Source organism: Methylomonas montana (genome assembly GCF_030490285.1).
In the GTDB taxonomy this organism is placed as follows: Bacteria; Pseudomonadota; Gammaproteobacteria; order Methylococcales; family Methylomonadaceae; genus Methylomonas; species Methylomonas montana.
In genome coordinates this window covers 2,468,983-2,584,325 of record NZ_CP129884.1, presented here as the reverse complement: position 1 = coordinate 2,584,325, position 115,343 = coordinate 2,468,983, and the positions used below count along the sequence as shown (strand labels likewise).

The window sequence follows — 115,343 nt, the reverse complement described above, 5'->3', positions numbered from 1 at the left end:
GCTTTTTGATCATGGGCTTCGGCGGCGATGCCAACACCGTGTTCAGCGGCTTCAAAATGCCTTCCACATTTCAGCGCCAACGTTCGCTGGAACAGATCGTGCCGGAGTTGCAGAGCAAAGTGGATAAAGTGGCCGGGTTTCAGAGCGCGGTGATCCCGCCGCCAAGCCTGCCAGGGTCGGGTGGCGGACTGCCGATGCAGTTCGTGATTACCAGCGATGCAGATTACGTGAAGCTGGACCAAGCAGCCGACCAACTGCTGGACAAGGCCATGCAAAGTGGTCAGTTTGCTTTTCTGATGAAAGACGTTTCCTTCAATCGGCCGAAATCGACGCTGGTGATCGATCGTGATCGTGCCGCCGATCTGGGCATTACCATGCAGGATATAGGCAGTAACCTGGCGACCTTGCTGGGTGGGCAATATGTCAATCGCTTCAGCTTGCAAGGCCGTAGTTATAAAGTGATTCCGCAGGTGGACGATGCTTCCCGTTTGGATGTCGGCAAGCTGGATTATTACTATTTGCGTACCGCCTCCGGTGCGCAAGTACCGTTGTCCTCGCTGGTAAAAATCGAAAACTCGGTGGAACCCGGCAAGCGCAGCCAGTTTCAACAATTAAACAGCCTGACTGTCAGCGGCATGGTGATCCCCGGCGTGGGTCTGGGCGATGCGATGGCCGGCCTGGAAAAAATCGCCGGCGACGTGTTTCCGCGTGGTTTCGGTTGGGATTACACCGGCGAATCTCGGCAATATCTACAGCAGGGCAATGTGTTGATCGTCACTTTTTTCATGGCGCTGCTGATTATCTACTTGGTGTTGGCCGCGCAATTCGAAAGCTGGCGCGACCCTTTGATCATTTTGATTTCGGTGCCATTATCCATCGCCAGCGCAATGGCGTTTTTAATGCTGGGTTTTGCGACGGTCAATATTTACACGCAGGTGGGCTTGATTACCTTGATCGGCTTGGTCGCCAAGAACGGCATCTTGATCGTAGAGTTTGCCAATCAATTGCAAATTCGCGAGGGAATGGGCAGGCACTTAGCCATCGAACAAGCCGCCAGCATTCGGCTACGGCCTATCCTGATGACCACCGTGGCGATGATCGTGGCGATGCTGCCTTTGTTACTGGCGACTGGGCCGGGCGCCGCCAGCCGGTTTGCGATTGGTTTGGTAATCGCGACCGGCTTAGGCTTAGGCACCTTGTTTACCTTGTTCGTGGTGCCGGCTTTTTACTTACTATTGGCTCGCGATCATACGGCACAGCAATAGGCGATGGGTTTAACGAGCGGCCGGTCATGCTTATCATGGCCGGCCTCGAGATGAGTGGGTAGCTGTTGTACCGGCCGGATTTTGGATTGATTGACTTTAGCTTGATGGGCATCCGCTGGGATGCCCTGATTCAAACTTACTCCGCCGAATAAACCGGAAAACGTGCGCACAGCAAATGCACTTTTTCCCGGACCGCGTCGATCACGCTTTCGTCTTCGATGTTATCCATCACGTCGCACATCAAATGCGCCACCTGGCGCACTTCGTCTTCCTTGAAGCCGCGCGAAGTGGGCGCCGGAGTGCCGACGCGGATGCCGCTGGTGACGAAGGGCGATTGCGGATCGTTAGGCACCGCGTTTTTATTGACGGTAATGTGGGCGCGGCCCAACGCGGCATCGGCAGCTTTGCCGGTGATGCCTTTCGGGATTAGCGACACCAGCATCAAATGGTTGTCGGTACCGCCCGATACCACGTCGAAACCGCGTTTGATAAACACGTCCGCCATGGCCTGGGCGTTTTTCACCACCTGTTGTTGGTAGGTTTTAAATTCCGGGGTCAGCGCTTCTTTAAAGGCTACCGCTTTGGCGGCGATCACATGCATCAACGGTCCGCCTTGAATGCCGGGGAAGATATTGGAGTTGATCTTCTTTTCCAGGTCTGGATTGCTTTTGCACAAAATCAAGCCGCCGCGCGGGCCGCGCAGGGATTTATGCGTGGTGCTGGTCACCACGTCGGCGATCGGTACCGGATTGGGGTATAAACCGGCGGCGACCAGGCCGGCGACGTGGGCCATGTCGACGACTAAATAGGCGCCAACTTTATCGGCAATGTCGCGGAAACGTTGCCAGTCCCAGATGCGGGAATAAGCCGAGAAGCCGGCAATGATCAATTTAGGCTTGTGCTCCAATGCCAGCGCTTCGACTTGTTCGTAATCGATTTCGCCGGTGTCTTTATTCAAGCCGTACTGGATAGCGTTGTAGATTTTGCCGGAGAAATTGGGCTTGGCACCGTGAGTTAAGTGGCCGCCGTCGGCCAGGCTTAAACCGAGCACGGTATCGCCAGGCTCTATCAAGGACATGAATACGGCCATATTGGCCTGAGAACCGGAATGCGGTTGCACATTGGCGTAATCGGCGCCGAACAGTTCCTTGGCGCGGTCGATAGCTAATTGCTCGACGATGTCGACGTACTCGCAGCCGCCGTAATAGCGTTTTCCCGGATAGCCTTCCGCATATTTATTGGTCAGCAGCGAGCCTTGCGCTTCCAGCACGCGCGGGCTGGCATAGTTTTCCGAGGCAATTAACTCGATATGGTCTTCCTGGCGTTGACGTTCTTGTTCCATGGCCTGGAAAAGTTCGTTATCAAAACCTTCAATGGTCATCGATTTGCTAAACATATTGTTCTCCTAATGTGAGTTCGGGTTATTCGTTGGGATGCAGCAGCAGGACTTGCAAATCGGCCACATTGGTGCCGGTCGCGCCGCATCGTAGTAAATCGTTGGCGGCTTGCAATGCCGCATGAGAGTTATTATCGTCCAGCATCGCCGCCGGGTCGATAGCCGCGTCGCGCATGCGCCGCAGCGAGTATTGATCGACGATGCCGCCCGCCGCGTCGGTGGGGCCATCGAGGCCGTCGCTGCCGCCGCTGAGGAAAGTCCATTCGCCGATCAAGCCCTGTTTTTCGGCGGCCAGCGCAAAAGCCAACGCCATTTCCTGGTTGCGGCCGCCTTTGCCGTTGCCTTTTAAGGTGACGGTCGTTTCGCCGCCGGCGATTAGCGCGGTCGGTTGCTTGATGTCGGTGGCTACGTCCCGTGCATGTAAAACCAGTTGTTCGGCCATCGAACGGGCTTCACCGCACAATTGTTTGCTATAGAGTCGGGTTTGGTAACCCAGTTTGCGAGCGGCGTCCAATGCCGCATCGACGCTGATCGCATTGCTGCCGACCAGGGTATGCCCCGTTTTTTTGAAAATCGCGTCACCGCTCTTCGGTGTTTCAATCCGTAAACCTTTTACGCCTTGTTGCAAATGGGTTTGCACAGCGAGCGGTACTTGTTGCCAGATGCCGAACGATACCAGTATCTCGACCGCATCGGCGTAAGTGGTATCGTCGGCAACGGTTGGGCCGCTGGCGATGGCGCTTAAATCGTCACCCAATACGTCCGACAGGATCAGCGCATGCAAGTCGGCCGGTGCAGCCAGCCGGGCCATGCCGCCGCCTTTTAATTGTGACAGATGCTTACGGACACAGTTGATTTGATTGATGCTTGCGCCGCAAGCCAGTAAAAGCTGGGTGGTAGCGATTTTATCGGCCAGCGGAATGCCTTCGGCCGGGTAGGGCAGCAGTGCCGAGCCACCGCCCGATACCAGCACTAAAACCATTTCGTTCGGTCCGGCGCTCTGCAAGCGATTGGCGATAATTTTCGCGGCTTGCAGTCCGTTTTCGTCCGGTAAGGGGTGGCCAGCCCCCAGCACATCGACTTGGTCTAACGAGGCAAGATTTTCGTAATTAGTGACGGCGATGCCTTTGCCGGCTAAGCAGGAGGCGGGAATAATTTGTTGGGCGGCTTTTGCCATCGCGCAGGCAGCTTTACCGAAAGCGATTAAATGAATGCCTCGCCATTCGCCGCGCCGCTCAGCTTGATTTGCGCCAATATGCAGTTGGCGCCCCTCGAACTTAACAACGCGTTTTACCGCTAAAAAGGGATCGGCCGCCGCCACGCCGGCCTGAAAAACAGCTACCGCATGTCCGCGAAGGCTAGGTGTGGCTGAGGGCATACCGATCCGGCCCGGACCTTAAGCCATGGCTTTGGCTAGGGCGAAAATGATTTCGGCGTCGAAAACCTGTTTGTTATCTTCGAAGAGTTTGGCGATACAGGCGCGGTGCAGCGCTAATTTAAGCGTGCCGAAGCCAATGGCGCCCCAGATGATTTTGCCGTGACGTATCTCGCCTTTATCCATGACATCGGTGCCGCCGATACCGGCCGGCGGCGTCGCGTTAGCGTCGGCCAGCAGTTGCAGCTCAGGGTTGTTTTGCCAATGTTCAGGTTTCAATAATTCCACTCCGGCGGCGCCGGTGGCCAAGACGATATTCGCATCTGCAATTGCCGCCGCGCGGCTGTCGTAGTCGGCGGCTTCCAGCGGAGTTAAATCCACGCCGAAGCGCTCTTTCATCGCAAAACAGGCTTTTTCGGCGTTAAAAATATGCCGGGAGGTGATGCTGACTTGAGCGCCTTCCAGCGCCATCATGGCCGCCGCGCGTTGTCCGACTGGGCCGGTACCGGCAAGCACCACGGCTTTCTTGCCAGCCAAGGACGCGCTGCTGGCGAGTTTGGCGACGGCCGCCGCCGCGGTGGTGTTACTGCCATTGCTATCCAGCATCACCGAGACTTGGAAACCCGGAAAGAAATGTTTTTGCACCGCGAGCAGGAGCTGTTGACCGGCTTCCATATTGCTGCCGCCGATGAAAATGGCGGTATTTTTCTTGTCCTTGGGCGCGCGGGTAAAAATAGTGCCCTCAACCAATCCGCCGATGTTGTCGGGCGTCAGGCTGCCATGACCGATGACATGGTCGGCGCCGCCGTCGTATGCCACGACAGTGTCGAAAACGGAAGGATGGCTGTCGGTGTCGAATTGGAATAGCAGTTTTTTCATTAACCTACCTGATATCAAGAGAGGGTGGCCTAGCGGATATGATTAACCGGCCGCATTATACAGAATAAAATTTGAGGCGCTTCAATATCCACGCGGCGGCCGTGAGGGTTGGAATTAGTGATTGTTTGCTAAAAAACTTTATGTCATATTGAAAAAAATGCGCCGCGTTGCCGGTCGTGGAAGAGTCTAATAATCAAAGAGGAATGCAGATGAAAACGCCCGTAGATATTGCCGTAACAGGTGCCGCTGGTCAGATTAGTTATTCCTTGTTATTTCATTTGGCGTCTGGCGAACTATTGGGTCCCGATCAGCCTATCGTGCTGCGCTTGTTGGAAATTCCACCGGCGATGAAACAACTGCAAGGCGTGGTAATGGAGTTGAACGATTGCGCCTTCCCGTTGATTAATAAGATCGTTATTACCGACAATCCGAAGGTGGCATTCGAAAATGTCGATTATGCATTTTTAGTGGGCGCCAAGCCGCGTGGACCGGGGATGCTGCGTAGCGACTTGTTGCACGATAATGCGCAGATTTTTATCACGCAAGGCAAAGCGCTGAACGAGGTGGCAAATCGGAATGTGAAGGTGTTGGTGACCGGCAATCCGGCCAATACCAACGCGCTGATTGCCATCAAAAACGCCCCCGATCTGGCGCCGGAGTGTTTCGCGGCGATGACCATGCTCGATCATAAACGGGCGATCAGTCAGGTCGCGGAGAAATGCGGCGTGCTGAGTCGGGACGTGAAAAACGTGGCGATTTGGGGCAATCACTCCTGTACCCAATATCCCGACCTGCATCATGCCAAGGTTAAGGGCATGGATGTGTTGTCGCTGGTCGAGCGATCCTGGTTTGTCGACGATTTCATCCCCACCGTACAATATCGCGGCACGGAAATCATCAAGGTACGCGGCCAGTCCAGCGCGGCATCGGCGGCGCACGCGGCTATCGAGCACATGCGAGTTTGGGTGCACGGCACCGATCCAGGCGATTGGGTGAGTATGGCGGTGGCTTCCGATGGTAGTTATGGTATTGAAGAGGGGCTGGTTTATTCCTTCCCGGTCACGGTCGTCGATGGCCAAATTAACATCGTCAAAGGCTTGGATCTCAATGATTTCAGCTGGGAAAGACTTCGCCAAAACGAGATTGAGTTAAAAGAAGAAAAACAGGCTATTAGTCATTTGCTATAAGTCTGTTGGGCGCTGCCTAGGCAGCGCTTTTAACGGTGCTACGTGGCTGGGTGGCAATTTAACGAGCCGCCCGAATTGCCGTTGGTATCAATCCAGAGGTGCGGTAAGCCCAGTTGCTCAAGCCAAGCAGGGCCTTGTTCTTCCTTGAGCATGGCAATGGTGGACGCGCTGCCGGCGACCACGCAAAAATCGCTGACCACGCTGACGGATGCCAGATAACGAACCGGCCAGCCGGTTTTGGGATTGAGGATATGTCCGTAGCGCTGCCCGTTTACCATGATGCAACGTTCATAATCGCCACTGCTGGCGACTGCGCCGCTGCGCAGTGCCAGAGTGCTTGCCAGGCTTTGTTTCTGGCGAGGATGGTGGATGCCAACCTGCCAGGCACCGCCGTCCGGTCTGGGGCCTATCAACTTGATGTCGCCGCCGAGATTGATAACACCGTGTCGCGCGCCGGCGTTCCAACACAAAGCAGCGGCACGATCGGCCGCATACTCTTTGACGATACCGCCAAAATCCAATTCCATACCGGCTACTGGAAATTCCAGCAATGGCGCTTGCCAGCGCAGTTTGTGCCAACCCACGCTACCTAAAAGCTTTTGTATTAGCGCTTGATCGGGTAATTGCCCTGTATCGAAACGCCACGCCTTTCGCAAAATGCCGGAACTGATATCAAATAAGCCGTCGCTTTGCTGATAACAGGTTGCCGCATAATCCAGTAATCCAGCGGTTTCTGCGTCGACTGCAATACTGCCTCCCTTTACGGCGACATTATTGATCTTAGAAAGTAGGCTGTCGGGTTTATAACGCGAATATAAGTTTTCTAGGCGTTGCACGTCGGCAACGACAATTTCGACGAGGTGGTTTGCTAACCGTTTGTCGTCCGTGAAGAGTTGTATTTCACAGCTTGTGCCCATTGCTTTGAATGGGAATTGGCAATAATTGGGTGGGATTCGACTCAAAATCAGTGCAGGAAAGAAGAACGGAGATGCTAATTAAGTCTTTTATGAACCAATGGCTTATAAAATTATTGGCGTAATTTTTCGATAAGTGAACGATATATATTGTAGGGCAATAGCGTAGGTAGTAGATACTTTAAATCTTTGATACTGAAACTGCCGAGTTTTAAAGATTTTCTAAATAAATGATGAGCGCCCTGTAAATCGTTTTTCCAGTAGCAATCGTAAGCATGATGTAATAATTGACCGTCAGTGATATGGTCAATTTTTGATTTTCCTAATAGTTTGACTGTTTCAGGAAAATCTTTAATAAAGGCTTTTTGCACGCCCCAGTGATTTAAAACGGCACGGGCCCTGTTTTTGGAAATTTGTTCCCCTTGTTGATGGTGATAAAAAGCCAATACCTCGGGTACTCTGACAATTTTCGAGAATGCGGCAATTCTAAGCCACATATCAAAATCTTCCGCCGTTAGCCAGTTTTGATTAAAGCCATTGACCTTGTCAATTGCGGTTTTTCTTGTTAAGGCTGCATGGATAGGCCACGGGCAACTTCGCAATAAAGTCGCTAGTTTGTCATGTTCTTCATAGTTTGGAGGGATGTAAGGCTGACATTGATTCGCCGCCAAGCCAATATTTTGCCAGCCGCAATATGCCAATGCGCAATCGGGATTATCTTGTAGTGACTGATAGAGTTTGGCCAAAAACTCCGGGTGCCAACTATCGTCTGAATCCAGAAAAGCGATCAAGTCAGCTTGCGCTACCTGTATGCCTTGATTTCGTGCCGGTCCGGGGCCCTGATTAAACTGGGAGAATATCCGAATTTCGGGATAGCGTTTTGATAAATGTTCCAGTTTCAATAGCGAGTCATCGGTTGAACCGTCGTCAACGATGATTAACTCGAACGCGTTGAAAGTCTGCTGAAACAAATCTTCGATGGTTTTTTCGATCACTAGCGCCGCGTTATAGCACGGCATGATCACCGAAATGGCTGGCTGCTGCGGTGGTAAATTCTGATTGGATTGCACCATAAATACTATGAAACCAGCTTTGTGTTACCGATCTATCAATAACAATATCTGATTGGCTTATTTAATTTAAATAGGCTACTTATTATCTTCCAAGGAAGATGCCCCAAGTTCTTCTTTAATCACTTGAAGATAACCATGTCCATATTTCTGATCCGGCTCTAAGTAATTACCCTCGGCCCATTCATTCCATGCCTTGATAAAGATGATGCGCTTTTCCGGCTCATAATGCTTGATAAGCGAAAATGCTCGGCGTAATAATGATCTGAACAATTCCGGGGTTGATTCATGAAAGACCAGTCCATTTTCTCCCGAGCGAGGCGTATTATCCCAATTAGGTAATACTGTGGGGTAATCGGGAAAAGGAGGAGGGGACTTGCGGATCAACATGTTTATTACCGCCGCATAATGATGCACAGTGACACGCGACTTTGTTTTTGAAAAAAACCGTTTAATTTTTTCGCCAAAGAAATTGCTTGGAATGTGACCGTCTTTAGGCGGTAGGGGTTGCCAAGTCGACGCATCCAGGCCGACGCTACGAGGGTTCCAGTCGGCCCTGAATCGGTAGTTTACGCCTACTAGATAGAGTCCTTTCAGACCGGCCTCAACGGCTAGTTGGCGCCAATAACTCAGCACATCGGGTAAATCAGGTATTTCTCCTGGATTAAATATCAAAAACAAGGGCATATCATCGACAGTAATATAACGTCGATCTTTAAACGCATTCAGTAGCCATTCAAAATGTTCTTTATGGTCATCCATGCCGGGATAGGTTTGCTCCATTAGCATACGGTCTGCCACGCCTTGCCAGATATTATTCCAGCTATGGTTGGCCCAGCATAAACAAAATGGAAAATCCGGCTCGCCACTAGATAGTATTTCGTTAACAGGCCTTTCCAACAGGCGACGCCCGTTTCCAAACCAGTAATGGTAGTAGCAAAAGCCTTCAATCCCATATTCCTTGGCAAGTTCTGATTGGGCGTGACGGGCTTCCGGTAAACGCAAGTCATAAAAACCCAAGTCTGCTGGAATGTGCGGTTGATAGTGCCCCGCAAACAATGGTTTGGCTTTTGCCACATTTGTCCATTCGGTAAAACCTTTTCCCCACCATTCGTCGTTTTCTGGCGTTGGATGAAATTGGGGGAGGTGGAAGGCGATAATTCTGGCCGCTTTGCTCATGTGGGGTCTGCTATTTTTTACTTAGAAAAAGTCAATGGATTAAAAATAAAAAGTGAAGTTTAAATATTTTTTATAAAAATTAGCATTATGTATAATTTATTCTATTTTAGTTTTTGCAGTCTTTTGCTAAGCATTTTTGAGTCGGGTATATTCTTTACGCCTTCTTCCAATAGTTCTTTCGCTAGTTGTTTTTGGTCTGTGCTAAGGTAAGCATCGGATAATATTATATAAGGCATTTTATATTTTTTATTAATGCTGATGGCTTTTTTTAAATAAGTAATTGCGTCTTTTTTATTGCCCTGTTCAAGTAAAACTTCTGCTTTTGTTGTGTAGATAAAAGGAAAAAGCACGAAATTTGGTTTTGCGTGCTCTTCCATGTACTTGAGATCGCTTGTGGCGTCTGACAATAGGTAACGCTTTCTTTCTTTGAGCTCAGGATTTGAAGGAAATATTGTTTTTGCTAGTCGTAGCGAATGTAAGGCTGCACAAAAGTGATGGGTATGACCAAAATCATTACCTAGCTTTCTTGCCCATAAATCGACTTCATGCGGGGAGTCCGGTTTTAGTTTTGCTTTGCAGAATGGCGGCAGCGCCATAAAGTCTAGGTCTGATTCAGGGTATAATGCAAATGCATCATGAAAAAATAAGGTAAACAGAATAAAAATGATCTTTAACATTAGTTTATCCTTAAAATGTGAAAAAATAACGATTTTTTGTTTTAAACTTTTGGGTGATTTTTATCATCGATAAAACCGCCACATTTTACTTTTTAGCCAGTTGTTGGCTTTTAAGGGAAGCAAATGCCATGATGTTTCAAATTTTGGATACTGATTCGCTAATTCAGTCCATATTTTTAATTCATTTGCATTTATTGATTGTTTTTGTCTTGCCGATGCTGTATTTTTGAACCAAAAAGCTTTTTTTGCAAATTCCTTTTTTAGGTTAATTTTTTTGCCGGACAAAGACTTTGATTGGCGCAATATAGCAAATTGCGGGTTAAAGGCGAACTCGTGAAGTAATAGCAAATCTTCTAACTCGTGTGTGCGAAAATTGTGCTGTTTTGCGTTTAAAGAAGTCGTGGAGTTTGAATGGACTCTGAAATGAGCTAAGTAATGAGGTATTATAGTAAGTCCTTCATTAACACCTATCCTTATCCAGTATTCTATATCGCATAGTTGTGAGAAACTGGGATTAAAATATCCATATTGATCAAACACAGTTTTGTGAATAAGTGTGCTTGTCGGTTCTCCGATAAAATTATCAGGACAAGATAAGACTGTTTGTGCAAAATAAACGTTATTAACGTTTATTTTTTTTTCAAAAACATCAGAAAGGCGGGGGTATTTTCTGAATGTCTCTATTGTTCCTTCATTCACATCGGCTTCGAATAAAAAATCTCTATAGCAAGCGATAAATCTTGATTTGTCGTTCGCTGACGCCATCATCAATTCTAAGCAGTTATCAGTAATTAAGTCATCTTGGAAAACAAATTTTATCCATTCTCCTTTGGCTAATTCAATACATTTATTCCAATTGCCTACCAAACCTAAATTTTTTTCATTTTTGAAAACATGTATTCTCGTGTCATTTAAGGCATATGATTTTGCAATTTCATGACTTTTATCAGTCGATTGGTCGTCGACTATAACGACTTCGAAATTTTTATAAGTTTGATTTAGAATGCTATTTAATGCATCCTCCAGATATTGTTCTCCATTGTATATTGGAATGCAAATGCTGACTTTTGGCATAAAAATATGGGGTAATTTTATTAAATATGGTAATTTTTTAAAGGTGCTCTGTTTTCAAAAATATTCTGGTATTTTAGATTAACTTTTTCAGAAAGCAGCGTCAAAAAAATCTTTTTAAATTAATATAGTAGATAAGGTTGTTGAACTATAAGAGTGAAATTTATATCTTGATATTTTTATTAATTATGCTGGAGATGATCATGGTTTTAGTTATTTATTATGGTTATAGTCATGCTTAACCATTTCCCGAATCACATCCTCGATTTCCATGCGGTGTCGCCAACCTAATGTTGAACGAATATGGGCTGTATTGCCACGACTGACTCGAATTTCTGAAGGGCGAAAAAGCCGAGGATCGCTTTCAACATGCTCCTTCCAGTCAAGATTTAGTTCGATAAAAGCGCGCTCCACAAAATAAGCTAGCGCTACCGTTCTGCCGGTAGCGACTACGTAGTCGCCACCATGCGGTTGTTGGGTCATTAACCACATTGCTTCTACATAATCGGGTGCCCATCCCCAATCTCTTTGGATATCAATATCGCCTAGTATTAATTTCTCTTTTGAGCCCTTCGATATTCGACAAGCGGCTGCAATAATTTTGCGAGTAACAAATCGCTCGGGTCGCATAGGCGATTCGTGGTTAAATAGTATGCCGCTACTAGCGTGAAGTTTGTAGGCATCTCGGTAGTTGGCAACTTGCCAGAATGCGGTCGATTTGGCAACCGCATAGGGACTCCGAGGCCGAAAAGCGGTATTTTCATCGGCTAGCTCGCCGCCAGTGTCGCCAAAGCATTCACTGGAACTCGCGTTGTAAAAACGAATCGCCGGATTGACAAAGCGAATGGCCTCCAACAGATTTAATGTACCAACCGCGATGCTTTCCATCGTCTCCACCGGTTGTTCAAAAGACAGTCCTACTGAACTTTGTCCTGCCAAATTATAAACTTCATCCGGTTTAACATTTGCCAATACGGAAAGTACGCTACGGAAATCGTTGATTGCCATGGAACATAATTTGACTTGATCGGCGATTCCTAAAAATTGCAGGCCGCGACCTGACATCAAATATATATCCCTTGAGGTGCCATAGACTTCATAACCTTTGTCGAGCAGCAGTTTTGCTAAATAACCGCCATCTTGACCGCCGATGCCACAGATCAATGCGCGCATTTTATTATTCTCTTTTTGTTAAACTTCAAGTATAGACGCTGGTACGGCAAGGTGTTTATCCGGGTTGTTATATTCTCGATATGCTGACCCAATAGAATCAATGAGCCAGCAAATATGTTCTTGGATTATTCAAAAGTGTGAATACTAATACCCGAATACTTATTAATTCTTGCGGAAACGCCATAGTAAGTGGCGATCGAATTTATTTTGGACTTTATGTACAAATCGTTGAAATGGTGTCATCTTTCTTAAGCGTTGTTCGTAGTCAAAGCGTCTTATGGATTCTCGAGCTTGATTAATAAATAGTTGTCTATCTCGTTGCGGTAGAAACTCCCGGTTTTCCCAGATAGCTTTCAATTCATCTACGAAAGCTGTTTTGCATGCTAGTTCGTGGTGTTGATTAGCATCTGCCGCCGCTCTTATGCCAAGTTGTAAACGAAATTCAGTGTCTTCGGCCAGTTTTTTTAGCCATGCTGCTGCTTGTGAAATACTTGGTTCTGCCCATTTAGTCTCGAAACCTAGTTCGTTAGAACCGTAATGCAGGGTGTTGGCTTCAATAGGTACGAGGTCGAACTGCACTAAGCATGAATTCGTGTAATTCATATAACTCATATTACCAGACCAAGCGGTTGCAACGACCGGTTTACCAAGCCGCATGGCTTCAAATGGAACGAGCCCTAAACCTTCTGAGCGGTGCAAGCTAATGAACGCATCGCAACTGGCATAAAGGCAGAGAAGGTCGTAATAAGTGAGATTTTCCTGGATGAGATGGATTCGTGAATCCGACCCTATATATTCGAGGAAATGGTTCACAGACTCTTTTATTCTTTCATCTCCACTAGAATAATTGACTTTAATTGCCAAATGACAATCTGGAGAATTAGGAAAAGCCAGTTTAAATGCATCAATTGCCGCATATGGGTTTTTTCTATCGATACTACTATGGGGGTCAAACCCCATATAAACTATGAACTTTGACTCTGGGAGTCTATATCGTTTACGATTAGGTAGGATATTTGCAGGTATCGATACTGGGTGGGGGGCTCGAAGTATTGGTATTCCAGTAATATTATTACTTAGTAACGCATATACAAAATCTGATCCGGCAATAAGCACATCAAATACTTTTGCCGCTTCTATCCAGTGTTGTGGAAGGCTTGTTAGTTCCCACCACACAAAGAAAACATTCAACCGGTTATTTACTGGGAGTCCATTTGGAGGTGATAAGGCGAAGCGAGGAATATCATGAGCTCCGAATATAGATAAATTGACAGCAAACGGTACGTTGTTGGCTGATGAGATAAAATATTGTTCTAAACTTTTATCGAATCCGCTACGCCCTCCTCCGGCCTCAATATCTAAGATACTTACTTTTTCACCTCTGTTGAGAAAGCAATCAACAAATTGCCTGAGTGAGTTTCCTAAGCCTACATTCGCGCTGGCAAATCCTATAATATTCAAACCAAATGGCGTTATTTTCTCAGTCATGGTAGGTTCGTTATTAAATAAAATTGAGTTTAGTAATTTTTATAGAAATCGATAAATAATTTTACCCATAATGCTGGAGCGAAATTTATCGAATTCGTCCGTCTTACGGATGGCTGATTTAAGTCTGTTTTCCAAATTCTTCATTTTTTCTTCTGCGAGATCGGCTCTGTCCTCAGCAATTGTGGCGCGGTAAGGTACAAATGAATCGAATACATTGGGTGGAGTAGAGAAATGTCTAAGCAGCTCAGGTTCTTCTTGCCGTACATAAAATCTATTTAGCCCATCGAAATAGGCGTATATATAACCTCGCTCAAGAATAAACTCATCCCATTAATGATGGGATGCCGCTTGTGAAAGAGGCAAAGTTGCTTCAATGACCAGCACTCTAGGTCGAAAACGTTTCCAGTTGCTGCCTTGGAGTACCTGAAATTCAGTTCCTTCTGTATCCACTTTTAGAAAGTCAATTTGTTTATCCTTGACGTAGGTGTCGCATATGTTTTCGAGTGTACTTATCGGCACTTCTTGTTCCTGAACATCAAACCCTTTCAGTCTATGCTCGTCGGCATGATTGGCGTTGAAGGTAGATAATCCCGTGTCGGTAATCGCAAATAGTGTACAGATTCCAGGTTTTTCTAATAATGCGATATTTAAATTGATATCACGTATACGCGATTGCTTAAGTTTTTTAAAATAGACAGGGAACGGCTCTATATTAATTCCATGCCAGCCTTTTTCATAAAAATGCTTGGTTACAGAATCTACGGTGTCGTCCCATGCATCAACGTCAATACAGAAACCAGTGGTTTGATCTTTAAATATTCGTTCCAATATGACATCTTCAAAGTTTTGTGCGTATGAGGTCATATTTGTCTCGTTTTAATTATGTGTTTATGTATTATGGATGATCCAATTTCCGCCAAAAGATACAAATCCTTGGTGTACTGTTCGGCTTCGGCTAATTTTTTCTGAACAGACTTGAAAATGATATAAGTTTTCTCCGTAGAATAGATTCCGGTCGTTGCCCTTTAGCGCAGCGCCTACTCTGATAGCATAAACTCCAGGAAGTAGGATTATTTCTGGGATTATATACTCAAGTGTAAATTCCCCAGGGTCAATTGTAACGGATTCGGAGATACTTAGAATGCTGTCATCATTAGCCACAAAAATTAGATCCGGGGTATGAGCACCAATTCCAAAGGTTGGGTCTTTTAATTTTACGTTTGTTTTGAAGTGTATTCGAATTGTTACGGCTGATCGATAATTAATTCGATCGATTTTTTGGCCATCAGCATTTAATATGCTTATATCTAAAAGTTCAATTTCACCTGTCGAAGAAATGGTTGAATTCGCTTTAGATAATTTTTGTTGGTGTATGGTTTGTAGTTTAATTTTTTCGTCGCTCTGCTCAAAAAATGCATTGCATGCTAAAGAGGGTTCGCCATCTACAATTTTTTTGCCATGATCAAAAAGTAATACTCGATTACATAATCTTTCAACTTGCCTAATATTATGACTGACTAGCAGAACAGTTTTTCCTTGACGGTTGATTAAATCTTCCATTCTATCGAAACACTTCCGTTGAAATGCTAGATCGCCAACTGCCAATACTTCATCAACAATCAATATATCGGCTTCCATGCTGGTTGCGATAGAAAACCCCAGTTTAACTGTCATCCCCGAACTGTATCGTTTTACTGGCGTATCGATAAATTGTTCAAGTTCGGAAAAATCAATAATTTCTTCGAGTTTTTGCCGAATTATTTTTTTGGGGATGCCTAGAATAGCCCCATTCAAAAATATATTCTCTCTTCCCGTTAGTTCCGGATTGACACCGGCTCCAACTTCAATCAGAGGCGCGACACTTCCGCGGACGATGACTTCGCCTTTGGTGGGTTTGCTGATATTGGCCAGGTGTTTTAGTAGAGTACTTTTGCCCGCCCCATTGTGGCCGATGATGCCGACCACTTCGCCTTCTTCTATATGAAAATTGACGTCGTCCAATGCCTTGAAGCATTCGCGTTCTTGCACAGGTTGAAAGGTCAGTCTTTTCAAGGCATTCAGAGCGGTTTCCTTGATACTGGTTAAGTGGCCTAGCTGATATTCTTTGGTAAGGTGGTTGACTTCTATGATGGCCATAAAATGGGTTTAGCGTGTATTTGTTTGGTTGATATTTTGGGCTGGTTGTTAGATCACATCGGCAAACCAGTTTTCAGCACGCTTAAAAAACCAGTAACTGATCGGTAGTATGGTCAGCGTTAGGATTAAGCCGGGATACAAGGCGTTAAAGTCGGGTTCGGTCGCTTTAATCAATACTCGTTGAAAACCGTCGATAATTCCTACCAATGGGTTGAGCGTATAGAGTGTGTAGAGTTTGTCTGACCATTCGCCGGCGGCTTGTTCCACCAATAGTTTTTTTTGTACCAAGCTCAAAGGATAGATTACCGGCGAGCCGTACATGAGTAAGGACAAGCCAATGGGGATGGCCTGTGCTATATCGCGGTAATACACATTCATGGCTGCACCAAAAAAGCTGATAGTGAGCGCGACAACCATGGTATAGAGAAGAAATGCCGGTACCCAACAGGTGTAAATACTGGGTACGATTTGATAGTAAACCATCATTCCTGCCAGGATTGCAAAGCTGATAATCAATTCAACCAGTTTGGTGACCATGGCAGTCAATGGGAATATTTCCCGAGGGAAATAAATTTTTTTAATCAATGAGGCATTGGATGTAACGCTGTTGACGCCTTCGGAAACGGATTCCTGAAAAAAAACCCACGGTATCAGGGCGGCAAAGGTAATTAGTGGATAAGGCAGGCCTTCGGTTTCGATGCCGACAAAACTTTTAACTAAAGTAAATACCAACATTAACATCAGTGGCTTTAATACTGCCCATAAAATCCCTAGATAGGCTTGCTTGTAGCGGAGGACAATATTTTTGTAAGTTAATGCCGCAATGAGTTCTCGGTAAATATACAAGTTTTTGATTATTTTTAGCATTGTAATGGTTGCTTTGCTTTTTTTTGACTCTTGAATGCGTTAATTTCTGATTAATCCAAGTTTATTGGATCAGTAGATTTTGATAAACCTTTTCAATTTGTTGCGTATGATGTTCGATGGAAAAGATTGATAAGGCTTTGGATTTTGCTTGATGTCCCAATTGCTGTGCCACCTTGGGGTTTTTATACAAAGTTAAAATTGATTCAGCCAAACTCGCCGCGTCTTTGGATTTAAAATGTAGGCCTGTTTTATTATGTTCAACCATTTCTGCTCCACCACCATGATTGGGTACGATTAAAGCGCATCCAATGGCCATGGATTCTATCACTACAGTACCTAGCGGTTCCGGACTGGTGGAGGCTGAAACCACAATATCCAATCCGTTATAGGCATTCGGCATTTCGCAGATGTGTCCGGTAAAAAAAACGGTATCGGTCAATTGTTCGTCTATGGCACGTTTCTTTAGTTCAGCTTCGTAATCAATGCAGTCGTCAGGCGTTCCGCCGATAATCAGCATTTTTAAATTAGGAATCGCAGTTTTTAATATTTTAGCGGTATCGATAAATACATGCTGTCCTTTCCAGGGAATCAACAGTCCTACCAGGCCTACGGCGAAGGCATCTTTAGAAATATTAAATTGTTGTCTGAAAAGTGTGCCATCGGCTGATAAATCCAGTTGGTCCAATGCAATACCATCATATACGACGCTGATTTTTTTTGCGGGTATTGATAGGCTGTCTCGCATGCCGTTGGCAACCCAATGCGACACGGAAATGAATTGATCGGGCAGGGAGTAGGTCCAGTGTACGGAATGAGAGCCGCCGGGGTCGCCACGGACATGGCTGATGCTGGGAATGCCCAATACTTTAGCCACCAATAGCGCTGCTCGGTTGCAAAGCGGTTCGTTGTTGGCGTGGATCAAATCGGCTTTGAATCGCCAAGCGCTCCAGAGCAGTTGCAGGAAAAATGGTAGAAAATTGCATAAATCGTCGGCTCTGGCAATGATTTGATCGACTAAAAATCTGAGTGCCGGTCGTTTGCTCAGCCATTCGATCGAGGCTGCTTTTGCCTTCAACCCCACCGTATCTAAATGCCGATCCGGAATGTGTTTCCAGAGCGCTTCATGGGCAATTTCTTCGTATTGCGGGCCAGTCCGGCCCGTGACGACCATCGGTAAATAGCGAGTGCGGTCCAGATTTCTAACCAGATGGCGCAAACAGATGATCGCGCCGCCATAACCTATTCCATTTTCTACATAAAGTATTTTTTTTATACCGCTATTGTCGGTCATGTAAGCCGGATTATTTGGGTTCATTGGAATGATCTTAGCAATGCTCTCATATTATCAGGACTTTGCGAATTTTTGTTTAATAGTCCGTATTGCAGAAATCAACGGAGTGGGTAAGTAGCAGCTTAACAAAAAGGCCAAACTATTCAGTTTGAATTGCTGTTTTAAACTATTCGTAAAAGCGTGGGCGGCATCGATACGCTGATCGTTGTTAAAGTACCAATAGCCCAAGGTCCAATAAGCTTCGGCAACCAGATGATCTGGTTTTATGCCTTGTTTGGCCAATTGCGGCCGGGCATATCGGCGAATCGAGTCCATGACCTTGGTCAGGTCGATCAACATTCGTTCGCTGGCTTGAGTGGCGTTGTTGCCATGCTGACGGCGTAACATCAATATCTGTGGCAGGCAGCTAATCGGGTGGTTGGCGGCGATTTTTGCCCATAGCTCCAAGTCTTCGCCAAAACGGATGGCGGGATTGAATAAACCGGCCTGAATGACGGTTTCACGTTTGACCAATACCGTGCCGGTTGGAATAAAGTTTTTTTTGACCAGTCTTGCCAGCGCATCGGGTACAGGTTGGCCGGCTAATTTTTGAAAAGCATCCAGTAAGCGATGTTTAGCCAATACCGATTCGGTCAAGAATTTGTCGTCGTTGTCAATTTCCGCCATGTCGCCGGCGACTAAATGCAAGTCCGGATGTTTAGACAGCGTTTGCTTTTGCCAGGCAATTTTTTCCGGCGTCCATTGATCGTCGGCATCTAGGAACGCAATCCAGTCGCCTGTCGCCAGTTCGATACCGGTATTCCGGGCTGTGGACGGGCCTTGGTTACTTTGTTTGTGGTAAATGATGTTGCCGGATAAGGAAGCCACTACCTGCTCGGTGCTGTCAGTCGAGCCGTCGTCGATGACGATGATTTCGTCCACTGCACTGGTTTGCGCTTGAATGCTGTTAATCGCGGCGCGAATGAATGGTGCGCTGTTATAGGCGGGGATGACGGCGCTAATTTTCATAAGCTAATGTGTAATGGCAAAGGGCTTAATGGCGTTTATGACTGGTTTTGCAAATTAGCCACGCCGGCAGTATCAGACCGCTACAATAACCCAGTAGCGCTAATTTACGATGGCGATAGTATAGCCGATATAAAAACGCGCCAATTTTCCGGTGACTATCGGCATGCTTAAGCGGTGGCCATTGTTTACCGTTGAAATGATTGACGATGCCATGATGAGCTTGTAAGGCCTCGCCAAGCTCGGGTGAGGCCAGAAAGCGGACGTTCGGCAAGTTTGTGGTAATTTCCTGCAGTAATCGGTCAAGTCCGTCGATAGACTGGCGACACTGTTCCGCCGCGCGGGTGTAATTGTAACGATGCGTTGAGATACTGATCGGTAGCGCTTGCCGATATGCCGTTTTGGCTTCTGCAAAAGCGCTATTGGCGGTGTTTTTTCCGTCCACCGGTTCGTACATGACGTTTCTAACCAGATATATCTGGCCGAATCGATTGGTTTCTCCGCTACGGATGATGGGCGGGTCTTGGAGGTAATGCCCGGATTGATCGCGGCCGGTGCAACGATAGCCGGCGGTTTGAATGGCGATAATATCGTTCCGTTGCCAGCTCTGCTCGATATCGTCATTCCACAAATAGCAAGGTGCGACGGCGCTGCGGCTAGGATAACCAAACATCGCGGTGAAGCTGTGCATGGCAGTGCTAACGATCATGTTAGCCTCGTCGGGTAAGATGGGTACGGTTGGTAAATGACGGCCGTCCACGTAATGGCCTTGCAAAGGCGAATCGAGCTTTTCCCAGTCCCACCAATCGACTGTGGTTCTTGCGGTCGCTAGGCGCGGGTCTTGCTGTTGGCATAACTCGGCAAAGGCTTTGCCGTTCAGATGCTCGAGACCATGTAATTGTGGAACCAGGGTATCTTGTTGCATGCCTTGGTATAGGGCTTGGTAAACGACTGGGAAATCCTTATCCAACATGCGTCGAAAGTATTGGCCATCGGCTGCGGCGTCTATCCTGGCAATATCGGGAACGGCTAAAACCAAGTCGGCTGTCAGCACAGCTGTGCGATTCACCGAATCGCGATGCCCGGCTAACATGTTGAGTAATTGCCGCAAACGTTCGGCATGAAAGTCGCCGCCGGGCCCCCAGTCGTCGCTTTCGATTAAGACCGGCGTATCGGCAAAGTACGGCTCGCGCCAGGTAGCGATAAACAAGGGTTTCTTCCATAACCATAAGGCACACAGGCATATTAGCCAAAAGCCTAAAAAAAACAGAATTGTCATAAATTATGTTTGATAATTAAAAAGCTCGATCATCGTACTTGTCGTAACGCTACACTCTTATCCTAGCAGAGAGTACTAGTTCCAGGCCCCTGAACTAGTCAGCAATCTTCCGATATGTCGCGAATGTAGCCGAATAGCTGTGATGGTAGCGAGAAATGGCAGTTTTTGAAATGAATCGTAGCCTATATTTCGATTTGAAGCGGGCTCTAGCGGGTCAAACGTGACTCTTAAGATGGTAAGTATTCGAGGAAATAGAATGTTAAAAGCAGTAGAACTACCACTGCACTGGCGAAGACCGTTAGGGGGCGTAGTGTTGCTCACGCTGGTATCGTTGACTGTTTTCCATACAACTTGGGCGTCGATAGAGGCGATTTGGTCGCGTTCGGATACGTTTGCTCACGGTTATTTGGTGGGGCCGATCAGTATTTGGCTGATTTGGCTGCGCCGAAACCATTATCGAGATTTGCAGGCGGTGTTTAGCGGTTTAGGCCTGTTTTTTTTAACCGGTAGCGGATTTACTTGGCTGGTGGCCGATTTGGTCCATGTCCTGGTCATTCAACAATGGGCGGTGGTCGGGGTATTGGTAAGCGGTTTTTGGGCGATGCTCGGTACGCGAGTCATCACGCAAATGCTATTTCCGATACTGTTTTTGTTTCTAATGGTGCCGTTCGGCGAAGAGTTTATTCCGTTGCTGATGGAATATACTGCGACGTTTGTGGTGACCGTGATCCGGTTGACCGGCATGAGCGTTTATCGGGAGGGTTTGTTTTTTACCTTAACCTCGGGCAAATGGTCGGTGGTCGAAGGCTGTAGTGGTTTGCGTTATTTGATTTCTTCCTTAACGCTGGGCACTGTCTATGCGTATCTGAACTACAGCAGCTATAAAAAACGTACCATATTTATCGCGGCATCTTTCTTAACGCCGATCCTGGCTAATGGTTTGCGTGCCTACATGATCGTGATGATCGGTCATTTAAGCAGCATGAAGCTGGCGACCGGTGTGGATCACATCGTCTATGGTTGGGTGTTTTTTGGGCTAGTCATGTTCGGTTTATTTTATGTCGGGTCGTACTGGCGTGATGAGGACGCCGGGGGGCTACCCAGTACCCCGGTCAGTTTGAACACCGAATCCGCGCCGAGCGGGTTTGAACCGACTTATCGGCATTATTGGGCGTTACTCGCGGTGACCGCGTTGTGTGTTTCGATATGGCCGACAGCGTCGCGAGGCTTATCAGACTTGCAAGCGGTGAACGTAGTCGTGCCGGAAAGCTTAATTCATCCGATGCCTGATCGCTGGCAGGCTAGCACTAGTCCGGAGTGGGGATGGGAGCCGAGTTTCAACGGCGTGGCGGTGGACGCGAAAACGTATATCAGTGACGGTCATACGATAGTGGGAATGTATATTGCCAACTTCGGCGACGAAACGAAGGGTGGCGAATTGGTCAATTCGCAAAACTATCTAATTCCACAAAAGCACAAAATATGGCGAATGCTGCAAGACAATATAAATTCTTTGCAGTGGGCATCGGGCGAACAGGGCGAAGTCGAAGAATCGGTGCTGAATAGCACGGAACGAGAGTTATTGGTGCTGCGTTGGTATCGGGTTGGGCAAAAAAATACCGCGAATGCCTATGTCGCCAAATGGTGGCAATTACTGAAACGCTTGTCCGGCGACACATCGCCGGAATTATTGGTGGTATTGTTTGCCGAAACACCGCATCAAGATTACGACTCGACTAGGGAAAAGCTTAAGCAAATTGCTGCGGCCTGTTGCAGTTGAAGCGGTATTAAAAACTACTGTTTCACTACACCCTGATGTTAGACTAATTCAAACCCTTTTCATTTAGACCGTAAGGAAAACGACATTATGATTCCGGTAGTTTTATCAGGTGGTTCAGGAACCCGGCTGTGGCCTTTGTCGCGCGGCCAGTACCCCAAGCAATTTTTGCCTTTGGTATCCGGTAATACCATGTTGCAAGAGACGGTACTCAGGCTGGATGGCTTGGCCGGTTTGCAAGCGCCAATTGCGGTTTGCAATGAAGATCACCGTTTTATGCTGGCCGAACAAATGCGGGAAATCGGCGTTAGACCGGCTGCTATTATTCTGGAGCCGGTCGGCAAGAACACCGCACCGGCGGTCGCTATGGCTGCACTCAGCGCGGCTTCCGAGGAGGATGTGTTGTTGATATTGCCGGCCGATCATGTCGTTGGCAATCGTGAGGCGTTTCATCGGGCGGTGGTCCAGGCCGAACAACTGGCCAAGCAGGATTTAATGGTCACTTTTGGTATTGTCGCGACCGAGCCGGAAACCGGTTATGGATACATTAAACGCGGCGACACCCGTTATGGTGAAGCCTTCAAAGTGGCTGCCTTCGTTGAAAAGCCTGATTTGCAGACCGCGCAGGGCTATTTGGAGAGCGGCGAATATTTCTGGAACAGCGGTATGTTTGCCTTCAAAGCCGGTTGTTTCTTGCGTGAATTGGAAAAGTTCAACCCGGAAATGCTGGCAGTTTGTAAGGCGGCATTGCGAGCGGCGAAGCCCGATTTGGATTTCGTGCGTTTGGATAAAACCATTTTTTCGACTTGCCCGTCCGATTCCATCGACTATGCCGTGATGGAAAAAACCGACAAGGCGGTGGTGATTCCATTGGATGCCGAATGGAACGACGTCGGTTCTTGGTCGGCATTGTGGGATGTGACCGCAAAAGACGATGCCGGTAATGCGATCAAGGGCGATGTATTGACGGTCGATACCCGCGATTCTTACATTCATTCCGGCAATAAACTGGTGGCGGTAATCGGCGTCGATAATTTGGTGGTGGTCGAAACCGACGATGCGGTGATGATCGCCGCCAAAGACAGGGTGCAAGACGTCAAGGAAGTGGTCGATCAACTGAAAAAGCTGAAGCGTAGCGAAGCCAATGTGCATCGCAAAGTCTATCGGCCTTGGGGACACTACGATCTGGTCGATAGTGGCGATCGTCATCAAACCAAGCGTATCGTCGTAAAACCGGGCGCAAAGTTGTCGGTACAAAAACATCATCACCGTGCCGAACATTGGGTGGTAGTGAAGGGGACGGCATGGGTGGAAAAAAACGGCGATAAAATCCTGGTGTCCGAAAATGAATCGATTTATATCCCCTTGGGCGTGATTCATAGTCTCGAAAACCCCGGTGTGATTCCCTTGGAAATGGTGGAAGTGCAATCGGGGAGTTATCTTGGCGAAGATGATATTGTGCGCTACGAAGATCAATACGGCCGTATTTAAACCCAAATTTCTCACCTGTAGCCGCCGCCGTGCGGCCAACTTTGAAGATCCTCCGCTGCGAAACCTTGGAAACGAAGCGCTAGCGAGTGAAGGTTGAGTAGTCCCTGGAAGCCGCAGCGCCGGGCGGTTTTTCGACTAGAAAAACTGCAAGGCATCGCGAAACGGCGTGGAGTCATGCGAGAGCCAAGGCTATGATCCCCTGGTTGGGTCAAAGCCGAGGTGACGCGGACGGCCAGGGCCGCCGAAGGCAATCACCGTGACAGTGTAGGCGCGATTATTCACTCAGGGATGATGAATAATCTTTACCGCCGGAAGCCGTCACTCGCCTGAATCATCTGTTTACCGGTGCTGCTAAGCAGATGATTTTTTCATGATTCTTGTCGTTGATGTGTCATCAAAATTAACTACTTAGCGTTAAATTAACCCAGGGTCGTTGGTTGGTGAAGATTGACGGCGGGTTTTTTATCTGCGTTTTGGTTTAAAGTTAGCCGTTTTAATACCGCTGAATCATAAATTTTGGCGTCTGCTTTAGTCCGGAGTTGCTTCTTGTCGCTACAAACAGTCAACGATCTATTAAAAAAACATAAGCTCGTCGAAGGCATGCTGCACAATCAGCCCATGCCGCGCCGTAAGCTGATTACTGCGTTGGTGCAGAAGCAGCATATGGTGGAATTGCGTAGCTTGTTGGCGCGGCTGAGTGCTATCGAAATCGGCCAAATTTTACATGCGCTGGAGCTGGAAGATGCGCGTTTGGTGTGGGAGCAGATCGAGGAGCCGCGACAGGACGATGTGCTTTGGGAGCTTTCCGATACGCTACGCGAACAACTGGTCGGCGACCGCGAACCGCACTGTGGTGTGGGGCAAATGAGCGCTTTTGAGTTGGTCGAGGGACGTTTGTCGAAAGTGGCGATTACTTGCCGCCACGATTTGTATGCGATCAAACCGATCTGGATTGATTTATTGGCACCCAGCAAAGCTCAACGAATGTTAATCGGCCAACATTATGGCTTGGAATTGCCAGATCCCCTTGATCTGACCGATTTGGAAGCCAGTGCCCGGTTTTATGTCGAGGAGCAGCACGAAATTCATATTCATTCGGATTTTTTACTGGATCGCGAAGGCAAATCCCGCAGCGTGCCGGTCGCGTTCGTATTGCGTGGCGATATGTTGTTCTCGGTGCGTAGCGAAGAATTGCCAGTGTTTAGGTTGCAACGTTTGCGAGCCCGCACCCAGCCCGGCTTCGTATCGGATTGCAAGGATATGTTGCTCGATCTATACGGCGCGGAAGCGGAATATTCTGCCGATGCGCTGGAAAATATTTACGAGCAGTTGGAAACCGTCAGCAAAAAAGTATTAAGCCAGGACATTAGCGATGAAGAAGCCGCGGATATCCTGACCGATATTGCCGAAGAGGAGGATTTGAACGGCCGGATTCGCCGGAATATGCTGGATACTCAGCGCGCCGTGTCTTTTCTGATTCGCCGCAAATTGCTCAATACCACGCAACTGGAAGACGCACAGCAAATTCTTCGGGACATCGAATCGCTTAACAGCCATACGGCGTTTCTATTCGATAAAATTAACTTTTTGATGGACGCTACGGTCGGTTTTATCAATATTAACCAGAATAAAGTCATCAAGATTTTTTCGGTAGCGTCGGTAGCGATGCTGCCGCCCACCTTGATAGCCAGTATTTATGGAATGAATTTTGATTACATGCCTGAATTGCAATGGATGTTGGGTTATCCGTTTGCGCTGGGGCTGATGACTGTTTCGGTATTGCTGCCTTTTATATTTTTCAAGCGCAAAGGCTGGTTGCGATGAGTGGCCGACGTTATTGAGAAAGGTTAAACACAAGCTGCGACAATATGCCACATTTTAATTTGCAATTTCTGCAACTATTATTAGCCTAACTTTTTCGTTTGGAAAGACAGCTAAAAGTTGCGTTATATTTCTTCCTATTGCTTTTAAGGTGGTTATTGAAAAATAACCGCCTTTTTTTTGGCCAAAATATAGCGTGCTAACGTTTGGGATTGAATTTAACCAGCTTGATAGTGTTTTCATCGCGCTTGATGATTTCCATTACATGGCCATGTAGTTTGACGCTAGTACCCGGTTCGGGAATGGTTTCCATGTATTCGATAATCAAACCGTTCAAGGTTTTCGGACCTTCGGTGGGTAGCTCCCATTGCGTGACGCGATTAAGTTCGCGGATGGTGACGCTAGCATCGACCAAATAACTGCCATCTTTTTGCATCTTGATATCCGGTTCTTCTAAAATTAATTCACCGACAATTTCTTGCAATAAGTCATCAAGGGTCACCAAGCCCAGCACATCGCCATATTCATCGACTACCAGACCAGTACGCAATTTTTCCGCCTTAAAGATTTGCATTTGTTTGTGTATAGAGGTGCTGGCGGGAATGAAAAAAGGCTTGGATAAGCTGTTGGTGATGCTGTGTTTGTCGAAATCCGGGTCACTGATTTGCGACAAAATAGTCCTTAAATGTAAAAAGCCGATAACCCGATCGATATTTTTTTTATAAACCGGCAAACGGGTATGTGGACTATTTTGCAGTTGTTTGACAATGTCTTCGATCGAATCTTCCAGATCGATGCCAATAATATCGTTGCGGTGCGTCATGATGTCGGCCACGCTGGCGGATTCCAAGTCCAGAATACTCAATAGCATGTTTTGGTAACGTGCCGGCATCAGGTGATTGGCTTCGGAAACGATGCTTTTTAATTCATCCTTGTTGAGCGAGTCGATGGTTCGATGACTGGTGCCATTAATACCGAAAATTCGTAATAACAGACTAGATATAATATTAATAGCCCATACTACTGGATAAAAGATTTTCAATAACGGGATGTAAACCCAGGAAGACAGAAAAGCCAAAAATTCGGGTCTGAGTGCGCCCAAGGTTTTCGGGGTTACTTCGGAAAATATCAGCATGCCGATCGTCAGCAAGGCAATGGCGGGAGCAATGGCGTTGTCTCCGCCGATTCGGATCGCAATCAGCGTTGTTAAAGAAGAGGCAAGAATATTGACAAAATTGTTGCCAAGCAGGATCAGGCCGATTAGCCGATCCGGTTTTTTTAACAGTTTTAGGGTTTTAATCGCACCTTTGTGATTTTTTTTGACCAGATGCTGCAACCGATAACGGTTCAATGTCATCAAGGCGGTTTCAGAACCGGAAAAAAATGCGGAGATGATCAGCAAGGCTGCCAATATACCGAACAGTATATTTAGGGAAATATCATTCAAAGCAAAAGTGCTCTTGATTGTTGAACATCCGGCTAGTGTCTATGCTGCGGAAATTTTGTCAAGCTACAAAATGCGGTTTACAAAGATGCCATGGATGTAAACGACATGAACTAGACTATGCAATAGTTTGAAATGAATGCATTTTGACAACACCGGGAATCGATGCTTAACTTAAAAAAAATCAGCAAGACCCTTCCGACTTAAATCGTAGTTTGCAGAGAATATATACATGGCTTTGCCAGAAATTTTGCTCATCGACGACACTACCCGCCGTACTCAACAGGTGGAAATCGTGCTCCAGTTTTTAGAATATAGTGTCATAACCGTTACCAGTCAGGATTGGGAGCCGGTATTGCGCGAGCATGATGGGTTCGATGCGGTATTTGTCGGTGGCGGCGGCGAAAAGCAAGCGAGCCTGATCAAAACAGTCACAGAAACAGCCGGCGATATTCCGGTGGTTTTGTTGGTGGAAAGCGGCGGAGCGCAAGTCGTTAGCGCCATTCAACAAATGGTCAGTAAGATTCTGGAATGGCCAACGGTATACTCGCAATTGATCGAAGTCCTTGAAGGCTTGCCGCAGCCTATTCAGCCTACGAAAAAAGTGCAGCCTGACAAAGGCTTGGCCGGTAAAAGTAAAGCTATTCAAAAAACCCGCGACCTGATCGATCAGGTGGCCAAATCCGATGCGACGGTGTTGATCCTGGGCGAATCTGGGACCGGTAAGGAAGTCGTGGCCCAAGCCTTGCACCGAGCGTCGTCGCGTAGAGCCAAACCCTTTGTCCCTGTCAATTGCGGCGCGATTCCGGGCGAACTATTAGAAAGCGAATTATTCGGTCATGAGAAAGGTGCATTTACTGGGGCATTGACTTCGCGGCAAGGCCGTTTCGAAATGGCCGAAGGTGGCACCTTGTTTCTGGATGAAATCGGCGACATGCCGATGCCGATGCAAGTCAAATTGTTGAGGGTATTGCAGGAGCGCACCTTCGAGCGTGTCGGCAGCAATAAAACCATCCAGTGCGATGTCAGGATCATTGCGGCGACGCATCGCCATCTGGAACAAGAAATCGCCGAAAAACGCTTTCGGGAAGATTTGTATTACCGTCTCAATGTGTTTCCGATCGAAGTACCGGCCCTGCGCGATAGAGCCGAGGATATCCCTTATCTGATCAACGATTTAATCAGCAGAATGGAAGCCGCCAATCGCGGTTCGGTCAGTTTGACATCTCGGGCTATTGCCGTGTTGATGCAACATCATTGGCCGGGCAACGTCCGGGAATTGTCCAATTTAATTGAGCGTTTAGCGATCATAAGCCCTGAGGCTAGTGTCGATGCCGCCGACCTGCCGGAAAAATTTCAGGCATATGAAGTGCCTGAAGGAGTTCAGATTGTGTTGCCGGAGCAGGATAACGATATTGTCCGCCCCGCCGAGCGTGAAGCGTTGGCAAAACCGATCCCAGGGACCACAAATACCGCCGTGCAATTGCCGGAGCAAGGTATCGATTTGAAAGAATATCTGACCGATCTGGAAAACGAGTTGATTCGCCAGGCATTGGAAGAATGTAACGGTGTCGTCGCCCACGCGGCCAAACTATTGAACATGCGAAGAACCACGCTGGTGGAAAAACTGCGCAAAGTCGACGTGGCTTAGTCCCGCTGTTACCGATGTCAGCAAAAATGACCAAACAATATACAGACTCGGCAGATGCAGGATTACAAAAGGCCAATTTAATACCGGAGATTGTTGACAATATTGCCGGTATCCGCGAATTGCGCCGCGATATCCACGCCCACCCGGAATTATGTTTCCAGGAAGTGCGTACCGCCGACTTGGTCGCGGCAAAATTGAGCGAATGGGGAATCCCCGTCCATCGCGGCTTGGGCAAAACGGGTGTGGTCGGGATTATAAAAGCCGGCAGTTCCGATCAGGCCATAGGCTTACGCGCTGATATGGATGCGTTGCCGATGCATGAACAAAACAGCTTTGTATATGCCTCCCGTTATCCTGGCAAAATGCACGGTTGCGGTCACGATGGTCATACCGCTATGTTATTGGCGGCTGCGCAATATCTGGCAACGCGGTGTCATTTTGACGGCACGGTATATCTGATTTTCCAACCGGCAGAGGAGGGCGGTGGCGGTGGCGATGCGATGATTAAGGACGGCCTGTTCGAACGGTTTCCAATGCAGGCGGTTTACGGCATGCACAACTGGCCTGAATTAGCTGTCGGACAATTTGCAGTCAGTCCAGGGCCGGTTATGGCTTCTCTAAATACCTTTCGTATTGAAATTCGCGGCAAAGGCTGTCATGCCGCTATGCCTCATTTGGGCTTGGACCCAGTGCCGGTCGCGGCACAAATGATCATGGCGTTTCAGACTATCTTGACCCGCAATGCCAACCCGCTGGATGCCGGGTTGATTTCAGTGACCATGTTGCATGTCGGCGAGGCGACCAATATCATCGCCGATAAATGCGAATTAGCCGGTACGGTGCGCACCTTTTCTGAGGAATTATTGAATTTGATCGAAACCCGGATGAGTGACATTGCTCGGCATATGTGTTCGGCACACGGCATGGAGTGCGAGTTCGAATTCACCCGTAGCTATCCAGCCACGATTAATCACCGTCAGCCAGTTGAGTTATCGCGGCGCGTGATGGCCACCATCGTCGGCGATCAACAGGTTCTGGACCAACAGCCAACCATGGGCGCGGAAGATTTTGCTTTTATGTTGCAAGCAGTGCCTGGTAGTTATTGTTTCATCGGCAACGGTTCTGGCGACCATCGTAATGCAGGTCACGGTGCGGGGCCTTGTACACTGCACAATACTAGCTATGACTTTAACGACGATATTTTGCCGCTGGGAGCCACGTATTGGGTGAGATTGGTGGAAGAAAGTTTAGCTACCCAATAGGATTAGTCTGATTTTGCTACGAAATATCGTGCCGAAGTACGAAATAGACGACAAATTCGACAGTTGGCGTGACAAAATTGACAGGGCCAGATGGATATTTGACAAAAATCGACGCCCTGTTTTTATTAATCAATTGATTTTTAAGAAAAAAACTTGGCTGGTGTGACTTATGCTGGATTATTATTGAATTTAACCAGTAAAAAGGTGAGCGTCATGGAAACAAGTTTTAATGAAGTCAAACAACTCGGCTATGCGCGGACCCTGTTTATCGAAACGCTGAGCCAACAGTTTATTGCGATGACCGGATGCGGAGTGTATGTTTATCTCAACCCGGTCGATCTCAACGGTTTGTTCAACCAATTTTTAAGCGACAGCATGTCCGTCGATACCTTTGCCAGACAATGTGTCAAAAATGTGTTGGAATAATTCTATTCCTGGCGGATGTTTCGCTAGGCCAACACACTCACAGTGTACTCTTGACGGATTACCGTACATCGTTAACCCTTTAACTTAAGGGAAACTCTAAGAATTCCCTTAACCGGTTTTGGTCCGCGGGGTGGGGGCCCTGAACAGTGTCGGGGATAGCTTTGTAGGGTGCGGCTGAACGGATTCAGGGCTTCTCGATAAAACCAGCCGCTATGAAAGGGCTGGTTTTTTATTGCCTAAAGCTGAACTGGCGGCCACTGAAAACCGGTTTCGGTACAATGCTATTGGACGGCTTCGACTTCAATCTGAGTGGGCTCTCGGTAGATACCGGATAATTTGCGTTTGAATTCTACTGTAATATCTTGAGCATCTTGGCGGCTTTTCATCACGCGGGGAGTAAGCAAGACAACTAATTCAGTTTTGTCCTTGTTTCTTGTCGTGCCGCCGAAAAGTGGTCCGATTAAAGGGATCTCATGCAATAAAGGTACGCCGTCGCGCAGATAATCGTTATTTTCCTTGATTAATCCACCGAGCACGATGGTTTCGCCACTTTGCACGGCAACACTGCTTTCAATCTCTCTTTTTTGAATGGTCGGCGAATCGATGGTATCGCTAGTGGTTGTCTTGATTGCCTGATTGACGCTTTGCAATATATCCATTAATACCAGTCCGCCGGCATTGACTCTGGGTCTGACTGATAAATTTACACCGGTATCGATCATTTGAATCGAGCTAGTCTGCACGATGCCATTATTGGCGGTACTACTACTCAAGTTGCTGGAAACCGATGAGCGAATCGGCACGGAATCACCGACTTTGATGGTCGCTTCCTGATTGTTTAAGACCATTAACGAGGGCGATGAGATGACATTGACATTGTTATTTTTAGCGCTGGCGTTCAACACCGCTTGAATGTCCTTTGAACCGCTGGAAAACGCATAGGAAAAACCGCCGGTTGAAAAAGTTTTTGCAGCTTCGTTTGTCAAACTAATTAAATCTATACCCTGGTTTGAACCGCCATTTATGTGATTAACTCCGCCATTATTATGGCTGAAATACCACTGCAGACCGTATTTCAAATCGTCGTTCAGGGTGACCTCCACAATTGTCGCATCGATCATGACTTGCAATGGCAGTACATCAAGTTGCTTTAATACACGTTCAATCACCGCATATTCCTGAGCGGTGGCCACGATGATCAAAGCATTATTGCCTTCGTCGGCGATGATTTTGACATTGGGCATATCGTTGCTGTTACTACCGCCCGTGCCGCCGCTCAGACTACCACCGGTGGATCCGCTGCCACGGTTGCTGTTTCTATCCTGGGTTCTATCGCTAAGTGTTCTATCGCTAGCCGAATCCTGTTTGGTAGTGCTGCCAGTGCTGTCGGATTTTTTATTAGTGGCCGACATGGATTTGCGGCCTGAGGCGATAGAAGCTTTGCTGCTTTTTCCAGAACCGCCGCTACCGAAGATATTGCTCAAGGTATCGGCCAGGTCCGACGCGTTGACATGCTGAGCCCGATACACGTTAACGCCGCCGGCCGCGGCGGTATTGATACGGTCCAGTCGCAATACCCAGTTTTCGATGTCTTTCAAATAGTTAGCCTGGTGGGTGATGGCTAACACCGCATTGAGTCTTTCTATTTCGATAAAGCGGAAAAAACTGGCTTCGTCTTCCTTGGATTTTTTGGTGTTAAAAATTTGTTCCAATTCTTCTATGATTTTGCCGGCGCTGACATTGGCTGGGGTAAACAGCGCAAACGAACGGCCTTTCAGAATATCGACGTCGAAGGTGTTGACGACATCCAGTGCCCGAGAAATTTCGGCACCGGAACCGGCGATCAGCAGCAGGTTTCTGGTCGGATCGACATGCAGCAAGGCTTTTTCCGGCAACAGCGGTTTCAATATTTCCGACAGTTCCGACGCGGCGACGTTTTTGACCGGAATCACTCTGACTTGATAGCCGTTGGGCATTCTGGAACCGGACAGCGAGCTGATTGAGCTACTGTATAAAGCCTCGTTGGACGGTTTGATCAAATACATGCCGGCTTGCTCGGTTAGCGCGGCATTGTTCAGATTCAACAGCATCTCCAGCGTCGGGATCAGTTCCTCCTTGCTCAAGGGTTTGGAGGTTTGCAAGGTCACTTTGCCGACCACTTGCGGGCTGATGGAGTAGTTCCTGCCGAGGATGTCGCTGAGTATGACTTTAGCGACCTCGCCTAGATCGGCGTCGTCGAAATTCAGGCTGTATTCGCCCTTGCCGCTGCTTTTACCGCCACCGCCACCGGCATGGCTGGCTTGCGGCGTGATGCTGGCTTCACCGCTGGGGAACAGCTCTACTTTGGTCGCTCTATTCTCGGCGCCTTTATTGGCATTGTTGGCCAGTTCCGGAATCAATAACGCTTCTTCTTGGGCGGGCTTGTTTTCGGCAATGGCGAGTTTTTGATGCAATTGCGGACCGATAAATTCGCAGCCGGTCATGGACAGTGCCAACGCCAACATAGGAGGAATGTTGATTTTTTTATTTGTCATTGATGTTCTCGGGATTTTCATCTGGTGCTTGTTCAATAGGTTTGGCGACCGGAGTGGGCAGCGGCGGTCTGGGTGGCACCGTAGGTTTGCCAGGCAACGGCGGCTTGGTTTGCGCGCGCGGTTTTCTTAAGACGACGGATTTTTCCTGGCCGGCTTGCTGAAGTAGTACGTGATCGGCGTGTATTTGTTTGAGCAGCCAACCCGAGATGTTTTGTTCTGCGCCGATTTTCAAAAACTTCTTGGCCTCGTTGCGTTTTCTAAACAAGGCTGTCGGCTGTTTATCTTTGTTATAAACGCCGATTAAATCCCAGTCGTCGATTTGTCCGATATCCTGGTTTTGGGCGATTTCGGTAGGATTGGTTTCGGCCATCGGTCTTCTGCCTTCTATGAACACCGGCCGATCGACGATCTCGCTGTAACTTTCCGCGGAACCTTTACTGTTATCGGCGATGTTGGGCAGTTCCTCAGCCTGAAAACTGGATTGCTCGCGTGGTTCCAGCAGGGTTTGCAACTGGCGGGCGGCAAATTGGCTATAAGCCCATTCCGTTAGCAAGGTCAAACTCAGCAAGGCGCTGCCTAATAATTGTAATTTGATCAATTTTTGGTTCATGACGATTTAGCCCGCATAAAACTGATCACTTCAAAGCTGACATTGAGTTGGGCGCTGGGATCCATTTTGTTGGTGCTGCGGTTGCGCGCACCACGCACCGGCGAAATATCCAATTGATCGACCAGCAGCAGGGGCACATTGGTATCCAGGCTGTGCAACACCGTTCGCAACGATTCGATGCTGCCGCTCATCCGCACTTTTACCGCAATGCGCACGAAATCGTTTTCGGTCCTGCCCGGCATGCCTTGCGTGCTGGTGAGTTGGCCACCGGCCTCGGTGACAGCGGTTTTGATAATGTTTTGCAACTCGGCGGAAGCCAGCGCTTCGGTGTCGCTATTACTCAGATAGCCTTGCTGCTGATATTGCTGATGCAACAATTCCAGATTTTGGGCGACGCTGTCGCGACGCGCGGCTATGGTTTGTTGACGTTGCAAACGAAATAGCAGATCGTCTTTTTGCTCGCGATAATCCAGCCAGTTAGTCACCAAAGGCAGCAACACCGACAAGATGATGGCCGATACCACAAGCAGCAATAGCGCCAGTGCCGCCCAGCGTTGATAGCGAGCATCATTCATGAGTGGCGTCTCCGCTATTGGCTGGCGAGGCTGGCGCCGCTTCGTCGGTGGGTAGCGTTTCTGTCGCGGAATCCGGCGCTGGCGCCGGCACACTGACATCCATGCTGATTTGAAAACGCTCCCGGCCGGTCGCTTTGTCTTGAGTTAACGGTGAGACGAAACTGACATTGCTGAAAAAACCGGAGCCTTCCAGTAAACCGATTAACGATGATGCCGCCGGCGATTGACCCTGGATTTGCAGGCGCTTTTCCGTATATTGAAAGTGAGTCAGCCAGGTATCGTCCTTCAGCATGCTGCTCAGTTCGTTCAATACGGCGACCAGCGAAGGGGATTGGGTTTTGATGTCGATCAAACGTTGGGTTTGTTGGCGTAGCGCATCGATTTCATGTTGCTGCTCGTCGATGACGCGGGTTTCTTTTTCCAGGGTTTTGATTTGGTTCTTTAAAGTTTCGACCGCTTGGCCTTCCTGCCAAACCGGCCAAACCAACACTGCCAGCAACAATATCAACAGCAGGCCATTGAGCAGCCAGTGGGTCGCTTGGGCCAGTTTATTGCCGTTCGGGCGATAACGTGCCGGAAGCAGATTGTAACTGGGCGTGGCGGATGGGTAGTCGGAGCTAGCTTGCCGATAATCCACGCGAACCGGTTGGACGCCAAGACCGTGCAGTTTGGTCAATTGCTCGTCGAGCTGCGCCTTGGGGGTAAATACCAACAGCACCTCGATTTGGCCATGCTCGGTTTTGCCTAGCGGCACGGCGGCAAAATACACCTGTTCGGTTTTGAACGGCGTATAGCGATCCAATTCAAAGCCGACGACTTGCTGCAGGTTTTCCTGGGCGGCGGCCGGCAAATAGACGATCTTTTTTAAGGCTTGAGTATCGCTGAGTCGCAACAAGCACTCGGCTTTTTCAAAGTCGGGGTTTTGCGCTTTCAGGAGTTGATAACTATCCGGCATCTTACTGTCCAAACGCCAGGATTTTGAGGCTTGCAGTTCGGTTGGACCATGAAAATGAACGTCAAAATCGGAGCCGGCGGCGGTGAATATCAAAATGCCGCTACGGTCGCTGAGCAGGGTTTTCAGGCGATTCGGTACCAAAAATGCTAGTTCTCGGCCCCACCATTGGAAGAAGCGTTTCAGATCGAAATCAATGGTCGTTTGTAAATTCATCTTGAACGGTAATTAACTGGGATGCCTTTGCGGGGTCGAATAACGACAACACCTGCTGACTTTGCTTCCAATCCAGGATTTGATAGGGCGGTTGATTGGGATCTTGATTCTGGATTTTTAACACGACCTCAAGCGCGGCGGTTGCCTGATCTTCCAGCAGGGTTTCTACGATAATAGTATACGTTTGATTTTGATCCGCCAATGCCGCATCGGTTTGATCGCCTTCAACATCGCCGCTGGCGTCTGTCCCAGCCAAGCGTTTTTCCAAGTATACATCATGAATATTCTGTCCCTTGAGCTGATCGCCCACCATCTGTAACAACTCCGGCGCGGCCAGCCGCAAATTCAGTTCGGATTGTCCGGAATACACGGTAATCCAGGGCTGTATGCGCTCGAAGATCTCGGCGTTAAATCCCTGCACCAATTGCAGTTCTTCCAGCGATTGGAAAGGCTGGTTACTAGGTTGATACGCTAATCCGGCCTGCCGATACTGCTTGTTTTCGGCACCTTGTGGGCGTGGTTCATCGTCGGCGTCGCGCCAGTCGAGCAGGGCATCCAGCAATTGTTGCTGCTGTTTACTGTCGTCGGTCGCCCCATTGATGACCGCCCGCAGCATGGGTTCTTCGGCGGCATTAATATCCACCTTGCCGGATTCGGCGAGGATTCTGACCCGAATCTCGCTATCGCTACGCGGTATTCGGTACACACTGCCATCGGGTTGCCAGCGTTGCTCGGTGTCGGGATGTTGCAACATAAATTGGGCGATACCCAGCCCGGTCTCGGCTAATGCCAGTGCCTGGGCATTGTTTTTTAATGCACTGGCGACGCTGCTTTCGCGGCGCATGCTCAGCGCAAAGCTGCCGGCCATCAGGCTTAGCAGGGTTAAAATCCAAATCACGATCACCAACGCCATACCGCGTTGCTGAAAATGAGTCGGAGTATTGAAACGCATGCTAGCGCTTTTCGGCGCCGGGCGCATATCGCTCACTGATAACATCTCCGCTATTCAATTGGCTTGTTATTTTTAGCGGAAATATCATATCCGGCCAGAAACTACCGTCTTCCAGCGTGATGCCGATTTTGACCAACTTGGGCAACTGGCCGGCATCTTGCCAGGTGTCTTGCCAGCCGCTATCGCCTTCGTTGCCGCCGCCGGCAGAGCCAAAGTAACTGATTTTGAAATGTTGCAGGTGTTCCAACAGTACGACTGGTTCGGCATCGGACGCGGCCGATTCGATTTGTTGATAAGGCGTCAGGGCCACCTTAAGTACCGATGGCTGTTTGGGATCGAGTCCGACATGAAATACCTGTAAGCCCTTGCGCGCCGAAGCCGCCGGTAGCGCGGAGACGAAGACGATATTTTCCGGTGAACCTTGGAACGCCAATTTTGGCGGTTCTTGAGCATCCTGCAGCTGATTGTCCAGCTGTTGGCCGTCCGAATGCGCCGGTAGCGGTTTGGCGTTGGCCAAATGCCGTTTAAAAAATTGATAAACCACGGCTTTTTTGTTGACCTGGCTAATTTTGGCTTCGCCGCTGTTCCAGCTTTCGGCGGCAATCCGCAAGCTGGCAAACAGCAGTACCACCATAATGCCCAGCAAACTGATGGCGATCAGCATTTCGATCAGCGTAAATCCTTTTCCAGACGAGCGGTTCAGCACTATCCTTGGCCTTGTTGCAGTTTTAAGGTATTCAATTCCACTGTGCGTGCCTGGTCGTCTTCGCCCCAACTGACGCGCACTCGCACCGACATCAGTTCCGGTTTAGGCTCTTGCTGGTCAGAGTCGTCGTCTTTCAGGCTATGCCGGGTTGGAGCGGGCGTGGAGGGGCTGACCACGACTTGCCAATCGTATTTGTCACCTTCCGTACCCGAGCTTTCGCCAGCTTCCAGCGCGGTTTCCACGCCGGTGCGGGCCATCAGCGATTCGGCAATTTGCACCGCGATAGTGTATTCCTCGGATATGACGGCATTGTTAACGCCGGTGCCGAAGATACGCAGCAGCACGGTCAACGCAATGGCCATGATCGAAAAGGCCACCAATATTTCCAGCAGTGAGAAGCCCTTATGCCGCTGCATCGGAAATACTGACTTCGCCAGTGATCCAGTTGATGTCGATACGGCGCAACTGATTGCCCCATTCCAGTGTGATACGGCCGCCGGTAGACGAACCGTCGCCGAAGAAGCGGATACTGCCTTGCTCGCCTTCGGAAAATTCTTCCTCAGCGATCACCAGCGAGACATCAATGTCTTCCGAGAATGGATAAGTCTTGTCGCGGTTGCTGATCGAATAGCTATTGTCTTGTAGATCGATTGCCACGCTGACCGGTTTTTGAGTCATCAGGGCTTGGCCGTGGGCGTACCTCAAGGCCGAGGCAATATCCCTGGCCACGGCTTGCAGTTTGGTGCTGCGGTTGCCGGAACCGATATTGCTGCCCAGTACCGCAAAGCCCAGCACGCTGATCAACAACACGATAATCAGCTCGATCAGCGTGAAGCCTTGGACACGTTTGTGGGCGGGCAGGGCGGTCATTTATTCCCAGCTATTGATGTCCTGATCTTCACCTTCGCCGCCTTCTTTTTCATCGGCGCCGAAACTGTATAAATCGAACTTGCCGTGCTGGCCAGGGAAGACATAGTGATAATCTTGATTCCAAGGATCTTGCGGAATTTTATCCTTGCGTAGGTAAGGACCGTTCCAGCGCTTGGCGTCGGCAGGCCTTTCCACCAGCGCCGCCAAACCTTGTTGGCTGGTGGGATAACGGCCTTCGTCGAGTTTGTACATATCCAATGCCGCCGCCAAATCTTCGATTTGCACCTTGGTGGCCTTGGTTTTGGAAGCGCCCATATGTTTCATGACCTGCGGACCGACAATACCGGCCAGCATGGCGATAATGCCTAACACCACCAACAGTTCCAGCAAGGTAAAACCGCCGTGGCGGCGTAACATTTGTCTCATTTGAAAAACTCCTTCTATTAAAAATGGATGGTAGGGGCGAATTCATTCGCCCATGGGCCTAAACAGCCAGATCGTTAACGCTCAAGATAGCCAGTAAGATTGAAACGATAATCCCGCCTATCATTAAACCCAGCGAAATGATCAAGGCTGGTTCCAGCAAAGCTAGCATGCGCTGGATCGTGGTTTTTAGCTGCTTGTCGTAAATGGTGGCCACCCGCATCAGCATCTCTTCCAGCTTGCCGGTTTCCTCGCCCATTTTAATCATCTGCACCGCTAGTTTGGGAAACAAGTTTTGCTGCGCCAATGCGTCCGACATGGTACGGCCTTGTTTTAATTGCGCTTCAGCATTTTCCAACAAATCGGCCAAAACCATATTGCCAACCGTTTCCCGGACGATGCCCAGCGATTTTAATATCGATACGCCGTTGCCCAATAAAGTACCGAAAGTGCGGCTGAAATTCGCCACTTCCATGGTCAGAATAATGTCGCCGAACAGCGGCAGTTTCAAAAATCGGCCGTCCCAGGCTTTCTTGCCGGCGGGATCGGATAACTGTGATTTCATGATTTGTACGCTGCCCAGCACAACAAGCAGCAACACCCACCAATAACTTTGTAGAAACTCGGCCAGACCGACCACGATCTGGGTCGGCACCGGCAAGGCCTGGCCGGCGCTGTCGAACATTTCCTTGAACTGCGGCACCACGAAGGTCAGCATCACGAACAAGGATGCCAGCGACATCACCAACAAAATGGCCGGATAAATCAGTGCGGTGCTGACCGTGTCCTTTAGTTCCTGCGAGCGTTCCATATATTCGGATAAACGCATCAATACGCCGCCCAGATTTCCGCCCATTTCCCCGGCGCGGATCATGTTCAAATAAAATTTGGAAAACACCCCGCTCTGGCTTTCCAACGCATCGGCCAACGCCTTGCCGGCTTTGACCTTTTCCAGCACCTCGCCGACCAGTTTATTCAGTTTCGGGTTTTCTTCGGTCAACTGCATCAGAATGGTCAAGGAGCGGTCCAGCGGTAAGCCCGATTCCAGCAAGGTTGCCAATTCGCCGGTCAGCATGCCGATTTCTTTTTGCGACAGTTTGACGGTGGCCGACTTTAACTTGAAACCCAGGAAGGTTTTGTCCTTGGCCAGCTCGATACGGATCGGAATTAAACCCTGGTTTTGCAACTCCAGCAGCAAAGCCTGCTCGTCGGCCGCGTTACGCACGCCTTCCTCGGCGATGCCCTGGTTATTGACGACTTTGTAGGAATATAAAGGCATTAGTTAATTAACGTGGCTTTTAAAGAGGTCTTACCAAATGGTTTTGACGTCATAATCAGAAAAGGCCTGATCGACAGTAATAACATTCATGTTTTCAATGATGGCTTGGGTAATAATGATTCGGTCAAACGGGTCTTTATGATATTGAGGTAAATGCTTGAGATGACAGATATGCGCCAATTCGATGAGTAACAACTGTATGCCATTTTCTTGTTGATTTTTATAAATTAATTGTTCGACGGCGACTTTTAAATCCAACTTACCCAGTTGATGCTTGATTTGTATTTCCCAAGCAGAAGCAATGCTCAAATAAAAATCATGCGAACCTTCGCTGCATAATCCCTTAATTTTTTCAGAAAGTTGCTCCACGTCATCGTTAAGCTATAGAAAAGCATGGGTATCCAGCAATAATTTCATAGCTTGCCTTCCAACCAAAAACTGTCCGGAAGTGGTGCGTCGAAATCGTCGCTTATTTGAATTTGACCTTTAAATAAACCTAATTTCAATGGTTTGGGTGCCGGTTTGGCTTCATCCTCGTAGATCACAATGACTTTCGCCTTATGTGCGCTAACCGATTTGGGCAATTGCAAATGAATCTGCTGATTTTGATCAATTTCCGCGGATAACTCGATAGCTTGCATGATCGACTCCTATAAATGCGTTTGGCATTATGGCTGCCTATTACCTTGTTACCCTACTTAAGGGTAAACAGCCGAATTGATATTTAATGATAATTTCCCAGATGGAAACACTAGCCTTAGTTTAAGTAGGTGAAATTTCTGGTGTTAGCCACTTTTTTTAGCAAAGTGCGCCCGTGCCAACGTTTTATTCATTCGATTGCCATCGGGCACATCCGGCCAACGCCCGCTAGAAGAAACAAAAGTGCCAAAAGCAGGCGTAGGGTTGTGGTGAGTTTGCGAACCGCACCAATCGCAAACTCCCACATTCGCTCAACAAAGCCACTAAGAAGAGGGATGCCGGATGAGAAGGAAAACCCCGCTCCAAGGATGAACACAGTGTCTGTCATTTTTTATAAAGTTAAGCTAATCAGGCAGCGCTGCATGAAAAATTAGAAAATAAAACAGATAAACCAAGGGTGGGCACGTTTTAGGGCCCTAAGCTGGGTTGATCAACGTGAAACCCAGCGCGAATATCCAGGATTGCGCGTAAGTTTCTGATAAGGCAACCAAGTCCAGGGGGCTCACGAAATTAAAACAGTTTCCCCGAACGGTAAGGGTAGAAATTCGTTGGCCGCGATCGTTCCGATTATGCCGCCTTCTCGAAATGTTCCGCACAGGAAAATTTATACAAGGTTTTCGGCTCAATATCGACCATGCCGTTTTTGAATTCCAGGCAACCCCAGTCAGCGTCAAGCCGTGCGGAGGCTAATTCGTCGATGGATACATGCTTGCTTATTAATTCCTTTAAATCCGTTTGTTTGACTTCGCCGTTTTCAAAAACCAGTTTAAAACGGTAGCCATCTAGTTGTTCGAACTGTTGCAATTTCATATGGTTCACTCCAGTGGGGCTATGGGACAAAAATTTTGGGTATCCCACATTTCTATCAACTCGTCCTGATGTAACTCCGCCCATTCGCGTACCAGTTCCCGGCATTTTTTGGGGATACGGCCATCGATAATGTTCAAATTGTCGAGTTCCATGACAGCTTCGTACTCGGCATATTTGATATGGATGTGGCGGGGTGGATGCTCCCGGTCTATTAGGTACATCCTGATCATAATTCCATAAAAACGGCAGATTACCGGCATCGTCACTTCCCCTTAGGCCTCCGTCGTCACCCGCAACACTTCCTCCAGCGTCGTTATGCCTTGCAAGGCTTTGCCGACGCCATCTTCGTACATGGTCTGCATGCCTTCCTGAATTGCGGTTTGCTGGATCACGAAGGCTTCCTCGTGTTTCATGATTTGTTTGCGTATCGTGTCGGTCATCGTCAAAAACTCGATGATCGCCAAGCGACCCTTATAGCCGATGCCATTGCAGGCCGGGCAGCCGGCCGGTTTTTGCAGCAGGATTTCGCCGGTCGGTTGCCACTGTCTGAGTTTCATTTCCTCGATCAGCGTTTCGGAAGCAGGATGGGCTTGTTTGCAATGGGGGCACAGGCGCCGTACCAAACGCTGTGCCAGGATGCCGTTGATCGTCGAGCTGAGCAGGTATTCTTCCAGGCCCATATCCTGCAAGCGGGTGACGCCGGCTGCGGCATCGTTGGTGTGCAATGTCGATAACACCAAGTGACCCGTCAACGCAGACTGCACGGCGATTTTGGCGGTTTCCAGGTCGCGCATCTCGCCGATCATGATCACGTCCGGGTCCTGGCGGACGATGGAACGCAGCGCCGAGGCGAACGTTAAACCAATCTGCGGCTTGGCTTGAATCTGGTTGATACCTTCCAGTTGATACTCCACCGGGTCTTCCACGGTGATGATCTTGCGTTCTGAAGTGTTCAGGGTTTTCAGTGCGGCGTACAGGCTGGTGGATTTACCGCTGCCGGTCGGGCCGGTGATCAGCAGGATGCCGTGCGGCTGGGACAGCACTTCCATGAAGCGCTCGGCTTGTCTGCCAACGAAGCCCAGGGTTTCGAAATCCAGCACCGCGTTTTCCTTGTCCAACAACCGTATTACCACGCTTTCGCCGTGCAGGGTCGGTATCGTCGAGACCCGCAAATCCAACTCCTTGCCGATCATTTGCAGTTTGATGCGGCCGTCCTGCGGCAAGCGGCGCTCGGCGATGTTGAGCTTGGCCATGATTTTGATCCGCGACAGCACCGCAGCGGTGGAGGCGACCGGCGGCGAATCGATGTCCTGCAATACGCCGTCGATGCGTAAGCGCACTTTCAGACTTTGCTCGAAGGGCTCGATATGCACGTCTGAGGCCCGACTTTCCACGGCTTTTTGCAGGATGAAATTCACCATCTTGATGATCGGTGCTTCGCTGGCCAGGTCTTTTAGATGTTCCAGGTCTTCGCTGCCTGATTCCTCGACGTTGAGGTTGTCCATCAGCTTGTCCATTTGCGATTTACCTTCACCGTATTGCAATTCCAGTGCGGCGTCGATTTCCGAGAGTTGGCCGATTTGTAGCGTGATCGGTTTGCCGGTGGCCAGTTGCAGAGCCTGGCTGACATAGTCGTCTTCCGGGTCCATCACCGCGACTTGGATTTGATCGTTGTCGGCTGCCAGGCCGACGACATGGTATTGCTTGAGAAAGCGCTGGGATACGCTGTCCGGCAGCGGCGATTGCGGAGGATATTGTGCCGGCGTTACGCGGGCGATGCCGCAGGCTTCGGCGAAGCTGCCGGCGATGTCGCTGTCCGAGCATAAACCCAGCTTGATCAGCAATTGCGGCAAGGAGTCGTCCAGAGCCGATTTTTGCATGCGGCGGACTTTGCCCAAGTCGCTATCGGAGAGTTTGCCTTTGCTTTTTAACCAGCTCAGAAAGGCGGCATATTTTTCGGGTTTGTCAGCGATTTCCTTGTCCATGTTTTCAGCCTAAACTTGCGGAACTTGCGCCGCATTGTAGCGATTTTCCGCACAGTCTGGCGTCGATTTATTGCCGGACGATGACGCAAGCGTGTTATATATCGATCTCCGGTTCCGTTTCGATCGGTGTTAGAGCTTGTTTAGGGGGACGCTTATGCGAGGAGTTAACGCGGTTTGGGGTTTATCGAGTCTGTTGCTCATGCTTGGCGGTTGTGGCGCCGATTGGCCGCAACGCCTGGGTTATCATGCGGTGCAGAACGCCGGGCAATTGCAATGCCAAAAAGCCATGGCTAACGATTGCGAACGGCGGCAGAGTTACGACGAATATCAGCGCGAACGGCGAGAAATGAAATAGATCGAACCGTCAAATATCGTTCAACAAGGACAATTCGGCCGGATGCGGCAGCATGTAATAGGCGTTGTCGATAAACGCATCCGGTTCTCTGCGGAAATGGTGCCTCAGCAAGGTCAGCGGCACGATTAGCGGCAGCAAACCGATTCGATAGTTTTCGATGGTTTCCACCAACTCCTGCTTGTCGTCGCCATCCAGCTTGTGTTTCAGATAGCCCTGGATGTGTTGCAACACGTTGACATGATTGCCGCGAGTGGCGACGATTTTCAAACAAGCCATCAATGCGGCGATGTAGGCCGCGGCAACGGCATCGATATCGGCGTTGGTGACGCCGGCAATAATCCGCCCCAGTTCGCGGGCTTGATTTTGCTCGTGGCTCATTGCGATCAATTTATGCCGGCTATGGAAGCTGGTTAAAGCATGCGCCGTCAAACCTTGTTCACAAAGATCCCGCCAACGTCGCATCACAAACACGTGCTGGATAAAATTTTCCCGCAAACCCGGATCGCCCAATCGGCCTTCCTCCTCCATCGGTAGGTTGGGAAAGTTACGTTGCAGATAATCGGCAAAAATACCGGTGCCATGGCGCGCGGGTATCTCGTTTTTGTAGACTTTGACGCGGGTCATGCCGCAACTGGGCGAGTCTTTTTTAAGAATGTAACCGCACAAACCGCCCAGCCAGTCGTGTTGCTGCTCAGAAGCCTGTTCCAAGCGTTCTGTCACGTCGAAGCTATGATCCTTGACGCCGACGCAACGAATGCCTTCCGGCGTTTCCCGCAGTTGCACGCAGGGACGGGGGATGCCTAGGCCGGCCTCGACTTCCGGACAGAAGGGTCTAAATTCAAAATATTGGCCCAGCGTGCGTTCGATGTAGCTGTGATATTTATGCGCACCGTCGTAACGTACTTCATGGCCCAACAGGCAGGCGCTGATGCCGACCGGAATTTTGTGCATGCTTGATCCTGTATTAGCGTTGCGGGTGTTTGTCGAAAATCAATTGATCGGTGGCAAAACCGAGCGTTTTGGCTTGCTGGATCAGGTTTTGCAGCACGGCCGGGTCCAGGTCGGGGTTGCGGGCCAGTATCCATAAAAAGTCGCGATTCGGGCCGGCGATCATCACATAACGGTAGTCAGTTTTGTCTAGCGCGATGATGTTGTAAGCGCCGTAAAACGGGCCAAAGAAGGAGACTTTCAAGCGGCCGATGTTCGGCTGGTCGATAAAATACGCCTTGCCTTCGGCGGTTTTACGCTCGTTTTGCTCCGCGTCGTAGCCGCTATTCAATACCTTGACGCCACCTTCCTCGCGCAGGCTGTATTCGGCACTGATGTCGCTCAGGCCACGTTCGAAACTATGATCGAGGCGGGCGATTTCGTACCAGGTGCCGAGATAGCGAGGTAGTTCGAATCCGTCTATCACGGTGATGCCAGCCGGGATACCGGTGCAGGCGCAGGTCAGGCTCAATAATAGTATCGAGAAATAGCGCATCGCTTAGCCTGCCGGAACGCCAGTGGCCAAGGCTTTAAATTGGGCCTTGATCAGCCGACTTTGCTTGGCATGATCGACTCTGGGCGCCGGGTATTCGCCGGCTTGCGGGTGTTTTTCCCATTTATGAATCACCTCTGCCGGATAACGTTGCAATTCCGGAATCCAGGTCTTGATATACAGGCATTGCGGATCGAATTTCTGCTGTTGCAGCCAAGGATTGAAAATCCGGAAATAGGGTTGGGCGTCGCAGCCGGTTGATGCGGCCCATTGCCAGTTGCCGTTATTCACGCAGGGGTCGTAATCCAGCAAATGCTGGGCAAAATAACGTTCGCCCCAACGCCAGGAGACGTGCAGGTTCTTGACCAGAAACGAGGCGACGACCATGCGTAGCCGGTTATGCATCCAGCCGGTTTGGTTGAGTTCGCGCATCGCCGCGTCAACGATCGGAAAGCCGGTCTGGCCGTTGGCCCAGGCCCAGAAATCGTCTTGAGCATTACGCCAACGCAAGCCATCATAACGCCGGTCGAAAGCTTGGTGGAACACATGCGGAAAATGAAAGCCGATGTGGGTGAAAAAGTCCCGCCAATATAATTGGCGTAACAGTGGGTGGTCGGGGCCAAGTTCTGCTTGAACGCGATGAAACACTTCCCGTACCGAACAGCAGCCGAATTTCAGATAAGGCGATAGTTGGCTGGTGGCGGCCAAGGCCGGGTAATCGCGAAGTTGGCTGTAGTCTCGACAGCTTGCCAACTGATCCAACCTGGCCAAAGCCGCTTGCCGGCCTCCCGGCAGCGGGTTGCGATGCGCTTGAGTCAATTCGCCCAGCAACGCCGGTTTATGCGCCGGATGTTTTTTCGCCAGCAGTTTGCCGGGTGCTAAGCCATCGGCTAGTGCGACCGGATATTGCTGAGCTTGCGCGTAAAAAGCCGTGAAAACTTGATAGGGTTTGCCGTTGCGTTTTAAGACTTGTTCGGGCTCAGTCAGTAACAAATCGGCGTGACTATGAAAATCCACGTTCAGCGCCAGGCATTGAGCTTGTAGTTTCTCGTCACGCTGGCGGCTGAATGGGGTGTAATCCCGATTGACGAACACTGCGTCTATCGCCAGCTCCTGTTTGAGGTGTTGGAGAAGTTGGGCGGGTTGCTCGTTAAACAGATAGAGCAGGGCGCCTTGCCGTTGAAATTGCTGTTGCAAATCGCTGAGCGATTCCAGCATGAACTGCAAACCGGGCAGGCTTTGATACGGGTGGACGTCGATTTGGCGCGGATCGAAGATAAAACAAGCGATCACTTGTTTTGATTCTCGCAATGCGGCGTTTAACGCGGTGTTATCTTCCAGCCGTAAATCCCGCCGGAAGATGAACAGCGATGTTTTGTAGCGTTTTTTTAACATTGGCGTATTAACAGTCGCCCCAGTGGATGATCATCTCTTGGCAGTTGAACATGATATTGGGGTAATACTGATAAATCACCCAACGCAACAACAAATCGAAATAGGCCGCCACCGTGAGGGTACGCGCAATGGCAGCCCACAGCCGAGACGAACTTTTATCCGAACAACGCCATACCGCGCCTGTCCAATAAATCAACGGTATCGCCATAATAATGTGGATGGTGACCCAGCTCGCCACGGTGAAATTGCCTTGGTCGATTCGATAATCGATCAGAAACAGCACCGCGTTGTACAACAGAAAAAACGGGTAAAAAGCGTCTTTCAGTCTTAGATAACCCAGCCAGCTCCATTGCAGGTAAAAATATAGCGTGGCCGGCGTGCGCTCTTCCCATTCCGGCGACGGTTCCGGCGTCAGGTAATACACCAATATGCCCAGGGCGGTTGCCACCAGCAGGGCTTCGTACCAGCTAATGAAGGACGTAAAGGCGAATAACAAGGAAAGACTGTCAATTAACATAAGCGCGCCAGGTGTTAGGGTGTGATTAGGATATTGCGTAAGGCCGCGTCCAGTTGCGGATATGCAAAACCAAAGCCTTGTGCCGTCAAGCGCTTCGGTAGGACTCGCTGACTACCTAATACTAGCTCAGCCATCTCGCCTAGCAAGCCTTTTAGTAAAACTGCCGGCATCGGCAACAACATCGGCCGATTCAAAACCTGGGCCAGCGCTTCGCTGAATTCTCGATTGCTGACAGGCGTGGGGGCGGTTGCGTTATACGGGCCGCTCATTTCGGGATTGCTTATCATCGCCTCGACTATCGCCAGCCAATCGTGCAAATGTATCCAGGACATCCATTGTTGGCCGTCGCCCAGGCGTCCTCCCAGTCCCAGCCGAAACGGCAGCAACATGCGTTTTAGTATGCCACCGTCCTTACCCAGCACCAGGCCAGTGCGTATCAGGCAGACGCGGCCGCCTGCTTTTTCCGCTTGCAGCGCCGTCGATTCCCAATCTGCGCACAGTTGCTGGGAAAAATCGGTTTTGCTGGGGCTGTTTTCGTTGAGTGGCGTGTCGCCTTGATCGCCGTAAATCCCGATTGCCGAACCGTTAACCAGCACCGGCTTCGGTTGCGAGGACGCAGCCATCCAGGCGACCAGCTGTTCGGTGAGTTTAATGCGGCTGTCGCGCAGTAATTGTTTGCGGGTCGGCGTCCAACGTTGGTCGAAAATCCCGGCACCGGCCAGGTTGACCACGGCTTTGCACGATCCAGCGTCCGGTAAATCCGCGATACGGGTGACTGCCTGAACCTGGTTTCCGAATTGATTTGCGACTTTTTCGGCGCTGCGGCTCAATACCGTCACCGAATAATTTTTTTGCAAGAGCAGACGGGTCAGTGCGCCGCCCAAAAATCCGGTGCCACCGGTGATGAGAATCGGATTTGTGCTCATGATGTTTCACTCCGAAGATTAGGCTTATTGCTTGATTAAGCGGTTTGCTTAGTTTTTCACGGCACAGTTGCTGCCCCATAACAAAAAAATACCCTCCAGTAGTACTGCGTTTGGAGGGTATATAGAGGAGGACTGTTAAGACGCCAGTACTTGTCCTTTATCCAGGTGCTCGTCGGCTTGGTTGTTTGCCGAATCTTCGATCTCTTCAAGCGATTGTGGCTCTTCTACTTCCGGTTCCGGCGGCGCAATCATGTGGCCCTGCAGCAACTCGTCGATCTGATATTTATCGATGGTTTCCCAATCCATTAAGGCTTGGGCCATGTTATGTAACACTTCAATGTTTTCTTTCAATATGGTTTCTGCGCGGTTGTAATTGGCGTCTATCACCAGTCGAATTTCTTCATCGATAGTCTGTGCCATTTTCTCGGACATCGGTTTGGATTGCGGACCCATGTAACCGCCTTCGTTGTCGCCGTAATCCATCGGCCCTAGTCGATCCGACAAACCCCATTTGGTCACCATGTTTCTGGCCAATTGGGTGGCGCGCATGATGTCGTTGGAAGCGCCGGTAGTGACCTTGTTTTTGCCGTAGATCAAGGCTTCCGCTACCCGGCCGCCGAATAGACTGGCGATTTGGCTTTCCAGTTTGTCCTTGGAGGCGCTGTATTGGTCGCGCTCCGGCAGGAACATGGTAATGCCCAGTGCGCCGCCGCGCGGCATGATGCTGACTTTATAAACCGGATCGTGATCTGGCACTTTTCGGCCGACGATGGCGTGCCCGGCTTCGTGATAAGCAGTCATCAACAAGTCTTCCTTCGACATCACCATGGTGCGTTTTTCCGCGCCCATGATCATTTTGTCGCGCGCCTTGTCCAGATCGTTCATCGTCACCACCCGCTTGTTATTGCGGGCGGCAAACAAAGCGCCTTCGTTGATCAGATTGGCCAATTCGGCGCCGGAAAAACCCGGTGTGCCACGGGCCAAGTCGTTGATGTTGACGTCTTCGGCGAGCGGTACTCGAGCGCCATGTACCTTGAGAATTTGTTCGCGGCCTTTAATGTCGGGTAAGCTGACTTGCACCTGACGGTCGAATCGGCCTGGTCTCAGTAACGCTTTATCCAACACATCGGCTCGGTTGGTGGCGGCGATGACGATGATGCCTTCGTTGCCGCTAAAACCGTCCATTTCTACCAGCAATTGGTTGAGGGTTTGTTCGCGCTCGTCATTGCCGCCGCCGATGCCGCTGCCACCACGTTGGCGGCCGACCGCGTCGATCTCGTCGATGAATATGATGCAGGGCGCGCGCTTTTTGGCTTGTTCGAACATGTCCCGCACCCGGGAAGCGCCGACACCGACGAACATCTCGACGAAATCGGAACCGGAGATCGAGAAGAACGGTACCCCAGCTTCGCCGGCAATGGCGCGGGCCAGCAAGGTTTTACCGGTACCGGGAGGGCCGACCATCAATACGCCACGGGGGATTTTGCCGCCCAGGGCTTCATACTTGCTGGGGTCTTTCAGGAAGTCGACCATTTCCACCACGTCTTCCTTGGCTTCCTCGACACCGGCCACATCAGTGAATCGGACTTTGACCTGGTCTTCGGCCATCAGTTTGGCGCGGCTTTTACCGAAACCCATTTGACCGTCGCGTCCGCCCATCATCGCTTGCTTGCGCATGAAGTAAACCAGAACCGCAATCAACAGCAGCGTGGGCGCCCAGGAGATGAAAATATTCATCAAGGTGGACGGCTGTTGTGGTTTTTCGACTTTAATTTTGACGCCATACTCCAGCAACTCGTCGATCATTCGCGAGTCGTTAGGGTTATACGTCGCGAAGCGCGTACCGTTTTGGCGGCGGCCGTCGACATAATTGCCGTCTATCACCACTTCCGTGACCACTTTATTACGCACGTCTTCGATAAAGTCCGAGTATGAGACTTCGTAATGCGGATCGTATTCCGGCATGTTGCGGTTGAATACCGCCGACACCACTAAAGCGATCGCGACGACGATGGTGAAAAAAATGAATAGTTTTTTCATGTTAGCTATCTCCCCACTTATTTTTCGCTGGAGAAGTATTTGAAAAAGTCGGAATTCGGCTTCAACACCAAAGTATCCTGGGTTTTTTCAAATGAGGTCTGATAGGCCTGCAAACTGCGGTAGAACGCATAAAACTCCGGATTTTTGCCGAAACTTTTCGCATAAATTTCCGCCGATTGGGCATCGCCGCGGCCGCGAATGTTTTCTGCGTCGCGCTGGGCGTTAGCGACGATCACATGCTTTTGCTTGTCGGCTTCGGCGCTGATTTGCTCGGCGCTTTCGGCGCCTTGCGAACGGAATTCGCGGGCCACCCGTTCGCGTTCGGCGCGCATTCTTTGGTAAACGGAACTGCTGACTTCCGTCGGCAGATCGATGCGTTTGATGCGGATATCGATCAGCTCGATGCCGAATTTTTCTGCTGTGGGCGATAGCTTATCGAGCAGCGTTTTCCGCAGTTCGCTGCGGTCTTCGGAGATCAATTGTTTGATGGTGCGCACGCCGAATTCGCTGCGCATCGCGTCTTTCATGATCTGGTCGAGTCGAAGATTGGCTTGAAACTCATCGCCGCCGACCGTGGTGTAAAAAAGACCCACATCACCTATTCGCCACTTGACGAACGAATCGACAATAACGTTCTTCTTTTCGGAGGTAAGAAAACGCTCGGATTTAGCATCCAAGGTCAGCACGCGCGCATCAAACGTACTGACATTATTGATGATGGGGGTCTTGAAATGGAGTCCCGGTTTGTAATCGGAGGTAACCATCTCACCGAGACGAAATAGGATGGCTTTTTCATGCTCCTTCACATAAAAAACCGACATATAGGCCAGTACTAACAGGGTCAAACCGGCCGGTAAGAGAATTTGAGTTCTGCTACTCATGGTTTGCTCCTGCTAGGGCGTAATTCGTTGTTGGGCGTTTTGCGTACCGCGTTTTTATCGGCGGCGTGTTGTTCGGCATTAAGCTCCGGCTCGGCGCTGGTATTGCCGGTTGGCGCATGTTGGCCGATGGCTTGCGGTAAGGGCATGTAAAGCGTCGGATTGGTTTGATCCGCTTCCAGCATGACCTTATTGGTGGTGCTGTAGAGTTTTTCCTTGGCTTCCAGATACAGGCGCTTGCGGGTGATTGCTGGATTTTTTTCGTACTCCACCAGCAATTGATCGAAGCGTTCGGTTTCGCCTTTGGCTTTGGCGACTTTTTCGGCCTCATAGGCTTCGGCTTCTTGAATGATCCGTGCCGCCGCGCCGCGGGCTTTAGGGATGATCTCGTTGCTATAGGCTTCGGCTTCGTTGATTAAGCGCTGCTTGTCTTCGCGAGCCCGAATCGCATCCTCGAAGGCGCCTTGCACCTCTTCGGGCGGCTGAGCATCCTGTAAGTTGACGCTAGCAATGCTGATGCCGGCCTTGTAATCGTCCATTGCCGCCTGAGTTTGTTCTTTAATTTCGGCAACGATTTGGCTGCGGCCCTCGGTCAACACAAAATCCATATTGTTGCGGCCTATCACCGCGCGCTCGACGCTTTCGGTGAGTTGTTTCAGCGTGCTTTCGCTGTTTTTGACGTTAAACAAATAATCGCGGGCATTATTGATTTGATACTGCACGGCCAGACGCACGGTGATGATGTTTTCATCGCTGGTCAGCATTAGCGAGTCTTGCGGGATCACCGAGGATTTATTGAGTCGATTAGTGTCGTTATAACCGACTTCGATAAAACGTTGCTGCTCGACGTTGACGATCGCCACGTTCTCGATCGGCAGAGGAATATGCCAGTGCGGACCCGGCAGGGTGGTTTCCGAATAGGCGCCAAAGCGGGTGACCACACCGCGGTTACCTTGATCGACGATATAAACGCCGCTGGCCAACCACACTGCCGTTAGCGTACCGCCCACGGCAGACGCTATTTTAGAGACCGAAAACAGGCTTTTATGGTCGTTAAAAAAATCGCCCGCCTTAGACGAGACTTGCTTCCATTGCTTGTCTACCTCAAGCTTCCAGTCCGGTTGCGGCGTTTGCTTACTGGTATTTTGTTTTTCTGATGACATAATCACTCCTCTTGTAGTGTTAGCCTGACCTTAGTCATTGATTGTTATTGTTAGCCATCCTTGGGTTCGAGAAATAGCATAAGGTCAAATCCAAACTGTTGTTTCAGTTTTTTTAAGGCTTCGTTTTGAATTTGCCTGACTCTCTCCCGAGTAACATGCAGTTGGTCCGCTACGGCTTGCAGCGTCATTTCCGTGTGATCGCGCAGACCGAAACGCATGGTCAGGATCGCGGCCTGTTTTTCCGGTAACGAGGCCACTGCTTTGTCGACATATTGAGCTAAGTCCTTGTCGATTAGTTCATCAAGCGGTAGGCTGAATTGGCGCTGCTGCATTTTTGCCATTAAACCCAGATTATCGTCTTCATCGCCGATAACGGCGTCCAGGGAATGCGTGGCTTGGTAGTAACTGCTGATGGTTTTGATTTCCTGCTCCGATAAATCGCAGCACGCTTTAAGTTCGGCGATGCCGGGCCAACGCTCATATCGGAGATAACAAGTACGCATGGCATCGAACACGGTCGCGGCTTTTTCGGCCAACGCAACCGGTAATCGCACGATTTTTTCTTGTTTGACGATCAGCCGGGAGATGGCTTGTTTGATCCAATAGATGGCATATGTGGAGAAGCAAATGCCGCGCTCCGGATCGAATCTGTCCACGGCTTTGATTAATCCCACCAATCCTTCCTGCATCAAGTCGTCGAAACTCAGATTGCTGGTTTTATATTTATAAGCGACGAAAGCCACCAAGCCGGTATTGGCATTTATCATTTGCTGACGTAGCGTTTTCAACTCGCGGCTGGCTTGTTTGAGCTGAATTTGGTAATCCTGGCTTCCTAAACCGTCCGCAAGCAACTGTTGTTCAGCCTGGCTTGCGACATCCACCAAAAACACCGGTAACAAATGCGCGCCGTACAACAATTGATTAAGCGATGTCGAAGCCGGATTTTGTTCGCTTATGTCCGGCTTGGAAAGTTGTACGATATGCCGATCTTGCACAGGTTTTAAATCTGCGCCATATTCCGTCGGCCGTTCGGCGGGATTGGTCTCGGCGATACGACTGCTGGCGAACCAATCCAGCAGTTTTTTGGAGTCTTCAGAGTTTTTAGCGACCATCAACTCAGAATAATCTGAGCCGTTGTTGAGGGCGCCAAAAAACTTTTTTGAAATCAGTTCGTTAGCGTGATTATTTTCAAGTAATAACAGTACCAGTCGCTGTCTGGCTTGTCCCATTTGCACGGCAAGCGTGCCGGAATCTGTATCGATTGCCGAATCTGTCTCGTTAACGCGGGGTAATGCGGCTATGTTGGACATAAATAATCAAACCATTAGGACAATAAGATGTTGGCAATAAAGTTACTGGATTGTAGAATGTTTGTCAAAATATTTTCTATACAAAACATGAACAATGTACTCAATTAAAGCGATTACCTCGTTAACCGGTTTGACAGCCGAGACGCTTAGAGCCTGGGAGCGCCGTTATGCCTGCATCGTGCCGGCACGCACCGGCACCGGCAGGCGCTTTTATTCGCAACAGGATTTGGACAAGTTGATCTTGTTGGCGAATCTGACCAGCAACGGCCATCCAATCGGTAAATTGGCGAACCTCAGTTGTCAGCAGCTGACGGATTTTCAGAAACAAGTATCGGTTCAGCAAAAACGCGAACCGATGCCCTTGCTCGATCAGATCATCGAAGCCTTATTGGAATATCGGATTGAGCGTTGCGAACAGTTGTTGAAACGAGCCTTGTTGGCGAGCGAACCGTTGGACTATGCACGGGACATTTTGTTGCCTGCCTTGCAAAAAGTGGGCGATTTGTGGCATCAGGAAAAAATAAACATCGCTCAGGAACACATGTTCTCCTGCTGTGTTAAGCGTATCGTGTTAAGTATGGTCAACAATCTGCATCGCCACTCCAGAAATAATCCGGCGATGATGTTTGCCACGCCCAGCGGGGAGCCGCACGAATTCGGCATTTTAGTCAGTTGTCTGGTCGCCGCCGCTCAACAATACAATTGTTATTATTTGGGAGCCGATCTGCCGGCCAAGGACATTATCGAAGCCTGCCAACATCTGAAGCCGCAAACAGTCGTGATAGGCTTGGTGAAAACCCCGCCCGAGCCGGAAACCTTGATGGAGCTTCGACAGCTTGTCGATGCCGGTAAAGCCAATCAAACTGGCGTGTGGCTTGGCGGTGCGGGTGCTTTGTATTTGCACGACCATGCCGATCAGGCGCTGAACGGTTGCGAATTAATTACCGACATCGATCAGTTCAACGCCAAAATCAGGCAGCGAAAAATCTAGGCCAGCGTGGCTGAAATCCTCATTTCTGTGAATGCGACGGTTCGGCGATAGGCGAAGTCGGCGTTCTCCCCACAGTTTGAACATATTTGGCTTAATAAACCAAAAGTTGACGGCTCGGCGGCGGACAAGTTAACGTTAGGCTGCTGAATAATTTCCGATTATTCAGAATCTCTACAGTCTGGACCTCTCACGATCATTGGATGATACTCCGCGCCAATTTGTCCTGACGCAGCCGCGTATCAGGCGAATGGTTCATACACTATGAAATGAGGAGCTCGTATCCATGGCAACGCCCACTATTTTCATCAGCTATCGCCGCGAGGACAGTGCCGGCCACGCCGGACGAATTTACGATCGTTTTGTGGAATCCTTTGGCAAAAACCGTGTTTTCAGGGATGTCGACGGTATTGCCACCGGTGAGGATTTTGTCGAGGCGATTCGCGAGAAGATCAAGCAATCGGATGTGTTGTTGGCTTTGATTGGGCCGCGCTGGCTAACAGCCGTGGATGAGGAAGGCCATTGGCGGCTGGCTAACGAAAACGATTGGGTTAGGGTCGAGATCGTCGCCGCGCTGGAGCGGAATATGCGCGTGATCCCGGTGTTGTTGCAGGATACGCCGATACCTAAGGCCGATAATCTGCCGGGCGCAATCGCCAAATTGGCTCAACGTAACGCGTTCGAAATTCGCGATAACCACTTCGATCTGGATGTTTCCCTGCTGATCGACAAGCTTAGGCCCTCTTGGCGAAACAAATTGGCCCGTATTTTTTCGCGATGGCCAGCCTATGCCGTGTTGTCGTTGCTGCTGCTGAGCGCGCTGGGTTTTTGGCTATATCCGCAATTGGTGTTTACCCCGGAAAAGTCCCGCGCTCAGATTGTGCAGATGGGCATGCAATTCGATGCCAATACTTTTGTTGAGCGTGCCAAGGCTAACGATGTTCAGGCCGTGGAGATGTTTCTGCGGGCTGGCATGTCAGCCGATGCGGAGAATGACGAAAACCAATCCGCCTTGAAAGTCGCCGCGGCTCATGGTCATTTCGATCTAGTGAAACTGCTAATCGACAAGGGGGCCGACGTGGTCAAGGCAATATCTTGGGCGGCTGCATATGGTCAAAAGCAGATATTGGATTATATGTTGGAGAGAAATTCGGACCAAGCAGCGATTAATAATGCCTTATTTGGCGCTGTCGGAACGGAATATACCGATACTGTGCAATTGCTGCTCGACAAAGGGGCGGACGCTAATGCCGTCGACCAAGACTCTGGTATTTCGGTGTTGATCGATGCCGTAGACGGCAATGAGCAACACACAGAGCAGGTTAAGCTGTTGCTCTCGAAAGGTGCCGACGTCAACCTGAAAGGCGACGAAACGCAGCCGTCCGCGCTGTTTGTCGCAGCCGGCAAATTCAATGCCGAGTTGGTGGATTTATTGCTTGCGCAAGGCGCGGATGTCAACGTCAAGGATAAAAGCGATGCCACGCCGCTACACCAAGCCGTATCCGCGAGTAATTCGGGTGGCGAGGAAAACGAACAGCAGCGTTTAAAAATCGTCCGGAGCCTACTGGACAAGGGTGCCGATCTGACCGGCCGAGCCAAGTGGATGGAGGCGTGGCAGCCCACGCCCTTGGCGGCGGCTTTGCATGCGGACACCCCCCAGGTCGCTTTGCTGCTGATCGAGGCCGGTGCCGATGTCAATGATCGAACCGGCGATACTGGCGGTAGTTTTTCGCTGACCGCACTGATGCACGCGGCTGACAAAGGGATGACCGATGTGATCAAAGCCTTGCTCGCGAAGGAAGCTGAGGTGAATGTCCGCAACGAGGAGGGCGAATCGGCATTGTTGCTAGCCGCCGCCAGTCCGCGCGGCGATGAGATCGTACCTATCTTGCTGGCGAACGGTGCCGATGCCGGCGTGGCCAACAACGAGGGCAGGACGGTGTTGATGAAAGCCGCTAGATCCAATTGGTACCTTGGCGACCAGGTTATCCAAGCGCTGGTTGAACATGGGGCCAAGCTCGATGCGACCGACAGTAATGGCTGGACCGCTTTGATGCATACCGCCGCTTCCCGCTATCAGCGGCTCGATGTCGCCAAACAATTATTAAAACTTGGAGCCGATAAAACTCCCGTCAACGATGAAGGGGATAATGCGCTGGCTATCGCTAACAAGGAAGGCAATAAAAAAATTGCGGCGTTGCTTAATACACGCTGAGAACTTTTAACCGCCGGGAATCAGCTATGGCATGAATCGAGCGGAGGTATATCGATTAGTCGGCAAGGGGTTTACGACCCTAATTGTTGCCAGAGGCAGTTGCCGCTGACTTTGGCGATTTTTGCCAAGCGCTGTTCGTGGGCTTGCCGTTCTTCGTCGTTGCAAGCAATCACTTTCAAGCGCGGCCGGTCGGCGGACAGGCGGACGATGGCTTGTTCACCGCCCGCCAAATGATCCGCATCGTCCAGCAGCGAGGACTGGCCACCGGTCATCAGCAGATAAACGTCCGCTAAAATCTCGGCGTCGAGCAGCGCGCCGTGCAGCTCGCGGTGACTGTTGTCGATGCCGTAACGTTTGCACAAGGCGTCCAGGCTATTGCGGGCGCCGGGATGTTTCTTGCGGGCGTAAGCCAGCGTATCGAACACCGTGCTATTACTTTCCACACTACGAGTTTCGCCGGGCAGCAAGCTTAACTCGTGGTTCAAGAAGCCGACGTCGAACGGCGCGTTGTGGATGATCAATTCGGCGCCGCGGGTAAAATCCATGAAATCCTCGACCACATTAGCGAAGCGCAGCTTGTCCTTTAAAAATTCGTTGGTGATGCCATGCACCTCGATGGCACCGGCGTCGATTTCCCGGTCCGGATTCAGATAGACATGAAAGTGGTTGCGTGTCAGGCGGCGATTGATCAGCTCGACGCAGCCGATCTCGATGATCTTATGGCCTTCCTTGGGATTGATGCCGGTGGTCTCGGTATCCAGCACGACTTGGCGGATTTGGCGGGGGCGTGAACTCATGATTGACTCCTATCCGCAAAAAGCTTTCAGCAATTCGCTTTGTACTTGATAAATGGTTTGATCGCCGGCTCGCAAATGCCGATATTGGCCGTCGCTTTGCAATTGCCAAGCTTGCGAGTTGTCTTTCAGATACGCATCCAGATCGCCGAGAATGCGTTCGACGATTTTTTTGTCGGCAATCGGGAAGCAGACTTCCACGCGGCGGAACATATTGCGGTTCATCAAATCGGCGCTGGAGGCATAAACCGCCCAGTCGCCGCCGTTGTAAAACGCATAGACGCGGGTGTGCTCCAGGAAACGACCGACGATGGAACGCACTTCGATATTTTCCGATACGCCGGGCACGCCGGGCCGCAGGCAGCAGACGCCGCGCACGATCATTTTGATTTCCACGCCGGCTTGCGATGCGCGGTACAAGGCTTGAATGGCTTGTTCCTCGACCACCGCGTTGACCTTGATGACGATCTTGGCTTTCTTGCCCTTCTTGGCTTGTTCGATTTCCTTTTCGATCATCCTTAACAAACCTTGATGCAGCGTAAACGGCGATTGCAGCAGTTTGTTGAGCTTGCTGACCTTGCCCAGACTGGTCAACTGCATGAATACCCGCCGTACATCCTCGCCCAGTTCTTTTTCGCAGGTGAACAAACCGTAATCGGTATAGAGCCGGGCGGTCTTCGGATGATAGTTGCCGGTACCGAGATGCACGTAGTTGCGCAGCATGCTGCCTTCCTTGCGCAATACCATGCACATCTTCGCGTGAGTCTTATAGCCGACCACACCGTACACCACATGCGCGGCGGCTTCCTGCAACTTGGCGGCCAGGCCGATATTGTCTTTTTCATCGAAGCGCGCCCGCAGTTCGATCACCACGGTAACTTCCTTGCCGGCGCGGGCCGCCTTGATCAACGCGGCGACGATCGGCGAATCGACGCCGGTGCGGTATAGAGTTTGTTTGATCGCCAACACATCAGGATCGGCCGCAGCCTGGCGGATGAAATCCACCACCGGCGAGAAGGATTCGTAGGGATGATGCAATAAAATATCCTGCTTGCGGATACTGGCGAAAATATCTTTGTTACGCCCCAGCGTCGGCGGCTGGCTGGGTTTGAAAGATGGGAATTTCAGATCAGGCCGTTCCACCATATTAAAAATGGTCTGGATGCGGCTTAAATTGACCGGGCCGTGGGCCAAAAATAAGCGATCCTGCGTCAAATCGAAGCGAGCCAACAGAAAATTGACCGTCTCTTCCGGGCAATTGCCGTCGATCTCCAAGCGCACTTCGTCGCCGTAGTTGCGCATCGCCAACTCGCCTTCCACCGCCAGCATCAAATCGTCGATGGCGTCGTCGTCCACAAAAAAATCGCTATTACGGGTGACCCGGAATTGGTAGCAGCCTTTCACCGTCATACCGTTGAACAGCTCGTTGACGAAAGCATGGATGATGGATGACAGAAACACGAAATCGTAAGGGCGGCTATCGGTCTCAGTCACCGGCAACTGCACAATGCGCGGTAAGGCTCGGGGCGCCTGCAAAATAGCGCGGCCGCTGTTCCGGCCGAACGCATCCTTGCCGGTCAGCGAGATGATGAAATTCAAGCTCTTGTTGAGGATCCGTGGGAAGGGATGGGCCGAGTCCAGTCCGACCGGGGTCAAAATCGGCAATAATTCTTCGTTGAAATATTTTTCCAACCAGGCTTTTTGGGTAGGGCTCCAGCGGTCGCGGCGCAGAAAGCGGATATTTTCGTTCTCCAGGCGCGGGATCAACACTTCATTTAATACCCGATATTGTTCGGCCACCAATTCGTGGGCTTTTACCGAGATTTTTTCGAATTGTTCGTTAATGGTCAAACCGTCGGAACTGATCAGGTTAGGGTCCATTTCCGCCATTTGCAGCAAGCTGGCGACCCGCACTTCGTAGAACTCATCCAGATTGGAACAGGATATGCATAAGTAATTCAGGCGTTCCAGCAGCGGCAGGTTTTCATCCAACGCTTGCGCCAATACTCGGACGTTGAATTCCAACAGACTGTTTTCGCGGTTTAAATAGAGTTCTGGACTGCTTAGATCGATGGGTTCCATGTCGGCTGCGGGTTGGATTGTAGTCGGCCGATTATAAAGGAAATTTTTTGGCCTTGGGTTACAGCGGCGCTCGAGGTGGGGAACTTGCTATAATCGCCGCCAAAACGATAATCTGGATAAGAGTGATGAATTTTCCAACCATAGAATCTTTTGTCGGAAATACGCCATTGGTGCGTTTGCAACGCATGCCCGTAGCGAACGGCAACACCATTTTGGTTAAGCTGGAAGGCAATAATCCGGCCGGCTCGGTGAAAGACCGGCCGGCGCTGAGCATGATCAAACACGCCGAGGCGCGCGGCGAGATCAAGCCCGGCGACCGCTTGATCGAAGCGACCAGCGGCAATACCGGTATCGCGCTGGCCATGGCGGCGGCGATCAAAGGCTACAAAATGACCTTGATCATGCCGGACAATATGAGCGCCGAGCGCATCGCCTCGATGAAAGCCTACGGCGCCGAAATTATCCTAACGCCGGCCAAGGGCAGCATGGAAGCGGCTATCGATCTGGCGCGGGCCATGGAAGCGCGCGGCGAAGGCCGGATTCTGGACCAGTTTGCCAATCCGGACAACCCGCTGGCCCATTACGAGGGTACCGGCCCGGAAATCTGGCGCGACACCCAAGGTAAGATCAGCCATTTCGTCAGTTCGATGGGCACCACCGGCACCATCATGGGCACGTCCAAATATCTGAAAGAACAAAATCCCGACATTCAAATCGTCGGCGTACAGCCGAAAGGCGAATCGAAAATACCTGGCATTCGCCGTTGGCCTCAGGAATATTTGCCCAAGATTTACAATGCGGCGCGGGTCGATAGCATTATCGAAGTCGAGCAGTTGGATGCGGAAAATACTACGCGCGCCTTGGCCTCCGAAGAAGGCATTTTTGCCGGGGTATCGTCCGGCGGCGCCGTGTACGCGGCGTTGCAATTGTCCAAACAAGTCGAAAATGCCTTGATCGTCGCCATCGTCTGCGATCGCGGCGATCGCTATTTGTCCACCGGTATTTTTCCAACATAATCTACGCAGGTCGGGTTGTCTCGGCAGAGCACAACCCAACTTGACGGCTTCATGTTGGGTTACGCTACGCTAACCCAACCTACCCAATTGAGCATAATGGCCCACAAGAAAAAACTCCCGCTAGACCCCGTTACCGTTACTATCGAATCGCTGTCGCACGACGGCCGCGGCGTCAGTCACGTCAACGGCAAGGTCGTATTCATCGACGAAGCCTTGCCCGGCGAGACCGTGAATTTCGTTTATACCGACAGCCGCCGCGATTTTGCGGAAGGCAAGGTCGTAAAATTGCACGACCGCAATCCGCATCGGGTAGAGCCGGCTTGCCCGCACTTCGGCACCTGCGGCGGTTGCAGCTTTCAACACGTCGACGATGCCGAGCAGATCAATTTCAAGGAAGAACTGTTACGCGAACAGTTTCGCCGGATCGGCAAGGTCGAGATTCCGCAAATATGGGAAGCCTTGACCGGCCCGCATTGGGGCTATCGCACCAAGGCGCGGATGGGCGTGAAATGGGTGGCCAAGAAGGGCAGGGTGTTAGTCGGTTTTCGCGAGCGGCGCAATCCTTTTCTGGCCGAGATCGATGCCTGCAAAGTCATGCATCCCATCGTCGGCGAGAAGCTGACTTTGTTGGGCGAGATGATCGCCGGCCTGACCATCAAGGACAAGATTCCACAAATCGAAGTGGCGATCGGCGATCAGGAATGTGTGTTGGCGTTTCGTGTGCTGGAGCCGCCAAGCGATGCCGACCAACAAATCATGCGCGAATTTGCCCATCATCATCAAATCAGCATCTGCCTGCAACCGAAAGGCCCAGACACTATCGTACCGTTGGACGGCGAGCCGGAAGTGATTCCGAGTTATTCGCTGACAGAGCAAGGCGTTAAATTCAATTTCCGCCCGGCGATGTTTACTCAGGTCAATTACGAGATCAATCGCAAAATGGTGACGCGGGCGCTGGATGCGCTGGAATTGAGCAGGGAAGACCGGGTACTGGATTTATTCTGCGGTCTGGGCAACTTCACGCTGCCGTTGGCTACTTTAGCCGGACAGGTCGTGGGCGTGGAAGGCGATTTGCCTTTGGTCAAGCATGCCCGCGAAAATGCCAAGTTGAATCATCTCGATAATGTCGAGTTTCATGTCGCCGACCTGACCAAAGATTTGAAAGATCAGCCCTGGTCCAAGCAAAAGTTTACCAAGGTATTGCTGGATCCCTCGCGCGCCGGCGCTTCGGAAGTGCTGCACAATTTGCAACACTGGCGACCGGAACGCATCGTTTACGTGTCGTGCAATCCTTCGACGCTGGCGCGCGACGCCGGCATCTTGGTTAACGAGCTGGGTTACAAATTGGTCAAGGCCGGGGTGATGGACATGTTTCCGCAGACCGCGCACGTCGAATCGATCGCCTTATTCGTGAAATGATAGCGGGTACTGTAGGGGCGAATTCATTCGCCTCGGACGATTCGGCAAAATGGGCGAATCAATTCGCCCCTACAATTTCGCGTTATCTGGACATTTCCATCGCCGAGCAGCGCTTGCGCTTGCTGGATAACGGCGCGGTGCTGGCTCAATATCCGGTCTCCACCGCCAAGAACGGCCCCGGCGAACAAAAAGGCAGTTATTGCACGCCGACCGGCTGGCATAAAATCCGTGCCAAAATCGGTGTTGGTCTGCCGATCAACAGTGTGTTCGTCGGCCGGCGGCCAACCGGCGAAATCTACACAACCGAATCAGCCCTACAGCATCCGCAGCGCGACTGGATTCTCAGTCGTATCCTCTGGCTGGGCGGGTTGGAGCCAGGCAAAAACCGTTACGGCGCTGTCGATTCCACTTGGCGCTACATCTATATTCACGGTACACCGGACCAGTTCATGCAAGGCCAACCAGAGTCGCATGGCTGCGTGCGAATGTTAAACGCCGATGTGATCGCCTTATTCGATTTGGTAACAGTCGGTTGTCGGGTTTTGATTCATGAATAGTGATCAAGATAGGCGAAACAGTCCGCGCAATACCGCTTTGGTTTTGTACATTTCGTCTTTCGTCTAACCATGCCCCGCATCGTTTTAGGTATCGAATACGACGGCAGTGCTTATGCCGGCTGGCAATGGCAAGCCGGCAAAGCCACTGTGCAAGGCGAATTGGAAACAGCCTTGAGCAAGATCGCCAATCAGCCCATCACCGTGTTGTGCGCCGGTCGCACCGATGCCGGCGTCCATGCGCTGGAACAGGTGGTGCATTTCGATTGCGAGGTGGAGCGGGATATGCGCGCCTGGCTGATGGGTGGCAATAGCCAATTGCCGGATGACATCCGCATTACCTGGGCACAACCGGCGCTCGGCGATTTTCACGCTCGCTATAGCGCAATAGCCAGGGCCTATCGTTATGTGATTCTGAATCGGCCGATGAAGTCGGCTTTGCTAAGAACGCAGGCAACCTGGTGTTACCAGCCGCTGGACGCGCAAGTGATGGACTTGGCCGCGCAAACCTTGCTGGGCGAACACGATTTTTCCTCGTTTCGCGCTCAAAGCTGTCAATCGGTCAGCCCCAAGCGTTTGATGCATTTCATTGATGTTTATCGAGAGGAACAACGCGTGATCATCGATCTGTGTGCCAACGCCTTCTTGCATCATATGGTGAGAAATATCGCCGGGGTGTTGATGGAAATCGGCATGGGGCGTCGGCCGGTGGAGTGGACAGCCGAGTTATTGGCGATCAAGGACCGTTCGCAAGCGGCGATGACCGCCCCACCGCATGGCCTGCATCTGGCTGCGGTCTATTACCCGGCGCATTACGGGATACCCAGACATCCATTGTTCGACAAATTGCCGGCGGACGCCAAGCGATTTGATTGACAAAAAATCAGAAATCCCCGCGTAAAGCAGCGTTAAAGACGATGGTGCCTGAGATTAAACGCATCGTAACGGCCAAAAATTGTTCTTGATCTTTACAAATCAGCAAGCTCTAGGTTGACCGGCGAGGCCGCGAATTTAAGCGGATGACCCGAATTAAGAATTTGAGCTAAGATGCTCAGATTGGATAAGGCTCAGTCAGGAACTGCAATATGAATAACCCAGTCGACACGCAGGGCAACATCGTGATCGTGGATGACCAACCCAATAATCTGCGGGTGTTGAGCGGCATCTTGCAACAGGTGGGATACAAAGTACGTCCGGCGCTGGATGGCGCGGTGGCTTTGAAATCGATCAAATCCAGCCCGCCGGATCTCATTTTATTGGATATTCGCATGCCGGAGATGGATGGCTACGAAGTCTGCCGACAACTGAAGCGCGACGAACAAACCCGTGACATCCCGGTGATTTTTATCAGCGCCTTGCAGGATATGGAAGACAAATTGGCGGCTTTTCAGGCCGGTGGCGTCGATTATGTGTCCAAGCCTTTTCAGATGGAAGAAGTGTTGGCCAGAGTGCAGGCGCACTTGAAGCTATATCGCTTGCAGCGCGATTTGCAGGATATTGTCGACGAACGGACACTGGATTTGCGAACCGCTCTGGAGTCGTTAAAGGAAAGCCAGAAAAAATATGCCGGTGTGCTGGAAGAAACGATACTGGCCATTTCGATGACCATTGAAAAACGCGACCCCTACACGGCGGGGCACCAGTGGCGGGTTTCGCAGATGGCCGTAGCTATCGCCACGGAATTGGGCATGGATGCGGCGCCCTTGGAGGGCCTGCGCCTGGGTGCCATGGTGCATGACATCGGTAAGATTTATGTGCCTGTCGATATTTTGACTCGTCCTGGTCGTCTGTCGGACATCGAATTTTCGCTGATAAAAGTCCATCCGCAAGTGGGTAGCGACATTATGCGCCAGGTGCATTTTCCCTGGCCGGTCGCGGATATGATTTTGCAGCATCACGAGCGCCTAGACGGCAGCGGCTATCCGAACGGACTAAAAGGCGAAGAGATTTTGTTTGAGGCAAGGGTTATCGCGGTCGCGGACGTGTTGGAAGCGATGGCCTCGCACCGGCCTTACCGTCCGGGCTTGGGGCAAGAACCTGCATTAGCGGAGATTCGCCGAGGCGCCGGCAGTATTTACGATGCGGACGTTGCTGCGGCGTGCTTGCGGCTGTTCGAGGAAAAGGGATATTCCATGCCGAAATCCAACTTTTAACGGCACTGATGGCTACTTTGATCAGACTTTTACTGGCCGTTCTCATCCCGACCATGTTTGTGGCCGGCTGCGAGTCTGAAACGCCGACGCCGCCAGGACCGCAATACGGCGACCAGCCGGCCGAACCACTCAAGCCGCTTTATCGACTGGCCGTTCATCCCTTACATAACCCAAACAAACTGGCCGAAGCTTACCAACCACTGATCGGTTACCTCAATCGGCAGATAAGCGACGCCCACTTCGAGCTGGAAGCTTCGCGCGACTATCAAGTGTATGAAGCAAAATTCCGTACCCGCGATCCTGAGATTCTGCTGGCCAATCCATGGCAAACGCTGGAGGCACTCAAGGTGGGTTATCAGGTTATCGCGATGGCTGGCGACGCCGAGGATTTCAAAGGGCTGTTCATCGTCCGTAAGGATAGCGGTATCAATACTCCCGCCGATTTGAAAGGCAAAGTGGTGAGCTACCCTTCGCAGACCGCGCTGGCGGCTTGCATCATGCCTCAGTATTTCTTGCACAAACACGGCATAGACGTGAACCGGGATATTCAAAACCGTTATGTCGGCTCCCAGGAATCTTCAATCATGAACGCCTATCTGGGCGAAGCGGCAGCCGGTGCGACCTGGCCGCCGCCCTGGCGCCTGTTTCAAAAAGACCATCCTCAGGAAGCCGCAGAATTGACGATTGCTTGGGAAACACCGGGATTAATCAACAACTCCGTGATGGTACGCAATGATGTGCCGGCAGCCATACGAGACAAGTTGAAAGTACTGATTCTGGCGCTGGATAACAGGCCGGAAGGCAAGCTGATTTTAACGGGCATGGAAACGGCACGGTTTCACAGCGCCGACGATGCGAGTTACGACGTTGTCCGCGACTACATAGCCGACTTCGAGAAGGTAGTGCGCCCGGTTGAACAAAAAATGAACTGATGAACATTAAGTTCGCCTTTTTCGCGTTGATTTTTCCCTGCAATCTTGCCGATGTTTAAGCGTTTGCGAACCTTATTGGTCGGCTCTTTACGCCGGCAACTCGTGCTCGGAGTGGTGCTAACCAATACGACCATGATGGCATTGTTTATGTGGGGCGCGATGGCACGCCAACAGAGCTTGTTGCTGGATAGGCAGAGCGAATTTGCCACCGCGCTGGCTCAAAGCGTCGCCACATCGTCCGCCGGCTGGCTGGAGGCCCGCGATTTTTTCGGTTTGCAGGAAATCGTTCGCGCGCAAAGCCGTTACCCCGAGCTGTTGTACGCCATGATCCTGGATGTTCATGGCCGGGTCGTCGCTCACAGTGACCCCGCCCGAGTGAATCAATTCGTCCTCGATTTACCCAAGGCCAGCCACGGCGACGTGCCGTTCAGCCCCGCTATTCTCGCGCGTAGTGCAGCCTTGATCGATGTGCTCAGTCCCGTGGTCCTCGGTAACCATCAGATAGGTTGGGTTCGAGTGGGGCTGGGCGAGCAAGCCTTAAATATGCGGCTGGCCGATATTGCTCGCGATGGTATGTTGTATGCGGGCGTCGCCATCCTGATCGGTTCGGTCATGGCCGGCATCATGGGCTGGCATTTGACGCGGCGCCTTTACCTTATCCGGCAAGTGACCAATGCCGTGCAAGCGGGAGACCACCAGCAGCGGGTCCGGCTCGGCGGTGACGACGAAGCGGCCGGCCTGGCACGGGCATTCGACGATATGTTGGATACTCTGGAAACGCGGGATCAGGCACTGCGCTTGGCCAACGAACGCCTACGAGTGGCGACCCGCGCCGGTATCATCGGCATTTGGGATTGGGATGTCGTGAAAAGCGAATTGATTTGGGACGAGGCGATGTATCAGCTCTACGGCAGACGCCGGGGGCAATTTGCCGGGACTTTCGAAGCTTGGTTGAATTTTGTACACGCCGAGGACCAAACCCAAGTCAAACAAAACATCCAAGCGGCATTGCGCGGTGAACGCGAATATGGCTTGGAATTTCGGGTGGTATGGCCGGACGGCTCGATTCATCACCTGAAAGCCGCCTCACAAACCATACGCGACGACAACGGGCAGCCGCTGCGCATGGTCGGCATCAACTACGACCTGACCGAAGGCAAGCAGGTCGAAGCGGAGCTCGAACAGCACCGCTACCATCTGGAACAATTGGTTAAGGAGCGCACCGACCAATTGGTGCGGGCTCGCGATGCCGCCGAATCGGCCAATCGCGCCAAAAGCATGTTTTTAGCCAATATGAGTCACGAACTACGGACGCCGCTGAACGCCATTCTCGGCTTCGCGCAATTGATGGAACGCGACGAACGTCTTCCCGCCGACACTCATCACAATCTGGAAACCATCAATCGCGCCGGCCGGCATTTACTGGCGTTAATTAACGATGTATTGGAAATTTCCCGTATCGAAGCCGGCAGCACTTCGGTGCAAAACGCGGTGTTCGATTTGCAGGATACCCTGACGGGCATCGAAGAAATGATCGGGCTACGCGCCCAGCATAAAGGTTTGGGATTTAACGTCGAACACAGCGGCGAATTGCCGCGTTTTGTCTACGGCGACGCCAATCACCTGCGACAGGTGCTGATCAATTTGCTAGGTAACGCCGTCAAGTACACCGAACAAGGCTATACCAGCCTGCGCTTGACGCCGGCCGTCGACAGCATACGCTTCGAGGTGATCGATAGCGGCCCCGGCATTCCGAGCGACGATCAAGAGCGGATTTTCCAACCGTTCTATCAGGCCGAATCCGGTGTTGCCAAGGGGGAAGGCACCGGTTTGGGCTTAGCTATCAGTCGCGAGTTTGTGCGCTTGATGGGCGGCGAATTGCAGGTAGACAGCGTCTTGGGGCGAGGCAGCGCGTTTAGTTTCGAGTTGCCGCTGCCGGAGGCTGACGTGCCGCTGGTCGAAACGCATCAAGCTCGCGTGCTGGGTTTGGAATCGGGCCATCCCCCAGTACGGATTTTGGTGGCCGAGGATAATGCGGACAATCTGGAATTGATCGCCAGTTTATTAACCAATGCCGGTTTCGAGGTACGACAGGCGGAAAACGGCCGGCGCGCCATCGACATCTTCCAAGGCTGGCGGCCTCATTTCATCTGGATGGACATGCGCATGCCGGTATTGGACGGTTATCAGGCCACCCGATCCATCCGCGCGTTGCCAGGCGGCGATGCGGTCAAAATCGTCGCGTTGACTGCCAGTGCTTTTCATGAAAATCGCGAGGCGATATTGGCTGTTGGCTGCGATGACATGCTGGCCAAACCTATCGACGAGGCCCGCTTATACTTATTGATGGGCGAATTGCTGGGACTGCGTTACCGTTATGCCGACGACATCGTTTCTCCCGTTCCCGACACGTCCGCCAACGCTGCTTTGCTTGCACCATCGAATCTTCCCGCGCCATTGCGCGCTGAATTGCAGGAGGCTGCGGAACTACTCGACACCGAACTGATAAGAACCATCATCGACGGTATGCTGGCCGACTATCCGGAACTTGCCCGACAGTTGGGGGAATGGGTCAGCGACTATCGTTTCGATAAAATCATAGAACTCTGCCGGCGCGGCGAGGAGGAAAAGTGATGAACCAAGATGCCGAGGATTCGTCGGTCGGCCACACCCCGCTATTCGTCAATCCGCCGCAAATCCCAACGATGACCGATCCGATTGCGAGCGACTGGAATGCCGCATTACCGCAAGACGAAACCGAGTTGGCGAAACTGATCGATTTTAGCCAACTGAATCAAATGTTTGACGACTTCCTGGAAGTGGTTGGGCTGCCGGTGGCTCTGATCGATCTGCGTGGGCGGGTTTTAGCGTCAAGCCGGTGGCAGCGGCTGTGCATGACATTTCATCGCGTCAATTCGGATACCTGCGCGCGTTGCATAGAAAGCGATGTTTCGCTGTCGAAAGCCATGCAGCAAGGCCAGGATTACGCCATTTATCGTTGCCGAAACGGTTTGACCGATTGCGCCACACCGATCATCATCGATGGCCGACACATTGCCAACCTGTTTATCGGTCAATTTTTGTTGGCGGCACCCGATCTCGATTACTTCAGGCAACAGGCAGCCGAATTCGGATTTGATGAAACAGACTATTTGTGCGCGTTGGCCGAAGTACCGGTGATTGCCGAAGCCAAGTTGCCGGCAATCTTGCGCTTTCTGACCGGATTCGCAAATTGGGTGGTCACCATGAGCCTCGCTCAAAAACGCAATGAAGCATTGCAATCCGGGCTGGAACAGCGCATAGATATGCGTACCCAGGAGTTGTTTCAGTCTCGGCAAATGCTGCAACTGGTGCTCGACACTGTCCCGCAAGGTGTGTTTTGGAAAGCTTGCGACCTTAGTTATCTTGGCGGTAATCGGCATTTTCTGAAGGACAGCGGCCTGGCGTCTCAGGAGGAGTTGATTGGTAAATCGGACGAGCAACTGTCCCGGAGGGGTTCTGCCGAACTGTATCACGCCGACGATAGACAGGTGATTGAATCAGGTGCCGCCAAGTTCGGCTATGAAGAATCGATCGTGCGTGCGGATGGCGAAATAGGTTGGCTACATACCAGCAAATTACCGCTAAAAAATCCGGATGGCAGCGTGTGCGGAATATTGGGTGTCTATGAAGACGTCACCGAGCGCAAACAGGTGGAAGCCGACTTGAAACGCTCCAATACCGAGCTGGAACAGTTCGCCTATGCCATATCACATGACATGCGCCAACCCTTGCGCATGATCAACAGCTATCTACAGTTGATCGAAAAATCTCTGCGAGGCCAACTCGACGGCGATACCCGCCAATATTTGGAGTTCGCCATGGAGGGTGCGAAGCGCATGGATGCGATGATCCTGGCGTTGCTGGACATCTCGCGCGTGGGCCGCAAAACCGAACCGTTGGGCTGGCTGGAAACGCGCGCCGCGCTGGACGAAGCTTTGTCCTTTCTGGAGCCTGAGTGCGTAACGACAGCCGGGCGGATTGAGATTGGTGGCGACTGGCCACGCTTGATTGCCAGTCGCGACGAAATGGTGCGGCTGTTTCAAAATCTGTTGGGTAACGCCCTCAAATACCATGCAGCCGGCCAAGCGCCGGAGGTGGCGGTCCGAGGCAGTCTGCGATCCGAAGTTTGGCGTTGCGAAGTAAGCGATCAGGGTGTGGGTATCGATCCGGCACAGACGGACCGGTTGTTTCAGGTGTTTTCACGCTTGCAGCCGCAGTCCCGCTTCGAAGGTGCCGGCGTGGGTTTGGCGCTATGCCGCAAGATTGTCGAACACCATGGTGGCCACATCGGGGTGGAGTCGGCTGGTGAAGGCCAGGGCAGCACCTTCTGGTTTGAGCTACCTTTGAATGCTGTCGCCACCAGGCATGAAAGCGCGAATCATGAATGATTTTAGCTATCTCAAAATGCAAAGCTTGATTGCGCTTTTAGGCTGGAGTGCCTTGCTCGGCGGATTTTTATATTACGACGTGGGTCTTGCACGGCAACACATGGACGCTCTGGCGCGTAAGGAGGCGCGAGCCAATTTCAACAAGGATCAGGCGTTTCGGCTGTGGGCCACGCAGCACGGCGGCGTGTATGTGCCTATCAACGAGCGTACTCTGCCCAATCCGGCCTTGGCCCAAATTGCCGAACGTGACATCCAGACGCCTTCCGGTAAAAAACTGACGTTGATGAACCCCGCTTATATGTTGCGCCAGTTGATGGAAGAGTTCAGCGATCTTTACGGCGTCAAAGGCAAGATCACCAGTTTCAAACTGATGAATCCCCATAATGCCCCGGATGCTTGGGAAGCCGAAGCGATGCACCAATTCGAGCGTGGCGCCGAGGAAGTATTCGAGTTTACTGACATCGACGGCGAACCATATTTACGGCTGATGGGGGCGATGCGGGTACAGCAGGGCTGCCTCAAGTGTCACGGTTTCCAAGGTTATCAGCTTGGCGAAGTGCGCGGCGGTGTGGGTATTTCGGTACCGATGCGCCCCTATCTGAATGAACTGAACGCAGCCATTCACCAGAAACTGCTGATTTTCGGCACCATTTGGGCGGTAGGGCTGAGTGTCATCCTGGTCTGGGTGATGCTGGCACAGAGACGGTTACGCGAAAAAACGGCAATCGCCGCCCAACTCCAGCGCCAACACGAAGCGATCAGGCGCGCCAATGCCGAATTGACGCATTTTGCCAATATTTCCGCCCACCATTTGATGGAACCGACGCGTCGGCTTTTGTCATATGCCCAACGATTAACGGGCCGGCTAAACCACCAGATTCAAGACGATGACGCATTGTTGTCGCTGAAATATATTGAGCAGGGGGCGACGCGGATGCGAGATTTAATTCGCGACATCGAACGTTATCTCGCTGCCGGAGTGCCGCGCGCCCGCTTGCAAACCAACCATCCGGACATCGCGCTCAACGACGTCCGGCGGCGTTTGTCCAGGTTGATTGCCGACACCGGCACGCGCATCGAAGTGCTCTCCCTGTTTCCGGTATACCTGGATTTGCCGCGTTTGACCGATCTGTTTGATGTCTTGCTCGGCAACGTGCTGATTCACGCCAAATCCGATCTGGCGCCATCGATTCGAATTTCCGGGGAAAGGCTACAATCAGCGGTGCGGATACGCATCGAGGACAATGGCCCAGGTATCGCCGAGGAATACCGGGAGAGCAACTGTGTTTAGAGTCAAGCATTTTGAGGGCATGACCAGTGTTTATTTTGTTTCATCATAGAGTTAAGAATGGTGAGTAGCTTACGCATAGAAGCTGTTAAAGCGACCTTGGCGGGCTTCCCTTTTTCAACCAATCGTTTATGGAACGAGGCGATCGCATTGTTGCCTCGTACCGCCGATAAAGTCGCCATATACAGGACGGAGCGCACTTCCGCACGACCGCCCCAGATCATGCGGTATCCTCGCTGGAAACCGCTATCCCGATTAAACGGCGCCAAGCCCGCTAAGGCCGCAATTTCACGTCGGTTCAATCGACCCAATTCGGGTAAATATGACAGTAAGGTCAACATCGTGACCGGGCCCACGCCCGGTGCGCTTTGCAGTAAATCGACCCGTTCTTTCCAAATATCCGATGCTTTCAAGGTGGCTTTTAAGTCATCGTCCAGGTCTGAGATGCGCTCATCCAGCCAAGCGATGTGCTCTTTGATGCTGACCTTTTGTCGAGCACCGGCCATCGATAAGCGGGCTTTTTCCTGGGCACGCATGTCGACGAGCTGCCGTCTGCGTGCCACCTGTTCCACCAATTCTTGCTCGGCATCGGTTCTGCCTTCACGGATGGCGGGCCGAACGGCTTGGGCAAAATGCGCGAGCACCAAAGCATCCAACTTGTCTGTTTTTGCCAACCTGCCGGTCGCTTTAGCAAAGTCGCGCACTTGCCGGGCATTAACCACGGCTATCGGCAATCCTGCCACTCGCAAAGCAGCAACGACCAACATTTCTAGCCCACCGGTCGCTTCAACGACGATTAACGCCGGTCGAACCCGTTCCAGCGAGGCAACCAAGCCAGCAACCCCGGTTTCGTCATTATGGAACCGTTCAAATTGTCCTGACGGGTTCAAACCTAAATCCAAATGGCTCTTGGATACGTCGATTCCAGCAAAAAATTCTTCTTTATTCACGTTGTACGCGCCCCACCTTGTAAAAATTCGGATTGATGCCCCTGCAACTGTTCGGGCTCTGACAACAAATGAAGAAAGACGATCCAGACTCTCCCACAAGCTCGATGTTTCGACTTCGAGGGTTAACGACCTATCTTTCTTCAAAACCTTTATGGATCGTTCTCACATAACATACAAGGGTGTTCGGCGTATTCGAACAACTCCGTCCCAATCCCTTGGCCGGTACCGGCATTGGCTTGGCAATCGCGCGGCGCATCGTCGAGAGCCAGGACGGCAAAATCTGGATAGAAACATCTGCACAGGGCGGCACCGCTGTGGTATTCGACCTGCCAAACGGGAGTTGAACACATGACGCTGGATATTAAACTATTCGAAATTCTGTTGTTGGAAGACGAGCCGGCCGATGCGCATCTGGTGCGTATTTCGCTGAGGGACGCACGGGTTCATTGCCGGCTGCACCATGTACTCGACGGCCGCGAAGGCGTGGATTTTCTACATCGCAAGCCGCCTTACCAGGACGCACCGCGCCCGGATTTGATTCTGCTCGATCTGAATATGCCGCGGATGAACGGACGCGAGTTTCTCGCCGCCATTAAAGCCGAAGAAGCACTCTGCGATATTCCGGTGGTGGTGTTGACCACATCCGAGGTGGAGCGCGATGTCGAAGCCAGTTTTAAGAACGGCGCCTCCGGCTATATCACCAAACCGGTCGACATCGAGCAGTTCACCGCCGCCATTGCCCAACTGAGCGATTATTGGTTCGTGCTGACGCGGCTGCCTCGCGAAAATAAGTGATGACCGAACTGGATAGTGGCTCGATTCAGGTATTGCTGGTCGAGGACGAGCCGGGTGACGCCGGACTCGCCAAAATCGCGCTGCGCGGCTTCCGCAATGCCCACTTTCAGCTGGTTTGGGTGCAAACCCTGGCCGAGGCCTTGCGGCAATATTCCGCGCAAACTTACGACATCGTGCTGCTGGATCTGACCTTGCCCGATTCCACCGGCATCGACACAGTCGCCCGCATCCTCGCGATTGCCGGTGCCACGCCCATTATCGTGCTGACCGGCCAGAGCGATGCCGATTTCGGACTGAGTACCTTGAAAGCAGGCGCCGCCGATTATCTGGTGAAGGGCGATTTTGGCTACGACGGCCTGGCCCGCACCATTTTATATACCTTGCATCGCGCCCGCCTGGAGAAGGAACTGGCCGAGCACCGCTTCCATCTGGAGGAACTGGTCGCCCAACGCACCGCTGAACTAGCGTTGGCTAAGGAGGCCGCCGAAGCAGCCAACCGCGCCAAGACGGCATTTTTGGCTAATATGAGCCACGAATTGCGGACACCCTTGAATGCCATTCTCGGCTTTGCCCAACTGATGGAACGGGATGCGACGCTGAGCGAACAACATCGTAGCGAATTGCAGACCATCAATCGTAGCGGCCGCCACCTGTTGTCTTTGATCAACGATGTACTCGAAATTGCCCGTATCGAAGCCGGCCGCACGACCATTCAGAGCAAGCCTTTTGATTTGGCGGATATGTTGCACGCCGTCGATGAAATGATCCGGCTACGCGCCGAAACCAAGGGCCTGCAATTTGTCATCGAACGATTCGGCAAACTGCCGTTTTGCGTGTTGGGCGACGCCCACCATTTGCGGCAGGTACTGATCAATTTATTGGGTAACGCCGTCAAATATACCCAGCAAGGCCGCGTCGGTTTGCGCCTGACGCCGATCGACGGGCGTATTCGCTTCGAAGTGGCCGACACCGGTCCCGGTATCGATCCGGGCGAGCAACAGCATATTTTTCAGGCTTTTTACCAGACAGAAGCCGGCTCCGCACTTGGTGAAGGTGCCGGTTTGGGCTTGACCATCAGCCGTGAATTCGTTCGGCTGATGGGCGGCGAAATCGACGTGCAAAGCCAGCCAGGGCAGGGCAGCGTATTCGCATTCGCCTTGCCGTTGCCGGAAACCGTATCACTGCCGGAATCGGTGCCGCGCGCACGGATTCTGGGCCTGGAAGCGGGACAAATGCCGCTACGGATTCTAGTCGCGGAAGATAAAATCGATAGCCGGGATTTGCTGGTCAGTTTGCTCCGCAGCGTCGGTTTTGAGGTGCGCGGCGTCGATAACGGCGCCCAGGCCGTGGCCAGCTTTATCAGTTGGCAGCCGCATTTTATTTGGATGGACATTCGCATGCCGGTGATGGATGGCTATGAAGCCACTCGGCAAATCCGCGCGTTACCCGGTGGTGACAAGGTGAAAATCGTGGCGCTCACCGCCAGCGTATTTCAGGAGCGCCTGGGCGATATTCTCGATTCGGGCTGCGATGATATCTTGATCAAGCCTTTTGATGAGGAAAACTTGTTCCGCATGATGGGCGATCTTTTGAACGTGCAATACCGCTACGGCGAAGCCGCGCCGGAGCAAACCGCCCGCGCGATTAGTTTCAGCGAGTTGAGCGACGAACTGCGCGCGACCATCAAACGGGCTGCGGAAGAACTGGATATTGATGCCTTTGCCATGATCGTCGAAGGTCTGCGGCCGACGCATAACGGTATAGCGACCGAATTGGAAGCCATGGTGCGCGAATTTCGCTTCGATCAGATTCAACACGCGGTTGACGCCGTGATAGTTCAGGAGGGGGCATCATGCGGCAACTGATACATAGGATGGTATTAGCGGTTTTTACCATGACTCTGGTGAGTTGCGAACCGGCGCCTAAAGTTGCTCGGCAATCCGCGATTCTGGGGATATCGAAGCAACCGACCAGTGTGTTGTTTTTTATCGCCCAGGCGCAAAAACTATTCGAAAAGCATGGGCTTAACGTCGAACTAAAGATTTATCCGAGCGGCAAGCGGGCGCTGGACGAGGGCTTACTGTCTGGCATTGTCGATATGACTAACCCATTTGACACGCCGGTAGCGTTAGCGGTGTTCACACATCCGGAGTTACGCGTGCTGGCCAGTACTATTCGTGCCGATAATGTCTCTTTTATTGTGGCACGGCGGGACCGAGGCATCATCCAGGAAAGCGATTTACGCGGGCGCAGCATTGCGACTCAAGAAGGATCCGCGGTGCATTTCTTTTTGTATCAATTTTTATTGGAACATAATCTGAGCTACGCGGACGTGGCGCTGAAGTTCGATAAAATCGAAGCATTGCCCGAATTGCTGAATTCCGGCCAAGTAGACGCCGTCAGTGTGCGCGAACCTTATCTGAGCCAATGCCTGGAAAAATTGGGCGAACGAGTGACGGTATTTGCGGATCCCGGTATCTACGAACAATCGGAATTGTTGGTGACGACCGAAAAACTGTTACGCGAGAAACCGGGCGTTGCCCATGCCGTGCTGGCTGCTTTGCTGGAAGCGGAGAATCATGTTCAGCCGGTTGAAGCCACGGCGGCTATCGTCGCGCAGCATTTGGATATGACCCGTAACCAGGCTATCGATGTGTTGAATAATTACCATACGCGGGTTGAAATGCGCCATTCTTTGCTGCTGTTACTGGAAGAAGTGGCTCGCTGGGGTATCAATAGTGGCTTGGTTCAAGGCGCCGTCCCTGATTATCTTGATGTCCTGGCGCCAGAGGCGCTTAGCGAATTGGCGCCCGATCGGGTCAGCATCATTCGCTGAAATACCATGCGCTTGCTTCATGTGATTCGGCTGTTGATGGTTTTACCCGTGCTGCTCGGCTTGGTCATGGCTGCGTTGTTGGTTTTTGCCGCCAGGCAAGACCGCTTGAAATTGCAGCAACTTGGAGAAGCTCAAGCCATTACATTCGAAAGCATCAATTTGATGAGTCTTGGCCGGGAAATCGTCAGACACCCTGAGGAGCGGCGCGCATCTCGACAATGGAAAATTTCCAATCAGCATATGACGGAACTGTTGTCGCGCATCGATGAGGCCGGCTACCAAGAAAGGGTAGAGCGTATGGGACGCGAACAGCGGATACTCGATGATCTTTTTCAGCGGATTTCGCTGAGCGGCATTCCCGACAAAACGGCGTTATCGCAAGGACTCTTGCAACGTTTGGAAAGCCAGATGGCATTGCACGTGCAGACGCTGGCAGCAGAAGCCGGCAATCTGCTGCGCGATATTCAGCGTCAGCAAGCAGAGACTCGTCAACGGATTGATTCGCTGATCATCGCATTGTTATTGGTATTGACCTTTATAGTGGCCTTATTCATCGGTTTGAACGGTCGGCGTCTGCTACATCGCTTACAGCGGATGCGAGATGCGACCACGCAAATAGGGGCTGGTAATCTGAATTACCGGATTGGCGACACGCAACGTGACGAATTGGGAGAGTTTTCCCGCGCATTCGATACGATGACCAGCAATCTCAGACAGGTAACAGCCAGTCGCGACGATTTGCAGCGTGAGATCGATGCCCGAGTGCAGGCGCAGCTTGAGTTACAGGAATATAAAAACCACCTGGAAGAATTAGTGGCGATTCGCACCCGCGAATTGGTGCAGAGCAACCGTCAGTTGAGGGAAACACAGTTTGCCATGGATCGCTCCGGCATCGCCATCCAGTGGCTGGATGCGGACAGCGGCCGCCTGCTCTATGTCAACGATCAAACCGGTGCCATGTTGGGTTATTCGTTGGACGAATTGTTACTACTGTGCATAGGCGACATCTGTCCGGATTTTCCGCGAGAGCGATTTAAGCAGCTGGTGATGCCTTGCCGCGAACAGGGCTACATCCGGCTTGAAAGCACTTATAGAACCAAAGGCGGCCGACGTTTTCCCGTTGAGGCGGTGCTTTACTATCAGCCGCCTCAGCCGGAGGTCGCCGATCGCTTTATTGCCTTCGTTACCGACATCAGCCAGCGCAAAGCCGCCGAGCAAGCCTTGTTGCAAGCCAAGGAAGCTGCGGAAGCGGCTAATCGAGCCAAAAGCGTGTTTTTGTCCAATATGTCGCATGAATTGCGCACGCCGCTAAATGCCATTTTGGGCTTTGCGCAGATCATGGCGCGCGACGACACATTAGATAAAACCCATCGCAGCAGGTTGGAAACCATCAACCGTAGCGGTCGCCATTTGCTGTCGCTGATTAATGACGTGCTGGAAATCTCCCGTATCGAAGCAGGGCGCACCACGGTACAAAATGAAGTATTTTGTCTGGCCGATACGCTGATGGCGGTTGAGGACATGATTCGTGCGCGTGCGGAATCGAAGAGTTTGCGTTTTGTCAGCGAATGTGGCGGTGAACTGCCTCGCTATGTGGTCGGCGATGCTCATCATTTGCGGCAAGTGTTGATCAACTTACTGGGCAATGCCATCAAATACACCGAGCAGGGGGTGGTCAAGCTGCGTTTGCAGGCCGCAGAAGGCTTCATTCGTTTTGAAGTGGCCGATACCGGTGTCGGTATAGGTGCCGACGACCTGCCACGTATTTTTCAGGCCTTTTATCAGACCGAGGCCGGCGTCGCCAAAGGTGAGGGTACCGGCCTTGGGCTGGCTATCAGCCACGAATTTGTTCGACTGATGGGTAGCGAGATCAAGGTGTCCAGTGAACCTGGCAAGGGCAGTGTGTTTACCTTTACCTTATCGCTACCCGAAGCCAACGCGCCGGCTATGACCGTCGAGCCAAGCCGGGTTATCGGTCTGGCAGCGGAGCAGCCGACGGTGAGGGTGCTGGTGGTGGAAGACAATGCCGATAGCAGTGAGTTGATTACCTTGCTGCTGAGCAATGTGGGATTTGAAGTGCGGGCGGTCGAAAACGGCCAACAGGCCATCGAATGTTTCGAGAGCTGGCAGCCGCAATTTATCTGGATGGATATGCGCATGCCGGTGCTGGACGGGTATCAGGCCACCAAAGTCATTCGATCTTTGCCGGGCGGTGGACAGGTAAAAATCGCCGCGCTGACCGCCAGCGCCTTTCGGGAAGATCGGCAAGCTATTCTCGACGCCGGCTGCGACGAGATGCTGTCCAAACCGGTGGACGAATATCGCCTGTTTCGAATCATGGGCGATCTGCTTGGCTTACACTACCGGTTTGCCGAACAGGGCGCGACCGCTTCGGCGGGGCAAACAGCAGTTGATGCCGGGCTCGATCTGTCGCAGCTCAGCCCTACATTGCGCGCCGAACTGGCGGATGCCGCCGAGCTCCTCGATGCCGATGTCGTGCAAGCCATCATCGAGCGTCTGCGCCCCGACTTTCCGGAACAGGCCAAAACCATCGCTGCCTGGGTGGATGCTTACCGGTTCGACGTGGTGGCGAAATTGTGTCGCGGCATTGCCGATTAAGTGCCACGCAAGCGTATCAGTTCGCTTTCCGAAGCTTGGGTGCTTAGGGATTCCGCCAAAAACAACTTCCCGAAATGAATTTTCTCGGCAAACCGTTCGTGCTGAGCTCAGTCGAAGCATGAACGGTTTGCCGCGGTGAAAGCCCGGATTCTCCCGCCCATCCGTCGACAAGCTCAGGACGAACGGGAATATCCTTATAACCCGATGTAGGGAAGTTATTTGTAACCATAGCCTTAGTCTTGCTGCGGGCACCGTCTAAGTTGTCGTTTGGTTTGGCAGATTGTGTCCCCTTATACTCTGGACTTCAAGTGCTCGGTAAGCCGTTTCATGGCCGAGGACGCATCATCGGCCGAGAGATGGACATTAATAATGCTGGGCATGCTTCGGTCGTTCAGGGCTTTTATCAGCGCCTCTTCAAATTCCGCTTCCGTGCTGGCTTCGTAGCCCATTAACGGGCCAAAAAGCTCTCCTAGTCGGTCGAAACGCCAGGGGTTTATATCGTTAAATGGACCTTCCAGAATGCAGCGTTCGGTGCTGTAGCCGCCATTGTTAAACACCACCACGATGGGATTTAAACCCAAGCGCGCATGCGTGGATAACTCGGTGCCGGTCATTTGAAACGCGCCATCGCCGACCAGTATCAGGGCGCGATGGTCGGGGCGGGCGATTTGCGCGCCGAGTGCGGCAGGTACGGCAAAACCCATGGTGGTGTAGAAAGCCGAAGCCAGAAACTCGCTCTGCTCGTGCACCCTTAAATCGATGGCGGCAAACAGGCAGTCGCCGACATCGCAAACCACGATCATATCTTGACTCAGCGCTTGATTCAGCCGCTCGATTAAACGGGCCGTAGTGATGGGCCGGTCCGGTTCGGGAAACGCCAGGGTTTCCGATGTCGAAGGCGGCGATACAAATTTTTCGCTGGGCGTTTTGATCGCGCTCGCCAAAGCGCTGAGAAAATCGTCCAACGCGACACCGGGATAGCGATGCGCGCTGATTACCACCTCGTCTAGTGCGGCGCGGATCGTCAAATGCGGGTTTAGTTTTGCGGTGTAGATGCCGGTATCGATTTCATTCAGGGTCACGCCCAACATCAGTAGCAAATCGGATTGTTCCACCGTGTAGCGCACCGTCTCGGCACTCATCGCTCCTTCGTAAATGCCCAGATAAGCGGGATGCCGCTCGGCCATCACCGATTTGCCGGTCATCGTCGCGACCACCGGCATGCCGGCGCGCTCGACAAAATCGGCTAAAGCCGCCTGGAGTCCGCGCCTGTGCAATTCGATGCCGGCAACGATCATCGGCGATACCGACTTGGATAACAGTTCCATGGTCTCGGCGATGGCTTCCGACAAAGCCGTTTCGTTGCTGGCAAACGTTTCCGTCGCCGCGGCCGGGATCGGATAACCTTCCGACATCACCAAATCGCGGGGAATTTCGATGTAAACCGGTTTACAAAAATGGCGGGCGGACTCTATGGCATGGTCTATCTGCCGAAAAGCAATGACCGGATCGTTGAGTACTACGCAGGCGCAGCTAATGCGTTCGAAAATTTCACGCTGGAAGGTAAAAGGGCCGAAACGATGATGAAGCAGGGGATCGTTGCGTTGTTCGCGTACGCCGGGCGCGCCGCTGATCAGCACCACGGGCGAAGACTCCGCATAAGCGCCGGCGATGGCATTGACGGTATTTAAAGCGCCGACACCGTAAGTAACCGCCAATGCCCCCATGCCGCGGCAACGCGCATAACCGTCGGCGGCAAAAGCCGCCGAATCTTCCCGGGTGGTGCCGATATGCTGGACCGGGCTTTTGACCATCAGATCGTAAAAACCCAGCACGTAATCGCCCGGTACGCCGAAGATGTGTTCGACACCCGCGTCGTAAAGGCGTTTGAGGAGATATTGGCCGATAGTGTCGAATTTTGCCGTGTTCATGACGAATCCTGGGAATTTCGATAACACCGAAAGTGTAGCCACTATTTGAAAGGTCCGGACATAAAATATGCCTGGAGGCTAATCAGGATTTAACCGTCCGTATTGCGTTTGTCGACGGGCAAACGCCGTTCAGACATCGCAAGAAAAACACTCAGCGCGCTTTGCTGCCAGGTTTATCCGGTGTCAGCACTGTATTTTGCGGTGGCTGGCTATTGTCCAGTTCGGGATAATCCTTGGTGTAATGCAGGCCGCGGCTTTCCTTGCGCTGTTGGGCGCAACGGATGATCAGTTCGGCGACGATGACCAAATTACGCAATTCCAGCAAGTCGCTGGTGATGCGGAATTGGCCGTAGTATTCGGCAATTTCTTCTTTTAACAGTACCAAACGGTTCATCGCCCGTTCCAGGCGTTTATTGGTGCGGACGATGCCGACGTAGTCCCACATGAAGCGGCGTAGTTCGTCCCAGTTATGGGCGATCACGACTTCTTCGTCGGAATCGCTGACTTTGGATGCATCCCAGGCTGGTAGCGGCAAAGGCGTCGGCAATTGATCGAATGTGCGACGAATGTCTTGATTGGCTTGTTCGGCAAATACCAGACATTCCAGCAGCGAGTTGCTGGCCATGCGGTTGGCGCCGTGCAGGCCCGTGCAGGCTACTTCGCCAATCGCGTACAAACCGGGTATGTCGGTACGGGCGTTGGCATCGGTCAACACGCCGCCGCAGGTATAATGCGCTGCCGGCACCACCGGAATCGGTTGCTGGCTGATGTCGATATCCAGTTCCAGACACTGTGTATAAATCGTCGGGAAATGCTTTTGAATGAACTCCCGCGATTTGTGGCTAATGTCGAGATAGACGCATTCGATGCCATGTTTCTTGATCTCGCTATCGATAGCGCGGGCGACGATGTCGCGCGGCGCCAGTTCCATGCGCTCGTCGTAACGGCGCATGAAGCGTTCCCCGTCCGGCAGAATCAAATGGCCGCCTTCGCCGCGCACCGCTTCGCTGATCAGAAACGAGCGTGCCGTGGGGTGGTACAAGCAGGTCGGATGAAACTGCATGAACTCCATATTGCTGATTCGGCACCCGGCGCGCCAGGCCAGCGCGATGCCATCGCCGCTGGAAATGTGTGGGTTGGTCGAATACAGATATACCTTGTTGGCGCCGCCGGTGGCTAGCACTACTACTTTGGCGGCAATTGATTTGACATTGCCGGATTTGCTGTCCAACACATAGGCACCACAAATACGTTGTTCGCTGGCGCCTAGCTTGGCGGCGGTGATCAGTTCCACCACATTGTGATATTCCAGCAAACTGATATTGGGGTGAGCCTGGGCGCGTTCGATCAAGGACAGCGAGACGGCTTTGCCGGTGGCGTCGTCGGTATGGACAATGCGGCGGTGAGAGTGGCCACCTTCGCGGTTCAAATGTAGCTGTTTGACGCCGTCAGCGGTTGTTTCCTGGGTGAAGTTAACCCCTTGCCGACGTAACCATTCAATGCTCTGCCGGCCTTGGGCGACGGTCAGACGCACGATATTCGGGTCGCAAAGGCCGGCGCCGGCAATGAGTGTGTCTTCGATATGCGATTCGATAGAATCGTATTGATCGTCGAATACCGCCGAAATACCGCCTTGGGCGTAATAGGTGCTGCATTCGGTCAGCGCGAATTTGGCAAGTACTGCAACTTTGTATGAGTCAGCCAGATGTAGGGCTAGGCTGAGTCCGGCTCCGCCACTGCCGGCAATAAGAATATCGTAATAGGATTCTGCGGTATTGGGGCGATGGTTTTCTATCAATGTGGTCAACTTCGCGGGTCATGAATGGAGGGTTGGCAATTTTCCGAATAATATCTCGTTTTAATCGGCCGGTAATTTTTTTTGTATTGCCAGAACTAATGCGGTTTAATTCTGTCCACTTCATCAGCAAAATAGAGCAGTGAACGAACAAGCAAGGATTATTGAAGATTTGGATCAAGAATTGGTGCAGCGTGTGCAGCAAGGGGATAAGTCTGCGTTCGATCTTTTGGTGATCAAATATCAGCACAAAATCGTCCACTTGGTGAATCGCTATGTCAAAGATCCCAGCGAGGCACAGGACGTGGCTCAAGATGCTTTCATCAAGGCTTATCGGGCCTTAGGTGATTTTCGTGGTGATAGTGCTTTCTACACTTGGTTGTATCGCATTGCGATCAACACCGCCAAAAATTATTTGCTGTCTCGTTCGCGCCGTCATTTTGATTACGAGATCGATGTTCAGGATGCCGAACAGGTCGAAAATGCGCCGCAGTTGAAAGACATAGAAACGCCGGAAAATTTATTGATGAACGAACAGATCGTCGCGGTAATTAAAGCGGCGATCGAAAAATTACCCGAAGAAATGCGCGTTGCGATTACGCTCAGGGAATTTGAAGGGATGAGTTACGAGGAAATAGCGGAAGCGATGGATTGTCCAATCGGCACGGTACGCTCGCGAATTTTTAGAGCGCGCGAAGCCATCGATCAAAAATTAAACCCATTGCTCGACTAAAGGTATATCGATGCAAGAACAATTTAACGAAAAACTGTCACAATTTATAGACGACGAACTCGACTGCGAACAAGCCTTGTTGCTGTTGAGATCGGTGCAAAGCGACGAACTGCTCAAAGACAAGCTGAGACGCTATCAAATCGTCAGCCAAGTATTGAAAAGTAATGAATATTCGCCGGTCAGCAGCGATTTTGCCGACAAGCTCCATCAGCAGATTCGACAAGAACCCATTTATTTCTTACCGAGCAAAAAACCGTCTGTGAACTGGCAAAAAGCTGCGTTGGCGATAGCCGCTTCGGTAGTTCTGGCGGTAGTTTGGGTCAGTAGCAAAGTCGATAAACAAATGAACAGCCCATTCGGTAGCGTCGAAATTGTCGCACACGGAAAAATACCGGCCGACGCGATGAATGCCCGCTTTAACGAGTATCTGCAAGCGCACGATAACGCGCTTTACGTCAATAGTATGCAACAAACGGCGCAGCCTTATGCGCGGGTGGTTGGTTATCATCAGGAATAACGGTGTGAGAGCGTTAGCGGCTTTTTTTCTATGGATGATTTATCAAGTCGCCGTTGCCGAGCCACTCAGCGCGGCACAATGGCTGGACAAGATGAATATGGCAATGAAAACCCTGAATTTTCGAGGGACTGTCATTTTCATGAAAAACGGTCAGCTCGATACGATGAAGTATCAACACAGTGCTGAAAATGGCGTCGAACAGGAACGCTTATCTTCGCTGAATTCGCCGATGCGCGAAGTGACCCGCAAGTCCAACGAGGTAACCTGTGTCTTCAAGGAAACCAGCCAAAAGATAGTAAACCATCATCCGCTCGACAGTTCTTTCATTGTCAATGTGCCGTCAAACACCAGCGTATTGGAAAAGTATTATCAGTTAGGCTTGGCTGGCCAGGAGTCCATCGCAATGTTGCCGACGCAAATCCTGACTATTCAACCGAAGGATACGCTGCGCTATTCCCGGAAAATCTGGATAGATACCCAACATTTTTTACCGTTGAAAGTTGAAGTTTACAATTTAGACGGGCATATCTTGGAGCAAGTGGTATTCACCGATTTGAATACCGATGCGGTGACGGCCGCGAACGGCAGCGATGGCGACGAACAGCAGTTTCATGTCAAACATATTCACGCCAGTGAAGCCGAGCCGTTTGAAAAAGCGTCATTCGTATTGAAAAATTGGCCGGTCGGTTTCGAGTCGGTATTTTTTATTCGCAATTCCATCCAGCAATCCCAGAAAGCCGTGGATCATCTGTTGATCAGCGACGGTTTTTCTACAGTTTCCGTGTATTTGGAGGCGAAAGAATCACAGGGTATCAAGGGTTTGCATAGCCTGGGCTCTGTCAATTCTTTCAGCAAGGTGATCGGCGATATGCAATTTACCGTGTTGGGTGAAGTGCCCGCCAAGACCGTCGAGCTGATTGCCGACGGCATAGCATTGCGCTAGCGCGTCCTTTTTTAGTCACAAATCAAATGTATGAGTGGAGATTACATGCTTAACAAGCTGTTTTATGGAGTTTTGATATTTTTATTGGCGATTGATGCAAGCTACGCGCAATTGCCCGATTTTACCGAAATGGTTAAAACCAATGGCGATGCGGTGGTTAACATCAGCACTACCCAAAAAGCCCCCGATATACAGGCTGGTGCCGATCAGCAGCAAATGCCGCCGGACATGCCGCCGGAAATGGAAGAGTTTTTCCGGCATTTCTTTCAGGGACCAGGCCGCGGCAATACGCCCAGAGAAACCAATTCCTTGGGCTCCGGTTTCGTGATTTCCAAGGACGGCTATGTGTTGACCAATCACCATGTGGTCAACAATGCCTCGGAGATTGTCGTTAAATTGAAAGACCGCCGGGAGCTGATCGCCAAGTTGATCGGTTCCGACGAGAGTACTGACGTGGCCTTGCTGAAAGTTGAAGCCAAGGACTTACCAGTAGTCGAAATCGGTGCGCCTGATCAATTGCAAGTCGGCGAATGGGTGTTAGCTATCGGTACGCCGTTCGGTTTCGATCAGTCGGTCACCGCCGGTATTGTTAGTGCCAAGGGCCGCAGCCTGCCGGACGGCAACTATGTGCCTTTCATCCAAACCGACGTGGCGATCAATCCAGGCAATTCGGGCGGCCCTTTATTTAATATGCAGGGCAAAGTAGTAGGGATCAACTCGCAAATCTACAGCCGTTCCGGCGGTTATATGGGCCTGTCGTTCGCGATTCCTATCGATGTGGCGATGAATGTAGTCGAACAAATCAAAAGCAAGGGCAAGGTGTCTCGGGGTTGGTTGGGCGTGCAAATCCAAGACGTTACTCGCCAGTTGGCTGAGTCGTTTGGTATGGACAGACCGCACGGCGCATTGGTCTCTAAGGTAATACCGGGCGGACCGGCGGAAAAAGCCGGCATTCAGATTGGCGACATCATCGTTGAGTTTAACGGCCAAGTCATCGAAACCTCCGGCGAACTGCCGCCTAGGGTGGGCATGACGCCGATCGACGAAAAAGCCAAGGTTAAAATCATTCGCCAAGGCGACAAGCAGGATCTTAGCGTTAAGATCGGCTTACTGCCTGCACAAGCCGCCGCTTTACCAAGCCCGGCGCCTGCTGCCGCTGAAATCGCGGTCAACCGTTTGGGATTGGCGGTGGCGGATTTGACGGCCGAACAGCGCCAACAATTACAGGTTGAAAAAAACGGTGTGTTGGTACAAAAGGTTAATAAAGGCATTGCGCTGGAAGCCGGCATCCAACCGGGCGACATAATTTTGCGGGTTCAAAATAACGTGGTGCGCGATGCCGCCGAGTTTAATGCTATCGTTGCTAAATTACCGGTTGAAAAATCTATTGCGGTTTTGATACAACGTAACGGTAGTCCAGTATTTTTAGCTTTTAAAATCGATAAATAATTGAGGTGACTCAATGCCTACCGCAAATAATGTAACTCAATTGATCGGCAACACGCCGTTGCTGAAATTACATAAACTGGTTCCGGAAGATTCGGCAACGGTGCTAGTGAAGCTGGAATCGAGGAATCCTGGCGGTTCAGTGAAGGACCGGATCGGTTTGGCGATGATTCAGGCCGCGGAAAAAATGGGGCATTTGAGACACGGCGGCACTATCGTCGAACCTACCTCAGGCAACACGGGTATCGCTTTGGCCATGGTGGCTGCCGCGCGCGGTTACCATTGCATCTTGACGATGCCGGAGACGATGTCGATCGAACGTCGGCAATTATTGGCTTTATATGGTGCCGAAATTGTGTTGACGCCCGGCGCCGAAGGTATGAAAGGTGCGATTGCTAAAGCGGAAGAGATTGCTAGGCATACACCTGGTGCGTATATGCCGCAGCAATTTGAAAACCCCGCGAATCCGGAAGTGCATAGGCAGACCACTGCTCAGGAAATCTGGTCGGCGACCGATGGCCAAGTCGATGCCTTCGTCTGTGGCGTCGGTACTGGCGGTACCATTTCCGGAGTCGCCGACGTGATTAAAAACCGCAATCCGCAGTTTAAGGTGATTGCCGTCGAGCCGGCGGAATCGCCGGTGATTTCCGGCGGCATCCATTCGCCACACAAGATTCAAGGCATAGGTGCCGGTTTCGTGCCGAAAAATCTCGAGGTTGATTTGCTGGACGGCATCGAATTGGTCAGTACTGCTGAGGCGTTTGCAATGCGTAAAAGACTGGTCGAAGAAGAGGGCATCATGGCCGGCATTTCGTCCGGTGCCAGTGTCTGTGGCGCGTTGCGGGTAGCGGCGCAACTGGGACTCGGTAAAACTGTGGTGACCATTATTCACGACACCGGCGAGCGCTATCTCAGCATGAGCTGACACTGTTTCACCCGTAAACCTGCTGGAGCGATTAAAATAGCGACTATGAATAATCCCAGCATAAAGATTCGTTCCGGCGGACTCGGTTATTTTATTAACCGAATTCAAACCCTGTTTGTCAGCATGTTGCGGATTTGGACGATACCCATCGTGCTGATGCTCAGCTTATCGTCCGGCTTCACGACTTATTACGGTTTATCGCACTTCATCACGCCTTGGATTGCTCTGGTGATCACCGTTGCGATCCAATCCATCATCGTCATCTGTTCTCTGGAAATGGCCGGCATCCACTGGAAAGCTAACCGGATACGCTATTTCACCGTGGTCGCTTCGCTCAGCGTGGCGATTGCTGCGTCGGTAACGTTTTCTTATTTCAAGTTTTACGAAATATCCGAGCAAGAAACGCTGCACATTAATCGTCTAAATCAACTTAGGCAACAAACCAAGGATTATCTGGACAGCATCCTGCAGGTTAAAAGCCAGATGCTGCAACAACAAAAACAGGAACTGGATAAAGCGTCGCTGGATGCCAGTCAGGCTTATTTCGGCACCCATAATCAAATTGGGCCCGGTTATAAAAACCAGGTCGGCGAGGGGCCGTTTTGGCGCCATTACAACCAGATTTATCAGGAAAAGAAACAAGCCTTGCAGCAGCAGGAACAGGCGTTTCTGGCGCTGGATAACAACATTCGCTTGCTGCAAAGCAATCTTAACCAGCTGGATGTCACCAACGATGCCGAAGCGACTTATTCCCAGTTTTTGAAGAACTATCAGGATATTCAATTGGGTGTAAACCAACTGGCCAGCAACATGGGCTTATCCTTGCCCGATGCGCCGTTGTTGATGACGTATAAGCAGTTTGTCGAGGAAGTAAAACCCTCGTTTGCAATGTGGCGTGGGTTTTCCTGGTTCGCGTTCGCTTGTGCGGCGATGGTGGATTTTTTTACCGTGCTGTTGTCTTATCGGTTGGAGTTTACCGCGCCGGGGCCTTTGACCGTGCAGGAAGAGGAGTTGGTGTTCGAATGCCTCAGACAATTTACCGAATTCCGCATCAACGAAAATGACGAGCTGGAGATGATTATCGAAAAATCGGACCTGGAAAAGGCCAGGCGTTATTCGGATTGGTCGCGAATGTTCGTGGTGGGCTTGCTGTTGAGCAGAGGATTTCTGCGCAAAGTAGACGACAGGACGGTGGAGTTTGCACCCAACCTTTATCCCTTGATCGCCGAAAAGATGTCCGACAAAATCGCCGCGATCAAACAAAAAGCAGCCAGCGCACCACGCGCCGTGAGCCATGACTAATCCGGATACCGAATTGGAAGCCTGGTTGTCGGGTGGCGACTTATTCGAAGAAACGTATCTCGATAACGAACAGTGGCTAGCCGGGTTCGATGCCGACCGGCAAGTGGTTGCGTTAAAAATCGGTCCGTACAAAAAGCTGTATTTGCGGCCGAAAAAATTCACTAAGCGCTTTTATCATCGGCTCCATCCGTTAGCCATCGAAAGCTGGCCGTACCGGCGGCAGCTAAAAATGTTCGACGATTTTTGCACGCTGGATTTGGCGCTGGACTTGCGCTTTCAGGCCACTTTGGCTTATGTGCAAAAAAACAGCGAAATGCTGGCCACCATCAATCAGCACATCAAACAGCTCTATGCCGACATTATCGACGATATTGTCAATCTGGAGCTGCAAGCCCTGGCGGATGGATCATGGATACAAAACGGTCTGAGCGACCTGGAAAGACGTATCGGGCTGGCCATTAACCAGGTCTTGGTGCAACAGCACATTCAGTCGCAAGTGGTGTGCAACCTGACCGCCAGTTTTGCCGAATTTCCTAATGTGCAGTTGGGCCGGGATAGCGTTTATCTGCATGTCTTAAAAAAAACCTTCGAGCTAAACGAACAAAAAAACAGAGAGTTGCTTAGGCAACAACGCTTGCTGGAACAGGAAGAACTGCTGGAAAAGCGCCGTCACCTGGAGCATCTGCAACAGTTAGCCGAGTTGGAGCAACAGATTCAAGCACAGGAAGCGGAAAAACAGCGGCGCTTGCTGGAAGACCAGCAAGATCAGCTTTGTCAGCAATTGGCACTCGAAAAACGGCTGTTTGCCGAACAGCTTCGCCATGAAAATGAATTGAAGGAAATGCGTTTTGAAGCCGAATTGCGCGCCCAGGAAAAACAGCAGGCCAGACAAAGGCTCGCGGAAAGTTTGCAACTGACCGATCATCTGGCGCATCAGGCCATGCTACACGACAAAAAAGTACTTGCCGATATTCGCTTGCAACAACGCACTCAAAATCTATGGCAAGATAGTAATCCCGCAAATCCGACAGGGGGCGATCATGTTGAACAATAAACTCATCAGATTTGGTTATGTTGTTTTCGGATTGTTCCTGTCGATGTTTTTGGCGGCCTGCTCGACCACCCCGCGACCCTTGCAATTTCGCACCGAAATCGATTCCTTGGTAGCCGCTACCGGGCAACAGAATAATATGCGGTTTGTGGTGTTGCCCGGCAGCTCGGACGCTAACGAACAGGATTTGCAATTTATCGAATTTAAAACGTATATCGAAAAAATCCTAGCCAATCGCGGCTATAGCAAGGCCGGCTCCTTGCAAGATAGCAATGTGGTGATGTTCCTGAGCTATGGCATTGGCGCGCCGGAAGTGCATCAGTATTCCTACGAAGTACCGATGTGGAACGATATGGGCTATTACTATCCTTACCGCATGTCCCGGTATTACCGTGGTTATTATCCAGGGTATGGGGTGGGTGGTTACACGCAACGGATAGAATCTTATACGACCTTTCGGCGTTATTTGGTGTTGGAAGCTTGCGATAAGGAGGCTTATTTACAGCAGCAACAGCGCAAGCAACTCTGGAAAACCAGTGTGCAAAGTAGCGGCGCCAGCAACGATTTGCGTTTGGTATTTCCATATATGGCGGCAGCCATGCAAGCCTATATCGGTAGCAACACCGGTCACATGATTACCGTGGATGTCGACGAAAGCGATCCCTTGGCACGCAGCCTGCTCGGACCTTATCAGCCAAGCCAAGCACCAGCACATTAGTCATCGGTTTGCGATCAGCCATTGCCGCGTGCAAATAGGCTAGCCTTGACAATGCCAAACGGCGGGGACAGACTGCGATGGAGTTTGGCTGATGCGAAGGCCATGGGGTAGGGTGATTCCAATCAATTATTCGACCAAACGATGACTTAGCCGATCAGCGTTCGACGAACGTTACCCCTTTTATACGATCGGGTAAGGCGAATTTTAGGGATGAAAACACACAATAATAACCGGGAGCGCATCATGAAAATATTCAATATCGTTTGTTTGGGATTTGTGCTGGTCTTAACGAGCCAATCGGCGCGAGCCGGAACCTATAACCTTGAACCTGGCGATATGGTGCTGGCCAATTGTCACGACATATACACCAAAGGCATAGTCAAAGCCAAAGTGGATAATGGCTACACCGTGCATTTTCCAAAGAACAGCGGCCCCATCCAATGTCCGCCGTTTCGTTGGCACGCGGAATTCGTGCTGCCGTTTCAATCAGTTCCTGAATATAGCTTGAAGTTCTTGGCCGGATTAAAGCGAGACATGCTGTTCCGGGTCGGAGAACAAGTCACCTTCAGAGTGGAAACCGATAAACGCGTGGTGAAGAATAAGGCCAATATCGATATCGATGCGCAAATTACCGACATTAGCAGTAATGGCGCCATCGCCGTCAAGCTGCTGAGTACCGACCCGGAAGCGGCCGCGACCTTTTGGCAATGGATCGGCGGCAACTATGTCGATTTGCGGCACAAATATCTGGAATTGGAAAGAGATAAAAGATCTCGCTAAGCCGACGAGCAGCGTGTATTCTCTGTGGCGGCTTTTAATTGTCGAAAATATTTACAGAGGATATTGCAAAATCAATCCGCAACCTTGATCTCCCATCAAGTTATCTGAGCTGTAGTTAAGCGAATAACTCAAATATGCCGGGAATTTGCCGACATGGAGCGTAACGGGATAGCGTTAAATATCCCGTTATTATCAATCAAACAAGTCGGAAATCTTTACATTTCTATATTACCGCTATATGCGGTAAGTCATTCAATATGCTGAAAATCGTTGTTTTCCATTGAAATATATTAATCAAGCATACTTATTGCTGTTCAATTGATGTGGCAAAATTGTTGAATAATCGTGAATTTAGCTATAAAGCGAGGGGAAGATTATGGACGCAAAAAAATCAGAAACATCAAATGAACGCCGCGATAGTCAATGCGATCATCCGTCATTAGCCAAAGAGTTTGTGCTAGGCGTTCCAACCGGGAATTTCGTGTGTGCGCAGTGCGGTCGCCATCTGTCTTCGATATTGAGAGGGCGTGGAAGATAGATCCATTTTGACAATGGTTTGATAAATCATCTGAATTAACAGACGCCTACTGCCTTGGCGATTCACCAGGGCGGCAGACGCGGGTCGACACAATACCAAGGTTTTTGCCTCGACCCGTTCGGGGATTATCTGGATGCTTTGGTGATCCCGATAGCACTACGCAAATCGGCCAACGTGGCTATTCTAGGGCCATGCAGTGCGGCAATCTGGCCAACATTCAGTTTCAGCTTTTGAATATTTTCATACAGGTTCGCTGAATACGGATTGACTGAGGTCGGTGCCGGCGCATTGGCTGCCAGAGGCGTGTAGGCGTCCGCTTCCACCAGAATCTTCTCGCTGGGCAGATAAACCAACACGAAAGCGTCGTTGTGGCTATTCCCGGCTATAGAATGAATTTCGATATTGCGTTTACCGTCCGACAATATCTGCTTGCCGGTAAAGCTTTCAAAATGGGCAGATTTTTTCGATTTGGCCAAGCGGTCGGGATTGATAGTATGTGGGGCGTCCCATACTTTTTGGTAATAAGCCTGATTGGGTTGATGGGTGACGATGGTGGCGCCAGCGTCGACGAAGGTTCGCAAGCCGCCGGAATGATCAAAGTGAGCGTGGGTATTGATCAAATATTTGATCGGTTTGTTGGGGATGGTCTCTTTCAGTTTGGCGATGATCGCTAATGAGCGTTCCTCGTTTAATGGTGCTTCGACCAAGACGATGTGGTCCTTTTGTTCGATCGCGACGCTGTGATGGCTGCCGCCGGTTAAATAATAAACGCCGTCGGCCAGTTTGCTGGCTGCGACCACGGTAGTCGGTGGTTTGCTGGCTTCCTGCGGAATGGCAATATTGACGGCCGGATTGGCCTTGACCGCCGAGACATTGATATCCAGCACCGGATAGCCGCCCTGAGTCCGGATGATATGGCCGGGAAATTGACCGCCGTCGAATTCTTTATAATCGCTGTATTGGGTTTCCACCAGCGTGTCGCCCAGTACTGGGTTGTCTATCCAGGTTTGCACCTTGGTCAGTTGGTTTTTGGTGTTGAGGGTGCCGACGTAACGATATTTGCCGCCAATGCTGAATGATACCTCCGTGCCGTTATCGATGTCCTTGGATTTGGCTTGGTTGGCCAGCGCCGCCTTCAAAAATCCCTGCGGACTGGACCAGATTTCGGCGGTACGTTCGTCAACGGATGCGGGCTGAGCGCTTGGCGTGGCATTGCCGGTTGTAGCGACATTCCAGGCGCTGGTGCCGCTGATATATTGATCGACCTTTTGCTCTACTGGTGCCGGACGGGTACGGCCTGGCTCGATAACTTGTGCGCGGGCGATTTGCACTCTAGCGCTGGCGGTGTCGTAATTGATATCGGCTGTATAGGCTTTAACATCGAATGGTGGCCAAGGTAGATCCGGATTCGGCGCTTGACCAAACTGATACCAGCGGCCGGTGCCGGAGAATTCGATGGATTTAATAGTCGCCGCGCCGGAAGCCTCGCTAGCATGTTGCAAACTGTTCTGATGCAAAGAGCTGCATCCTGTACTGGCCATCGCAATGGCTAGGCCAAGCGCGCTGTTTATCGATCTACGCATGAAATCTCCTTGGGTTTTATGAGGGGCATGAATGGCAGTGTTGTTGCAAGACACATACCAGGAGGGTCAGAAGGCATGGAGGTATTGCGATTGCCGATGCGGACGGGAGTTTGGCCTTAGAAATAGCTAAGTTGCGGAGGCCAGTTTTGCTGAATATTCAGCAGGTGCTGTTGATTAGCTGCATTCATACAGACAAAGCCGGCTGGCCCCTTGGAGTCGAGACGGCTCGTGTGGCAGGATGTTGTCAACTGGCGTTAATCTTTCTTGGCTTCTGGTTCGGCCGGGCCCTCGGTTTTATCACCATCGTCGATCCGGGGTAACGATTTGTCGGATCGATTTTCTTTTGCCAGTACCTTGGTGACGAACAGTAAGCCTCCCACCAGCGCTAACACCATTACTACTTCAAGCAGCATTCTCATCATGGCCATTACCTCTATCACGATTAATCGAGTCGGCGAACGTCTTGTTTTAACCTTTTAGGCTTCATCGGTTTAGCTGTCAACATTTGGCATAAGCGGCAGCGAAGGTATCGTTTATCGATAACCAGTTCCCAATACTCAACTATTAAGTGCTAAAGTAAAACCAGGCTCAGTGCGTATTCAGGGGTATTATGCAAATTCTCGGTAATGGGCATTATCCGGACGGCAAATGCATGGCTATTTGCCTTTGGCTGATCGTCATGGGGCCGGTCTTGGCTTACGCCGATGTTTATCGGCTATCTATCTCGGAAAAATCGATTAATCTGATCGGCGAATCGCAGACAGCCGTGCTGGCTGATGGTAGTTTGCCCGCGCCCACCCTGTATTGGCGGGAAGGCGAACAAGTGACATTGCAAGTCACCAATTTGCTCACGGAACAGACTTCGATTCACTGGCACGGCATCATCTTGCCGTATCAAATGGACGGCGTGCCGGGCATCAGCTTTGACGGTATTGCGCCCGGCCAGACCTTTACTTACCAGTTTCAAGTCAAGCAAAGCGGCACTTATTGGTATCACGGCCATTCCGGGATGCAGGAGCAGCAAGGTCTGTTCGGAGCGCTGATTATCGAGCCCCTGCATGATCATCAGCCGGTTGATCGCGACTATGTGGTGATGCTGTCCGATTGGCCGCGCGCGGACCCGCATCGCTCGATGGCCAGGCTAAAAAAACAAAGCGATTACTATAACTTTCAAAGACGCACCGTCGGCGATTTTTTCACCGACATACAAAAGCTGGGGTTTTGGGAAACGATTGCCGACCGTTTGGCTTGGGGCGACATGCGCATGGAGCCGACCGATCTAGCCGATGTGACCGGTATCAATTACCGTTATCTGATCAACGGCCAAGCGGTGGACGCTAAACAAATCTATCTGTTCAAGCCGGGTGAGACCTTACGCCTGCGTTTTATCAATGCCTCGGCGATGACGCATTTTGATTTGCGCATACCCGGTTTGAAGATGCGGGTGATCGCCGCGGACGGGCAGCCGGTGATGCCGGTCGACATCGAGGAGTTTCGGATCGCAGTCGCGGAAACTTACGATGTCTTGGTCCAACCGCAAGCCGATCAGGCTTACAGCATATTTGCCGAAACCATGGATCGCAGCGGTTATGCGCTTGCCACGCTGACGCCGCGCGAGGATTTACACGCGCCGATTCCGACTATGCGGCCGATAACCTTATTGACTTTGGCTGACATGGGCGGCGCACATAGTGGTCACGCCGGTCATCAAGCCGCTGAGTTGCACACCCAAACCAACGACGCCGACCAACAGCACGCCGAGCATTCCGCACCATCTGCGCAGGATCATGCCGGGCACGAAGCGGTCGGGGCTGTCCCGCCGGCGCATGTTCATCAGCAAACGCATATTGATAGCGAGCCGGCCATGGAGTCGCATGCGCTGCTTGATTACAAGGATTTGCAAGCTACGGAAGCCAATCATGCCTTGATGGGGCCGCCGGACCGGGAAATCACTTTGCGGCTGACCGGAAATATGTATCGTTATATCTGGTCGTTCGACGATACAAAATTCGCCGATGCGGAACCGATACGGGTGAAGTTTGGCGAACGGATCCGCTTTCGTTACGTCAATGAAACCATGATGAATCATCCGATTCATATTCACGGCCTTTGGCAATATCTGGACAACGGTAAAGGCATGTATAACCCGAAAAAGCATGTCATCAATGTCAAGCCCGGCCAGACTGTCAATGTCGATGTGCCGGCCGATGCCGAGGGTGAATGGGCTTTCCATTGTCATTTGCTCTATCACATGGATACCGGCATGTTCCGCAAATTAATCGTCGAAAAGGCGGAGCAACGACATGAATAATACCTTGAAAAACATTTGGTTGTGCGGGCTATTGGCAGCGATGAGCATGAATGCCGCCGCCCAAGAACACTCGATGATTTTCAATCATTTCAAGGCCGATCGGCTGGAGTACGAAGGCAATCAAGGCTTGCATCTGTTCAAATGGGATGTACAGAATTGGACAGGCAACGACGAACACAAGCTATGGCTAAAATCGGAAGGCGATTACTCCGCCGATCAGAATATCTTCGGTCGCGCCGATTTGCAGCTACTGTACAGCCGCAATATCGACACCTTTTGGGATTTTCAAATCGGCGCCAGACGGGCGTTCGAGCCGGAGCGTACTTTCGATGCGGTGATTGGTTTTCAGGGCTTGGCACCGTATTTCATCGAAGTCGATAGCGCGATGTTTATTAACGAGAAAGGCAATGTGTTGGGACGGCTGACTCTGGGGTACGAAATGCTGCTAACCCAGCGTTTGATTTTCCAGCCACGAGTCGAGATCAACCTAGCGGCGCAGGATATACAAAATCGCGGCGTGAAATCCGGCGTCACGGAGTTTGAGGCGGGTTTTCGCTTGCGTTACGAGATCGAGCGCGAGTTTGCGCCGTATGTGGGTATGGATTATGTCGAGGAAGCGTCGTTGCGCGAACACCAACATAGCTTGCGCGGTGTGGTGGGCTTTCGGATTTGGTATTGACACCGCCGCCTTCGCGCACCAAAAGCCGTTATCTAACAGCATATTTAAAAGAATGCCGGGTTTATGAACCGTATTCAATTGAAATTTGTCCAATGCAAGCTTTGCACAATCAACAACAATCATCCAGGTGCAGTTCAAATTTCGGCATTCTCGGGTCAGCTACCGAGCCGCCTTTTGCGGGAAATAGGGCGGTTGTTTGAATGACCGAAATTCGATCCGTAATAACCACTAATCGACCGTTGTGATTTTAAAGTTAATTAAACCCGGAGTGCAGTCATGAAAAAACATCCTTTGATAATAATTGCCGGACTTTTGGTTTTTTCCACCGCCAGTGTGGCTGTGGAGCAGGCCAGCGCCAAGCAAGCTAATGCTGCTCAACAACTGATACCTTATTCGCTCGCCCAAACTGTGCAGACCTTTAGCAAAACAGTTCATGGCGGCGTGCAGCATGTGGTCGTCAAGTCGGCGGATAATGCACGCGATATAAAATTGATTCAAACGCATCTAGCCAAACTTGCCGTCGATTTCAGCAAAGGCGATTTTTCCGTGACCGAAAAGCTACACGGCGCGGATATGCCAGGTCTGGCGAGATTGAAAATGGCAAAAACCGACGATATTCGATTCGACTATAAAGCCTTGGCAAACGGTGGACAGATTCATTATGCGAGCGAATATCCACAATACATACAAGCATTGCACGAATGGTTCGAGGCCCAAGCCGCGGAGCACGGGGCAACAGTCGCGCCAGGGCATGCCCAGCACCATATGGCGCCCGCAGAATAAGCCGGACGATGCGCGTCGGCGGTTTCGGATGCGCATCGAATGGAGGGTTCAGGTTTGACTATTGACCATGAGACCGCCGCTGGCGAAACCGTCGAGCCAAGCCATGGCCGGCAGTTTCTTCAAATAACCGGCCAAGAAGCTAATGGCCAATAATACGCGGCAAGCAATCCAATCATAGTTTCTAAGGTCGTTGAGTTTTTATCAGCGATGTAATATCCCGTATCGATACATACATCAAAACCGGCAGAACAGGCCGATATTGATGATATCTGGTTCGTTCTCCACTGGCGCGCTTCGCGCTGGAGTATCACCCGGTTGTATAATGGTTATCGGTAGTACAAAACCATGCACAAAATATCTTAAAGACCGGGAGTTAGTATGAAACCAATAAAAATCGTGTTGCTGCTGCTAGGCGCTACGCTACTGCAAGGCTGCGTGATTACCAAGGTCGCATCGGTACCGATGCGTCTGGGTGGCGCGGTAATTTCGGTAGTCCCTGGTGTTGGCAATTCCGCTCACGATGCGATAGATTCCGCCGCCGACGCCGTGGATGATATTCCAATATGAAATGACGTGATTACGGTATCGAGAGCCTGACGTAATCAGCCGATTGCACATCCCTTCAAATATCGCAATGTCACCGTCAAAACGATCCACGGCAACATGGTGTTTTATCGTCGCGGAAGGCTGTTGCGGCAATTCCCATTGAGAGACTAACCGGGCGGCGGCTTTCAGGCATCTAGGGGCAATACCAAAAACGTTTGCTTTTAGGGAAGGCGATGCTGGAAAATTCTGGCTTAGAAAAAATTAAAAGAGCATCGCGTTGAATACAGCCAAGCTTTTATGAATGGCTTATCTATCAAATCGATGCACCATTTTTATACACTTGTTGGGGAGCCACCGGCAAAAATATGTTCGACTACTTCAAAAAAACTGTTGGCTTTGCCATGTTAGGACTGCTTGGCATTGCACTAGGGTATTGGATTTTGATTACCCCTGATAATCCAATATTACGGATTTTTCGCGGCGAAATCTCCGATGTCAGCGCGAACATTATTACCGGACCTTATCCAGTTGAAAAAGATTTCAAACGTCTGTCAGAAAACAATATAAAAACGATAGTCAGCTTATTGGATCCGGCGTTGCCCTATGAAAAACAGCTGTTGGATCAAGAAGGCGAGTTGGCCGGACGTTATGGTATGCAATTACTAAACTTCCCGATGGCCAGCATTCTTGGGCAAAAGTTTGGAGCTTATTATGAGCAAAACGCTAATCACGCTGCCGAGACAATCGCCAATCATGCCGGCAAACTTTATCTTCATTGTTATTTGGGGGTTCATCGGATTGCCACCGTGAAAAAATTGCTTGAGGCAAAACAAATCAAGGTGGCTCGTTATACCCTGCAGGAAGGGGAGCGCAGTCGCCAAGCAGTAAAACTCGATTCGGCGGAAACAAAGTTCAACGAGGGCGATTATCAGCAGGCTTTGACGCTTTTAGATGAAATTCGGGCGCCGACTCCTGCGGCGGTATTGTTGCATGCCTGGGTCAATTACAAACTGGGTAACATAGAGGCTGCGCGAAAATATTTCACCACTGCAGAGGGTTTGCTGCCATCTTCTACCGATCCACTAATAGGCACCGCTTACTGCAATTATCGGGACAACTTACTTCCCGCTGCCGAGCAAGGATTTACCAAAGTGCTGGCGAAAGAACCGGACAATGTTGAAGCATTAAACGGGTTGGGATTGGTGTTGGCCAGAGAAAAACGCTTAAAAGAAGCCGCGGATTATTTTCGAAAAGTGCTACAACTCCAGCCCAAACATCAAGAGGCTCGGGATCAGTTGCAAAAAATCGAAACTAATCTCGTCGTGCCTTAGCCAAGCCGTAAATAGTTAGGTTTAATAATCAAGACCATGCAAAGCAACGCCGGCAAATGATGGCGAGTCACTGAAGCGATATTCGATTTTGCTGATTAAGTCATGTAATGCTTCCGGTTTTTGGAAAAAGCTGGTATTGCTTCCCTCCACGTTACGTGTGTGGGATAACCGATAGGCTTTCTCGCCGGATAGGGCTTGCGGCTGTTTCAGTAACATTAAGACTTTCACGGAACCAAAATCGATTTGCCAAAGCTCACCCTGTGCCGCCTGTGCATAGACACGTAGTTCCTGATCCGCTATAGGCAGGGATTCCAGTGCGATAAAAACCGACTTTTTGTGCGTATCGCCCCAGGTCAGAAATTTTTCCGTAAAATCATTAATTTGATCCAGATCAGTGCGGTAATTCATAACGGTTAAACTGTTCAAGTGGGCTTCGACTGCCGTCAGAAGTTCGCTTCCTTCTTTTTGTTCCGGATTAAGCCAAAATGGAATCACCATGTCTAGCGCCAAAGATGGCGTTACTTGCCGTACGGCTGCCACGGTTTCAGCTTGTTTTTTTAACCAAATCCCCGGATTTACGTGGTAGCCGGGTAGCAAGTAGGGCTCTATATCCAACTGTAGGCCATCGAGTTTGTTTGGGTCGGGTTCGGAATTGAAGGCTTCAATCGATTTGGCTAGATTGAGGAAATAGGGGCGTTGGTCGTCGAGCACCGCATGCGGATCGCCCAGTACTGCCCAAACTTGCAAACCATGCCGATGAGCGAGTTGCAAAAACTCCCGCAATTGATTGGCATGACTGATTTGCTGTTCTGAGAAGGGTAACGAGATATAAATCCGCTGTAACCCAAATTTGATTTGGGCGTCGAAAATACGCTGCGGTGTTTGTTGCCAGATGGTGGGTGACCAAAACCAGGCGGATCGAGGATAATGTATTGGCGATGTTTTAGGCCCCGTCAACTTTGGCGGAAGGGACTCGTCCCTAACGTGCACCGTCGCTGCCGATGCATCAATGTCAACGATTTCTGTGACTTTGAAGGTTTGTTGATTTTGTTGGCCTAGCAAACCTAATCGTCTGGCCTGACTATCCGAAGGGCTTGCAAAACCAACCCAAGCCAAGTCATCAGTGCTGATCGGTAATTGCCTAACTTGGCAGCTTGGATCATTGGGCGGCTCTGCGCTAATCCGCAGAAGTCTGACAGTTTGCGTTGAATCGAGAATGTGCGATAGATAACCGGGAGGCAGCGGATCAGGTAAGGACGGATAGGGACAAAATTCTAACCAACTGGCGTCGGCCATACTTGAGACAACTAGCAACAGCCAACATAATCTTTGTGACAGGTGGGTAGCGAATATACTGAGGCCATGTCGGTAGCGTTCATGATGCATACTCCTTCTCCTTTAAATCATGCCACTTGCCTTTGCGCTTCATTTCGCCCCAGCCGTGTTTGCGACCGAATAACCAATGCAAGAACCCTATCACCCGCCAAATTGAATTGAGTTGTCTAAACCCGAAATTCTCCAGAATAGCGGCTAACAATAAGCCTGGAATTTGCTTGGGGTTGTCGTACAGGTGAAATGACATTTCTTCGAGCAATAAACTCGAGACCGATAGTAATAGACCCAGACCGATACTAGCAAATATAAAAATGCTGAACACAGGCCAAGATAGATAATCCAGCCAATAAAAAACGAACATCAGAATGTAGCCGGTCACCTCAACGAGTGGGCCTAAGCATTCGAAAAATAACATGAATGGAAAAGCCAACCAGCCTGGTACACCGCCATTGAGACTGAACATCAGTCCTAAATTGCCAAACAAACTTTCACATAAGCCGCGTTGCCAGCGCACCCTTTGATTTTTCAGTGTCCGAAAATCTTCCGGTACTTCCGTCCAAGAAACCGGATCGGGTAAGAACACCATGCGATATGTTTGTTTTCGTTTGCGTAGCAATCGATGCATGCGCACCACAAGCTCCATATCTTCGCCAACGGTATCTGATCGAAAACCGCCAATAGCCAACACCACGTCTTTGCGGAACACGCCGAATGCGCCGGATATGATCAGCAATCCGCCAAGAACCGACCATCCCAGCCGGCCAAATAAAAATGCCCGTAAATATTCGATGACCTGAAACAGTGCCAGTAAGTTACTGGGTAAACCAATAGCGCTCATGAAACCGTCTTTAACCGAGCAGCCGTTTGCGACGCGGACGGTGCCACCGACCGCAACCACTCGGCGATCTTCCATGAACGGGAAGGTGATGCGTTGCAAGCTATTCAATTGCAGCATGCTGTCGGCGTCGACCGAGCAGATTAAAGGGTAACGGGCCGCATTAACCGCCGCATTCAGAGCATCGGCTTTGCCGCCATTGACTTTATCGATAACGCGTAAATTGGGGTAGCGGGTTGAACGAAAGATGGCTTTGACGTCCTGGGTGTCTAGCGATTGGCGATAGGCCTCCGGAAAAGGCAGCAAACCAAAATAGTCTGTTAGAGTCTGCAGCGTGTTGTCTGTAGAGCCGTCGTTAACGACGACCAGTTCAAATTCCGGGTAATCCAATTGCAGCATGGATAGTGTTGAGCCAATGATGGTCGTTTGCTCGTTATAGGCCGGAATCAAAATACTGACTGGCGGCTCCATGCCGGAATAGATTTGCGGCATATCTTCCAAAATCTTGTTCGGCATGTAGGCTGACAAGTTGAATAGCGCTACCACATTCAACATCAGATAAAAAAAATTGATGGCGACAAAATAGGCCAAAAAAAACCATTCGCTGAAATGTAAAAGGTCGTTCCAATTGATTGGCAGGCCGGTCATCGATGATCCTGTTCCGCTAAAATTTGCTGCAATATATTTCTCGCGAACAAGTCTTTTCGTGTTTTAGCGAGACGTTTAATCGCACGATGATTCATATAAGGTAAATTTACTAGCGCCTTGGCGGCGCGGTAACGAACCCACCATTGACTGGAATCGAGCAGCTTAACCAGATGGTGAGCATCGCTAGCCGAGCCTAATCGAGAGATCAGCGAGGCTATTTGCACTTGAACTGCCCAGTGGTCGTCGTCAAAAAATTTACGGGCTGTTTCCATTTCGGCAGGATGGCAGATCAAACGCAGCCCGGCCGCAATTAAATCACCGTCGCCATCTTGTTGGTTTTGATTTGCCAAGAGTTTTTGGGTGACGGCCAGCGCCTGGTTATTCGGCAAGTTTTCCAGATATTGAACCAGTCGCAGCAAATAAGGCGGAAATTGAGCGGCCTCGCGTTGGATAGTGTCGAGCAGTGCTTGTTTCAAACAAGGGTCGGTCAATTTCAGCATCAGTAACACCCGCACAGGCACCCAATCGCGGCGCTGAATCAGCAATTGCACTATTTTGTGCTGAGCTTGTTCCGGTGCAATTCTCGCTAGCGCTTTTGCGGCGGTCATCGATAGTAAAGGGGACGCTGAGTCAAGTAGCTGGTCGATAAGCTTTAGCGATTGGACATCCCTATGATGCCCAAGCAGGGTAACGGCCAATAAACGGTCTTCAAAACTACCTCGACGCAGTTGTTTGCGTATCAGTGGCAAAAAACCGGAATCTAGCAGCGCCTGATTGAGCCGCTCCGTGGATTCCCCGCGTAACATTTCTTGATAATGAATCCAAAGGTGCATGAAATCACGCAGATTGCGGCGCCTAAATTTTGGCATCTCGCCTGATTCTCCGGCTATTCTGCGAATCAACCACTTTTGTGCCTTGGTTTCGAATGTTTCGCGAAAATAGCTCTTAAGCAATAAGGAGGTACGCAGCCAGATAATCTCGATGAGCAACAGGAAGGCGAGCAAAATGGAAATTGCTCCGATCCAGAAGGCGATGATAACCCTAATGTCAGAAAGCGCGGCGAATCCCAAGTGTCGCTCCTTCGCGAATATAAGACGTGCCTTGTTCGATATGTCCCAAGTCCCAGGTTAACGCCCAGTCCGGATTAAGCCAATGTCTACCGTGTAGGCCAAAATATTGCGTGTCGTAGACAACGCCTTGGAAACCACCTGTTTCTGCACCAAAGTTGTAAGTAAAGGTGATAGAACTGATGTCATTGTAGTAATACGAAAAGTCAAAGCGGTGACCGAACTGGGTTTTCTGGAAAGAATCGGTCGCGCGGACGGTATAAGCAAAGCGAAAATCAGAGAAATAACTTTCTAAAGTGGAGAAACCTTGTTCAACCGGACCGGTACCGTATTCACTATGGCGGTAGCCGCCGGTCAGGAAAACCCCGTGGCCCAAGCCACCTTGTAACGAAGCCATGATGCTGTTTTTGGCCAAGACCTGAGAAGTCGGACTGACATCTCCTTCCAGGTTGAAAGTCAGATTGGCGGTCAGCGGCTGGTAGGTTCCCAAGAGTAGCTGGATGTCGTTCCGGGCGAAACGTTCGGTTTGTTGAACCGAGCCATATACCAATTGGCGAGGGTTAAAATGATGCTCGATACTCAAATATTCGGATCGCCAATGGCCTTGCTGATTAGTCAGGTTCTCATAGGAACCACCTAACTCAATCTGGTTGGCATAGGGGTCATTGAATTTTCGTTCCAATGCTGTCACGACGCCTGCAACCGGCTTTGTCGCGGCATTTTCCGGAGGCTCTTCTATAGCGGGCCAATTCAAGTTTGGGAAACGTTCCGCTGCCTGTTGTCTCAAAACAAGCGCTTGCCGAAGCGATACTACATCGCCTTTTGCCGCTAGCGCTTGAATATGTAACCGCCAAATATCCGAATCAGCCGCAGCTGAGGCTCTGGCTTTTTCGAGCAACGGCAGGGCTAATGCGGGCTGATTTCGCCATACATAGACTTGGGCGAGCCCTAATTGATAGTCGGTATTTTCCGGTTCGTTCGCCAATAGTGCGCGGTAAGCGATTTCCGCGTCGTCATATTTTTTTTGCCAGGACAGCACTTTGGCTAATCGAAAAGCCGCTTCTGCATTATTGGGATTTTGAATTAAGTCGTCGCGCAGAAGTCGCTCTGCATCTGAAAAACGACCGCTATGGACCGCCTCATCGATCAGGGGCTGGGTATTGGCGGCTGATAATGGCCCGGAAATCATCGAACAGATGATAAACCAACGGTAAATGTGAGACATATACGAAATATTAGCTCTCGTTTATACGGCAATCGATACGAGCTAATAATTCTCCCAATTGAAAAGGTTTGGTGACGTAGTCCGACGCGCCGAGCTGAAAAGCCCTGACAATATCTTGTTCTTGAGTTTTAGAGCTTAAAACAATGATTGGCACTTGTGACCAATTTTCAGTTTTGCGAACTTGCTGCAGCAGTTGATAGCCATCTATGTAAGGCAAAATCAACCCTGTTAAGACCAGTGCTGGCGGATTTGCGGAGTTATTGATGAGTCTTTGTCCCTGAAGACCGTCTGCTGCGATGTCTACCTGGAAGCCGGCTCTTACCAAAACGTAATGCAATAAATCTGCACAGTTTTTGTCATCTTCGACAAGCAAAATCCTTTGTCTTGTTTTCACATCCAAACCGATAATTTAGGTAAGCGTTTATGAAATATATCTATTATGAGAATTTCTAAAAATCAAAATAACCTCCTTCTCCCTCTGGGAGAGGGCATTTTTTGAGGTTCCCTTATGTTAATCGTCGAAGTTATCGCACTCGATAGAGACTGTCAATTTTTGCTTACAAACAGTAATCTTGAGCTACATTCGTGATCTGCTGATGTGTCGTATGTGCTCAGTTTCTTGGGGCAGCTCTACGCAAGGCTTTAACTCTCGTTTGCGATAAATCCGCTAAATCTGTTTTCGATTCCAGCGGAAACCTTTGACCTTGTGTCAAGATAGGCAACAGAGGCCGAATTCAGCGTGGAGCCTATCAACTGATTGGTGAATGCCTCAGGATGTTGAGTCTCTACAGCCGTGTCGAGTATTGCTAGCCCCCTTTTTTGGTTAAGGAGGGACGGAAGTTTATCGACGCTTTCTTGCAGCCAGGGCATGGTCTCCCAAAGATTCCAAATCGGCCAGGCCGTGAATTTCGCAACGGCCGCCACGGGCGATGTAGTCTTCTTGGTAATGGGCGATAAATTCCATTACGGTGTGGTCGATCAGGTCGGCGGCGGTTACATCGAATATCACGGTTTGGCCGTCGGCGAGGGTGGCAATCTGGCTTTTCAACGCCAGAAAGTTGGAGAACAAGGCCGCGCCGCTGACTTTAATAATCCAACTGTCCGGGCCGTTGGCTTGCAGTTTGTAGGACATCGACAGCATGTTGCTCAACGGTACCCCGCGGCCGATATGCAGCAATAGTTTAGCGGCGATACCAAGCAGCACGCCGATCAACAGGTTGCTGGCCAGAATCGCCAAAATGGTAATCACGAACAAGGCCAGTTGCTCCTTGCCCATATCCATGCTTTTGGCAAAGGCTTGCGGCGACGCCAAGCGATAGCCGGTATAGACCAGCAGCGCAGCCAACGATGCCAGCGGGATCGTCGAGATCAAGCCTGGAAACAACACCACAAATAACAGCACGAAGCCGCCATGAAAGAAGTTGGCCCAACTGCTGCGGCCGCCGGCGTCGATGTTAGCCGAGCTACGGACGATTTCGGCGATCATCGGCAGGCCGCCGATCATGCCGGAGACCACATTACCGATACCGACCGCGCGCAGTTCTTTGTTTAAGTCGGAATAACGTTTCTCCGGGTCGAGTTTGTCGACAGCTGCGGCGCTGAGCAGGCTCTCCAGGCTGCCCACCAAGCAGATCGACACCACGCTTTCCCAAAAACCAAACTCGGCGAGCTTGCCGAAATCCGGCAGATAGAAACTGTCCAGCAGACCGTCCGGAAACGTCACCAGAAAATGGGGTGCGAACAGGATGTCCTTGGGGACAATGAAAGCTTCGCCGGGTTGCAGTTGGTCGAGTCGAAAGACCTGGCCGAGCAAGATGCCGGAGGCGATGACGATGATGGGCGCTGGAATCTTGCGCAGCAGCGGCTGTTGCACATGCGGCCAGCCGACTAGCACGACGATGCCGGCCAACGCGATCAGGCCAATTTGCGGCATGAAGTAAATCAGGCTATGCGGCAAGGCCAGGATGCCGGACAGGATGCTGGCGCCCTGACTTTGCACGCCGGCCATCACCGGCAGCTGTTTGCTGATGATGATAATGCCGATGGCCGCTAGCATGCCGTGCACGACTGAAGCCGGGAAAAACGCCGCCAAACGGCCCGCCTTGAAATAGCCCAGCACGGTTTGCAAGGCGCCGGCAATCACAATCGCGGCTAAAGTGTAGCGATAACCGGCCATCGCATCGCCGTCACCTAGCGCCTGTACCGATGTCAGGATCACCACTATCAAGCCGGCTGCCGGTCCGGTGATGGTCAGTTGCGCGCCGCCGATCCGGGATACCAGCAAGCCGCCGACGATGGCGGAAATGATGCCGGCCATCGGCGGAAAGCCGGAGGCCAGGGCAATGCCCAGGCACAGCGGCAAGGCGATCAGAAACACTAAAAAGCCGGCGGTGATGTCTTGCCGCCAATGGCCTTGACCAGCCGAGCGGATTATCGAAGAAGAGGGTAAAGATTTGTGCATGGATACTCCGAGGTGATGATTCGCTAATCCGTCGGGCCTTCAAGCAGTCCTGTCAGCTGCGGCGGCAAGCGCTTTTTTCCTTAATAATAACCAGTTTTTTATTAGGAATTCCAAGTTTATGAGATGTGTTTAATCTGGGCGAGCCGGAGAGATTGTTATTTCTGGATAAGACTTGCAACCTTGCGTAGGGGATAGTGAACTTTTCGATAAAGCTGCGACCATAGCCGCGCGAACAAATTAAGCGGCCTAAAAACAGCGATTCAGGTAAAATGCGCCGTCCTGTTCTGGTCTTTTTCAACACCGAAAACCAGCTGTTTCCAGTATCTTTTCCCGCTTTAATTAATGAATATACGCTTTGTTGCCCGTGTAGTTTTTGTCATTGCCTGTTTGTTTATTAGGCCGTTGCTGGCTGCCGACTCGACTAATGCCAGCTTTCTGGTATTGAATTATCACGATATTCTCGAAGAAGAAGAAAGAGTGCCGCCGTTCGACCGGATTGGGGTGAACAAGGATCATCTCAACGATCATTTCGCCTGGTTGAAGAAAAACAATTATCACGTCATCAGCGTGCAGGATTTACTGGATTGCCTGAAAGGGGATAAGCAACTGCCTAACAAGGCGGTGATGCTGACCTTCGACGATGGCTATTTGAGTTTTTATACCCGCGCCATGCCCTTGCTGAAAAAGTACAAATATCCGGCCACATTGGCGGTGGTTGGCACCTGGCTGGAGCAGCAGAATGTGCCGGGCGTCAAGCCGCTGATGACGCCGGCACAGATTCGCGAGGTGATGGAGAGCGGTCTGGTCGAAGTGGCTTCGCATACTCACGATTTGCATCATGGCATCGTCGCCAATCCGCAAGGCAATGAGCAAAGTGCGGTGACCGCGCGCTTGTATAGCTCGGAGTATGACGAATACGAAAAAGACGAAGATTATCGTAAGCGCATCTTTCAGGAAGTCGATAAGAGTTCGGAACGGCTGTTGCAAATCCTCGGCAAGCGGCCGCGGGTAATAGTCTGGCCTTACGGCGAATACAATTCTATCGCGCTGGAGGCCGCCAAGCTGGCTGGCATGCGCTTGACGATGGGGCTGAATGACGGCACCAACACCTTGGCCGACGCTTTTGTGATGAAGCGGATGATGATCGCCGACGACCCCAATACCGAGCAATTTGCCGGTATTGTGAAAAATCAACGCGCCGGCGAGCAGCTCAGGGTGGCGCATGTCGATATGGATTACATTTTCGACGACGACGAAGAGCAGACCGAGAAGAATCTGGCGGCGGTGGTCGAGCGCATCAAAGCCAGCGGCGCCAATACGGTCTATCTGCAAGCCTATTCCGACCCGGACGGTGACGGCAACGCCGATCAATTATATTTCCCCAATCGGCATTTACCGGTGCGGCGCGATCTATTCAACCATGTGGCCTTGCATCTGCGCACAAGGGCCGGCGTGAAAGTGTATGCCTGGATGCCGATCATGGCTTACAAGGCCGATGTGCCGCTGAAATGGTATGTCAAGGAATGGCGCGACGGCGAACCGCAGTTATCCCGGCATGTGTACACTCGGCTGTCGCCGTTTAACCCGGAAGCGCGCCAATATATCGGCGAGATTTACGAAGACTTGGCCAAACATTGCAGTTTCAACGGCATCCTGTTTCACGACGACGGCATATTGTCGGATTTCGAGGACGTTTCCCCGCTGGCGATGGAGTTTACCCGCACGGTGTGGGGCTTGCCGGCCGAGTTCGACAAAATCCACGCTTCCAGCGAACTGCGTTTGCGTTGGGCGCAACACAAGACCGAGCTGATCGGTCAGTTCACCGATTATCTGACCGATAAGGTCAGATACTATCGGCCTTATCTGAAGACCGCCCGCAATTTTTATGCTTTGCCGCTGTTGAAGCCGTATAGCGAAGAATGGTATGCGCAGTCTTTTCCGGCGTTTCTGAAGCATTACGATTATGTGGCGGTGGAGGCGATGCCGTTCATGGAAGACGCGGAAAATCCCAGACAATGGCTGAAGGAGCTAGTGGAAAAAACCGCGCAATATCCTAACGGCCTGGACAAGATGGTGTTCGAGTTGCAGGCGGTTAATTGGAAAACCAAGCAGGATATTCCGATGCCGATCTTTACCGAACAATTCGAGTTATTGAAAAAATACGGCGCCAAACACATCGGTTACTATCCCGATAACGTTTTTAACGATCAGCCCAAGTTGGCGGAGCTGAAGAAATTCTTTCCGGTGGCTAAAAAGGATTAAGCGATAAATGGAGAACTTGATAGACCAAGTCTGGGTCCAGCAATTCATCGATTGGTGGCTGATTACCCGCGAACATTGGGAGGAAGTGCCTTGGTGGCAGGTTAACGAATGGCTGTCGAGATTCGTGTTTTATTACCCGTTGCTGATGGCCTATGTCTGGATGCTGGGCGGCCTGATTTATTACCTGCGCTGGGAGCGCAATCGCGGCAATGTGCTGTCCGATTTACCGGTGCTGCCGGAATATCCTTCGGTGTCGATTTTGATCCCTTGTTATAACGAGGGCGAGAACGTCCGGGAAACCATCGAATACCTGTTGCATCAGCAATATCCCAATGTCGAAATCATTGCGATTAACGACGGCAGCAAGGACAACACGCTGGAGATTTTGCACGAATTGGCTGATCAACATCCGCAAATTCGGGTGGTCAATCTGGCCAGCAATCAGGGCAAGGCGGTAGGTTTGCGTACGGCGGCCTTGCTGGCAAATAGCGAAATTCTGATCGGCATCGACGGCGACGCCTTGTTGGCGCCGAATGCCACGGCCTGGATCGTCCGGCATTTTCTGGAAGACCCGCATGTTGGCGCGGTGACCGGCAATCCGCGGATACGCAACCGTTCCACGTTGTTGGGCAAGATTCAGGTCGGCGAGTTTTCGGCCATCGTCGGTATGATCAAGCGCGCCCAGCGCTCTTACGGCCATGTGTTTACCATTTCCGGTGTGATTGCAGGATTTAGGAAAACCGCCTTGCACGATGTTGGTTACTGGAGTCCGGATATGGTGACGGAGGACATCGATATCAGCTGGAAATTGCAACTGGCCGGCTGGGCGATTCGTTTCGAACCGAACGCCTTGTGCTGGGTGTTGATGCCGGAAACCTTGAACGGCCTATGGAAACAGCGCAGCCGTTGGGCGCAGGGTGGTGTCGAGGTGCTGCTGCGTTATTTTCGGCCGTTGTGGCGTTGGCGTTCGCGCGGTATGTGGCCACTGTACCTGGAGTGCTGCATCAGTTTGACCTGGGCATTTCTGGTGGTGGCAATGTTGGCGCTGGTGCCCTTGGAGTGGTTTAGCAGTGAACCGCAGGAAGCCTTGGAGGATTTGTCGCCGCATTGGACCAGTATGTTGCTATGCGTGACTTGTCTGATTCAGTTCGCGGTCAGTTTGGCGATAGATTCCAGTTACGAACGCAAAAGCGGCGGCTCTGCACAGCATTACTACTGGATGATCTGGTATCCGATCGTTTATTGGTTGATCAATGTCGGCACTACCATTAACGGTTGCATCAAGGCTTTGCGCAAAAAGAGCGGTCAACGCGCGGTTTGGGTGACTTTGGACCGGGGCTTGAGGCAAAAATGAAAGACATCATCATCAATCAGCCGCATTTGCAAAGTTTCCAGCAAAAGTGCGGTTCGGCCTTTATGTCCTTGTTTAGCTGGTTGTTATGGTTGTATTTTCTATGGCCCTTGTTTACCTTGGGGGCCTGGTTGATGGGTTTGAAAAGCCTATCTGACGAGATTCGCTGGTTCGGCGGGTACAAGACTCTGTTGGAACTATTGCAGATGTACGGCGAGATTGTCGCGATTATTGCCGGGATTTGGCTATGTTGGACGTTGTATTTATCCTGGCTGCATTCCAGCGTGCCGCCCAAACGCACCGAGCCGGTCACCGACCAGCAACTGGCAGTGACCTTTAAAGTCGATGCCGCCCGGTTGGCTGCGGCACGCGCCGGTAAAAAGTTGACGGTGCATTTTGACGAACATGCGGTCATCACAGACATAGTATCCCAATAGCGGTCGCGACTCTGTTTTTCGCGGCGTTGGTGTTACACTGAGCGAGGGATATTTAAGGGCTTAATTCTATGGAACTTGCAATTACAGTGTTGGGCAACAAGTCCAACGGTTTTATCGCGGAGATTTTGTCGGCGCTGAGTGCCTGCCAATGCAGCGTGTTGGAGTTGCGGACCTCTAACATGACCCAAATAACGGCGGCTTATTTTCTGATTGCCGGCAACTGGAATCATATTGCCAAGCTTGAAGGCATGTTGGAGGCGATAAAGGTTCGTTTTGAAATCCAAATGAGTTTCTTACGGCCTGGTCAAGCTACGACTGTTTTGGAAGGTGTGCCATATACTTTAGAAACGATCTCGATGGATAAAAGCGATGTGTTGTTCGCGGTAACGTCGTTTTTATTGGATAGAGGAATTTGCATCGAAGAAATCACGGCCAGTCGTCATCAAGCTGCCTTTTTTAACACGCCGGTGTTTTCCACCAAGTTTGTGTTATTGGTGCCGCCGGAGGTGCGAATTTTATCGCTACGCGAAGAGTTTCTGGATTTCTGCGATAGCCTGAATATCGACGCCATTCTCGAACCCATCAAAAGGTAATCCCATGACAGCACCCGCCATTGGTAGCCCGATTCCCGATTTTCAAATTCCAGCTACCGGCGACAAAACCGTCGAGCTTAGCGACTATCGCGGCAAGAAAGTCGTTTTGTATTTTTATCCCAAGGATAATACTCCAGGTTGTACGACGGAAGGGCAGGCCTTTAGGGACCATATCGAACAGTTCGATCAACTGAATACGGTCATTCTCGGCGTATCCCGCGATAGCGTAAAAATGCACGAAGGCTTTAAATGCAAGCAGGCGTTTCCGTTCGATTTATTGTCCGATCAGGATGAAACGCTCTGTAAACTGTTCGATGTCATCAAAATGAAGAACATGTACGGCAAGCAAGTGCAGGGCATCGAGCGCAGCACCTTCGTCATCGACGAAAACGGCGTATTGATCAAGGAATGGCGCAAGGTTCAGGTCAAAACCCACGTTGCCGATGTGTTGAGCTATCTGCAAGGCGCTCGTTAAGACAATCGTCGCACGTCATCTGATTACTCTTCCAATTCATAAATTTCAGCTCACGATTCTGACTAATATTTCGACGCCAGTGATGGTGTACGCGCCGCGTTTTTGAGCTTTGCCAACTTCCGTCACTAAACCCTTCGCTCCGCTCAGGATTGTTTAATCGGGCGGTTTTGGCGATAATGCGGTGAATTTTTTATCATTTGGGCGAAACACATGAACGAAATGCTGTCTTCTGGTATCGAGCTGATGCTGATCGGAATGGGCATGGTCTATGCGTTTCTGGCAATGCTGATTGTGGCGATCAATCTGATGTCCAGAGCGGTACGCCGCTATTTTCCGGAAATGCCTTCCAAGTTTCCAGAGCAGTCGGTAGCGGTCAGCAACGATAAGGCCGTGATTGCCGCGATTACCGCAGCGGTTCATCAATATCGCAAAAAATACAATAACGGATAATCATACCCATAAGGTAAGCAGTACTCGACCCAAAAAAGTCATTAGGAGAAAAGAGTGGAAAAGGTAAACAAGCCCCTAGGAATTACTGAGGTGGTATTACGCGATGCCCATCAGTCAATTCTGGCAACCCGGCTGCGCATAGAAGACATGCTGCCGATTTGCGAGCAGCTTGATCAAATCGGTTACTGGTCGATTGAATCCTGGGGTGGCGCAACCTTTGATGCCTGCATCCGCTATTTGGGTGAGGATCCTTGGGAAAGATTGCGTTTGTTGAAAAAAGCCATGCCTAACACACCGCAGCAAATGTTGTTCCGCGGTCAAAATATTTTGGGTTACCGGCATTATGCCGACGATGTCGTCGATAAATTCGTCGAACGTTGCGTGGTGAATGGCATCGATGTATTCCGTATCTTCGATGCGATGAACGATATGCGCAACATCGAACGCGCGATTAAAGCGGTACTGAATACCGATGCCCATGCCCAAGGCACCATCTCCTACACCACCAGCCCGGTGCATACCATCAAAAAATGGATCGAGCAGGGTAAGCAAATCGAGGACATGGGCGCGCATTCCATTTGTATTAAGGATATGGCCGGTTTGCTGACCCCTTACGATGCTTACGAACTGATCAGCAAGCTGAAAAAAGCCGTGGCGATTCCGATTCATATGCAATGCCACGCCACGACCGGCTTGAGCGTCGGAACTTATATCAAGGCCGTGGAAGCCGGTGTCGATAATGTCGATACCGCGATTTCCTCTTTAAGCATGACTTATGGCCACAATCCTACCGAAACCATCGTTGCCAGTTTTCAGGGCCAAAAACGCGATACCGGCCTGAATTTGATCAAGCTGGAAAAAATCGCCGCTTATTTCCGTGAGGTGCGCAAGAAATACGCACAATTCGAAGGCAGCTTGAAAGGCGTTGATGGCCGGATTTTGGTCTCGCAAGTGCCGGGCGGCATGTTGACGAATATGGAAAGTCAATTAAGAGAGCAGGGCGCGGCGGATCGCTTCGACGAAGTGTTGCACGAAATTCCCTTGGTGCGTAAAGACCTGGGCTACATCCCGTTGGTGACGCCGACTTCACAAATTGTCGGCACCCAGGCGGTATTGAACGTACTGGCCGGCGAACGCTATAAAACCATCAGTAAGGAAACGGCCGGCGTGCTGAAAGGCGAATACGGTGCTACGCCGGCGCCCGTCGATAAAGAATTACAGGCTAGAGTGCTGAACGGTGCCAAGCCGATTACCTGTCGTCCAGCGGACTTGCTGGAAGCAGAAATGGACAAATTGGTTGCGGAAGTAAAAACCAAAGCGGCAGCCGAAGGTGTTAAGTTGGCTGAGAATGTAGAAGAAGACGCCCTGATTAACGGGCTATTTGCTCAGGTCGGTTGGAAGTTTCTTCAAAATCGCGGTAACCCAGCTGCGTTTGAACCGGCGCCAAGTTTGGCGCCGGCCGTGGCGGCAGCGCCCGCCATCGCCGCGCCGTCAGCTAGTGGCGCAGCCGAAACCTATACCGTTAATGTCGACGGTAAGAACTATCATGTAGCGGTCGCGCCGGGCGGAGCGGATATTATCGTGCAAGCGGCGGTTGTGACAGCCGCTCCGGATAGCGGCCCGATGCTGGCGGCTACCGCGCCTATCGTCAGTGGTAGCGGTGTAGTCGAATCGCCGCTGGCCGGTGTGGTGCTGAAAGTGAATGTCAATGTCGGCTCTCATCTTTCCGAGGGCGATGTGGTGATGATTATGGAAGCGATGAAAATGGAAACCGAAATTCGCGCTAAAGTAGCTGGCATCGTCAGTGCGGTAAATGTCCGTCAAGGCGATTCCGTGGCGGTAGGCGACGTATTGGTGACCCTGTAACGCCTGCCTTTCGGCATCCCGGTCAGACATACTTTGGACCGGAATTTAATACACGACTAAGCCGCCTGGTCTTTAGGATAAGGCGGGTAGTTCGTCATCAGCCGTTCCGTTCAAACAAACGATTTAATTAAAGCACTCCATGGAAAATCTTAGACTGTTGTGGGAAAGCACAGGTATCTATAACGTTACCGGGCCGCAAGTCGTCATGATGGCGGTTGGCTTTTTGCTATTGTATCTGGCGATCAAAAAAGGCTTCGAACCCCTGTTGTTATTGCCAATCGGATTTGGTGCGGTATTAAGCAACATTCCGGTGGCAGGCATGATAGAAGAGGGCGGCATCCTTTACTACATGTACGGTGGCATCAAGGCAGGCGTGTTTCCGCTCTTGATTTTTATGGGCGTCGGCGCAATGACCGATTTTGGGCCTATGCTAGCCAATCCCAAAACCTTGTTCCTGGGTGCCGCGGCGCAATTCGGTATTTTTGCGACACTGTTCGGTGCGCTGGCCTTGAATGTGATTCCAGGCATGGATTTCACGCTTAAACAAGCGGCGGCGATTGCCATCATCGGCGGTGCCGACGGGCCCACCGCGATTTACGTAGCGTCCAAATTGGCGCCTGAATTATTGGGGGCGATCGCGGTGGCGGCGTATTCCTACATGGCATTAGTGCCGCTGATCCAGCCGCCCATCATGCGCGCATTGACCAGCGAACAAGAGCGTCGGATAGAAATGCAACAACTCAGAGTGGTCAGCAAGGCCGAAAAAATCGTGTTCCCACTGATGTTGCTGGTATTGACCGCCATGCTGCTGCCGTCGGCGGCGCCGCTGGTCGGCATGTTTTGTCTGGGTAATCTGATGAACGCCAGCGGCGTGGTGGATAGATTGAGCAAAACCGCGCAGAACGAATTAATCAATATCGTCACGATCTTCTTAGGATTATCGGTTGGCTCCAAACTGAGCGCCGAAGCGTTTTTGACGATGGAAACCCTGGGCATTTTAGGTCTCGGCGCGGTGGCGTTTTCCATTGGCACCGCGAGTGGCGTACTGATGGCTAAAGTCATGAATCGTTTCAGCAGCACGCCGATCAACCCCTTGATCGGCGCGGCCGGTGTCTCCGCCGTGCCGATGGCCGCGCGAGTGGCTAATAAAATCGGTCTGGAAAGTAACCCGCATAACTTCCTATTGATGCACGCGATGGGGCCGAATGTCGCCGGCGTGATTGGCTCGGCGGTGGCTGCAGGGGTCTTGTTGAGTTTGGTGCGCTAGGTCGCATCTGATATAGCTTATGATATACGTGGTTATTGGCACTCGCGCCCAGCTAGTGAAGATGGCGCCGGTCATTCGTCAGATTGAAACACGTAATTGGTCAATTACCCTACTCTATACTGGTCAGCACCAGGAAAGCATGGATGATCTTATTCGTGATTTCCAGATTCAGACTCGCTGGCATTCGCTCTGTCAACACCCACAGGAAGTCAAGACCATCCTGCATGCATTGAAGTGGGTACTCCAATTGGGTAGTGCAATTATTTTAAATCCGGTAGGGTTATTGCCAACCGGGCGACCAAACCCTAATGACGTTTTGCTGGTTCATGGTGACACATTATCGACTTTATTGGGAGCCCTGTTGGGTAAACGCTTAAAGATCAAGGTCGGTCATATCGAAGCCGGTTTAAGATCATTTAACTTGCTAAATCCGTTCCCCGAAGAAATTGTCCGTCGCATCACGGCTTACTTTTCTGACATTGCTTTTTGCCCTGGAGAATGGGCAACAGCAAATCTTAAAAATCATAAACATCTCGTTAAAATTAATACTGGCAGTAATACGATTGCCGATTCTCTTGCCTTAGCATTAGGTGAAATGGTTGAGCCCCCTGTTACTGAGAGCGTATATGGTGTAGTGTCGATACATCGATTCGAAAATATTTTCCCGATTAATACGCTTAGACAAATCATTGAACAGGTGACTCTGGTTGCAACACGCTACCCACTGATTTTTGTTTTGCACCCCGCTACTCGGAAACAGTTGATCGCCACAGGCCTGATGGCTGACCTGGAAAAAAATAACAATATCGAGCTGAGAAGCAGGTGTGGATACATTGAATTTGTGCGACTGTTGTCCTCGGCTAGATTTGTCATTACGGATGGCGGCAGCAATCAAGAAGAACTATCGTTGCTTAACATACCTACCTTACTTATGAGAAAAAGTACTGAGCGACAGGAAGGCCTAGGTGCGAATGTGTATTTGGGTGGGCTGTCATTCAGTAATTTGCAAAAATTTCTAGCCGATCTTGAAGCATCCCCGGCTTCGAAAGTTATCAATGGGGACATTGTTAATGAAAGTCCCAGTGCTATGATCTGCCAACATATTGCTTTTGCGGCGGACCATTAATGGAAGTTTTCTTCTGTTGCTCTATGGAATGCATTTGGATGAATGACGACGCTCGTCTTGCTTATTCGGGCGTCTAAATTTCATCAGAATAATTCAATAGACCGCCCGCATAATTGAGCAGTTTGGGTTGATGAATATCTATCTCCTCTGTAAGCGCTACTAC

At 50.8% G+C, this 115,343-nt stretch carries 103 protein-coding genes (2 of these 103 only partly in view); 49 read left to right on the top strand and 54 right to left on the bottom strand.

What is annotated here, in order from left to right:
- On the top strand, positions 1-1,265 hold the end of the coding sequence (locus QZJ86_RS11945; protein ID WP_301670639.1) for an efflux RND transporter permease subunit. Its footprint begins 1,777 nt before the window's first position; 1,265 of the gene's 3,042 nt are visible here — the last part of the coding sequence; its start codon lies beyond the left edge, outside the window; it ends in the stop codon at positions 1,263-1,265.
- Positions 1,266-1,401: 136 nt separating this feature from the next.
- Here the strand turns inward: QZJ86_RS11945 and glyA are convergent, their stop codons facing one another.
- Genes glyA through QZJ86_RS11930 form a run of 3 tightly spaced genes read right to left on the bottom strand, consistent with a single transcriptional unit; the run spans position 1,402 to position 4,915 of the window.
- Positions 1,402-2,661: a serine hydroxymethyltransferase gene (gene glyA / locus QZJ86_RS11940; RefSeq protein ID WP_301670638.1), complete on the bottom strand. Its 1,260-nt coding sequence runs from the start codon at positions 2,659-2,661 to the stop codon at positions 1,402-1,404.
- Between the two features lie 25 nt (positions 2,662-2,686).
- On the bottom strand, positions 2,687-4,039 hold the full coding sequence (locus tag QZJ86_RS11935) for a glycerate kinase type-2 family protein (protein ID WP_301670637.1): 1,353 nt from the start codon (positions 4,037-4,039) through the stop codon (positions 2,687-2,689).
- A gap of 18 nt (positions 4,040-4,057) precedes the next feature.
- Positions 4,058-4,915: an NADP-dependent methylenetetrahydromethanopterin/methylenetetrahydrofolate dehydrogenase gene (locus tag QZJ86_RS11930; protein WP_301670636.1), complete on the bottom strand. Its 858-nt coding sequence runs from the start codon at positions 4,913-4,915 to the stop codon at positions 4,058-4,060.
- Between the two features lie 209 nt (positions 4,916-5,124).
- Here QZJ86_RS11930 and QZJ86_RS11925 point away from each other — a divergent pair, with 209 nt between their 5' ends.
- The gene (locus tag QZJ86_RS11925) at positions 5,125-6,102 is read left to right on the top strand and encodes a malate dehydrogenase (protein WP_301670635.1); all 978 of its coding nucleotides are present in this window, start codon (positions 5,125-5,127) and stop codon (positions 6,100-6,102) included.
- Positions 6,103-6,140: 38 nt separating this feature from the next.
- Here QZJ86_RS11925 and QZJ86_RS11920 read toward each other — a convergent pair whose 3' ends face one another.
- From QZJ86_RS11920 to QZJ86_RS11860, 13 genes are all read right to left on the bottom strand, one after another.
- Positions 6,141-7,019, bottom strand: a complete 879-nt coding sequence (locus tag QZJ86_RS11920) for an FAD:protein FMN transferase (protein WP_301670633.1) — start codon at positions 7,017-7,019, stop codon at positions 6,141-6,143.
- A 110-nt stretch (positions 7,020-7,129) separates the two neighbouring features.
- On the bottom strand, positions 7,130-8,089 hold the full coding sequence (locus QZJ86_RS11915) for a glycosyltransferase family 2 protein (RefSeq protein ID WP_301670632.1): 960 nt from the start codon (positions 8,087-8,089) through the stop codon (positions 7,130-7,132).
- A 75-nt stretch (positions 8,090-8,164) separates the two neighbouring features.
- A complete protein-coding gene (locus QZJ86_RS11910) occupies positions 8,165-9,265 on the bottom strand; it encodes a glycosyltransferase WbsX family protein (protein ID WP_301670631.1) in 1,101 nt (366 codons plus the stop codon).
- Positions 9,266-9,366: 101 nt separating this feature from the next.
- Complete coding sequence (locus QZJ86_RS11905; protein ID WP_301670630.1) at positions 9,367-9,942, bottom strand: tetratricopeptide repeat protein; 576 nt, start codon at positions 9,940-9,942, stop codon at positions 9,367-9,369.
- A 63-nt stretch (positions 9,943-10,005) separates the two neighbouring features.
- Positions 10,006-11,016 (bottom strand): glycosyltransferase family 2 protein, encoded by a 1,011-nt coding sequence (locus tag QZJ86_RS11900; protein WP_301670629.1) that lies wholly within the window; start codon positions 11,014-11,016, stop codon positions 10,006-10,008.
- 210 nt (positions 11,017-11,226) lie between these two features.
- Positions 11,227-12,186 carry a GDP-mannose 4,6-dehydratase gene (locus QZJ86_RS11895; protein ID WP_301670628.1) on the bottom strand — a complete coding sequence of 320 codons (960 nt, stop codon included), beginning with the start codon at positions 12,184-12,186 and terminating at the stop codon, positions 11,227-11,229.
- Positions 12,187-12,348: 162 nt separating this feature from the next.
- A complete protein-coding gene (locus tag QZJ86_RS11890; protein WP_301670626.1) occupies positions 12,349-13,674 on the bottom strand; it encodes a glycosyltransferase family 4 protein in 1,326 nt (441 codons plus the stop codon).
- Positions 13,675-14,004: 330 nt separating this feature from the next.
- Positions 14,005-14,538 (bottom strand): FkbM family methyltransferase, encoded by a 534-nt coding sequence (locus QZJ86_RS11885; protein WP_301670624.1) that lies wholly within the window; start codon positions 14,536-14,538, stop codon positions 14,005-14,007.
- Between the two features lie 24 nt (positions 14,539-14,562).
- A complete protein-coding gene (locus QZJ86_RS11880) occupies positions 14,563-15,810 on the bottom strand; it encodes an ABC transporter ATP-binding protein (protein WP_301670623.1) in 1,248 nt (415 codons plus the stop codon).
- Between the two features lie 48 nt (positions 15,811-15,858).
- A complete protein-coding gene (locus QZJ86_RS11875; RefSeq protein WP_301670622.1) occupies positions 15,859-16,677 on the bottom strand; it encodes an ABC transporter permease in 819 nt (272 codons plus the stop codon).
- Between the two features lie 61 nt (positions 16,678-16,738).
- Positions 16,739-17,968, bottom strand: a complete 1,230-nt coding sequence (locus QZJ86_RS11870) for a glycosyltransferase family 4 protein (RefSeq protein WP_301938971.1) — start codon at positions 17,966-17,968, stop codon at positions 16,739-16,741.
- A gap of 54 nt (positions 17,969-18,022) precedes the next feature.
- Positions 18,023-18,976 (bottom strand): glycosyltransferase family 2 protein, encoded by a 954-nt coding sequence (locus tag QZJ86_RS11865; RefSeq protein WP_301670621.1) that lies wholly within the window; start codon positions 18,974-18,976, stop codon positions 18,023-18,025.
- A 25-nt stretch (positions 18,977-19,001) separates the two neighbouring features.
- The gene (locus QZJ86_RS11860) at positions 19,002-20,252 is read right to left on the bottom strand and encodes a hypothetical protein (RefSeq protein ID WP_301670620.1); all 1,251 of its coding nucleotides are present in this window, start codon (positions 20,250-20,252) and stop codon (positions 19,002-19,004) included.
- Positions 20,253-20,508: 256 nt separating this feature from the next.
- Here QZJ86_RS11860 and xrtA point away from each other — a divergent pair, with 256 nt between their 5' ends.
- From xrtA to corA, 3 genes are all read left to right on the top strand, one after another.
- Positions 20,509-22,032: an exosortase A gene (gene xrtA / locus QZJ86_RS11855; protein ID WP_301670619.1), complete on the top strand. Its 1,524-nt coding sequence runs from the start codon at positions 20,509-20,511 to the stop codon at positions 22,030-22,032.
- An 87-nt stretch (positions 22,033-22,119) separates the two neighbouring features.
- Positions 22,120-23,520, top strand: coding sequence for a mannose-1-phosphate guanylyltransferase/mannose-6-phosphate isomerase (locus QZJ86_RS11850; protein ID WP_320415818.1), 1,401 nt, complete (start codon positions 22,120-22,122; stop codon positions 23,518-23,520).
- Between the two features lie 546 nt (positions 23,521-24,066).
- Positions 24,067-25,344 carry a magnesium/cobalt transporter CorA gene (corA, locus tag QZJ86_RS11845; RefSeq protein WP_301670618.1) on the top strand — a complete coding sequence of 426 codons (1,278 nt, stop codon included), beginning with the start codon at positions 24,067-24,069 and terminating at the stop codon, positions 25,342-25,344.
- A 196-nt stretch (positions 25,345-25,540) separates the two neighbouring features.
- Here the strand turns inward: corA and QZJ86_RS11840 are convergent, their stop codons facing one another.
- Positions 25,541-26,788 (bottom strand): HlyC/CorC family transporter, encoded by a 1,248-nt coding sequence (locus QZJ86_RS11840; RefSeq protein ID WP_301670617.1) that lies wholly within the window; start codon positions 26,786-26,788, stop codon positions 25,541-25,543.
- A gap of 229 nt (positions 26,789-27,017) precedes the next feature.
- Between QZJ86_RS11840 and QZJ86_RS11835 the strand changes: the two genes are divergently transcribed.
- The 3 genes from QZJ86_RS11835 to QZJ86_RS11825 all read left to right on the top strand — a co-directional run bounded on the left by QZJ86_RS11835 (position 27,018) and on the right by QZJ86_RS11825 (position 30,124).
- Positions 27,018-28,436, top strand: a complete 1,419-nt coding sequence (locus QZJ86_RS11835) for a sigma-54 dependent transcriptional regulator (RefSeq protein ID WP_301670616.1) — start codon at positions 27,018-27,020, stop codon at positions 28,434-28,436.
- 26 nt (positions 28,437-28,462) lie between these two features.
- A complete protein-coding gene (locus QZJ86_RS11830) occupies positions 28,463-29,698 on the top strand; it encodes a M20 aminoacylase family protein (RefSeq protein ID WP_301670615.1) in 1,236 nt (411 codons plus the stop codon).
- Between the two features lie 213 nt (positions 29,699-29,911).
- On the top strand, positions 29,912-30,124 hold the full coding sequence (locus QZJ86_RS11825; protein WP_301670614.1) for a hypothetical protein: 213 nt from the start codon (positions 29,912-29,914) through the stop codon (positions 30,122-30,124).
- Between the two features lie 281 nt (positions 30,125-30,405).
- Here QZJ86_RS11825 and gspD read toward each other — a convergent pair whose 3' ends face one another.
- The 15 genes from gspD to gspE all read right to left on the bottom strand — a co-directional run bounded on the left by gspD (position 30,406) and on the right by gspE (position 42,735).
- Positions 30,406-32,658, bottom strand: coding sequence for a type II secretion system secretin GspD (gspD, locus tag QZJ86_RS11820; RefSeq protein WP_301670613.1), 2,253 nt, complete (start codon positions 32,656-32,658; stop codon positions 30,406-30,408).
- Positions 32,648-33,268 carry a hypothetical protein gene (locus tag QZJ86_RS11815; RefSeq protein WP_301670612.1) on the bottom strand — a complete coding sequence of 207 codons (621 nt, stop codon included), beginning with the start codon at positions 33,266-33,268 and terminating at the stop codon, positions 32,648-32,650. Before QZJ86_RS11815 ends, gspD begins: the two co-directional genes overlap by 11 nt.
- On the bottom strand, positions 33,265-33,843 hold the full coding sequence (gene gspM / locus QZJ86_RS11810; protein ID WP_301670611.1) for a type II secretion system protein GspM: 579 nt from the start codon (positions 33,841-33,843) through the stop codon (positions 33,265-33,267). The genes QZJ86_RS11815 and gspM overlap by 4 nt, the downstream gene beginning before the upstream one ends.
- Entirely contained in the window at positions 33,836-35,011 is a 1,176-nt protein-coding gene (locus QZJ86_RS11805) for a PilN domain-containing protein (protein ID WP_301670610.1), read from the bottom strand. The genes gspM and QZJ86_RS11805 overlap by 8 nt, the downstream gene beginning before the upstream one ends.
- A complete protein-coding gene (locus tag QZJ86_RS11800) occupies positions 34,989-35,990 on the bottom strand; it encodes a type II secretion system minor pseudopilin (RefSeq protein ID WP_301938967.1) in 1,002 nt (333 codons plus the stop codon). Before QZJ86_RS11800 ends, QZJ86_RS11805 begins: the two co-directional genes overlap by 23 nt.
- On the bottom strand, positions 35,965-36,669 hold the full coding sequence (locus QZJ86_RS11795; RefSeq protein WP_301670609.1) for a prepilin-type N-terminal cleavage/methylation domain-containing protein: 705 nt from the start codon (positions 36,667-36,669) through the stop codon (positions 35,965-35,967). Before QZJ86_RS11795 ends, QZJ86_RS11800 begins: the two co-directional genes overlap by 26 nt.
- Positions 36,669-37,085: a type IV pilus modification PilV family protein gene (locus QZJ86_RS11790; RefSeq protein ID WP_301670608.1), complete on the bottom strand. Its 417-nt coding sequence runs from the start codon at positions 37,083-37,085 to the stop codon at positions 36,669-36,671. The genes QZJ86_RS11795 and QZJ86_RS11790 overlap by 1 nt, the downstream gene beginning before the upstream one ends.
- Positions 37,072-37,539 (bottom strand): GspH/FimT family pseudopilin, encoded by a 468-nt coding sequence (locus tag QZJ86_RS11785; RefSeq protein WP_301670607.1) that lies wholly within the window; start codon positions 37,537-37,539, stop codon positions 37,072-37,074. The genes QZJ86_RS11790 and QZJ86_RS11785 overlap by 14 nt, the downstream gene beginning before the upstream one ends.
- Positions 37,540-37,965 (bottom strand): type II secretion system major pseudopilin GspG, encoded by a 426-nt coding sequence (gspG, locus tag QZJ86_RS11780; RefSeq protein WP_301670606.1) that lies wholly within the window; start codon positions 37,963-37,965, stop codon positions 37,540-37,542.
- 58 nt (positions 37,966-38,023) lie between these two features.
- Entirely contained in the window at positions 38,024-39,241 is a 1,218-nt protein-coding gene (locus QZJ86_RS11775; RefSeq protein ID WP_301670605.1) for a type II secretion system F family protein, read from the bottom strand.
- 30 nt (positions 39,242-39,271) lie between these two features.
- Entirely contained in the window at positions 39,272-39,610 is a 339-nt protein-coding gene (locus tag QZJ86_RS11770) for a type II toxin-antitoxin system VapC family toxin (RefSeq protein ID WP_301670604.1), read from the bottom strand.
- 44 nt (positions 39,611-39,654) lie between these two features.
- A complete protein-coding gene (locus tag QZJ86_RS11765) occupies positions 39,655-39,882 on the bottom strand; it encodes a hypothetical protein (RefSeq protein WP_301670603.1) in 228 nt (75 codons plus the stop codon).
- Between the two features lie 625 nt (positions 39,883-40,507).
- On the bottom strand, positions 40,508-40,750 hold the full coding sequence (locus QZJ86_RS11760) for a DUF2442 domain-containing protein (protein WP_301670602.1): 243 nt from the start codon (positions 40,748-40,750) through the stop codon (positions 40,508-40,510).
- 5 nt (positions 40,751-40,755) lie between these two features.
- On the bottom strand, positions 40,756-41,010 hold the full coding sequence (locus tag QZJ86_RS11755; RefSeq protein ID WP_301670601.1) for a DUF4160 domain-containing protein: 255 nt from the start codon (positions 41,008-41,010) through the stop codon (positions 40,756-40,758).
- Between the two features lie 12 nt (positions 41,011-41,022).
- Positions 41,023-42,735, bottom strand: a complete 1,713-nt coding sequence (gspE, locus tag QZJ86_RS11750) for a type II secretion system ATPase GspE (RefSeq protein ID WP_301670600.1) — start codon at positions 42,733-42,735, stop codon at positions 41,023-41,025.
- A gap of 154 nt (positions 42,736-42,889) precedes the next feature.
- Between gspE and QZJ86_RS11745 the strand changes: the two genes are divergently transcribed.
- Positions 42,890-43,090: a hypothetical protein gene (locus QZJ86_RS11745; protein ID WP_301670599.1), complete on the top strand. Its 201-nt coding sequence runs from the start codon at positions 42,890-42,892 to the stop codon at positions 43,088-43,090.
- A 9-nt stretch (positions 43,091-43,099) separates the two neighbouring features.
- Here QZJ86_RS11745 and QZJ86_RS11740 read toward each other — a convergent pair whose 3' ends face one another.
- From QZJ86_RS11740 to QZJ86_RS11700, 9 genes are all read right to left on the bottom strand, one after another.
- The gene (locus QZJ86_RS11740; protein WP_301670598.1) at positions 43,100-44,041 is read right to left on the bottom strand and encodes a YbgA family protein; all 942 of its coding nucleotides are present in this window, start codon (positions 44,039-44,041) and stop codon (positions 43,100-43,102) included.
- Positions 44,042-44,054: 13 nt separating this feature from the next.
- Positions 44,055-44,573, bottom strand: coding sequence for a lipocalin family protein (locus QZJ86_RS11735; RefSeq protein ID WP_301670597.1), 519 nt, complete (start codon positions 44,571-44,573; stop codon positions 44,055-44,057).
- Between the two features lie 3 nt (positions 44,574-44,576).
- Positions 44,577-45,965, bottom strand: a complete 1,389-nt coding sequence (locus tag QZJ86_RS11730) for a cryptochrome/photolyase family protein (protein WP_301670596.1) — start codon at positions 45,963-45,965, stop codon at positions 44,577-44,579.
- Positions 45,966-45,972: 7 nt separating this feature from the next.
- On the bottom strand, positions 45,973-46,482 hold the full coding sequence (locus tag QZJ86_RS11725) for a hypothetical protein (protein ID WP_301670595.1): 510 nt from the start codon (positions 46,480-46,482) through the stop codon (positions 45,973-45,975).
- Between the two features lie 14 nt (positions 46,483-46,496).
- Complete coding sequence (locus QZJ86_RS11720) at positions 46,497-47,408, bottom strand: TIGR01777 family oxidoreductase (RefSeq protein ID WP_301670594.1); 912 nt, start codon at positions 47,406-47,408, stop codon at positions 46,497-46,499.
- A 135-nt stretch (positions 47,409-47,543) separates the two neighbouring features.
- Entirely contained in the window at positions 47,544-49,448 is a 1,905-nt protein-coding gene (gene ftsH / locus QZJ86_RS11715) for an ATP-dependent zinc metalloprotease FtsH (protein ID WP_301670593.1), read from the bottom strand.
- 17 nt (positions 49,449-49,465) lie between these two features.
- Entirely contained in the window at positions 49,466-50,329 is an 864-nt protein-coding gene (hflC, locus tag QZJ86_RS11710; protein WP_301670592.1) for a protease modulator HflC, read from the bottom strand.
- Complete coding sequence (gene hflK / locus QZJ86_RS11705) at positions 50,326-51,489, bottom strand: FtsH protease activity modulator HflK (protein WP_301670591.1); 1,164 nt, start codon at positions 51,487-51,489, stop codon at positions 50,326-50,328. The genes hflC and hflK overlap by 4 nt, the downstream gene beginning before the upstream one ends.
- Positions 51,490-51,539: 50 nt before the next feature.
- Entirely contained in the window at positions 51,540-52,799 is a 1,260-nt protein-coding gene (locus QZJ86_RS11700; RefSeq protein ID WP_301670590.1) for a sigma-70 family RNA polymerase sigma factor, read from the bottom strand.
- 94 nt (positions 52,800-52,893) lie between these two features.
- Between QZJ86_RS11700 and QZJ86_RS11695 the strand changes: the two genes are divergently transcribed.
- On the top strand, positions 52,894-53,790 hold the full coding sequence (locus QZJ86_RS11695) for a MerR family transcriptional regulator (RefSeq protein ID WP_301670589.1): 897 nt from the start codon (positions 52,894-52,896) through the stop codon (positions 53,788-53,790).
- A 283-nt stretch (positions 53,791-54,073) separates the two neighbouring features.
- Positions 54,074-56,002 (top strand): ankyrin repeat domain-containing protein, encoded by a 1,929-nt coding sequence (locus tag QZJ86_RS11690; protein ID WP_301670588.1) that lies wholly within the window; start codon positions 54,074-54,076, stop codon positions 56,000-56,002.
- A gap of 71 nt (positions 56,003-56,073) precedes the next feature.
- Here QZJ86_RS11690 and dnaQ read toward each other — a convergent pair whose 3' ends face one another.
- Together dnaQ and ppk1 are read right to left on the bottom strand one after the other, a co-directional pair.
- Complete coding sequence (gene dnaQ, locus QZJ86_RS11685; protein ID WP_301670587.1) at positions 56,074-56,799, bottom strand: DNA polymerase III subunit epsilon; 726 nt, start codon at positions 56,797-56,799, stop codon at positions 56,074-56,076.
- A 9-nt stretch (positions 56,800-56,808) separates the two neighbouring features.
- Complete coding sequence (ppk1, locus tag QZJ86_RS11680; RefSeq protein WP_301670586.1) at positions 56,809-58,878, bottom strand: polyphosphate kinase 1; 2,070 nt, start codon at positions 58,876-58,878, stop codon at positions 56,809-56,811.
- A 125-nt stretch (positions 58,879-59,003) separates the two neighbouring features.
- Here ppk1 and cysM point away from each other — a divergent pair, with 125 nt between their 5' ends.
- From cysM to QZJ86_RS11635, 9 genes are all read left to right on the top strand, one after another.
- On the top strand, positions 59,004-59,894 hold the full coding sequence (gene cysM, locus QZJ86_RS11675) for a cysteine synthase CysM (protein WP_301670585.1): 891 nt from the start codon (positions 59,004-59,006) through the stop codon (positions 59,892-59,894).
- 96 nt (positions 59,895-59,990) lie between these two features.
- The gene (gene rlmD, locus QZJ86_RS11670) at positions 59,991-61,313 is read left to right on the top strand and encodes a 23S rRNA (uracil(1939)-C(5))-methyltransferase RlmD (protein WP_301670584.1); all 1,323 of its coding nucleotides are present in this window, start codon (positions 59,991-59,993) and stop codon (positions 61,311-61,313) included.
- Positions 61,310-61,870, top strand: coding sequence for a L,D-transpeptidase (locus QZJ86_RS11665; RefSeq protein WP_301670583.1), 561 nt, complete (start codon positions 61,310-61,312; stop codon positions 61,868-61,870). Before rlmD ends, QZJ86_RS11665 begins: the two co-directional genes overlap by 4 nt.
- A 69-nt stretch (positions 61,871-61,939) precedes the next feature.
- A complete protein-coding gene (gene truA, locus QZJ86_RS11660; RefSeq protein WP_301670582.1) occupies positions 61,940-62,743 on the top strand; it encodes a tRNA pseudouridine(38-40) synthase TruA in 804 nt (267 codons plus the stop codon).
- Positions 62,744-62,952: 209 nt separating this feature from the next.
- Complete coding sequence (locus QZJ86_RS11655) at positions 62,953-64,020, top strand: HD domain-containing phosphohydrolase (RefSeq protein WP_301670581.1); 1,068 nt, start codon at positions 62,953-62,955, stop codon at positions 64,018-64,020.
- 8 nt (positions 64,021-64,028) lie between these two features.
- Complete coding sequence (locus QZJ86_RS11650) at positions 64,029-64,952, top strand: phosphate/phosphite/phosphonate ABC transporter substrate-binding protein (RefSeq protein WP_301670580.1); 924 nt, start codon at positions 64,029-64,031, stop codon at positions 64,950-64,952.
- 51 nt (positions 64,953-65,003) lie between these two features.
- Positions 65,004-67,586 carry an ATP-binding protein gene (locus QZJ86_RS11645; protein ID WP_301670579.1) on the top strand — a complete coding sequence of 861 codons (2,583 nt, stop codon included), beginning with the start codon at positions 65,004-65,006 and terminating at the stop codon, positions 67,584-67,586.
- Complete coding sequence (locus QZJ86_RS11640) at positions 67,586-69,382, top strand: PocR ligand-binding domain-containing protein (protein ID WP_301670578.1); 1,797 nt, start codon at positions 67,586-67,588, stop codon at positions 69,380-69,382. Before QZJ86_RS11645 ends, QZJ86_RS11640 begins: the two co-directional genes overlap by 1 nt.
- Positions 69,375-70,673 carry a c-type heme family protein gene (locus tag QZJ86_RS11635; RefSeq protein WP_301670577.1) on the top strand — a complete coding sequence of 433 codons (1,299 nt, stop codon included), beginning with the start codon at positions 69,375-69,377 and terminating at the stop codon, positions 70,671-70,673. The genes QZJ86_RS11640 and QZJ86_RS11635 overlap by 8 nt, the downstream gene beginning before the upstream one ends.
- Before the next feature lie 2 nt (positions 70,674-70,675).
- Here QZJ86_RS11635 and QZJ86_RS11630 read toward each other — a convergent pair whose 3' ends face one another.
- On the bottom strand, positions 70,676-71,620 hold the full coding sequence (locus QZJ86_RS11630) for an IS110 family RNA-guided transposase (protein WP_301938965.1): 945 nt from the start codon (positions 71,618-71,620) through the stop codon (positions 70,676-70,678).
- Between the two features lie 179 nt (positions 71,621-71,799).
- Here QZJ86_RS11630 and QZJ86_RS11625 point away from each other — a divergent pair, with 179 nt between their 5' ends.
- The 5 genes from QZJ86_RS11625 to QZJ86_RS11605 are packed head-to-tail and all read left to right on the top strand — an operon-like array spanning position 71,800 to position 77,870.
- Positions 71,800-71,964, top strand: a complete 165-nt coding sequence (locus QZJ86_RS11625) for an ATP-binding protein (protein ID WP_301670576.1) — start codon at positions 71,800-71,802, stop codon at positions 71,962-71,964.
- A gap of 4 nt (positions 71,965-71,968) precedes the next feature.
- On the top strand, positions 71,969-72,415 hold the full coding sequence (locus QZJ86_RS11620; RefSeq protein ID WP_301670575.1) for a response regulator: 447 nt from the start codon (positions 71,969-71,971) through the stop codon (positions 72,413-72,415).
- Positions 72,415-74,280, top strand: coding sequence for a hybrid sensor histidine kinase/response regulator (locus tag QZJ86_RS11615; RefSeq protein ID WP_301670574.1), 1,866 nt, complete (start codon positions 72,415-72,417; stop codon positions 74,278-74,280). Before QZJ86_RS11620 ends, QZJ86_RS11615 begins: the two co-directional genes overlap by 1 nt.
- On the top strand, positions 74,268-75,251 hold the full coding sequence (locus QZJ86_RS11610) for an ABC transporter substrate-binding protein (RefSeq protein WP_301670573.1): 984 nt from the start codon (positions 74,268-74,270) through the stop codon (positions 75,249-75,251). Before QZJ86_RS11615 ends, QZJ86_RS11610 begins: the two co-directional genes overlap by 13 nt.
- A gap of 6 nt (positions 75,252-75,257) precedes the next feature.
- Entirely contained in the window at positions 75,258-77,870 is a 2,613-nt protein-coding gene (locus QZJ86_RS11605) for an ATP-binding protein (protein WP_301670572.1), read from the top strand.
- A gap of 290 nt (positions 77,871-78,160) precedes the next feature.
- Here QZJ86_RS11605 and QZJ86_RS11600 read toward each other — a convergent pair whose 3' ends face one another.
- Positions 78,161-79,801 (bottom strand): alpha-keto acid decarboxylase family protein, encoded by a 1,641-nt coding sequence (locus tag QZJ86_RS11600; protein WP_301670571.1) that lies wholly within the window; start codon positions 79,799-79,801, stop codon positions 78,161-78,163.
- 151 nt (positions 79,802-79,952) lie between these two features.
- Positions 79,953-81,608 (bottom strand): L-aspartate oxidase, encoded by a 1,656-nt coding sequence (gene nadB, locus QZJ86_RS11595; RefSeq protein WP_301670570.1) that lies wholly within the window; start codon positions 81,606-81,608, stop codon positions 79,953-79,955.
- Positions 81,609-81,738: 130 nt separating this feature from the next.
- Between nadB and rpoE the strand changes: the two genes are divergently transcribed.
- From rpoE to QZJ86_RS11550, 9 genes are all read left to right on the top strand, one after another.
- A complete protein-coding gene (gene rpoE, locus QZJ86_RS11590; RefSeq protein ID WP_301670569.1) occupies positions 81,739-82,329 on the top strand; it encodes an RNA polymerase sigma factor RpoE in 591 nt (196 codons plus the stop codon).
- Positions 82,330-82,339: 10 nt separating this feature from the next.
- Positions 82,340-82,846 carry a sigma-E factor negative regulatory protein gene (locus QZJ86_RS11585; RefSeq protein WP_301670568.1) on the top strand — a complete coding sequence of 169 codons (507 nt, stop codon included), beginning with the start codon at positions 82,340-82,342 and terminating at the stop codon, positions 82,844-82,846.
- Between the two features lie 4 nt (positions 82,847-82,850).
- On the top strand, positions 82,851-83,789 hold the full coding sequence (locus tag QZJ86_RS11580; protein ID WP_301670567.1) for a MucB/RseB C-terminal domain-containing protein: 939 nt from the start codon (positions 82,851-82,853) through the stop codon (positions 83,787-83,789).
- 45 nt (positions 83,790-83,834) lie between these two features.
- A complete protein-coding gene (locus tag QZJ86_RS11575) occupies positions 83,835-85,238 on the top strand; it encodes a DegQ family serine endoprotease (protein ID WP_301670566.1) in 1,404 nt (467 codons plus the stop codon).
- Between the two features lie 13 nt (positions 85,239-85,251).
- Complete coding sequence (cysK, locus tag QZJ86_RS11570) at positions 85,252-86,160, top strand: cysteine synthase A (RefSeq protein ID WP_301670565.1); 909 nt, start codon at positions 85,252-85,254, stop codon at positions 86,158-86,160.
- 45 nt (positions 86,161-86,205) lie between these two features.
- Positions 86,206-87,462, top strand: a complete 1,257-nt coding sequence (locus tag QZJ86_RS11565; RefSeq protein WP_301670564.1) for a hypothetical protein — start codon at positions 86,206-86,208, stop codon at positions 87,460-87,462.
- A complete protein-coding gene (locus QZJ86_RS11560) occupies positions 87,455-88,516 on the top strand; it encodes a hypothetical protein (protein ID WP_301670563.1) in 1,062 nt (353 codons plus the stop codon). Before QZJ86_RS11565 ends, QZJ86_RS11560 begins: the two co-directional genes overlap by 8 nt.
- Positions 88,503-89,231, top strand: a complete 729-nt coding sequence (locus QZJ86_RS11555) for a hypothetical protein (protein ID WP_301670562.1) — start codon at positions 88,503-88,505, stop codon at positions 89,229-89,231. Before QZJ86_RS11560 ends, QZJ86_RS11555 begins: the two co-directional genes overlap by 14 nt.
- Before the next feature lie 210 nt (positions 89,232-89,441).
- Positions 89,442-90,011, top strand: coding sequence for a hypothetical protein (locus QZJ86_RS11550; protein WP_301670561.1), 570 nt, complete (start codon positions 89,442-89,444; stop codon positions 90,009-90,011).
- Positions 90,012-90,674: 663 nt separating this feature from the next.
- Here QZJ86_RS11550 and QZJ86_RS11545 read toward each other — a convergent pair.
- Complete coding sequence (locus tag QZJ86_RS11545) at positions 90,675-92,132, bottom strand: MBL fold metallo-hydrolase (protein WP_301670559.1); 1,458 nt, start codon at positions 92,130-92,132, stop codon at positions 90,675-90,677.
- A gap of 254 nt (positions 92,133-92,386) precedes the next feature.
- A complete protein-coding gene (locus QZJ86_RS11540) occupies positions 92,387-92,554 on the bottom strand; it encodes a hypothetical protein (RefSeq protein ID WP_301670558.1) in 168 nt (55 codons plus the stop codon).
- A gap of 188 nt (positions 92,555-92,742) precedes the next feature.
- On the opposite strand from QZJ86_RS11540, the gene QZJ86_RS11535 reads away from it, so the two are divergent.
- The 5 genes from QZJ86_RS11535 (at position 92,743) to QZJ86_RS11515 (ending at position 97,782) form a co-directional block, all read left to right on the top strand.
- Positions 92,743-94,443: a copper resistance system multicopper oxidase gene (locus QZJ86_RS11535; RefSeq protein WP_301670556.1), complete on the top strand. Its 1,701-nt coding sequence runs from the start codon at positions 92,743-92,745 to the stop codon at positions 94,441-94,443.
- On the top strand, positions 94,436-95,122 hold the full coding sequence (locus QZJ86_RS11530) for a copper resistance protein B (protein ID WP_301670555.1): 687 nt from the start codon (positions 94,436-94,438) through the stop codon (positions 95,120-95,122). The genes QZJ86_RS11535 and QZJ86_RS11530 overlap by 8 nt, the downstream gene beginning before the upstream one ends.
- 276 nt (positions 95,123-95,398) lie before the next feature.
- The gene (locus tag QZJ86_RS11525) at positions 95,399-95,905 is read left to right on the top strand and encodes an aspartate carbamoyltransferase (RefSeq protein WP_301670554.1); all 507 of its coding nucleotides are present in this window, start codon (positions 95,399-95,401) and stop codon (positions 95,903-95,905) included.
- A gap of 378 nt (positions 95,906-96,283) precedes the next feature.
- On the top strand, positions 96,284-96,472 hold the full coding sequence (locus tag QZJ86_RS11520) for a DUF6726 family protein (protein WP_301670553.1): 189 nt from the start codon (positions 96,284-96,286) through the stop codon (positions 96,470-96,472).
- Positions 96,473-96,816: 344 nt separating this feature from the next.
- Complete coding sequence (locus tag QZJ86_RS11515; RefSeq protein ID WP_301670552.1) at positions 96,817-97,782, top strand: tetratricopeptide repeat protein; 966 nt, start codon at positions 96,817-96,819, stop codon at positions 97,780-97,782.
- A gap of 21 nt (positions 97,783-97,803) precedes the next feature.
- Here the strand turns inward: QZJ86_RS11515 and QZJ86_RS11510 are convergent, their stop codons facing one another.
- The 6 genes from QZJ86_RS11510 to QZJ86_RS11485 all read right to left on the bottom strand — a co-directional run bounded on the left by QZJ86_RS11510 (position 97,804) and on the right by QZJ86_RS11485 (position 105,353).
- The gene (locus tag QZJ86_RS11510; protein ID WP_301670551.1) at positions 97,804-98,493 is read right to left on the bottom strand and encodes a hypothetical protein; all 690 of its coding nucleotides are present in this window, start codon (positions 98,491-98,493) and stop codon (positions 97,804-97,806) included.
- Positions 98,494-99,157: 664 nt separating this feature from the next.
- The gene (locus QZJ86_RS11505) at positions 99,158-100,600 is read right to left on the bottom strand and encodes a glycosyltransferase family 2 protein (RefSeq protein WP_301670550.1); all 1,443 of its coding nucleotides are present in this window, start codon (positions 100,598-100,600) and stop codon (positions 99,158-99,160) included.
- A complete protein-coding gene (locus QZJ86_RS11500; RefSeq protein ID WP_301670549.1) occupies positions 100,597-101,469 on the bottom strand; it encodes a HEAT repeat domain-containing protein in 873 nt (290 codons plus the stop codon). Before QZJ86_RS11500 ends, QZJ86_RS11505 begins: the two co-directional genes overlap by 4 nt.
- A 178-nt stretch (positions 101,470-101,647) precedes the next feature.
- On the bottom strand, positions 101,648-102,892 hold the full coding sequence (locus tag QZJ86_RS11495) for a YaiO family outer membrane beta-barrel protein (RefSeq protein ID WP_301670548.1): 1,245 nt from the start codon (positions 102,890-102,892) through the stop codon (positions 101,648-101,650).
- 10 nt (positions 102,893-102,902) lie between these two features.
- The gene (locus tag QZJ86_RS11490; RefSeq protein ID WP_301670547.1) at positions 102,903-103,286 is read right to left on the bottom strand and encodes a response regulator transcription factor; all 384 of its coding nucleotides are present in this window, start codon (positions 103,284-103,286) and stop codon (positions 102,903-102,905) included.
- A 447-nt stretch (positions 103,287-103,733) separates the two neighbouring features.
- Complete coding sequence (locus QZJ86_RS11485; RefSeq protein ID WP_301670546.1) at positions 103,734-105,353, bottom strand: SulP family inorganic anion transporter; 1,620 nt, start codon at positions 105,351-105,353, stop codon at positions 103,734-103,736.
- Positions 105,354-105,695: 342 nt separating this feature from the next.
- Here QZJ86_RS11485 and pgaB point away from each other — a divergent pair, with 342 nt between their 5' ends.
- The 10 genes from pgaB to QZJ86_RS11435 form a co-directional block, all read left to right on the top strand.
- A complete protein-coding gene (pgaB, locus tag QZJ86_RS11480) occupies positions 105,696-107,615 on the top strand; it encodes a poly-beta-1,6-N-acetyl-D-glucosamine N-deacetylase PgaB (protein WP_301670545.1) in 1,920 nt (639 codons plus the stop codon).
- Positions 107,616-107,622: 7 nt separating this feature from the next.
- Positions 107,623-108,969, top strand: coding sequence for a poly-beta-1,6-N-acetyl-D-glucosamine synthase (pgaC, locus tag QZJ86_RS11475; RefSeq protein ID WP_301670544.1), 1,347 nt, complete (start codon positions 107,623-107,625; stop codon positions 108,967-108,969).
- Complete coding sequence (gene pgaD / locus QZJ86_RS11470; protein WP_301670543.1) at positions 108,966-109,403, top strand: poly-beta-1,6-N-acetyl-D-glucosamine biosynthesis protein PgaD; 438 nt, start codon at positions 108,966-108,968, stop codon at positions 109,401-109,403. The genes pgaC and pgaD overlap by 4 nt, the downstream gene beginning before the upstream one ends.
- A 68-nt stretch (positions 109,404-109,471) precedes the next feature.
- Positions 109,472-109,996, top strand: coding sequence for a glycine cleavage system protein R (locus tag QZJ86_RS11465; RefSeq protein ID WP_301670542.1), 525 nt, complete (start codon positions 109,472-109,474; stop codon positions 109,994-109,996).
- Between the two features lie 4 nt (positions 109,997-110,000).
- Entirely contained in the window at positions 110,001-110,471 is a 471-nt protein-coding gene (locus QZJ86_RS11460; protein WP_301670541.1) for a peroxiredoxin, read from the top strand.
- A gap of 210 nt (positions 110,472-110,681) precedes the next feature.
- Positions 110,682-110,921, top strand: coding sequence for an OadG family protein (locus QZJ86_RS11455; protein ID WP_301670540.1), 240 nt, complete (start codon positions 110,682-110,684; stop codon positions 110,919-110,921).
- A 54-nt stretch (positions 110,922-110,975) separates the two neighbouring features.
- Positions 110,976-112,787 carry a sodium-extruding oxaloacetate decarboxylase subunit alpha gene (gene oadA / locus QZJ86_RS11450; RefSeq protein WP_301670539.1) on the top strand — a complete coding sequence of 604 codons (1,812 nt, stop codon included), beginning with the start codon at positions 110,976-110,978 and terminating at the stop codon, positions 112,785-112,787.
- A gap of 139 nt (positions 112,788-112,926) precedes the next feature.
- A complete protein-coding gene (locus tag QZJ86_RS11445; RefSeq protein WP_301670538.1) occupies positions 112,927-114,054 on the top strand; it encodes a sodium ion-translocating decarboxylase subunit beta in 1,128 nt (375 codons plus the stop codon).
- A 19-nt stretch (positions 114,055-114,073) separates the two neighbouring features.
- Positions 114,074-115,180 carry a UDP-N-acetylglucosamine 2-epimerase gene (locus QZJ86_RS11440; protein WP_301670537.1) on the top strand — a complete coding sequence of 369 codons (1,107 nt, stop codon included), beginning with the start codon at positions 114,074-114,076 and terminating at the stop codon, positions 115,178-115,180.
- A 130-nt stretch (positions 115,181-115,310) separates the two neighbouring features.
- Positions 115,311-115,343, top strand: partial view of a glycosyltransferase family 4 protein gene (locus QZJ86_RS11435; protein ID WP_301670536.1) — the 5' portion only. The gene runs 1,041 nt beyond the window's last position; the window shows 33 of its 1,074 coding nt (coding positions 1-33); its start codon is at positions 115,311-115,313; the stop codon falls past the right edge of the window.

Coding starts and splice junctions, on each gene's coding strand:
- glyA (WP_301670638.1), bottom strand. CDS start 2,661: ATGTTTAGCAAATCGATGACCATTGAAGGTTTTGATAACGAACTTTTC.
- QZJ86_RS11935 (WP_301670637.1), bottom strand. CDS start 4,039: ATGCCCTCAGCCACACCTAGCCTTCGCGGACATGCGGTAGCTGTTTTT.
- QZJ86_RS11930 (WP_301670636.1), bottom strand. CDS start 4,915: ATGAAAAAACTGCTATTCCAATTCGACACCGACAGCCATCCTTCCGTT.
- QZJ86_RS11925 (WP_301670635.1), top strand. CDS start 5,125: ATGAAAACGCCCGTAGATATTGCCGTAACAGGTGCCGCTGGTCAGATT.
- QZJ86_RS11920 (WP_301670633.1), bottom strand. CDS start 7,019: ATGGGCACAAGCTGTGAAATACAACTCTTCACGGACGACAAACGGTTA.
- QZJ86_RS11915 (WP_301670632.1), bottom strand. CDS start 8,089: ATGGTGCAATCCAATCAGAATTTACCACCGCAGCAGCCAGCCATTTCG.
- QZJ86_RS11910 (WP_301670631.1), bottom strand. CDS start 9,265: ATGAGCAAAGCGGCCAGAATTATCGCCTTCCACCTCCCCCAATTTCAT.
- QZJ86_RS11905 (WP_301670630.1), bottom strand. CDS start 9,942: ATGTTAAAGATCATTTTTATTCTGTTTACCTTATTTTTTCATGATGCA.
- QZJ86_RS11900 (WP_301670629.1), bottom strand. CDS start 11,016: ATGCCAAAAGTCAGCATTTGCATTCCAATATACAATGGAGAACAATAT.
- QZJ86_RS11895 (WP_301670628.1), bottom strand. CDS start 12,186: ATGCGCGCATTGATCTGTGGCATCGGCGGTCAAGATGGCGGTTATTTA.
- QZJ86_RS11890 (WP_301670626.1), bottom strand. CDS start 13,674: ATGACTGAGAAAATAACGCCATTTGGTTTGAATATTATAGGATTTGCC.
- QZJ86_RS11885 (WP_301670624.1), bottom strand. CDS start 14,538: ATGACCTCATACGCACAAAACTTTGAAGATGTCATATTGGAACGAATA.
- QZJ86_RS11880 (WP_301670623.1), bottom strand. CDS start 15,810: ATGGCCATCATAGAAGTCAACCACCTTACCAAAGAATATCAGCTAGGC.
- QZJ86_RS11875 (WP_301670622.1), bottom strand. CDS start 16,677: ATGCTAAAAATAATCAAAAACTTGTATATTTACCGAGAACTCATTGCG.
- QZJ86_RS11870 (WP_301938971.1), bottom strand. CDS start 17,968: ATGACCGACAATAGCGGTATAAAAAAAATACTTTATGTAGAAAATGGA.
- QZJ86_RS11865 (WP_301670621.1), bottom strand. CDS start 18,976: ATGAAAATTAGCGCCGTCATCCCCGCCTATAACAGCGCACCATTCATT.
- QZJ86_RS11860 (WP_301670620.1), bottom strand. CDS start 20,252: ATGACAATTCTGTTTTTTTTAGGCTTTTGGCTAATATGCCTGTGTGCC.
- xrtA (WP_301670619.1), top strand. CDS start 20,509: ATGTTAAAAGCAGTAGAACTACCACTGCACTGGCGAAGACCGTTAGGG.
- QZJ86_RS11850 (WP_320415818.1), top strand. CDS start 22,120: ATGATTCCGGTAGTTTTATCAGGTGGTTCAGGAACCCGGCTGTGGCCT.
- QZJ86_RS11835 (WP_301670616.1), top strand. CDS start 27,018: ATGGCTTTGCCAGAAATTTTGCTCATCGACGACACTACCCGCCGTACT.
- QZJ86_RS11830 (WP_301670615.1), top strand. CDS start 28,463: ATGACCAAACAATATACAGACTCGGCAGATGCAGGATTACAAAAGGCC.
- QZJ86_RS11825 (WP_301670614.1), top strand. CDS start 29,912: ATGGAAACAAGTTTTAATGAAGTCAAACAACTCGGCTATGCGCGGACC.
- gspD (WP_301670613.1), bottom strand. CDS start 32,658: ATGACAAATAAAAAAATCAACATTCCTCCTATGTTGGCGTTGGCACTG.
- QZJ86_RS11815 (WP_301670612.1), bottom strand. CDS start 33,268: ATGAACCAAAAATTGATCAAATTACAATTATTAGGCAGCGCCTTGCTG.
- gspM (WP_301670611.1), bottom strand. CDS start 33,843: ATGAATGATGCTCGCTATCAACGCTGGGCGGCACTGGCGCTATTGCTG.
- QZJ86_RS11805 (WP_301670610.1), bottom strand. CDS start 35,011: ATGAATTTACAAACGACCATTGATTTCGATCTGAAACGCTTCTTCCAA.
- QZJ86_RS11800 (WP_301938967.1), bottom strand. CDS start 35,990: ATGCGCCCGGCGCCGAAAAGCGCTAGCATGCGTTTCAATACTCCGACT.
- QZJ86_RS11790 (WP_301670608.1), bottom strand. CDS start 37,085: ATGCAGCGGCATAAGGGCTTCTCACTGCTGGAAATATTGGTGGCCTTT.
- QZJ86_RS11785 (WP_301670607.1), bottom strand. CDS start 37,539: ATGACCGCCCTGCCCGCCCACAAACGTGTCCAAGGCTTCACGCTGATC.
- gspG (WP_301670606.1), bottom strand. CDS start 37,965: ATGAGACAAATGTTACGCCGCCACGGCGGTTTTACCTTGCTGGAACTG.
- QZJ86_RS11775 (WP_301670605.1), bottom strand. CDS start 39,241: ATGCCTTTATATTCCTACAAAGTCGTCAATAACCAGGGCATCGCCGAG.
- QZJ86_RS11765 (WP_301670603.1), bottom strand. CDS start 39,882: ATGCAAGCTATCGAGTTATCCGCGGAAATTGATCAAAATCAGCAGATT.
- QZJ86_RS11760 (WP_301670602.1), bottom strand. CDS start 40,750: ATGAAATTGCAACAGTTCGAACAACTAGATGGCTACCGTTTTAAACTG.
- QZJ86_RS11755 (WP_301670601.1), bottom strand. CDS start 41,010: ATGCCGGTAATCTGCCGTTTTTATGGAATTATGATCAGGATGTACCTA.
- gspE (WP_301670600.1), bottom strand. CDS start 42,735: ATGGACAAGGAAATCGCTGACAAACCCGAAAAATATGCCGCCTTTCTG.
- QZJ86_RS11745 (WP_301670599.1), top strand. CDS start 42,890: ATGCGAGGAGTTAACGCGGTTTGGGGTTTATCGAGTCTGTTGCTCATG.
- QZJ86_RS11740 (WP_301670598.1), bottom strand. CDS start 44,041: ATGCACAAAATTCCGGTCGGCATCAGCGCCTGCCTGTTGGGCCATGAA.
- QZJ86_RS11735 (WP_301670597.1), bottom strand. CDS start 44,573: ATGCGCTATTTCTCGATACTATTATTGAGCCTGACCTGCGCCTGCACC.
- QZJ86_RS11730 (WP_301670596.1), bottom strand. CDS start 45,965: ATGTTAAAAAAACGCTACAAAACATCGCTGTTCATCTTCCGGCGGGAT.
- QZJ86_RS11725 (WP_301670595.1), bottom strand. CDS start 46,482: ATGTTAATTGACAGTCTTTCCTTGTTATTCGCCTTTACGTCCTTCATT.
- QZJ86_RS11720 (WP_301670594.1), bottom strand. CDS start 47,408: ATGAGCACAAATCCGATTCTCATCACCGGTGGCACCGGATTTTTGGGC.
- ftsH (WP_301670593.1), bottom strand. CDS start 49,448: ATGAAAAAACTATTCATTTTTTTCACCATCGTCGTCGCGATCGCTTTA.
- hflC (WP_301670592.1), bottom strand. CDS start 50,329: ATGAGTAGCAGAACTCAAATTCTCTTACCGGCCGGTTTGACCCTGTTA.
- hflK (WP_301670591.1), bottom strand. CDS start 51,489: ATGTCATCAGAAAAACAAAATACCAGTAAGCAAACGCCGCAACCGGAC.
- QZJ86_RS11700 (WP_301670590.1), bottom strand. CDS start 52,799: ATGTCCAACATAGCCGCATTACCCCGCGTTAACGAGACAGATTCGGCA.
- QZJ86_RS11695 (WP_301670589.1), top strand. CDS start 52,894: ATGTACTCAATTAAAGCGATTACCTCGTTAACCGGTTTGACAGCCGAG.
- QZJ86_RS11690 (WP_301670588.1), top strand. CDS start 54,074: ATGGCAACGCCCACTATTTTCATCAGCTATCGCCGCGAGGACAGTGCC.
- dnaQ (WP_301670587.1), bottom strand. CDS start 56,799: ATGAGTTCACGCCCCCGCCAAATCCGCCAAGTCGTGCTGGATACCGAG.
- ppk1 (WP_301670586.1), bottom strand. CDS start 58,878: ATGGAACCCATCGATCTAAGCAGTCCAGAACTCTATTTAAACCGCGAA.
- cysM (WP_301670585.1), top strand. CDS start 59,004: ATGAATTTTCCAACCATAGAATCTTTTGTCGGAAATACGCCATTGGTG.
- rlmD (WP_301670584.1), top strand. CDS start 59,991: ATGGCCCACAAGAAAAAACTCCCGCTAGACCCCGTTACCGTTACTATC.
- QZJ86_RS11665 (WP_301670583.1), top strand. CDS start 61,310: ATGATAGCGGGTACTGTAGGGGCGAATTCATTCGCCTCGGACGATTCG.
- truA (WP_301670582.1), top strand. CDS start 61,940: ATGCCCCGCATCGTTTTAGGTATCGAATACGACGGCAGTGCTTATGCC.
- QZJ86_RS11655 (WP_301670581.1), top strand. CDS start 62,953: ATGAATAACCCAGTCGACACGCAGGGCAACATCGTGATCGTGGATGAC.
- QZJ86_RS11650 (WP_301670580.1), top strand. CDS start 64,029: ATGGCTACTTTGATCAGACTTTTACTGGCCGTTCTCATCCCGACCATG.
- QZJ86_RS11645 (WP_301670579.1), top strand. CDS start 65,004: ATGTTTAAGCGTTTGCGAACCTTATTGGTCGGCTCTTTACGCCGGCAA.
- QZJ86_RS11640 (WP_301670578.1), top strand. CDS start 67,586: ATGAACCAAGATGCCGAGGATTCGTCGGTCGGCCACACCCCGCTATTC.
- QZJ86_RS11635 (WP_301670577.1), top strand. CDS start 69,375: ATGAATGATTTTAGCTATCTCAAAATGCAAAGCTTGATTGCGCTTTTA.
- QZJ86_RS11620 (WP_301670575.1), top strand. CDS start 71,969: ATGACGCTGGATATTAAACTATTCGAAATTCTGTTGTTGGAAGACGAG.
- QZJ86_RS11615 (WP_301670574.1), top strand. CDS start 72,415: ATGACCGAACTGGATAGTGGCTCGATTCAGGTATTGCTGGTCGAGGAC.
- QZJ86_RS11610 (WP_301670573.1), top strand. CDS start 74,268: ATGCGGCAACTGATACATAGGATGGTATTAGCGGTTTTTACCATGACT.
- QZJ86_RS11605 (WP_301670572.1), top strand. CDS start 75,258: ATGCGCTTGCTTCATGTGATTCGGCTGTTGATGGTTTTACCCGTGCTG.
- QZJ86_RS11600 (WP_301670571.1), bottom strand. CDS start 79,801: ATGAACACGGCAAAATTCGACACTATCGGCCAATATCTCCTCAAACGC.
- QZJ86_RS11585 (WP_301670568.1), top strand. CDS start 82,340: ATGCAAGAACAATTTAACGAAAAACTGTCACAATTTATAGACGACGAA.
- QZJ86_RS11575 (WP_301670566.1), top strand. CDS start 83,835: ATGCTTAACAAGCTGTTTTATGGAGTTTTGATATTTTTATTGGCGATT.
- cysK (WP_301670565.1), top strand. CDS start 85,252: ATGCCTACCGCAAATAATGTAACTCAATTGATCGGCAACACGCCGTTG.
- QZJ86_RS11565 (WP_301670564.1), top strand. CDS start 86,206: ATGAATAATCCCAGCATAAAGATTCGTTCCGGCGGACTCGGTTATTTT.
- QZJ86_RS11560 (WP_301670563.1), top strand. CDS start 87,455: ATGACTAATCCGGATACCGAATTGGAAGCCTGGTTGTCGGGTGGCGAC.
- QZJ86_RS11555 (WP_301670562.1), top strand. CDS start 88,503: ATGTTGAACAATAAACTCATCAGATTTGGTTATGTTGTTTTCGGATTG.
- QZJ86_RS11550 (WP_301670561.1), top strand. CDS start 89,442: ATGAAAACACACAATAATAACCGGGAGCGCATCATGAAAATATTCAAT.
- QZJ86_RS11545 (WP_301670559.1), bottom strand. CDS start 92,132: ATGCGTAGATCGATAAACAGCGCGCTTGGCCTAGCCATTGCGATGGCC.
- QZJ86_RS11540 (WP_301670558.1), bottom strand. CDS start 92,554: ATGATGAGAATGCTGCTTGAAGTAGTAATGGTGTTAGCGCTGGTGGGA.
- QZJ86_RS11535 (WP_301670556.1), top strand. CDS start 92,743: ATGCAAATTCTCGGTAATGGGCATTATCCGGACGGCAAATGCATGGCT.
- QZJ86_RS11530 (WP_301670555.1), top strand. CDS start 94,436: ATGAATAATACCTTGAAAAACATTTGGTTGTGCGGGCTATTGGCAGCG.
- QZJ86_RS11525 (WP_301670554.1), top strand. CDS start 95,399: ATGAAAAAACATCCTTTGATAATAATTGCCGGACTTTTGGTTTTTTCC.
- QZJ86_RS11520 (WP_301670553.1), top strand. CDS start 96,284: ATGAAACCAATAAAAATCGTGTTGCTGCTGCTAGGCGCTACGCTACTG.
- QZJ86_RS11515 (WP_301670552.1), top strand. CDS start 96,817: ATGTTCGACTACTTCAAAAAAACTGTTGGCTTTGCCATGTTAGGACTG.
- QZJ86_RS11505 (WP_301670550.1), bottom strand. CDS start 100,600: ATGACCGGCCTGCCAATCAATTGGAACGACCTTTTACATTTCAGCGAA.
- QZJ86_RS11500 (WP_301670549.1), bottom strand. CDS start 101,469: ATGCCAAAATTTAGGCGCCGCAATCTGCGTGATTTCATGCACCTTTGG.
- QZJ86_RS11495 (WP_301670548.1), bottom strand. CDS start 102,892: ATGTCTCACATTTACCGTTGGTTTATCATCTGTTCGATGATTTCCGGG.
- QZJ86_RS11485 (WP_301670546.1), bottom strand. CDS start 105,353: ATGCACAAATCTTTACCCTCTTCTTCGATAATCCGCTCGGCTGGTCAA.
- pgaB (WP_301670545.1), top strand. CDS start 105,696: ATGAATATACGCTTTGTTGCCCGTGTAGTTTTTGTCATTGCCTGTTTG.
- pgaC (WP_301670544.1), top strand. CDS start 107,623: ATGGAGAACTTGATAGACCAAGTCTGGGTCCAGCAATTCATCGATTGG.
- pgaD (WP_301670543.1), top strand. CDS start 108,966: ATGAAAGACATCATCATCAATCAGCCGCATTTGCAAAGTTTCCAGCAA.
- QZJ86_RS11465 (WP_301670542.1), top strand. CDS start 109,472: ATGGAACTTGCAATTACAGTGTTGGGCAACAAGTCCAACGGTTTTATC.
- QZJ86_RS11460 (WP_301670541.1), top strand. CDS start 110,001: ATGACAGCACCCGCCATTGGTAGCCCGATTCCCGATTTTCAAATTCCA.
- QZJ86_RS11455 (WP_301670540.1), top strand. CDS start 110,682: ATGAACGAAATGCTGTCTTCTGGTATCGAGCTGATGCTGATCGGAATG.
- QZJ86_RS11445 (WP_301670538.1), top strand. CDS start 112,927: ATGGAAAATCTTAGACTGTTGTGGGAAAGCACAGGTATCTATAACGTT.
- QZJ86_RS11440 (WP_301670537.1), top strand. CDS start 114,074: ATGATATACGTGGTTATTGGCACTCGCGCCCAGCTAGTGAAGATGGCG.